The organism is Paenarthrobacter sp. C1 (genome assembly GCF_049315185.1).
Lineage (GTDB): Bacteria > Actinomycetota > Actinomycetes > Actinomycetales > Micrococcaceae > Arthrobacter > Arthrobacter nicotinovorans.
Genome location: NZ_CP186052.1, coordinates 2,688,581 through 2,798,720, shown reverse-complemented (window position 1 = coordinate 2,798,720; position 110,140 = coordinate 2,688,581). Strand labels below are relative to the sequence as shown.

122 protein-coding genes, 1 tRNA gene and 1 pseudogene (1 of these 124 only partly in view) are annotated in these 110,140 nt (G+C 66.3%); 84 read left to right on the top strand and 40 right to left on the bottom strand.

Going from position 1 to position 110,140, the window contains the following annotated elements:
* Nucleotides 1-36: 36 nt before the first annotated feature.
* A complete protein-coding gene (locus tag ACNAOU_RS13190) occupies nt 37-528 on the top strand; it encodes a hypothetical protein (RefSeq protein ID WP_056387674.1) in 492 nt (163 codons plus the stop codon).
* Nucleotides 529-686: 158 nt separating this feature from the next.
* On the opposite strand, the gene ACNAOU_RS13185 is transcribed toward ACNAOU_RS13190, so the two are convergent.
* The 5 genes and pseudogenes from ACNAOU_RS13185 to ACNAOU_RS13165 all read right to left on the bottom strand — a co-directional run.
* Nucleotides 687-2,117, bottom strand: a complete 1,431-nt coding sequence (locus tag ACNAOU_RS13185; protein WP_284975260.1) for a hypothetical protein — start codon at nt 2,115-2,117, stop codon at nt 687-689.
* A gap of 120 nt (nt 2,118-2,237) precedes the next feature.
* Entirely contained in the window at nt 2,238-3,230 is a 993-nt protein-coding gene (locus ACNAOU_RS13180) for a hypothetical protein (protein WP_422757061.1), read from the bottom strand.
* 41 nt (nt 3,231-3,271) lie between these two features.
* Nucleotides 3,272-3,682: a hypothetical protein gene (locus tag ACNAOU_RS13175; RefSeq protein WP_208294365.1), complete on the bottom strand. Its 411-nt coding sequence runs from the start codon at nt 3,680-3,682 to the stop codon at nt 3,272-3,274.
* Between the two features lie 304 nt (nt 3,683-3,986).
* Entirely contained in the window at nt 3,987-5,033 is a 1,047-nt protein-coding gene (locus tag ACNAOU_RS13170) for an IS3 family transposase (protein WP_422757060.1), read from the bottom strand.
* A pseudogene (locus ACNAOU_RS13165) lies at nt 5,027-5,101 on the bottom strand (hypothetical protein); the annotation flags it as partial. The gene ACNAOU_RS13170 and the pseudogene ACNAOU_RS13165, both read right to left, overlap by 7 nt.
* A 424-nt stretch (nt 5,102-5,525) precedes the next feature.
* Here ACNAOU_RS13165 and ACNAOU_RS13160 point away from each other — a divergent pair.
* Nucleotides 5,526-5,981 (top strand): LexA family protein, encoded by a 456-nt coding sequence (locus tag ACNAOU_RS13160; RefSeq protein WP_133830793.1) that lies wholly within the window; start codon nt 5,526-5,528, stop codon nt 5,979-5,981.
* 15 nt (nt 5,982-5,996) lie between these two features.
* On the top strand, nt 5,997-7,301 hold the full coding sequence (locus ACNAOU_RS13155) for a Y-family DNA polymerase (RefSeq protein WP_422758684.1): 1,305 nt from the start codon (nt 5,997-5,999) through the stop codon (nt 7,299-7,301).
* Between the two features lie 70 nt (nt 7,302-7,371).
* On the opposite strand, the gene ACNAOU_RS13150 is transcribed toward ACNAOU_RS13155, so the two are convergent.
* Nucleotides 7,372-7,656, bottom strand: coding sequence for a hypothetical protein (locus ACNAOU_RS13150; protein ID WP_139126767.1), 285 nt, complete (start codon nt 7,654-7,656; stop codon nt 7,372-7,374).
* A gap of 109 nt (nt 7,657-7,765) precedes the next feature.
* On the bottom strand, nt 7,766-8,239 hold the full coding sequence (locus ACNAOU_RS13145; protein WP_133830791.1) for a hypothetical protein: 474 nt from the start codon (nt 8,237-8,239) through the stop codon (nt 7,766-7,768).
* 151 nt (nt 8,240-8,390) lie between these two features.
* Between ACNAOU_RS13145 and ACNAOU_RS13140 the strand changes: the two genes are divergently transcribed.
* The 3 genes from ACNAOU_RS13140 (at nt 8,391) to ACNAOU_RS13130 (ending at nt 10,010) form a co-directional block, all read left to right on the top strand.
* The gene (locus ACNAOU_RS13140; protein ID WP_156400145.1) at nt 8,391-8,534 is read left to right on the top strand and encodes a hypothetical protein; all 144 of its coding nucleotides are present in this window, start codon (nt 8,391-8,393) and stop codon (nt 8,532-8,534) included.
* Between the two features lie 431 nt (nt 8,535-8,965).
* On the top strand, nt 8,966-9,466 hold the full coding sequence (locus ACNAOU_RS13135; protein ID WP_133830790.1) for a hypothetical protein: 501 nt from the start codon (nt 8,966-8,968) through the stop codon (nt 9,464-9,466).
* Between the two features lie 106 nt (nt 9,467-9,572).
* A complete protein-coding gene (locus ACNAOU_RS13130; RefSeq protein WP_133830789.1) occupies nt 9,573-10,010 on the top strand; it encodes a hypothetical protein in 438 nt (145 codons plus the stop codon).
* 187 nt (nt 10,011-10,197) lie between these two features.
* Here ACNAOU_RS13130 and ACNAOU_RS13125 read toward each other — a convergent pair whose 3' ends face one another.
* Nucleotides 10,198-11,067: a hypothetical protein gene (locus ACNAOU_RS13125; protein ID WP_284975263.1), complete on the bottom strand. Its 870-nt coding sequence runs from the start codon at nt 11,065-11,067 to the stop codon at nt 10,198-10,200.
* A gap of 325 nt (nt 11,068-11,392) precedes the next feature.
* Here ACNAOU_RS13125 and ACNAOU_RS13120 point away from each other — a divergent pair, with 325 nt between their 5' ends.
* From ACNAOU_RS13120 to ACNAOU_RS13040, 17 genes are all read left to right on the top strand, one after another.
* Nucleotides 11,393-12,043 carry a homing endonuclease associated repeat-containing protein gene (locus ACNAOU_RS13120; protein WP_284975264.1) on the top strand — a complete coding sequence of 217 codons (651 nt, stop codon included), beginning with the start codon at nt 11,393-11,395 and terminating at the stop codon, nt 12,041-12,043.
* 73 nt (nt 12,044-12,116) lie between these two features.
* Nucleotides 12,117-12,428: a hypothetical protein gene (locus tag ACNAOU_RS13115; RefSeq protein WP_285247728.1), complete on the top strand. Its 312-nt coding sequence runs from the start codon at nt 12,117-12,119 to the stop codon at nt 12,426-12,428.
* 86 nt (nt 12,429-12,514) lie between these two features.
* Nucleotides 12,515-12,802 carry a hypothetical protein gene (locus ACNAOU_RS13110; RefSeq protein ID WP_133830787.1) on the top strand — a complete coding sequence of 96 codons (288 nt, stop codon included), beginning with the start codon at nt 12,515-12,517 and terminating at the stop codon, nt 12,800-12,802.
* 200 nt (nt 12,803-13,002) lie between these two features.
* Nucleotides 13,003-13,323, top strand: a complete 321-nt coding sequence (locus ACNAOU_RS13105; RefSeq protein ID WP_284975266.1) for a hypothetical protein — start codon at nt 13,003-13,005, stop codon at nt 13,321-13,323.
* Nucleotides 13,323-13,562: a hypothetical protein gene (locus tag ACNAOU_RS13100; RefSeq protein WP_133830785.1), complete on the top strand. Its 240-nt coding sequence runs from the start codon at nt 13,323-13,325 to the stop codon at nt 13,560-13,562. The genes ACNAOU_RS13105 and ACNAOU_RS13100 overlap by 1 nt, the downstream gene beginning before the upstream one ends.
* A gap of 19 nt (nt 13,563-13,581) precedes the next feature.
* The gene (locus ACNAOU_RS13095; protein ID WP_133830784.1) at nt 13,582-13,845 is read left to right on the top strand and encodes a hypothetical protein; all 264 of its coding nucleotides are present in this window, start codon (nt 13,582-13,584) and stop codon (nt 13,843-13,845) included.
* A gap of 232 nt (nt 13,846-14,077) precedes the next feature.
* The gene (locus ACNAOU_RS13090) at nt 14,078-14,569 is read left to right on the top strand and encodes a single-stranded DNA-binding protein (RefSeq protein ID WP_021473537.1); all 492 of its coding nucleotides are present in this window, start codon (nt 14,078-14,080) and stop codon (nt 14,567-14,569) included.
* A gap of 175 nt (nt 14,570-14,744) precedes the next feature.
* Nucleotides 14,745-15,008 (top strand): hypothetical protein, encoded by a 264-nt coding sequence (locus ACNAOU_RS13085; RefSeq protein WP_133830782.1) that lies wholly within the window; start codon nt 14,745-14,747, stop codon nt 15,006-15,008.
* Nucleotides 15,005-15,235: a hypothetical protein gene (locus tag ACNAOU_RS13080; protein WP_056387625.1), complete on the top strand. Its 231-nt coding sequence runs from the start codon at nt 15,005-15,007 to the stop codon at nt 15,233-15,235. Before ACNAOU_RS13085 ends, ACNAOU_RS13080 begins: the two co-directional genes overlap by 4 nt.
* Before the next feature lie 218 nt (nt 15,236-15,453).
* Nucleotides 15,454-15,591 (top strand): hypothetical protein, encoded by a 138-nt coding sequence (locus ACNAOU_RS13075; protein ID WP_156783993.1) that lies wholly within the window; start codon nt 15,454-15,456, stop codon nt 15,589-15,591.
* Nucleotides 15,592-15,618: 27 nt separating this feature from the next.
* Nucleotides 15,619-16,032 (top strand): hypothetical protein, encoded by a 414-nt coding sequence (locus ACNAOU_RS13070; RefSeq protein WP_056387620.1) that lies wholly within the window; start codon nt 15,619-15,621, stop codon nt 16,030-16,032.
* 66 nt (nt 16,033-16,098) lie between these two features.
* Nucleotides 16,099-16,244, top strand: a tRNA-OTHER gene (locus tag ACNAOU_RS13065).
* 62 nt (nt 16,245-16,306) lie between these two features.
* The gene (locus ACNAOU_RS13060; protein ID WP_071416397.1) at nt 16,307-16,615 is read left to right on the top strand and encodes a hypothetical protein; all 309 of its coding nucleotides are present in this window, start codon (nt 16,307-16,309) and stop codon (nt 16,613-16,615) included.
* Between the two features lie 17 nt (nt 16,616-16,632).
* A complete protein-coding gene (locus ACNAOU_RS13055; protein ID WP_056387614.1) occupies nt 16,633-16,935 on the top strand; it encodes a hypothetical protein in 303 nt (100 codons plus the stop codon).
* 166 nt (nt 16,936-17,101) lie between these two features.
* On the top strand, nt 17,102-17,749 hold the full coding sequence (locus ACNAOU_RS13050) for a thermonuclease family protein (protein WP_284975267.1): 648 nt from the start codon (nt 17,102-17,104) through the stop codon (nt 17,747-17,749).
* 37 nt (nt 17,750-17,786) lie between these two features.
* Nucleotides 17,787-18,125, top strand: a complete 339-nt coding sequence (locus tag ACNAOU_RS13045; protein ID WP_056387609.1) for a hypothetical protein — start codon at nt 17,787-17,789, stop codon at nt 18,123-18,125.
* A 141-nt stretch (nt 18,126-18,266) separates the two neighbouring features.
* Entirely contained in the window at nt 18,267-18,860 is a 594-nt protein-coding gene (locus ACNAOU_RS13040) for a hypothetical protein (protein ID WP_133830778.1), read from the top strand.
* 61 nt (nt 18,861-18,921) lie between these two features.
* On the opposite strand, the gene ACNAOU_RS13035 is transcribed toward ACNAOU_RS13040, so the two are convergent.
* On the bottom strand, nt 18,922-19,143 hold the full coding sequence (locus ACNAOU_RS13035) for a hypothetical protein (protein ID WP_056387604.1): 222 nt from the start codon (nt 19,141-19,143) through the stop codon (nt 18,922-18,924).
* A gap of 251 nt (nt 19,144-19,394) precedes the next feature.
* On the opposite strand from ACNAOU_RS13035, the gene ACNAOU_RS13030 reads away from it, so the two are divergent.
* The 5 genes from ACNAOU_RS13030 to ACNAOU_RS13010 all read left to right on the top strand — a co-directional run bounded on the left by ACNAOU_RS13030 (nt 19,395) and on the right by ACNAOU_RS13010 (nt 21,595).
* Nucleotides 19,395-19,634: a hypothetical protein gene (locus ACNAOU_RS13030; protein WP_133830777.1), complete on the top strand. Its 240-nt coding sequence runs from the start codon at nt 19,395-19,397 to the stop codon at nt 19,632-19,634.
* A gap of 67 nt (nt 19,635-19,701) precedes the next feature.
* On the top strand, nt 19,702-20,031 hold the full coding sequence (locus tag ACNAOU_RS13025) for a hypothetical protein (RefSeq protein ID WP_284975268.1): 330 nt from the start codon (nt 19,702-19,704) through the stop codon (nt 20,029-20,031).
* A 5-nt stretch (nt 20,032-20,036) separates the two neighbouring features.
* Nucleotides 20,037-20,417, top strand: coding sequence for a hypothetical protein (locus ACNAOU_RS13020; protein ID WP_422757059.1), 381 nt, complete (start codon nt 20,037-20,039; stop codon nt 20,415-20,417).
* Between the two features lie 36 nt (nt 20,418-20,453).
* A complete protein-coding gene (locus ACNAOU_RS13015) occupies nt 20,454-20,717 on the top strand; it encodes a hypothetical protein (RefSeq protein ID WP_056387596.1) in 264 nt (87 codons plus the stop codon).
* A 155-nt stretch (nt 20,718-20,872) separates the two neighbouring features.
* A complete protein-coding gene (locus ACNAOU_RS13010) occupies nt 20,873-21,595 on the top strand; it encodes an HD domain-containing protein (protein ID WP_133830774.1) in 723 nt (240 codons plus the stop codon).
* Between the two features lie 104 nt (nt 21,596-21,699).
* Here the strand turns inward: ACNAOU_RS13010 and ACNAOU_RS13005 are convergent, their stop codons facing one another.
* The 3 genes from ACNAOU_RS13005 to ACNAOU_RS12995 all read right to left on the bottom strand — a co-directional run bounded on the left by ACNAOU_RS13005 (nt 21,700) and on the right by ACNAOU_RS12995 (nt 23,953).
* Nucleotides 21,700-21,930: a hypothetical protein gene (locus ACNAOU_RS13005; protein WP_133830773.1), complete on the bottom strand. Its 231-nt coding sequence runs from the start codon at nt 21,928-21,930 to the stop codon at nt 21,700-21,702.
* Between the two features lie 189 nt (nt 21,931-22,119).
* Nucleotides 22,120-23,433 carry a hypothetical protein gene (locus ACNAOU_RS13000; protein ID WP_133830772.1) on the bottom strand — a complete coding sequence of 438 codons (1,314 nt, stop codon included), beginning with the start codon at nt 23,431-23,433 and terminating at the stop codon, nt 22,120-22,122.
* Nucleotides 23,434-23,485: 52 nt separating this feature from the next.
* Entirely contained in the window at nt 23,486-23,953 is a 468-nt protein-coding gene (locus ACNAOU_RS12995) for a hypothetical protein (protein WP_133830771.1), read from the bottom strand.
* Nucleotides 23,954-26,087: 2,134 nt separating this feature from the next.
* On the opposite strand from ACNAOU_RS12995, the gene ACNAOU_RS12990 reads away from it, so the two are divergent.
* Both ACNAOU_RS12990 and ACNAOU_RS12985 read left to right on the top strand, forming a co-directional pair.
* Nucleotides 26,088-26,420 carry a hypothetical protein gene (locus ACNAOU_RS12990; protein ID WP_133830770.1) on the top strand — a complete coding sequence of 111 codons (333 nt, stop codon included), beginning with the start codon at nt 26,088-26,090 and terminating at the stop codon, nt 26,418-26,420.
* Between the two features lie 168 nt (nt 26,421-26,588).
* Complete coding sequence (locus ACNAOU_RS12985; RefSeq protein WP_133830769.1) at nt 26,589-27,077, top strand: SLOG family protein; 489 nt, start codon at nt 26,589-26,591, stop codon at nt 27,075-27,077.
* A 123-nt stretch (nt 27,078-27,200) separates the two neighbouring features.
* Here ACNAOU_RS12985 and ACNAOU_RS12980 read toward each other — a convergent pair whose 3' ends face one another.
* Complete coding sequence (locus ACNAOU_RS12980) at nt 27,201-27,536, bottom strand: histone-like nucleoid-structuring protein Lsr2 (RefSeq protein WP_056387574.1); 336 nt, start codon at nt 27,534-27,536, stop codon at nt 27,201-27,203.
* Between the two features lie 207 nt (nt 27,537-27,743).
* Here ACNAOU_RS12980 and ACNAOU_RS12975 point away from each other — a divergent pair, with 207 nt between their 5' ends.
* The 29 genes from ACNAOU_RS12975 (at nt 27,744) to ACNAOU_RS12835 (ending at nt 51,628) form a co-directional block, all read left to right on the top strand.
* The gene (locus ACNAOU_RS12975; protein ID WP_284975269.1) at nt 27,744-29,669 is read left to right on the top strand and encodes a DHH family phosphoesterase; all 1,926 of its coding nucleotides are present in this window, start codon (nt 27,744-27,746) and stop codon (nt 29,667-29,669) included.
* A 19-nt stretch (nt 29,670-29,688) separates the two neighbouring features.
* Complete coding sequence (locus ACNAOU_RS12970) at nt 29,689-30,513, top strand: CPBP family intramembrane glutamic endopeptidase (RefSeq protein WP_284975270.1); 825 nt, start codon at nt 29,689-29,691, stop codon at nt 30,511-30,513.
* A gap of 170 nt (nt 30,514-30,683) precedes the next feature.
* A complete protein-coding gene (locus ACNAOU_RS12965) occupies nt 30,684-31,094 on the top strand; it encodes a hypothetical protein (RefSeq protein ID WP_133830766.1) in 411 nt (136 codons plus the stop codon).
* Nucleotides 31,095-32,203: 1,109 nt separating this feature from the next.
* The gene (locus ACNAOU_RS12960; protein ID WP_208294363.1) at nt 32,204-34,132 is read left to right on the top strand and encodes a DNA primase family protein; all 1,929 of its coding nucleotides are present in this window, start codon (nt 32,204-32,206) and stop codon (nt 34,130-34,132) included.
* 7 nt (nt 34,133-34,139) lie between these two features.
* Nucleotides 34,140-34,376 (top strand): hypothetical protein, encoded by a 237-nt coding sequence (locus tag ACNAOU_RS12955; RefSeq protein ID WP_133830765.1) that lies wholly within the window; start codon nt 34,140-34,142, stop codon nt 34,374-34,376.
* Between the two features lie 242 nt (nt 34,377-34,618).
* On the top strand, nt 34,619-37,843 hold the full coding sequence (locus tag ACNAOU_RS12950; RefSeq protein ID WP_285247729.1) for a hypothetical protein: 3,225 nt from the start codon (nt 34,619-34,621) through the stop codon (nt 37,841-37,843).
* Nucleotides 37,844-38,006: 163 nt separating this feature from the next.
* Nucleotides 38,007-38,456, top strand: a complete 450-nt coding sequence (locus tag ACNAOU_RS12945; protein WP_133830763.1) for a hypothetical protein — start codon at nt 38,007-38,009, stop codon at nt 38,454-38,456.
* A 6-nt stretch (nt 38,457-38,462) separates the two neighbouring features.
* Entirely contained in the window at nt 38,463-38,792 is a 330-nt protein-coding gene (locus tag ACNAOU_RS12940) for a VRR-NUC domain-containing protein (RefSeq protein ID WP_133830762.1), read from the top strand.
* Nucleotides 38,789-39,208, top strand: coding sequence for a dATP/dGTP diphosphohydrolase domain-containing protein (locus tag ACNAOU_RS12935; RefSeq protein WP_133830761.1), 420 nt, complete (start codon nt 38,789-38,791; stop codon nt 39,206-39,208). The genes ACNAOU_RS12940 and ACNAOU_RS12935 overlap by 4 nt, the downstream gene beginning before the upstream one ends.
* A gap of 98 nt (nt 39,209-39,306) precedes the next feature.
* The gene (locus tag ACNAOU_RS12930; protein WP_422757058.1) at nt 39,307-40,035 is read left to right on the top strand and encodes a hypothetical protein; all 729 of its coding nucleotides are present in this window, start codon (nt 39,307-39,309) and stop codon (nt 40,033-40,035) included.
* A 39-nt stretch (nt 40,036-40,074) separates the two neighbouring features.
* Nucleotides 40,075-41,943, top strand: coding sequence for a DEAD/DEAH box helicase (locus ACNAOU_RS12925; protein WP_133830759.1), 1,869 nt, complete (start codon nt 40,075-40,077; stop codon nt 41,941-41,943).
* Between the two features lie 98 nt (nt 41,944-42,041).
* Nucleotides 42,042-43,118, top strand: a complete 1,077-nt coding sequence (locus ACNAOU_RS12920; protein WP_284975273.1) for a hypothetical protein — start codon at nt 42,042-42,044, stop codon at nt 43,116-43,118.
* A gap of 202 nt (nt 43,119-43,320) precedes the next feature.
* Nucleotides 43,321-43,494, top strand: a complete 174-nt coding sequence (locus tag ACNAOU_RS12915) for a hypothetical protein (protein ID WP_156400143.1) — start codon at nt 43,321-43,323, stop codon at nt 43,492-43,494.
* A complete protein-coding gene (locus ACNAOU_RS12910) occupies nt 43,491-43,790 on the top strand; it encodes a hypothetical protein (protein ID WP_071416427.1) in 300 nt (99 codons plus the stop codon). The genes ACNAOU_RS12915 and ACNAOU_RS12910 overlap by 4 nt, the downstream gene beginning before the upstream one ends.
* An 89-nt stretch (nt 43,791-43,879) precedes the next feature.
* Nucleotides 43,880-44,398 carry a hypothetical protein gene (locus ACNAOU_RS12905; RefSeq protein WP_056387540.1) on the top strand — a complete coding sequence of 173 codons (519 nt, stop codon included), beginning with the start codon at nt 43,880-43,882 and terminating at the stop codon, nt 44,396-44,398.
* A 104-nt stretch (nt 44,399-44,502) separates the two neighbouring features.
* Nucleotides 44,503-44,820 (top strand): hypothetical protein, encoded by a 318-nt coding sequence (locus ACNAOU_RS12900; RefSeq protein WP_056387538.1) that lies wholly within the window; start codon nt 44,503-44,505, stop codon nt 44,818-44,820.
* Nucleotides 44,817-45,017: a hypothetical protein gene (locus tag ACNAOU_RS12895; protein ID WP_056387535.1), complete on the top strand. Its 201-nt coding sequence runs from the start codon at nt 44,817-44,819 to the stop codon at nt 45,015-45,017. The genes ACNAOU_RS12900 and ACNAOU_RS12895 overlap by 4 nt, the downstream gene beginning before the upstream one ends.
* Nucleotides 45,014-45,283 carry a hypothetical protein gene (locus ACNAOU_RS12890; protein ID WP_056387532.1) on the top strand — a complete coding sequence of 90 codons (270 nt, stop codon included), beginning with the start codon at nt 45,014-45,016 and terminating at the stop codon, nt 45,281-45,283. Before ACNAOU_RS12895 ends, ACNAOU_RS12890 begins: the two co-directional genes overlap by 4 nt.
* On the top strand, nt 45,280-45,960 hold the full coding sequence (locus ACNAOU_RS12885; RefSeq protein ID WP_284975274.1) for a hypothetical protein: 681 nt from the start codon (nt 45,280-45,282) through the stop codon (nt 45,958-45,960). Before ACNAOU_RS12890 ends, ACNAOU_RS12885 begins: the two co-directional genes overlap by 4 nt.
* A gap of 59 nt (nt 45,961-46,019) precedes the next feature.
* The gene (locus ACNAOU_RS12880; protein WP_056387525.1) at nt 46,020-46,361 is read left to right on the top strand and encodes a glutaredoxin family protein; all 342 of its coding nucleotides are present in this window, start codon (nt 46,020-46,022) and stop codon (nt 46,359-46,361) included.
* Nucleotides 46,316-46,846 carry a hypothetical protein gene (locus ACNAOU_RS12875; protein WP_156783997.1) on the top strand — a complete coding sequence of 177 codons (531 nt, stop codon included), beginning with the start codon at nt 46,316-46,318 and terminating at the stop codon, nt 46,844-46,846. Before ACNAOU_RS12880 ends, ACNAOU_RS12875 begins: the two co-directional genes overlap by 46 nt.
* On the top strand, nt 46,843-47,187 hold the full coding sequence (locus tag ACNAOU_RS12870) for a hypothetical protein (protein ID WP_071416432.1): 345 nt from the start codon (nt 46,843-46,845) through the stop codon (nt 47,185-47,187). The genes ACNAOU_RS12875 and ACNAOU_RS12870 overlap by 4 nt, the downstream gene beginning before the upstream one ends.
* A gap of 202 nt (nt 47,188-47,389) precedes the next feature.
* Nucleotides 47,390-47,800 carry a WhiB family transcriptional regulator gene (locus tag ACNAOU_RS12865; protein ID WP_133830756.1) on the top strand — a complete coding sequence of 137 codons (411 nt, stop codon included), beginning with the start codon at nt 47,390-47,392 and terminating at the stop codon, nt 47,798-47,800.
* Between the two features lie 29 nt (nt 47,801-47,829).
* Nucleotides 47,830-48,144, top strand: a complete 315-nt coding sequence (locus tag ACNAOU_RS12860) for a hypothetical protein (RefSeq protein WP_133830755.1) — start codon at nt 47,830-47,832, stop codon at nt 48,142-48,144.
* A 29-nt stretch (nt 48,145-48,173) separates the two neighbouring features.
* Nucleotides 48,174-48,626 (top strand): hypothetical protein, encoded by a 453-nt coding sequence (locus ACNAOU_RS12855; RefSeq protein WP_133830754.1) that lies wholly within the window; start codon nt 48,174-48,176, stop codon nt 48,624-48,626.
* A 3-nt stretch (nt 48,627-48,629) separates the two neighbouring features.
* Nucleotides 48,630-49,931: a replication-associated recombination protein A gene (locus ACNAOU_RS12850; protein WP_133830753.1), complete on the top strand. Its 1,302-nt coding sequence runs from the start codon at nt 48,630-48,632 to the stop codon at nt 49,929-49,931.
* Between the two features lie 108 nt (nt 49,932-50,039).
* A complete protein-coding gene (locus ACNAOU_RS12845; protein WP_056387508.1) occupies nt 50,040-50,402 on the top strand; it encodes a hypothetical protein in 363 nt (120 codons plus the stop codon).
* 28 nt (nt 50,403-50,430) lie between these two features.
* The gene (locus ACNAOU_RS12840) at nt 50,431-50,778 is read left to right on the top strand and encodes a hypothetical protein (RefSeq protein ID WP_133830752.1); all 348 of its coding nucleotides are present in this window, start codon (nt 50,431-50,433) and stop codon (nt 50,776-50,778) included.
* Between the two features lie 160 nt (nt 50,779-50,938).
* Nucleotides 50,939-51,628: a class I SAM-dependent methyltransferase gene (locus ACNAOU_RS12835; RefSeq protein WP_133830751.1), complete on the top strand. Its 690-nt coding sequence runs from the start codon at nt 50,939-50,941 to the stop codon at nt 51,626-51,628.
* On the opposite strand, the gene ACNAOU_RS12830 is transcribed toward ACNAOU_RS12835, so the two are convergent.
* Both ACNAOU_RS12830 and ACNAOU_RS12825 read right to left on the bottom strand, forming a co-directional pair.
* Nucleotides 51,625-52,710 carry a hypothetical protein gene (locus tag ACNAOU_RS12830; RefSeq protein WP_071416438.1) on the bottom strand — a complete coding sequence of 362 codons (1,086 nt, stop codon included), beginning with the start codon at nt 52,708-52,710 and terminating at the stop codon, nt 51,625-51,627. The genes ACNAOU_RS12835 and ACNAOU_RS12830 overlap by 4 nt on opposite strands.
* Nucleotides 52,711-52,712: 2 nt before the next feature.
* Nucleotides 52,713-53,402, bottom strand: a complete 690-nt coding sequence (locus ACNAOU_RS12825; protein ID WP_284975275.1) for an SDR family NAD(P)-dependent oxidoreductase — start codon at nt 53,400-53,402, stop codon at nt 52,713-52,715.
* A gap of 125 nt (nt 53,403-53,527) precedes the next feature.
* On the opposite strand from ACNAOU_RS12825, the gene ACNAOU_RS12820 reads away from it, so the two are divergent.
* The 7 genes from ACNAOU_RS12820 (at nt 53,528) to ACNAOU_RS12790 (ending at nt 57,939) form a co-directional block, all read left to right on the top strand.
* Nucleotides 53,528-54,085 carry a hypothetical protein gene (locus tag ACNAOU_RS12820; protein WP_133830749.1) on the top strand — a complete coding sequence of 186 codons (558 nt, stop codon included), beginning with the start codon at nt 53,528-53,530 and terminating at the stop codon, nt 54,083-54,085.
* A complete protein-coding gene (locus tag ACNAOU_RS12815) occupies nt 54,085-55,206 on the top strand; it encodes a hypothetical protein (RefSeq protein WP_133830748.1) in 1,122 nt (373 codons plus the stop codon). The genes ACNAOU_RS12820 and ACNAOU_RS12815 overlap by 1 nt, the downstream gene beginning before the upstream one ends.
* On the top strand, nt 55,203-55,841 hold the full coding sequence (locus tag ACNAOU_RS12810; RefSeq protein WP_284975276.1) for a hypothetical protein: 639 nt from the start codon (nt 55,203-55,205) through the stop codon (nt 55,839-55,841). The genes ACNAOU_RS12815 and ACNAOU_RS12810 overlap by 4 nt, the downstream gene beginning before the upstream one ends.
* 140 nt (nt 55,842-55,981) lie before the next feature.
* A complete protein-coding gene (locus tag ACNAOU_RS12805; RefSeq protein WP_284975277.1) occupies nt 55,982-56,389 on the top strand; it encodes a hypothetical protein in 408 nt (135 codons plus the stop codon).
* A 61-nt stretch (nt 56,390-56,450) separates the two neighbouring features.
* On the top strand, nt 56,451-57,086 hold the full coding sequence (locus ACNAOU_RS12800) for a hypothetical protein (RefSeq protein WP_284975278.1): 636 nt from the start codon (nt 56,451-56,453) through the stop codon (nt 57,084-57,086).
* A 216-nt stretch (nt 57,087-57,302) separates the two neighbouring features.
* The gene (locus tag ACNAOU_RS12795; RefSeq protein WP_133830744.1) at nt 57,303-57,605 is read left to right on the top strand and encodes a hypothetical protein; all 303 of its coding nucleotides are present in this window, start codon (nt 57,303-57,305) and stop codon (nt 57,603-57,605) included.
* The gene (locus ACNAOU_RS12790) at nt 57,598-57,939 is read left to right on the top strand and encodes a hypothetical protein (RefSeq protein ID WP_284975279.1); all 342 of its coding nucleotides are present in this window, start codon (nt 57,598-57,600) and stop codon (nt 57,937-57,939) included. The genes ACNAOU_RS12795 and ACNAOU_RS12790 overlap by 8 nt, the downstream gene beginning before the upstream one ends.
* A 70-nt stretch (nt 57,940-58,009) precedes the next feature.
* Here the strand turns inward: ACNAOU_RS12790 and ACNAOU_RS12785 are convergent, their stop codons facing one another.
* Nucleotides 58,010-58,567: a LysM peptidoglycan-binding domain-containing protein gene (locus ACNAOU_RS12785; protein WP_208294361.1), complete on the bottom strand. Its 558-nt coding sequence runs from the start codon at nt 58,565-58,567 to the stop codon at nt 58,010-58,012.
* A gap of 171 nt (nt 58,568-58,738) precedes the next feature.
* Here ACNAOU_RS12785 and ACNAOU_RS12780 point away from each other — a divergent pair, with 171 nt between their 5' ends.
* From ACNAOU_RS12780 to ACNAOU_RS12705, 16 genes are all read left to right on the top strand, one after another.
* Complete coding sequence (locus ACNAOU_RS12780) at nt 58,739-59,695, top strand: hypothetical protein (protein ID WP_284975280.1); 957 nt, start codon at nt 58,739-58,741, stop codon at nt 59,693-59,695.
* 89 nt (nt 59,696-59,784) lie between these two features.
* The gene (locus ACNAOU_RS12775) at nt 59,785-60,864 is read left to right on the top strand and encodes a hypothetical protein (protein WP_205679768.1); all 1,080 of its coding nucleotides are present in this window, start codon (nt 59,785-59,787) and stop codon (nt 60,862-60,864) included.
* Nucleotides 60,865-61,084: 220 nt separating this feature from the next.
* Complete coding sequence (locus ACNAOU_RS12770) at nt 61,085-62,329, top strand: AAA family ATPase (RefSeq protein WP_133830740.1); 1,245 nt, start codon at nt 61,085-61,087, stop codon at nt 62,327-62,329.
* A gap of 103 nt (nt 62,330-62,432) precedes the next feature.
* Nucleotides 62,433-64,124: a hypothetical protein gene (locus ACNAOU_RS12765; protein WP_133830739.1), complete on the top strand. Its 1,692-nt coding sequence runs from the start codon at nt 62,433-62,435 to the stop codon at nt 64,122-64,124.
* A 147-nt stretch (nt 64,125-64,271) separates the two neighbouring features.
* Nucleotides 64,272-66,215 carry an AAA family ATPase gene (locus tag ACNAOU_RS12760; protein ID WP_284975281.1) on the top strand — a complete coding sequence of 648 codons (1,944 nt, stop codon included), beginning with the start codon at nt 64,272-64,274 and terminating at the stop codon, nt 66,213-66,215.
* 107 nt (nt 66,216-66,322) lie between these two features.
* Nucleotides 66,323-66,532, top strand: coding sequence for a hypothetical protein (locus ACNAOU_RS12755; RefSeq protein WP_133830737.1), 210 nt, complete (start codon nt 66,323-66,325; stop codon nt 66,530-66,532).
* Between the two features lie 328 nt (nt 66,533-66,860).
* Nucleotides 66,861-69,650, top strand: coding sequence for an AAA family ATPase (locus ACNAOU_RS12750; RefSeq protein ID WP_133830736.1), 2,790 nt, complete (start codon nt 66,861-66,863; stop codon nt 69,648-69,650).
* 107 nt (nt 69,651-69,757) lie between these two features.
* Nucleotides 69,758-70,378 carry a hypothetical protein gene (locus tag ACNAOU_RS12745; protein ID WP_284975283.1) on the top strand — a complete coding sequence of 207 codons (621 nt, stop codon included), beginning with the start codon at nt 69,758-69,760 and terminating at the stop codon, nt 70,376-70,378.
* A 62-nt stretch (nt 70,379-70,440) separates the two neighbouring features.
* Nucleotides 70,441-71,382 (top strand): hypothetical protein, encoded by a 942-nt coding sequence (locus ACNAOU_RS12740; protein ID WP_133830734.1) that lies wholly within the window; start codon nt 70,441-70,443, stop codon nt 71,380-71,382.
* A gap of 36 nt (nt 71,383-71,418) precedes the next feature.
* Entirely contained in the window at nt 71,419-72,120 is a 702-nt protein-coding gene (locus tag ACNAOU_RS12735; protein WP_422757057.1) for a hypothetical protein, read from the top strand.
* A gap of 2 nt (nt 72,121-72,122) precedes the next feature.
* Nucleotides 72,123-72,668 carry a hypothetical protein gene (locus ACNAOU_RS12730; protein ID WP_133830732.1) on the top strand — a complete coding sequence of 182 codons (546 nt, stop codon included), beginning with the start codon at nt 72,123-72,125 and terminating at the stop codon, nt 72,666-72,668.
* A 28-nt stretch (nt 72,669-72,696) separates the two neighbouring features.
* Nucleotides 72,697-73,191, top strand: coding sequence for a hypothetical protein (locus tag ACNAOU_RS12725; protein WP_133830731.1), 495 nt, complete (start codon nt 72,697-72,699; stop codon nt 73,189-73,191).
* Nucleotides 73,192-73,348: 157 nt separating this feature from the next.
* Complete coding sequence (locus ACNAOU_RS12720) at nt 73,349-73,720, top strand: hypothetical protein (protein WP_133830730.1); 372 nt, start codon at nt 73,349-73,351, stop codon at nt 73,718-73,720.
* A complete protein-coding gene (locus ACNAOU_RS12715) occupies nt 73,713-74,219 on the top strand; it encodes a hypothetical protein (protein WP_133830729.1) in 507 nt (168 codons plus the stop codon). The genes ACNAOU_RS12720 and ACNAOU_RS12715 overlap by 8 nt, the downstream gene beginning before the upstream one ends.
* A gap of 81 nt (nt 74,220-74,300) precedes the next feature.
* Nucleotides 74,301-74,615 (top strand): hypothetical protein, encoded by a 315-nt coding sequence (locus tag ACNAOU_RS12710; protein ID WP_133830728.1) that lies wholly within the window; start codon nt 74,301-74,303, stop codon nt 74,613-74,615.
* On the top strand, nt 74,612-74,869 hold the full coding sequence (locus ACNAOU_RS12705) for a hypothetical protein (protein WP_133830727.1): 258 nt from the start codon (nt 74,612-74,614) through the stop codon (nt 74,867-74,869). The genes ACNAOU_RS12710 and ACNAOU_RS12705 overlap by 4 nt, the downstream gene beginning before the upstream one ends.
* 70 nt (nt 74,870-74,939) lie before the next feature.
* Here the strand turns inward: ACNAOU_RS12705 and ACNAOU_RS12700 are convergent, their stop codons facing one another.
* On the bottom strand, nt 74,940-75,761 hold the full coding sequence (locus tag ACNAOU_RS12700; RefSeq protein ID WP_284975285.1) for a hypothetical protein: 822 nt from the start codon (nt 75,759-75,761) through the stop codon (nt 74,940-74,942).
* Nucleotides 75,748-76,809: an ATP-dependent DNA ligase gene (locus ACNAOU_RS12695; protein ID WP_284975286.1), complete on the bottom strand. Its 1,062-nt coding sequence runs from the start codon at nt 76,807-76,809 to the stop codon at nt 75,748-75,750. Before ACNAOU_RS12695 ends, ACNAOU_RS12700 begins: the two co-directional genes overlap by 14 nt.
* Nucleotides 76,810-76,920: 111 nt before the next feature.
* On the opposite strand from ACNAOU_RS12695, the gene ACNAOU_RS12690 reads away from it, so the two are divergent.
* On the top strand, nt 76,921-77,295 hold the full coding sequence (locus ACNAOU_RS12690; RefSeq protein WP_133830709.1) for a hypothetical protein: 375 nt from the start codon (nt 76,921-76,923) through the stop codon (nt 77,293-77,295).
* 10 nt (nt 77,296-77,305) lie between these two features.
* On the opposite strand, the gene ACNAOU_RS12685 is transcribed toward ACNAOU_RS12690, so the two are convergent.
* From ACNAOU_RS12685 to ACNAOU_RS12585, 21 genes are all read right to left on the bottom strand, one after another.
* Nucleotides 77,306-78,283, bottom strand: coding sequence for a hypothetical protein (locus tag ACNAOU_RS12685; protein ID WP_422757056.1), 978 nt, complete (start codon nt 78,281-78,283; stop codon nt 77,306-77,308).
* 222 nt (nt 78,284-78,505) lie between these two features.
* A complete protein-coding gene (locus ACNAOU_RS12680; protein ID WP_133830707.1) occupies nt 78,506-78,877 on the bottom strand; it encodes an HU family DNA-binding protein in 372 nt (123 codons plus the stop codon).
* A gap of 110 nt (nt 78,878-78,987) precedes the next feature.
* Nucleotides 78,988-79,353: a hypothetical protein gene (locus ACNAOU_RS12675; RefSeq protein ID WP_166185560.1), complete on the bottom strand. Its 366-nt coding sequence runs from the start codon at nt 79,351-79,353 to the stop codon at nt 78,988-78,990.
* 30 nt (nt 79,354-79,383) lie between these two features.
* Nucleotides 79,384-81,138, bottom strand: coding sequence for a hypothetical protein (locus ACNAOU_RS12670; RefSeq protein WP_133830705.1), 1,755 nt, complete (start codon nt 81,136-81,138; stop codon nt 79,384-79,386).
* A 1-nt stretch (nt 81,139) separates the two neighbouring features.
* The gene (locus tag ACNAOU_RS12665) at nt 81,140-86,701 is read right to left on the bottom strand and encodes a hypothetical protein (protein ID WP_284975287.1); all 5,562 of its coding nucleotides are present in this window, start codon (nt 86,699-86,701) and stop codon (nt 81,140-81,142) included.
* A 167-nt stretch (nt 86,702-86,868) separates the two neighbouring features.
* Nucleotides 86,869-90,963: a type IV secretory system conjugative DNA transfer family protein gene (locus tag ACNAOU_RS12660; protein WP_133830703.1), complete on the bottom strand. Its 4,095-nt coding sequence runs from the start codon at nt 90,961-90,963 to the stop codon at nt 86,869-86,871.
* 125 nt (nt 90,964-91,088) lie between these two features.
* Nucleotides 91,089-93,158: a hypothetical protein gene (locus ACNAOU_RS12655; RefSeq protein ID WP_284975288.1), complete on the bottom strand. Its 2,070-nt coding sequence runs from the start codon at nt 93,156-93,158 to the stop codon at nt 91,089-91,091.
* 132 nt (nt 93,159-93,290) lie between these two features.
* Nucleotides 93,291-95,045, bottom strand: a complete 1,755-nt coding sequence (locus ACNAOU_RS12650) for an AAA family ATPase (RefSeq protein ID WP_284975289.1) — start codon at nt 95,043-95,045, stop codon at nt 93,291-93,293.
* Between the two features lie 165 nt (nt 95,046-95,210).
* Nucleotides 95,211-95,483, bottom strand: coding sequence for a hypothetical protein (locus ACNAOU_RS12645; protein ID WP_071416490.1), 273 nt, complete (start codon nt 95,481-95,483; stop codon nt 95,211-95,213).
* Between the two features lie 25 nt (nt 95,484-95,508).
* Nucleotides 95,509-96,303 (bottom strand): hypothetical protein, encoded by a 795-nt coding sequence (locus tag ACNAOU_RS12640; protein WP_133830700.1) that lies wholly within the window; start codon nt 96,301-96,303, stop codon nt 95,509-95,511.
* A gap of 87 nt (nt 96,304-96,390) precedes the next feature.
* Entirely contained in the window at nt 96,391-96,930 is a 540-nt protein-coding gene (locus ACNAOU_RS12635; RefSeq protein WP_071416492.1) for a hypothetical protein, read from the bottom strand.
* A 162-nt stretch (nt 96,931-97,092) separates the two neighbouring features.
* Nucleotides 97,093-99,369 carry a relaxase MobL gene (mobL, locus tag ACNAOU_RS12630; protein ID WP_166651670.1) on the bottom strand — a complete coding sequence of 759 codons (2,277 nt, stop codon included), beginning with the start codon at nt 99,367-99,369 and terminating at the stop codon, nt 97,093-97,095.
* Nucleotides 99,370-99,463: 94 nt separating this feature from the next.
* Nucleotides 99,464-100,480 (bottom strand): hypothetical protein, encoded by a 1,017-nt coding sequence (locus ACNAOU_RS12625; RefSeq protein ID WP_133830699.1) that lies wholly within the window; start codon nt 100,478-100,480, stop codon nt 99,464-99,466.
* A complete protein-coding gene (locus tag ACNAOU_RS12620) occupies nt 100,480-101,016 on the bottom strand; it encodes a hypothetical protein (RefSeq protein WP_133830698.1) in 537 nt (178 codons plus the stop codon). The genes ACNAOU_RS12625 and ACNAOU_RS12620 overlap by 1 nt, the downstream gene beginning before the upstream one ends.
* Nucleotides 101,013-101,798, bottom strand: a complete 786-nt coding sequence (locus ACNAOU_RS12615) for a hypothetical protein (protein ID WP_422757055.1) — start codon at nt 101,796-101,798, stop codon at nt 101,013-101,015. Before ACNAOU_RS12615 ends, ACNAOU_RS12620 begins: the two co-directional genes overlap by 4 nt.
* Nucleotides 101,795-102,601, bottom strand: a complete 807-nt coding sequence (locus ACNAOU_RS12610) for a hypothetical protein (protein ID WP_133830696.1) — start codon at nt 102,599-102,601, stop codon at nt 101,795-101,797. The genes ACNAOU_RS12615 and ACNAOU_RS12610 overlap by 4 nt, the downstream gene beginning before the upstream one ends.
* Before the next feature lie 73 nt (nt 102,602-102,674).
* Entirely contained in the window at nt 102,675-103,397 is a 723-nt protein-coding gene (locus tag ACNAOU_RS12605) for a hypothetical protein (RefSeq protein ID WP_284975291.1), read from the bottom strand.
* Nucleotides 103,397-104,341: a hypothetical protein gene (locus ACNAOU_RS12600; RefSeq protein WP_284975292.1), complete on the bottom strand. Its 945-nt coding sequence runs from the start codon at nt 104,339-104,341 to the stop codon at nt 103,397-103,399. Before ACNAOU_RS12600 ends, ACNAOU_RS12605 begins: the two co-directional genes overlap by 1 nt.
* 163 nt (nt 104,342-104,504) lie before the next feature.
* Nucleotides 104,505-106,796 carry a phage tail tip lysozyme gene (locus ACNAOU_RS12595; RefSeq protein WP_133830693.1) on the bottom strand — a complete coding sequence of 764 codons (2,292 nt, stop codon included), beginning with the start codon at nt 106,794-106,796 and terminating at the stop codon, nt 104,505-104,507.
* Between the two features lie 58 nt (nt 106,797-106,854).
* Nucleotides 106,855-108,156 (bottom strand): hypothetical protein, encoded by a 1,302-nt coding sequence (locus ACNAOU_RS12590; protein ID WP_133830692.1) that lies wholly within the window; start codon nt 108,154-108,156, stop codon nt 106,855-106,857.
* Between the two features lie 173 nt (nt 108,157-108,329).
* On the bottom strand, nt 108,330-108,713 hold the full coding sequence (locus ACNAOU_RS12585; protein ID WP_056387364.1) for a hypothetical protein: 384 nt from the start codon (nt 108,711-108,713) through the stop codon (nt 108,330-108,332).
* 442 nt (nt 108,714-109,155) lie between these two features.
* On the opposite strand from ACNAOU_RS12585, the gene ACNAOU_RS12580 reads away from it, so the two are divergent.
* Entirely contained in the window at nt 109,156-109,647 is a 492-nt protein-coding gene (locus ACNAOU_RS12580) for a helix-turn-helix domain-containing protein (protein WP_133830691.1), read from the top strand.
* Here the strand turns inward: ACNAOU_RS12580 and ACNAOU_RS12575 are convergent.
* Nucleotides 109,628-110,140: the end of a hypothetical protein gene (locus ACNAOU_RS12575; RefSeq protein WP_056387362.1), read on the bottom strand. 660 nt of this gene lie beyond the right edge of the window; the window shows 513 of its 1,173 coding nt (coding positions 661-1,173); the start codon falls outside the window, past its right edge; its stop codon occupies nt 109,628-109,630. The genes ACNAOU_RS12580 and ACNAOU_RS12575 overlap by 20 nt on opposite strands.

The window sequence follows — 110,140 nt, the reverse complement described above, 5'->3', positions numbered from 1 at the left end:
CCACCCGCTCACGCCCGACCCAGGAGCACGAATCCCATGGCCCTCGACCACGCTTTCCTGCGCACACCACAGGACTTCAGCAGCATGCTCATCGAGATGCAGGAAGGCAGCTGGCCGCCGGACGAGGCGGACATCATCCGTATCGCCCAGGGGTGCTCGATGCTGATCGAGTGCATCGACGCCTGGGAGAGCGCCACGCACGGCAAGAACGTCTTCGACGTCGCCCGCGGAGAGATTTGCACGGCCGACGTACGGCGGCTCCTCGCCCAGGAGGTCTCACTGAGCTACGAGGGCGACGTCGCGGTGCTGCTGGTGCCGCCTGCGGACGAACGTGTGCGCGTGGAAATCCGGGCCGACGTCGACGAATACCAGGGCCTGCTGCGCCGTCCGGAGATGGTCCTGGATTGGGAGCAGGATGGCAAGCAGCACGAGCACTACATCTCCCTCAAGCCCAAAGGCGCGCACTGGTACATGCTGTCGCAGCTGCGCGACGACATGAAGGAAGGCCGGCTCACCGTCCGGTCGTAGCGGCCAGGCCGTGGGCCTCCTTGCAGCCTCTGGAATGAAAATCAGCCCGTTGCCTGATGGCAACGGGCTGATCGTTTCGACTACAGAGGGGCGCAGGTCAGCGGCCCAGGTTCACGGGACGGCCGGTTTCGCCATTCCGACGCGCCGGAGAGCCGCATTCACTGCGGCGATTCTTCTTCAGTATCGTTGGCACTGCCTGTCAACTCTGCGCGTCGGGCCTCAAACAGCATTTCATTGATTGCGAACTCCGCGTTCCCTGACCACGCTTCGCTGCCGAATGCAGTGATGTCGTAGTACTCGGGGATGCCGTCGCCTTCCGGATCGGTAAAGCCAACCCCAAGGTCGTCGCATTTCAGCATGACCTTCCGCTCGCCATACGAAGCCGTCAACTCCCAGTTGCCGAAGTAACTGCCGTAAAGGGTGAGATCCAAGGGGACCCCGGCAACGTCTACCAGCAGATTGGAGGATTGACTCCTCCTCTGTTCCGGCCAAGACGCCAGACCATCAAGTTCGACGGTGATCCCCGGGACCAGAGTAAGAGCATCCATGACGTTGTCCAGCGCGTCACTTTGCTCCCTCCAGCCACTTCCACCTGCATCGACATAGCAATTTGTCACCAGCGCATCCTCAGCTGACGTGGACCCCGCGGGCAGGGAAATATCCGCTCGCAGAAGGGCCCTTGGAACAGTTGCTTCCTGCGTCCTGGTGCTTCCACGGCTCCACGGAGATTCCAGAAGACCTGCGATCCTCACCTCCGCAAGATAGAAGGCCGTGAACGTCAATGCAGTGGCGTCCTGCTTGGTGTGGTTGAGTCCGACGAGTTTGGCCGAGGCGGCATCGACGTCGAACGAAAGGGAGGAAATATCGTCGGGTACCAGATCCTCCCAGTCACCCATATTCCCTTCGCTGATCGTGACGTCCCGCAACAGAACATTGCCCTCGTAGGCAAGCCGCAGAGCCAAGCTGAGCCCGTCGGCATCACTTGGAACTGAACCAAATATCTTTTCGGTGGCCCTCCTGAGATCGCTGAAGATGTGGGGACCTTCGGTCCCGAGCCACTGCTGATAGGCGGTGCGGGTGTCCTTATCTGCCGAGACAACTACATACTCCAGGTCCCGGCTTCGCCCCTCATGGATGTACGCCCGGAGGTGAGCACTGTCGGCTGCGCCGGTTTTTACCTCACTCTTTCGTTTGGCCGGTCCTTCCAGCAGGATCTGGTCACGAAGAGCTTCATGGGCAAAATCTGCGGTACTGAGGACACGGATGCTGGACCCCAAGGATGTGATGACCCCGCTCAGGTCCAGCGCGATGTCTTTGGCTGTCTTTTCATCCGGGACCTCCACCGAAAACCCGGCACTGTGAAGCTTCTTTGTCGCAGCCCGGAGTGATACGTGGTGGCCGTGTAGGTGCTGGCCCCATTCCCAGATAACGGTGTCCGTTACCCAGATTTCAATGCGCCCGTGCTTATCAGCGCGGGAACAAAGAGACCTCAGTGTTTCCATGCCGGGCGCTTCGGCGAAGATGTTTGTGTCGAGCGCGATTGCTCCGACGCGGCTGAAGTTCGGATCGGACCCGGCAGCAGTTTCCATGCCCTGATCGTCGGGCAAAGTTCACCGATTCGACAAATTGTCCCGTCACAAGCCACCCTTTTTACGGTTCGCGGAGACGCACCCCAGGACCGTTCGCTGTATTCCAGTGCGTCACGGCGCTCATCGGATCGGCCGCCCTTCCCGCTCGCGCTCGAGCTTCGCCTGCTTCTTCGTCGCCTCCCGCACCCGGTCCCGGACGAAGACCGCGTCCTTGTGCGTGATCGGAGCCTCGTGGACATTGTGCGAGCCGCGCAGGAAGTTGCTCGTGCGGTCCGCGATCGAGTACGCGAGTGCCTGCTCGATCGCCGCGCTGGTCTCCTTTACCTCACCCAGCTGCCCGTGCAGCGCGGCCAGGCCCTGGGTCTGCTCACGGCCCCTCCGCTCCAGGGATTCCATGCGCGCCGCGATGCTGCCCAGCAGCGGATCACGGGAGCGGAACAGCTGCGCCGCGCGCCGGGTGGCAGCATCAGTCGCCAGTCCAAGGTCGAGCTGGGCCAGCAGAAAGGCCGTGACCAGGCTTGCCTGGCTCAACCGCTCGGCGAACTCGCGGGCTGCCGTGTCGCCGACACCGAGCTCACGGACGGCCGCTGAGCGCAGCTGCTCCCGCAGCGCGCCGACGATTGCCTCGGGCAGGGCCCGGACGGCAGGCTGGCTCTTCACGCCGTCGAGCCGGAAGCCGCTCTGTGGCAACGACTCGCTGCCCTCGTCCCCTCCGCCGGAGCCGCCCCTGGCCGCCGCAGACTGCACGGCCTCCTGATGGTCGGTGTGCTGGAGCGGGACGGGCGGGAGGAGGTTGGCATCTTCCGGCGGCGACACCGGGAGGGCCGCGGGGTGTGCTTCGGCGTCTGCGTCGTCGTGCACCTGCGGCATCGCTGCTTTGTCCACGGCGACGGCGTCGCTCTGGGCCGGGGGAGTGGCGCTGCCTGCTCCCGAGCCTCCACGCTGGCCGGCACCGGTGTCCCGGTCAAGGTTCTCGGCGCTCTGCTGCGGGGCCTCATCCTTCTCCGGCGTGTCCTGCTCCGGCTCCGCCGGCTGTGCCCCTTCCTGGGCCCGCTTCAGGCCCTCGCTCCCGCCGGTCCGGTACGCATCGAGGAAGGACGTGTCGACGTCCATCAGCTCGTCGGTGGACGGCATGATCTCGTTCAGCCCCTGGCTCACGTCAGCTCCCCGTTCTCCTCGTCCAGCAGATAGTTGTCGCCCCTGGTCAGCCCGAGCAGGGAATCGAAGCCCATGGTCACGACCCGCTCGAGGTTGGCGTTGTTCGTCGAAAGCGCCTTGAGCTCGTCGACGACCTGGTTGATACGCGCGGTGAGCAGATCAGGGATGTCGAAGTCGAGATTCTCGCGCCGGATCTTCTCGGCGATCGCCTCGGCGTAGTACTCGTTGGCGGAGGGGTAGCCGCGCCGCTGCGCCCAGTACTCCGCCCGCTGCTTCTCGTCCGAGGACAGGCGGGTAAAGACCCGCTCCCTGCGGTCGCTGCCGTTCTGGTCGATGCTCGGTCCACCGGACCTGGTCGCAGCCCGCGCAGCGGGAGGCGCAGCCTTCGGCTCGTCGACGACGGTCATGTCTGGCCTCTCCTGTCATATTCGACTGATGTACGAGTCCATTCTAACGTCATTCGATTGTCTGTCACGAATGATTGGGCAATGACTTGTGACAGACCTTTGCGGAGAGGTCGGGCAGAGAGGTGGAGTCATCTGCGTCACCCGGTCAGCGCCTGATCGCGTGTCCCAGGCGGCCTCGGTTCCTCGACCCCAAGGCCGGGGCCGCTGAACGTTGGTTCGCACCTCCCGTTCGTGCGAAAAAGAGAAGGCCCCGACGCGCATGAAGTGAACTGGTCCCCGGAAGTTGGACTGGTTTAGATAAAGGCTAGGCCGCGAGGGCCTGAGTTCGGTATTGCACCGGGCTCAGGCCCTCGAGCTTTGTCGAGATCCTCTCGTTGTTGTACCAACTGATGTACTCGTGCAGCGCTGCTTCAAGTGCATCGGTGCTGAGAAACCGGACGTGATGGAAGAGCTCTTCCTTGAGGTGGCCAAAGAAATTCTCCATCACCGCGTTGTCGTAGCAGTTGCCTTTGCGGGACATTGATTGGATCGCGCCGGCACCCTCCAGAAGGCTCCGCCACGAGGCATGGCGGTATTGGAAGCCCTGGTCCGAATGCACGAGCGGCTGCTGACCAGGCTCCAGACAGGTCAGGGCCTCACCCAACGAAGTGTTGGTCAGAGCCAGGTTCGGGGATGTGCCGATGGTGTGGGAGATGATCTGCCGGTCGAAGAGATCCATGACCGGCGAGAGGTAGAGCTTGCGGTCTCCGATGCTGAACTCTGTCACGTCAGTGACCCACTTCTGGTTCGGTGCCGCGGCGTTGAACTCTCGGTTTAGCAGGTTCGGTGCGGTGGTGCCTTGCTCGCCTTTGTAGGAGTTATAGCGTTTTCTCCGCCGGACCTTGCAAAGCAGCCCGAGTGCCCGCATGAGTTTCAGCACGGTCTTCTTCGCGACCGCCCAGCCTTGCTTGCGCAGTTCAGTGTGGATGCGGCGGTGCCCGTAGCGGGCATGGTTCTTTTTGAAGATGTCCGTGATGGAGGACTTGAGTTCCTCTTGCGGGTCCGGGGCCTGAAGGCGGGCCTGGTGGTAGAAAAACGTTGATCGGGCTAGACCTGAGACCTGCAGAAGCGCCGGAAGCGGGAAGTCAGCCTTGAGGGCGATAAGGGCCTGGACCTTCACCGTTGTTTTTGAGCCCTCAAGGCCCGCAATTTTCCCAGATAGGCGACTTCCGCCCGCAAGCGCTCGTTCTCGCGCCGCAACCGCTCTAGCTCTGTTGTTTCCGTCGGCGGTGGGCTGTCGGGCTTCCGAGGCCTGCCTTTGGCCTTCGGGCGCAACGCGTCGGCGCCATCGCGGCGATACACGCGAGCCCACGTCTTCACCAGCTCCGGAGAAGACAACCCAGCTTCGGCAGCGAGATCTGACGCGGCTTCGCCCGCCATGAACCGCATCACCAACGCAAGCTTAAAGTCGAACGAGTACGACTGTTTCGTCGGCTTGGTCACCAGCGCTCCCTGACCACGAATCCTCCACCGTCGATACAGTTTTCTGATCGGCCAGCGCGACACGCCCAGCAACCTGGCAGTGGCCGTGTCAGCAAGGCCCTTCTCAAACCACGCTACAGCGGTCTTGCGCTGATTCTCCGATAACGACCTGCTTGCACACATAAAACTGCTCCCCGGGAGTCCGAACTGAATTTCTCAGTCCAACTTCCGGGGAGCAGTTCAAGCGCACCGGGGCCTTTATTCCTGCCCGCAGTCCCAGAGCCCAGGCCTGTCCGGTCCGCCCGGCAGTTGCTCCACGTTGCGTGCCGTTCCCGCCCGGGCGTACGATTCCATCGAACATATGTTCGAAAAGGAAGTGGACATGCAGGCCTCGCAGCCAGAACCGTTGGCGCTCGACGAGCCGCTGATACTCCCGTTCGCGCCGGAAGCCGTCGCCTGCGGCTTCCCCAGCCCTGCAGAGGGATATTGGTCCGGGGACCTTGATCTTGTCCAGCACCTGGTCCGGGACCCAACATGTACATTTGTCTGGCGTGCAGCCGGCCATTCCATGACCGGAGCCGGAATCAATGACGGCGACCTGCTGCTCGTGGACCGGGGGATCGATCCCGTTCCGGGCAAGATCGTGATCGCCGTCGTTGACGGCGAATACACCGTCAAGCGGCTGGACGTCATCCAGGGACGTACCGTTCTCGTGGCAGAGAACCTTGACTATGCGGACGTCGTTCTCCACGAACACACCGAGATGTCAGTCTGGGGCGTGGTCACATGGATTCTGTCTCCTGCGAAAACCAAACGTGGTGTCAGACCCCGCCTATAGTCTCCAGCCGTGGCAATGACGACTCTCACCCCAGCATCCGATCAAATCGCTCTCGTAGACTGCGTCTCCTTTTACGCCAACGCGGAGCGCGTCTTCGACCCCACGCTGCATGACCGGCCGACCCTTGTCCTCTCGAACAATGACGGCTGTGTGGTTGCCGCGTGCCCGCTGGTGAAGGAGCTCGATCCTGACATCATGGGCAAGCCGTGGTTCAAGATCCGCGGCTGGTGCCAGGCCAAGGGCGTCGAAGCCAGGTCATCGAACTATGAGCTCTATGGCTCGCTGAGTGCACGGGTTGCCACCATTCTGGGCCGCTTCAGTGCGTGGCAGGAAGTGTATTCGATCGACGAAAGCTGGCTGAAGCTGCGGGGCGCTCCTGAAGAACTCGAATCACGGGGACAGGAGATCCGACGGACTGTCCTCCAGCTGACCGGAATTCCTGTCCGCGTCGCGATCGGTCCCACGAAGACCCTCGCCAAGGTAGCGGCTCTCGGCATCAAGAAAAACCCCGCGTTCAATGGAGTTCTCGATCTCCGGCGGTTTTCGGAGGAGCAGCTTGACCGGATCCTTGACTCCCTCCATGTGACTGACCTCTGGGGCGTCGCCGGGCGTAACGGCAAGCGCCTGGCTGCGCGCGGCATCCACACGGCCAGAGAACTGCGTGACGCTGATGCCAAATGGCTCCGCAAACGGTTCTCCGTCGTCATGGAAAGAACCATCCTGGAGCTGCGCGGGCAAAAATGTATCGGGCTGGAGACCCAGCCGCCGGCTGCCAAGGACCAGCTGATCTATTCCAGGAGCTTCTCGCGCAAGCTTACGGACCCTGACGAGATGCATCAGGTTCTGTCGATCTACGCCCAGCGGGTCTCAGCCCGTCTTCGGGCCCAGGGGTCCGTCGCCGGCGTGCTCTCGGTGTGGGCTTCGACCGGCTGGGCCGACGAAGGAACCGTCCCGCATTCAGCCCACCGGGCTGTTCCGCTGGCCATGCCGACCGATGACCCGATCGCGCTTACGAAAGCTGCCAGTGTGATCCTGCCTGATCTGTTTCCGACCGCCGGTATCCGCTACGCCCGTGCAGGAGTTGTACTCACGGGACTGCGCGCGAGTGACGGCGTTCAGTTCCTACCTGTGTTCCAATCCGAATTCGAAGATCGGGGAGTAGGGAAGGTACTTGACGAAATCACGAGAAAGCTCGGCGCGCAGGCAGTGGGTGTGGGCCTGGGTGGCATGAAGACCCCGCCGGCGTGGGAGATGAAGCGCGCCATGCTCTCGAAGCGCTGCACGACCCACTGGGACGAGCTGCCGGTCGCTGTGGCATAGCGGGGTAAGGGAAGCGCAGGACCTCAACAGCACCCGCGCCGGCAGCAAACTCGAGCAGCGACCTGCCACATTAAAGCGCGGCTTCGAGTTCCTCCGAGGAATACCCGAACATGTAATCCTCATCCTTACCGTGTGAGGCCCAGATCTGAGCTGCATCGTAAACACTCAGCGCCTCGCTGTCGTCATCGTCATCGTCATCTAGACCGTAGCGACACTCAAGGCAGTACATCTCGGAGTAAACAAACTTTTTCACCAGGGGCGTCCCACAGTTGGGGCACGGGGGCGTTTCACCCTCGTAGACATCGATCTCGTCCCAGCTTTTTTCCTTCTTCGCAAGGAAATCAAAGATACCCAAAGGCCCTACCGTCCCAATACGTCCCGCCGAAGCCGTTTCTGATATGACATAAACCGCTGACGACAAGCACAACCGCAATTTTCGACACGGTCAGTATCGCATGCGCCTGTTAGGTACTACCTCCACGCGAGTAAGGCGATACCTGGACGAACTTTGTCTCGGTGCCGCCGGGACCGTAGTGCTGCACGCGCTGGTGCCCGCTGACATTATGCTCGGTCGGAGACTTTCTGCTGGCCTCCTCGCCGATGCCCTCGAAAGCCGCCTCCGTGAACTCAGGGATTTTCTCCCAGACCGCCGCGCTGACCTGCTTGAATGCTTCGGGCGACCTCAGTGTCAACAACGTGACCGCGCCAGCAGCCGCAAGAGCGCCAACGGCGAGACCTGTCTTGAAAGCCGGATGATCCTTGATCCGCTGCCAGCGGGTCGGGCCCTGGCTCATATCCTGCTCGCAGGCTCCGGCGGCCTCAGGGTTGGGCACTTCAATGGGCTCAGACTGGACTGACTTGTCCTTGGGCTGCTGAAGACGTGATGGATTGAGCGGCTGCGCCCGATCGAACGGGCCTTCTTGATCATGACCGGGCACTCAGGCAGTCTAGCCTTTACCGGCAATCCCAGTCTCGCTCCGGTCTTAGGCAGGCTACTCACTGCGCATGCTGTTACTTGACAGCTTTCTCTTCTCCAACGGACAGAGGACGGCCGGGCAGGGCTCTATGCTCAGAGCTATGGAGGTTGAATTGACCATTGAAGATGCCCAGGGCGAAATGATGCGCGTCAGCGCGACAGGCCCCGACTATGGTACCACCCTGGCCGCGGCGAAGGCCAAAATCCCGGAAGGATCCCGGATGATCATCATTCGCGTTCCGGACCGTGAGGTGTAACCGTTTCAGTATGCTCCTCCGCCCGGATACCCTGCTGAATTCACCTGGCCCCTTCCCAGCAAGGTCCTGGTCCGGCCTGAAGCAAGCAGTCCGGAATCAGGAAGCACCAGCCATACAACCAAGACAGCGCCCGTCAAGGTTGGTCATTGCCAGGTCTGGCCACACCAGCAACGGCCCTCTTTGTGTTCCTGGATGACCAGGACCCGTTCCTCGCCGAGCAGAATGATGTCTTCGTAGCTGAGCATGCCTCCAGTGCAGCATCGGTTGCCGACTGCCGATAGGGGAGTCCTGACGTATGTGGAAAACCGCAGGGACGATCAAGCTCGTTCCGGTATGCCCAGCCGCCTCGATCCGGTGGCCTTCAACCTCCGTCCGAACCGGGCCTATCATGAGGGAGGGGGACACCTATTGGCCGCTTGTCGGGACAGGTCATGGCACCACACAACGCGAATAGGCGGGACAACCGCATCCCTGGAATTGCAACATTGCGCCCCGGGCACCGCATCAGGGAAATACGCCAGGACCTCCATGACCGACACCCTGCCCGGGCCCGCTACCAGGTCATTGCTGCGCAGCATTCGGTCGCCGGCGGGGCACCACTTGTGCCCCCGGCCTCGGATGAATACCAGATCCGTCTCTACACGCGGTCCCGCAGCGGAGACGTAAGGGTGCGACTCGCCGCGGTCAGGGAGGCCATAGCAACCTCGCCATATGTCTGGGAGGACCTCGCCGACGATTGCGTGCGGGAATGGGTTGAGCCTTCGATTGAGGACGATGTGCTGTTGTCGGCTGCACTGGTGTCTCTGGGAACTTTGAGCGCCGAGGAACGCCCTTATTTGGGCAAGTTCGTGGTCGAGGAGATCTACGAGATTCTGACAAGTGCAGAAGCGGAATACTGGCACCGGGCCGTATCCGGCAGACGGCGGCACTGACCGAATCAGCCTGGTTCCGAGATCCTAAGCTCTCAGAGCGGACCAAACATTGTTCTTGAACCTATGAAGCATGGGCCTCTCGGCTGAACTCTGCAAGAATCACGGCATGGTCGACCGCACTGCGTCCGATGAGCACTACGTGCTTGACCTGTGCGACGGCGTCCTCGGCATGAGCAGCTGTCGCCAAGCGACGTTCGATTGGCTCCGCGGCGACCCGTCCCCTTTGCGACCCCTCGGCACCAAGCTACCCGTGGACGGCTTTTGGTCCGATCTTAAGCTCGTAGTCGAGTTCCAGGAGGAGCAGCATTCGAAACCGTCACCGTTCTTCGATCGGCGGCAGACCGTCTCTGGTGTCGGTCGCGGCGAGCAACGTCGCCTCTACGACGAACGCAAGCGCCTTCTTATCCCCGAACATGGATTGAAGCTCATTGTGATCGAGAAGTCCGCGTTCATCGTCAAGTCGAAGCGGATCCGGCGCGACCCGACGAGGGACATTGCCGTGGTGCGCGCGCACCTCGGCAATGCGCAGCCAAAACGGCTCTAGTGCCGACGTCGCCATCGAAGTGCTGTGACGCGGACTCCGCTCTGGAATGCTGCCATCTGGGTCTTGCTATGACTTCGGCAGCTTTGTGACCAGGAAAAGAAGAACCGGTGCGAGTATGCACCGGTTCTTCTTTTTTGATCGGTAGAAGCCAATCAACGGCAGGACGAAAAGCCGCGATGGATGAGCCTCAGACGTTGGCGCTGGCCGTGCAGTCCACGAGTGCCGAGGTGAAGTCCTTCGACTTCCAGATCTTCTTGTCCTCGTCCTTCGGCAGGAAGTCCGAGATCGATCCGGCCCCTATTGGTGCGCCGCCGGCGAGGAAGCGCAGCGTCTCCTGCGAGAACCCCGCCTGGAAGACGACGCCCGCCAGGCAAGCGCCCGAGGCTGCATAGGTCTTCTTCTGATCCTCGTTCAGCGCATAGGCGGAGAACGTCGAAACGAGCCCCGCGGTCAGCTGCGAGGAGGAGCTGATGCTCGTGCCCTGGGGCACCGGGAACTTCGGCGTGAGATCCGGCTGCCGGGCTTGGGGGAGCTCCTGTCCCTGATTCGGCGGCACGTAGACCTGATCCTTGCCGTCCTTGCCGTCCTTGCCGTCCTTGCCGTCCTTGCCGTCCTTGCCGGTCGTGGCATCCGGGGCCGGGGTCGGCGGGATCACCGCGTCGACGCAAACGTCGAACTTGTCGCCCAGCTCAGGGGAGAGCATGATCGCGGCGTCCATCGCGCTGACCTCGCGCAGGCCATTTGCCACCGCGGCGATGTCGTCGCTGCCCTTGCCCACGATGTAGGCCTGCGCGGCGTCCGAGAGCTTCTTGTCTTGGGCGGCGCGGACCAGGCACGCGCCGCCGTCGGTGCTCTTGGCCCCGGTGCCCTGGAACACGAGCCGGTCCAGCGCCTTGCCGAGGTCCTCGCTCGTCACCTTCGCCGCGCTGGTGCTCGGGCTCGGCGACGGCTGCGCCGTCTCTGAGCCGGCGGAGCATCCGGCGAGCAGGCTGCCCAGCACCGCCAGTGCGGCGGCGGACAATGCCGCCTTCCTCGTCATCGGGGTCTTCATCGCCATGGCCTCTCCTGTCGGGTCGATGTCTGCGCCGGATGGCACAGAGCCCGCATCCGACTGGTCTTCCAGTACATCTTATCCGATAGACCAATCGAATGGTCTATCGGATGATGCGCGAAGAGCGACACAAAAGACGGCTGACAGAAGGTCTGCGCCAGGCCCTGGCGATGCCTGGTATCGCCAGGGGGCAGCTGGGCTGGGAGGGATCAACGGAGTTGATCCGGACGGGTGCTCGACGCGTCCCGAGCGCGTCACCCGGTCCCTGGGTGGGCCGGGTCGGGACGGCATGCCGCGCCCGGACGACGCCGACCCGAGAGAGGGACTGCCAATGACCCGGACGACTGTGCCGACGGACCTGATGCCGCGCTGCCAGATCGCGGACCCGCAGGTGCAGGAGCACCTGCCGTGCCAGCACCACGAGAGCGGCGGCGTGCAGTGCGAGAACCCCGATCCGCACACGGACGATCACTGGATCTCGGAGCACACAATTTCCCACGCGCTGGCCGGAAACGCCTACGCCTGCACGGCATTCGACCCCGCAGAGCCGGCCCGAGCCGTCCAAGGGCCTGTCCAGACCTACACCGAAAAGCAGATGGTCGACGCGCTCCTGCGCTGCGCCGCGGACCGGGACAGCCTCCCGCGCAACGACTACATCCGCCGCAGACACGACGACGAACCATCCGCGCCGCTGCTGGAGCGCCGGTTCGGCTCCTGGAATGCAGCCCTGGAGAGAGCGGGCCTGAACACCACCGAGCAGCCGCTGCACTTCCAGGGCGCGACCACGAAGTGGACCGAGGAGATGATCCTCGACGCCCTGCGCGAGTGCTGGATCAAGACCGGCTCCATCGCCGTGCTCGCCTACGAGGCCTGGCGCACCGGCGGCACCGACGGCATTTGCCGGACCCATGTCCCGCCGGCGGCCACCATCCGGTTCCGGATGGGCAGCTGGTCGCGGGCCACGCAGCTCGCCGTGGGCTGAGCCGGCGGCCCTGGCGCGGGTGGCTGCCATCCCGCTCATCCCACTGACCGCACACAGACCGAAGGACTCCATCATGACGATCGCCCGCCCCCTCCATGACGTCATCGACGACGCACCGCCGTCGGACGCCATCGCACAGCAGATCCAACTGCAGGCCGCCGCTGCGCTCCTGCCCGAACAGGAGTGGTGCGGCGGCTGCACCCCCGGGGACGATCCGGTGCCCGATGTCGAGGGCGGCATCCCTGGCATGCCGCAGGACGTCGTCCTGCGCACGACGGAGCCGCTGCCGCTGCCCGCGGACTGGAAGGCCGCCTGGGGCCCGGCCCCGCTCTACGACATCGCCTACCTCGCCTGTGGGCACACCGTTGCCCGCCGGGCCTCCTGACCCGGGGCAGGGATGCAGCGACGCAGCGCAGCTGCGCCGGGGGACTCATCGACTGAACCATCGACCAGTGAAGGAGCGTCCCGCTCATGCCCATGACACCACTGCAGAGCTGGGCCCTCATCGTGCTCCTCGCCGTCTTTGTGCTCGGGCTCATCTGCCTCTACGCCGAGGCCGAGGCTGCGCTCCGGCGCAGACATACAGACAAGGTGGCAGCACAGCAGCCGCAGGCCGAGGAGGCAAACAGCTCACTCGTTCCCATTCCTATACCCACCGCCCGCCCGACCCTTCGTCTCATCCAGGGGCAGGGCCAGGGCTCCGCGAGGTCCCGTCGCGGTCCCGCCGAGGTCTACGACTGGGCCCGCCGGGGAATCTAAAGAGACCCCTTCCGGCCCCTGGCCTCCTGCGGGGCTGGGTCAAGACTTCATGCGGCCCACCGCCGCACCACGAACAGCCCCGGGCCGTCGCGAGAAGCGCCGGACACACCGTTCCTGCCGCAGCCCGGCAACGAAGCCACGGCGGCCCGGGGTCAACAACCATTCACCTGCCCGTGCAGGCATCGAAAGCGAGAAGAACCATGGACCAGACCATCGCACCGCCCGTCATCAGGCACAGCGTCGCCGTCGACTTCGGCGTCATCGAGCTCACGGGCACCCTTCAGCACGCCGACGCCCAGCGCAGCCTCATACTCCTGACCGACGAGGCCCCCGAGCGCATCTCGGTGAACCTCGAGGCATATGGCCTCGTAGCCGGCCCGGGGCGGGTGTTCATCAAGGACTGGTCGGAACACGCTGGCCTGGCCGAGCGCCTGCAGGATGCGGGGCTCGTCCGCATTATGCGCTCCGTGACCGTCGGCCCGTTCGCCTCCACCGCCCACGAGGTCGAGGTGACGCTCTGATGGCCGCGGACACCCATGCGCTGAGCGTCCTGAAAGTGAACACCGGCCACCTCGAGAAGATCGAACAGCTCCAGGGGCGGATGCTCGCCCTCGGCGAGGAACAGCTGGAGGTCGAGCGCCGCCAGCTCGAGGCCCAGGACACGCAGAACGTCCTCGCCTGGCTGCAGCTGCAGCAGGCCCAGGGACATACACCCGACCCGACGCTCATGGACCTGGTCCGCCGGCGGCTGCGGATCTGAAGCAGACAGGAGAAACGCCATGGACAACATCATCGAGAGCACCGGAGTCCTCATCACCACTCTTGCCTTCATGATCTGCCTCGCGTGGCTGGGCTGGTTGCTGTTCCGGCGACGGTTCCCGAACCGGGACGGGCAGATCGCGTACCTGGAGGAGGACTACCGGCGGGCCTGCGAGAGCGGAGACGTGGCCGCGGCCGATCAGATCGAGGCCGAACTCTGGGATCTGGGAGCAGCACCGGGCTGGCCTGGGGCCGGGCGTACCGGGTTCGATCAGCGCAGCTGATGCGGGACCCGTGATGCAAGGGCATCTGGGATCAACGCAGTTGATCCGGAAGGAGCACTGAGGAGCGCTCGATCAGCACAGCTGATCCGAGTCTTCATTCGAAAGATCATCGTCTGATCAGCACAGCTGATCCGGATGGGGGTCTGAGAGACAACCGAACACTTCAACTCACCATCGCGCGCGGAGCAGGGACACTGCCCGCGCGTTTCGTGCACAACGAGGAGAAACACTCATGTCGAACCCCCGCAACTCCGCCACCGTCATCGGCCGCCTGACCAAGGACCCGGTCGTCTTCAACAACCAGGACGGCTCCAAGAAGGTCGCGTTCACCCTGATGGCCGACCACAACTACACCGACAGCCAGGGCAACCGCGGCGCTGACGCTGTGCCGGTCGAGGCTTTCGTGCGCGCGACCACCAACGGCATCGGCCCGTTCGCGAGCATCCACAAGGGTGACCTCGTGGCCGTGAACCTCAAGCTGCGCCAGGACCGCTACACCAAGAACGGTGTCGAGGTCTTCGAACTCAAGGCAGTCGTCGAGGACATCACGTTCCTCGAGCCCCGCTCGGTGACCCAGGCCCGCGTGAACGAGCGCGTCGCTGCCGCCGAGGCGCAGAACCAGGCCCTGCAGACCCAGCCGGCTCCGGCTCCCGTCGCAGCCGCTGCCGCACCGCAGCCGGCCGTCGCCAGCGCCGTCCACAGCGAGGAGCTGCCCTTCTCCTGAGAAGCGCGCCCCGCACCCAGCACAACCCACAACTGAATAACAACCGAATAGGCGGCTCACGCACGCCGACAGTCCCCGTCCGAGGAGCCTCGGGCTGCTCGGACGGGGATCTGCTTTCGCTGGCCGCCGTCCTGCCCTGCCCCCAACGTCATCAGCCAAGAGAAGGAGTTCCGCCATGCAGATCGTCGCCGACGCGACCGTCGAGGCCACCGATCACGACCAGGCCCTGCACGCAGGGCTCACCGCCGTCGTCGGCTCGGTGATCACCGACCACCCCGGACCGGATGTCGAGGCCATGGTCGACGACGTCGTCACCGCCGTCATCCAGAAGCTGCGCCTTCACGCCAGCCAGGTCTTCGTCGCCGATCACGGCGGCACCCGCCCCGTGGAGCGCTTCCGCACCGTCACCGGGCGGATGGACCTGGAGGACCCGGAATGAGCCTGGTCCAGCAGCTCGAGCCCGCCGCCGAGGTCCAGCCGGCTGCCGGGCTTCCCGCGGCGGCGCGGATCCTCGCCGAGACGTATCCCCGGATCGTCGACTTCGACCCCAGTGGGATGACGATCGAAGAAGTGCACTACTTCCTCGGTGAGTCGGCTGCCGTAGCCTTCTTCCAGTTCCTGGTCCTCACCAAGCGGTGCAAGGCCGCCGTCGGGATCCGGCGCTGAGAGCTTCCGTGCAGAGCGGTTCGATCCCTCCGTGGCTCCGGCCCCACCAGCGCCCCGCGCGCCCTGCCCTGCCCTCCCGGCAGCAGCGGCGTGGCGGGGCGCTGTCTTTTCGTTCAGGTTTCGTTCGTGGCCTGTGTGGAGGGGATCGGCACAGCCGATCCGGATCTGACGACGAAGGACAACGTCCCCGTCCTGCCACACTTCACTGGAGGTCCGCCATGTCTGGTCTCAGCTGCCCCAACGATGGCGCGCCGATGGAGTCCGACGCCCCCGCCACGGCCCGCGAACGGGCCGGCCGGCGCGGTTGCGCCTGCACCCACACCTGCCCGGAGTGCGGCTACTCCGAGATCCGCTGATCACCACCCATCGACCGAGGAGGGGCCATGTCGACCTCCGTGCAGCACCGTCATCACCGCAACCACGACCACACCCTCACCGGCTTCCTGTCCGCCGTCGCAGCGGTCTTCCAGGAGCTGAACGCCGCCGACGACGCCGACGAGCTCGAGCGCCACGTCGGCTGGGTCTCGCACTCGTGCGAGCCGGACTACCAGGTGCTCGTCGAGCTGATCGGCCCCGCGCCGGGCCTCGCCCTGCAGCTGGTCATCGACCTGGACATCGACTCGACGGTCGCCTCCGCGCAGATCGTCGGCACGGCCGATGACGAGTCGTTCACGACGGACGTCGAGGTCGGAGTCCGGTTCCTGTCCCATCTCGTCGAGCACCACCTCGCGCCAGCGGCCAGGCCGTGCGACGGCTGCACGGCTCCGGACTCCCTGCGGGCACCGACCTGGAAGTGAGTGGCGAACGGCTCCTCGTCCCTTTCCTCACAACCCCTCGCCGGCTCCTTCCCGGAACCGGCCCACGGCGCTCTAGCTCAGCGGCAGAGCACTCGGCGTTCTGACTGCCCGCGGTTCGATTCCGCATCAATCCCTGGTCGGGCAGACCCAGGCTACAGGCCCGTTGCAGGGCGACGCACGAGAGGTCACGGGTTCGATCCCCGTGAGCGCCACAGACCCAGGGTCGTACAGGCCCGCGCGATCCATCAGCTGCACCAGCCAGGAGGGCAATGCCATGACCGACACCATCACCCCCGCCTTCCTCGACATCGTCAAAGACGGCGGTCCTGCGGTCCAGGAGGCTCTGTTGCGCTCGACCGAGCGCCACCGCATCCTCGGCGGCAAGAGCGCCCGGATGCTGCGCCGGGGCGACCGGGTCGCGCTGCGCGACCTGAACCCTGATCTGGATGGCGGCACAGCCGTCGTCGAGCAGGTGCGGCCCTCGGTGGGCAGCACTGTCCACATCCTCACCGTCGGCGGTGAGGCCCACCTCGTCCGCGGCTCGCGCCTCGTGCTCGTCGCCCGCGGACCGGAACAACCCTGACCAGCAAGGAAACCGCCATGTACACCGGACCCATCAGCAACGGCATGCTGCTCGGCATGACGCACAAGGGACGCAGCGCATTGATCCGCGAGCTCAGCCCGGACGTGCGCCGCAAGCTCGCACACATCGCCTCGCTCGGTGCCGAACAGGAGACCAGGAAAGCCGCAGAGCACTTCGACGCTGGCCGGCGTGTCTGGGCCGGTAACAGGCTCGACCACGCCCAGTCACTGAGCCGGCTCGCTGCTGAGCTCACGGGCGAGCCCGACGGCGTCTTCATCGTCGAACCCATCGACTCCGGATCCGTCGCGGCAGGCAACTGATCTCTCTCACTGGACCCCTGGCACCGAGCGCATCGCTCAGGGCCGGGGGTCCTGTCTTTCTCTTTCCGGAACAGCCAGCACAGCTGGCTCGGGCGTGCCCGTGGAGAAGCACGCCTGCCACCCCGGCCAGAGCGCCCGACGACCACTCCAGCAAGGAAACCCCACCATGAAGCGCACCCCCTCCGGATCTGTCTTCGGCGGCCTCATCGCCGCCGTGCTCTGTATCGTCACGCTGACCGGCTGCGAGGACCTGCCGAAGGCCCCCGGCGTCCCGAGTACGCCGTCCACCAGCATTGCGGCAGCCCAGGACCCGGGACAGGTGTCCTCTGGCAAACCGGCGAGCGTGGAGACCAAAGTCATCCGTGTCATCGACGGCGACACCGTCGCCGTGCTGCCGGTGGCCGGCCTGCTCGAGGCGACCGACAAGCATATCGGGATCCCCGAGCACACAGTCAGGCTCCTGGGCATCGACGCGCCCGAAATGAACTATCACAAGGATGCCGAGCCCGAGTGCGGCGCTAGGGCCGCCACTGATCATCTTGGCGGCATCCTGCCGCAGGGCATGCCAGTGACCATCGAGTACGACCCCGGGGCAGACAGAACTGACCGTTATGGCCGTTCTCTCGCCTACGTCATCACACCGGCCCACAACGATGCCGCGCGACAGCAGGTCACCGACGGCTACGCCATGCCCTGGTTCCCCAAGGGCGAGCCGGAGCCCCAGCGGATCCCCGAGTACCGCACGGCGGCTGACAACGCCGTGGCACTGCAAGCCGGTGCGCACTCACAGTGCTCCTCCATCGGCCGCGGCTGAGCTGCTGCACTTACAGACTACGAACCAGGAGAACCACATGCCCATCCCTACAGCACCCTCTGAGCTGGACGAACTCCAGGTCGGCGACAAGGTCCTCGTCAAGAGGGTCCTCGACCACCCCGCCTGGATGAAGCAGGTCCCGTGCGATCCCCGCAATGGCTCCACCGCGAAGTACGTCCGCGACCCGCAGGTCGTGGAGGAGCTGGGGGTGAGCTGCGTGATGGACCGCCGGGCGGTACCCGCGATCGCAGCTGCCGGCAACTGGCCAGGACGTGAGGCGCACACGCTGGTCCGCCTGCCCAACGGCTTCTGGTACGACTGCGCCACCGGCCTGCAGGACGGGTCCGGATCCACGCGCATCGAACGCATGCACTGAGCCTGAACAGAGCCCGGCACGGGGGAGAGCCCCTGGTGCCGGGCTCGTCTCTTTCCTGGCGGCTCGTCAGATCGGCACAGCCGATCCGGATCTGGACTCGAAGGAGACACCCGCTCTTTCCTGACCAGAAGGAGCAGCACGATGAGCCACGACGACCAGAAGTGCAGCCTGGCCCAGCTGGAGCGGGCGCTCGAGGTGCTCGACGGAAAGCTGAAGCGCCTGGGGCTGAACGCCCCGGTGCAGATCCGTGCGATCGGCGGCTTCGCGCTCATGAAGTACGGCATCCGTGCTGCGGACCGGGCATTCACCGTCGACATCGACAGCGTCACCGGCGATTTCGCGCCAGAGGTCATGGCGGCAATCCATGAGGTGGCCGACGAAATGAACCTGGAGCGCGACTGGATCAACAACGACAACGTGATGGACGGTGACGACGCTGAGCTCGTGGCCTCGATATACCAGGCGCGCTGGATCGACGACGACACAGCGTACGAGTGCATCAGGCTTCAGCTGGCCAGTGTCCCCACGCTGACCCGCGCCAAGATCATCGCCGCGGACACCGCGGAGTTCTCCGGCCGTGCACAGGACCTGCCGGATCTCCTGGAATTGCTCCGATTCCAGGGCATCACCACCGCTGCCCGGTTCGATGCTGCTTACCCGGATCCCTACGACGAATACCCCGCCGCCCGCGAGGCCGTGCACGAGCACTTCGCTGCGGACAGGACGTTCGCCTGAAGAAGACCCCACCGTCAGAGCGCGTGCTCCGGCGGTGGGGTCTCTTTTTTGTGTCCGTGGTTTACTGCTGGCCGGAATCTTCGGAGTTACCTCCGTCGTCGATGTCCTTCAGCCGCTGTTCCAGCCGGGTTGCGTGGGCCTCTTTGACTTTCCGGTAAACCTTGACGCCACCTGCAATGACCAGACCTGCAGCCGCCAAGACCCCCGCGGCGATCAGGTCCTCTGTACGCGCATCCTGCTTGCCTGCGTGGTAGCCCTTGCCATAGACCGCGCTTCCCGCCACGAATCTCTCCCTTTGTTGAATTTTGAACTCCGCCGAAAGCCTATCCCAGGGTGCGTGGAGGGGTTGTGACGATGCTGCGGATCATCCGCGTTTTGCCGGCGCGGGGTTGGAACCTTGTTGTTGTTCTTCTTCATCTTCGATTCTCAGGTGCAGCCAGCGGTGGTGACAGCGGAGCTGTCACGGAGGAGTCATCGACGAAGGACGGCCTGCAGTGCAGCGCCGTGCCCCACAGGATTCCGAGGAGAACCGCCATGAGCACCATCGCCGCACCCATGCAGGACGCGCTGCCATTCGACTTCGGCTCTGATGTGCTGGTCGTCAGCGCGCCCGTCTACGGCGAGCAGGCCCGCCAGGCCGACCGCGAGCTGTGCCAGCGCTACGTCACCGGATGGTGCGGCACGGCATTCACGGCGGACGGCACACGGGCAGAACGCGCCGAGACTACCTTCACGGATTTCCAGGCGGCCGCCCGCCGTCTGGCAGAGGGCTGAGGAACCAGCGCAGCTGATCCAGGTCCGGCATCGAACAAACGACTTCATCAAACAGGAGGGGATCACCGTGTCCACTGCCACCACTTCCGAGCCCGACCTCGACGCTGAAGCTCAACGCGTTGCCGCCGTCCACCGGCTCGCCACGAGCAAGGCCTTCTACCCGGAGCTGCGGCGTGCCGAGGCTCAGGCCCGGGTCCCGCTCGCCGCCGCCGTCATAGCAATGGACGAGGTCGAGGACCGCATCGCCGCCGGCGAGAAGATCCACTCACTCTACGAGCAGGCTGCAATCGAACGGGCCAAAGACGCCTACGCCCAGGCGCTGGCTGATCTCGTCCGCGGCGAGTCCAGCGTTGAGGCTGACCCGTTGACTTCCCAACCCATGAACCAGGAGCACTGATCACCATGTCCTTCCTCGAGATGATCGGATTCGTCGAGACCGCCGAGCAGGAGGCCCAGCGCCTCGCGCAGTCGCCCGAGGGCTCGGCCAACCACGAACTGTCCAAGCTGCCGGTCACCATCGAGCAGTGGCCCCAGGACCTGCTCATCGAGCTGCCCTGGCACGCCACCGAGCGGGGCTCAGGCCACCGCGTCGTCGTGGTGCCCATCGAAAACCGCGGCGAGGCCCGCACCGAGGGCGAGGAAGAACCCCGTCCTCGCAAGCGCCACGCTGGTTGGTGGAACTGCGCGGTCGTCGCCAGCGACCACCCCAGCTACCCGGTCGGCGGTTACCGGCTGAGCATCCCCGCTGCCGAGCTCGCCCGCGGCAAGCGGATCGAGCTCTGAGAGAACACATCCCACGACGAAGGAGCGTGAACCACCATGCCTGACACGATGCAGACCACCGGCCGCCGCGAGCGGATCCTCCGGAGTGTCGGCAGGGCGCTCCTCGTCACGGGGATCGTGCTGAACGTCCTCGCCCTGCTGCCCGCGATCGCAGCCAGCGCCTGGACCGGCCACTGGACGGCGAGCGTGGTGCTCGTGGTCCTGTCCGGTGCTGTCTGGGCTGCTGGACTTCCGGGCCTGAAGACCTGGGCTGCCCGGCTACGCCGTCACAACGACACCCAGCCCAGCCAGCACCAATGACCAGTCGCCCTGCCTGATCCCACCAGAGCCCCGGCTCCTGCGCTCCGGCGCGGGGCCGGGGCTCTCACTCTGTCTCTGAGGCGGGTCCACGCGCTGCGGGGCAGCGCCTGGTGTTTTGCAACAGCAAGAGAACCATCCCGAACAAAGGAAGAGCCATGACCACCCTGACCACGACGCGTATCCCGCTCAAGCAAATGGACCCTGCGATGCTCGTGTTCGAACTCGAGCGGGAGATCCAACACCTCATGCCCGGCACCACGAACACGGAGCTCGTGACCCGCGCAGCTGCGACGGCCTCGTTCCTGCACCGGAAGCAGACCCGCTTCATCAGGGGAGACATGCCTCGCGTGCCGTACATCGAGCATCCGCTGCGCGTGGCGTTGCGCCTCCTGCGCTGGGGCGTCACCGACGCTGAACTGATTGCCGCAGCACTGCTGCATGATGTCGTCGAGGACTGCAGCAAAGAGCTGCTTGCTGCTTTCGGCCAGCCGGGTGAGGATCCCCTGGGCTGCCTGGCACGGCTGTACGGCCGGCGCGCCTCGGTGCTCGTTGGTGCGGTGACCACCCCTAACGGCAGCACCTCCTATGAGGAGCACCTCACGCGGCTTGCCAACTCCGGTTCCCGGGCGCTGCTCATCAAGGCCAGCGACCTGAAGGACAACGCCGGTTCGATCCGGCACCAGCTCGGCCACGGCCAGGATTCGCGCATGTACCGCATGCTCTTCAAGTACATGCCGGCCGTCGAGATCGTCGGAGCAGGTCTGCGCCGTTCGCTCTGCTGCCCTGCGACCCAGCAGTGCACCATGGCCGCCATCGCCGCGATGGAAGATCTCAGCCACGATCTCGCAGCCCTGTCGGCCGAGCATGGCATCGATTGACCATCCTGTTGACCTGGATCACCAGCACCGCAAAGACCTCCCTGGCGCAGCATCAGCTGCCGCCGGGGAGGTCTCTTTTTCGCCCGCGCTGTGCCTGCCGGGCGCTACGGCATGTTGTCCACCGGCAGCAAAGAGATGCCGATGAGGTCCACAGCTCCGGTGAGGACTCCGCCGAGCAGGAACACCAGCCCGGAGACCACCATCACGAGCACGGCGAAGACTACAGGTCGGTCCTCGTGCAGCTGCTGGAGCCGTGCGACGATGCCCGAGGGCTTCTCATAGGTCTGACGCTGGTCCTTCTTGGGTCCGTCGTGGGTCTCGTCGTGGTCGGTCATGGTATTGATCCCTCCTGGGGTGGGCTGTGGTCTGTTGTTGGTCGATCAGTGGTCTCTTTCGGGGCTTCCTGTGGTACCGCTCAGCACTGTGAGCGGTACCACAGGAAGCAGTACGCGATCGGCAGCCTGCACGCATCATCTCGATGCCGACCGCAAGCCTCTCGGGACCGGGCCACGAATGCATGATCGTCACGCCGCGGCCTTGCTGCGCTTGCCCTCGGGCTTCTGGACCTCGACGGCCTTCGCCGCCAGGTACAGGCCCTCGCGGTTCAGGTGGCGCGAGTACGCGGCGTCGAGGTAGAGCACCGGGATGCCGCCGGCGGCCTTCTGCAGGACAGTGCGCAGGATCTCCTTGATCGGGCCCGAACCGCCGCCGTAGACGTACACCACCTCGGTGGTGCCGCCGACCTCGGCGAGGACGTCCTCGAAGCGTGCGCCGATCTCCTCGGCCAGGTACTCGGCCTCCTCGTCGACGTAGCCCTTGGCGCGGTCAAACCTGCCCTGGAGGAATACGCTGGGCTCCTGCTGCAGGAAGTCGGCCAGCGCCTTGCGGTTCTTGAACCTCAGGTCCTTGTCTCCGCTGGTGCTCATGCGGTCCAGCGCGTTCGTCAGCGCGGTGCCGTAGCCCTGGTCCAGCGTGCTGGCCGCTTCGGAGTTGAACGCGCCGTCGGTGAAGACGGGGAAGTTCACGGTGCCCTCGCCGACGTCGACGCCGACGGTGTTGCGCACACCGACCAGCAGCTCGGCGGTGACACCCTGCAGGCGCGCGGCCTCCTCGGGGTCCGAGGCCCGAAGATCGTCCAGCAGAGCCTGCGCCAGCGGCGCGCCCTTGTCGGTGATCGCGAACTGCGCGGACGCGCCCTCGGGCAGGACCTGCACATCCTCGAACTGCAGGCGCACGGTGACCGGCGTGGAGAAGTTCTTCACGGTCACCAGGTGCACCGTGGGGTCGGCCGCGCCCAGGAGTCCCGCGAACTGGGCAGCATAGGCGCTGCGGCGCTGCACGTACTCGGCAATCGGCAGAGCCAGGCCTGCGCGCACCGTGGCGCGCAGCTCGCGGTCCGGCAGCGCGCCGTGCTCGCGGACATAGTCGCGCAGGGCCTTGGCGGCGAAGACGCCCAGGACGAGCACCGAGCTCAGTTCCTGGTCGGCCTTCGAGCGGGATCCGACGACCTCGAACTGCGTGAACTTCGACCCAGGGGTGCTCAGTGCCGCGCGGCCGAAGGTGCGCAGGTCCGAGTGCCCGATCAGGGGAGTGGTGAACGAGGCGGCGACGCGGTTGTAGAAGTCGTCCTCCACCACGATCTTGAAGGCATCCGAGTCAGCCTCGGGCACCTTGGGCGTGGAGCGCGAGGTGCTCACCACGGCAGAAGGAAGGTCGATCGTGTCAAAGACCTCCTTGCCGTGGACCTCGCCGCGGATGACGCCCTTGACGTATCCGTTGCCGACGTCGATGCCGCCGGTGAGCTGGATGGTCTTCTCGGCGGTGCGGGTGTTGCTCATGGTTGTGTCCCTCTCGGTCAGGAAGTCGGTGTCTCAGGAAGTGCGGTGCGGATCAGCGGGTGAGGAAGGCGTCCAGCCCCGAAGGGACAGAAGGCTCCTCGGCGGGAACAGGGTGGGGCTCGCGGACAGGAGGCGTGGGCGGCGGCTGAACAGCCTGGGCTGCCTCGACGCGCTGCACGGGCTCTGAAGAAACAGCAACAGGCACGGCAGCCTCGTCACGGCCTTCGCGACTCTCGTGCTGGCTTTCACTCCCGTCACGGCCGTCATCGCCGCGTTCCTCTCCTTCATGGGCCTCGCTGCGCCCAGGGTCCTGCTCGCCCTGCGGCGGGCGGCCGCGCCGGGGAAGATGCTCAACGGGACGGTTGACCACGTCGATGTAGCCGTCGCGCTGGATGGACTCGCGGATCAGCAGCTGGAGCGAGCGCGAGATGTCGTACTGCTCGTCCAGCCACCGGTTCGTCGACTCGTCGGCCCGCGGGACGCTCCAGCGCAGACGGCGTGGCTCGGCCTTATCGGTCATTGCGAGCACCCCCTTGCGCCCTCGTGCTGATGGACACTGTCCTCGGTCATCGCGGCCCCCTCTCATGCGCGGTCCCCGAGGCGCTACTGCCAGTCGGGGACCTTTCGACTCATTTATCAGTCATCATTCTACTGGTCTTTCAATGGTCTCTGCAAGGACCACGCCAAGACCAGCAAAAGGCCGCCAGCAGATCAGGCCTGCATCACCGTGAGCGACCCCTGGCCGCGGCGGGACCCGTGGGAGCCGCCGGCAGGACCCGCAGAAGGCCACGGGTCTGCCGGGGAACCAGAAGACACAGGACTCATCAAGGGCTCACCCGGGACCGGCACGCGGTCCGCTGCGGACCAGCAGAAGACCTCGATCAGGCCACGGCACATTGGAGGGCGCTCGGTGGTTCCACACAAAGCACAGAAGCGCCCTCGAAGAGACCAGCAACAGTCCACCGTCGCGAGCCGGACCAGAGCAGACCTGTAAGAGACCATCATGGGACCAGCAGTACGCCCGAAGCGGCCCCAAGGAGTGCCATCCGGAACTCAATGGGGCCTGAATGGCCTTTCTGGACTCTCTCGGGTCTTTTATGGGTCTGGTCTGTGTCCCTGTCTGGCCATGCCGGTGCAATGATCTGTCCACTCCGGGACCAGAAGGGGTCCAGCGATGCGGGCCCGGACCGGTACCTGGAACACCCGCCTGCGACACCTCTAGGCAGTCCTGGAGCAAGCGGAGGAGCTATCGGAGCAGGGTGGAGCAGCTGTGGTTGCGCCTGTGGCGTCACCGACCCGCCCGGGGGCCGCAAGGAGAGCGGAGGGAAAAGGCGAACCGGGTAGTAGGGCCCCGCATGGAGCGAAAGGGCAAAAACTCCGCTTCCTTCCGTGCCTCACGGGCGGTGGGGTCCAGAAGGTGAGAACCCGCGAGGCTCTCCAGGAAGCTGCACCTGGTGGGAGACCCGGGCGGCTCCGTGACGCTGGGAAGCGGGGGCTCCCGTTGGATCTGGGAGGCTTCATGCTTCCCGGGAAAGCTCCTCTTCTGATGCGTCCACGAGGGGCAGGCCGGGCGGTGGCCGTCGAGGACTCGCTGTCGCTCATCCGGGGGTGCAGCTGCCACCAGGAGGGGCAGCCGGCCGGCCCGGAACGGACCCCGGCAAGGAAGCGGTGTGGGCCCGCCTCGGACGCGGTGCGACAGATGCTGGCGCGACCGCGAAACAGAGCCGGAGTGAGCACCCGCACACGGGTGCGACGAGCGCACCGACAGATCAGTGCAGTGCTGTGACAGCAGAGTTTTCCACAGCCTGACGCGACAGGTCGCGGGGAGTGGTGGACCGCTGCGCTCCGGGTCTGATGCGCCTGCGGCAGCAGGATGCACCAGGGGGTGCGGACCGGGCTGCGCCCGACGTCGCTGACGCTACGTGTGAGGACCCGTACGGGTACCCGCTCGTGCCTCGCGGTGGTGCGGAAGATGCATCCGTACGGCGTTGCAGCGGACGGCAAAAGGGCTGTACACCCAAAAGCCCGTAAATCCAGCGGAAACGACATGACCCGTACACCCGCTGCGCGGATGGAGAGGGGGTGTACGGGTCAAGGGTGTACGGGGCGTTTCCCCTGATATTCCAGGCTTCCGCTAACGCTCCAGCCGTGGAATGGCGAAATGGCGGCAAGAGAGGAAAAGGGCATAAGGGAACCTGGCAACAGCGGTCCTGCGGACCCTCCGCTTCGCTTCGGTCTCTCGCTGCGCTTCGAGACGCTGTTGGTCGGCATAGCCGACAGGTTCCACCGCTCGCTTCGCTCGCCGGTCCGTCAGTCGCTGCGCTCCCTCCGGCTATGCCCAGCGCTGCGCTTGAGTGGAGGACGCCCCCGCCTGCCCCGCCGCATTTATCCACAGGTGGACGACGCAGCAAAGGGTGCAGCCAGGCGGTGGATCACCTGGCGCTGCGCACCAGGTTTGTCCGAGGAGGACGGCCCGTCGGCCGGCCCGCTGCGCGGCCCAGTCGGAGCAGTTCCCGACACGGTTCACCAGAAGGCCGTCAGGCCAGCGGAGCTGGCACGGGAGCTGGACCGTACATCGAGTCTCCGCGGACCCCTGGCGGGACCTGCACTCGATGCCCGACACCTACATCCCGAGAAACAGAAGAGGCATCGTCATGACACACGCCCGGAAGGCATCCAGGTCCGCACGCCGGCCACAGCCGCAGCTCTCGCCCTACGACACCGGAGCCAGGTGCGAGGCCGGGCCGTGGATCCCCCACGGAGAGCGAGTCACTGAGGCGACTCCGGCGGAGAGCTTTGGCAAGGTCGACTTCGACGATGAAGAGAGCGGCACGGTCGGCGTCGCCTACCTCCAGCGCGACAAGGACGGTGGATACACCCTTCACGTCGCACCGCTCAGCGAGGACCGGAAGGTCCGGGTGGCAATCCATTACGAACGCGGCGCTGCCAGGGTCAACAGTGCCCAGGCGTCGGCAGCTGCCGCGTAGTGACCAGCCGACTGAGAAGAAACACCGGGAATCATTCCGGAAAACATTGCGGCGAAAGAGGACGCGAATGATGCAGCGACAGACGAGTATCACAATCCGGACTGCCACCGCGGCGGCCCCGGCGGGATCTATGCCGATGACCAAGATGACCAGCCGGGAGGCATCGCGATGACCAGTGGATTCAGCCATGCGCTGCTCGTGACCGGTTCCCGGACCTGGGACGCCGCGGAGGCCATGAAGGCGGCTTTGAACGAGGCCTGGAGAGCCTGGGGACCGTCTGCGGTCGCCCGACCCGTGCTCCTCTCAGGGCACTGTCCCAAGGGTGCTGACGCCATGGCCGAGCGGCTGTGGCGGGCTGCCGGCTTCGAAGTAATTGAGTTCCCGGGCGACTGGAGCGCTGAGCCCAAGGCGGCGGGCTTCACCCGGAACCAACGGATGGTCGATGCCCTCGTCGCCATGCGCGCCGGGGGAGCGCAGGTCCGTGTCGCCGCCTTCCTGGACCTTTGCAGCCAGTGCGACCAACGCACCGGCCAGCAGCAGCTGATGCCCGGAACGCCAGGGCACTTCTCACATGGCACCGTGCACGCCCGTTCCCGCGCCCTGGCTGCAAGCATCGAGGTCGAAGACATCATCCACCCGCGCCTGCCTCCGTTCTGACAAGTGCACACCCCGGACATGACAACAGCCCTGCAGCTGGTGCTGCAGGGCTGTTGATCCTTGATTCGAATAGGTGGCCGGAAATCTCTCCGGTATGGCCCGAAAGACTGCGGAAAGGGTGGGCTAGAGAGTCCGCTCGATGCCGTGTGCCTCATCGTGGGCCTTCATGACAGCTTTCGGAATGCGACCGAACTCGGGCACTTCATGACCGTTCTCGCGCGCCCACTTACGGATCTCCTCGCGTTCCTCGGGCGTCGTCTCGGGCACGAGTCGCTTCTTCTCGCCCTTCTTAGTGGCCTTTCGACCCTTACTGATGTATTCCTTGAGATTCTTCTCAAGCTCTTTGCGCTCTTCGTCGGTCAGGTCTATCTCGAACCAGGTGTCGCCCAGTCCGAAGGTGACTGTGGCAGCATCCGGCTTGCCACTGATGTCCGACTCCACAATATTTCGAATAGCCATGTCTTGAATGGTAGACGATCCGAACCACCTTAGAGAAGTCTTTGGGCACGCCAGAACGACAGATCTTTCGAATGCCTTCATCATAGGCCGAAAACGCTGCTATTCCAGCATAATCCACCTGACACACTGCTAAAATCACACTGCCAGCGGGTGCCTTTCCCCACCCCTGTAAACCGACCATTCGACACGATCGAGAGGCCCCCCGCCATGACCATTCTCCAGACCGTCGACGACCATCCACTGACGGACGACGGCGTCGACCTGTTCGCCCTGATGTGCCAGCGCCGCGGCTGGACCGACGAGTACCTCCGCGAGATCGAATCAGCTGAACACGACGAGCTCCTGGGCCTGGCCGAGATGGTCGAGGCCCTGGAAGACGCCCGGGCCGCCGGCCACAAGGTCACCATCGCCCCTGACTTCGACATGGACGGGATCTCCTCCGGTGTGCTCGGCTACGCCGGACTGTCAGAGCTCGGCTTCGACGTCGAGCTGCACGTGCCCGACTACCGCCGCGGCCACGACCTCACGCCCGAGGACATCGCAGAGATCGCAGCGACGTGGCCGGACACCAAGGTCCTGCTGACCTGCGACGGGGGAGTGAACTCCCACCGCGGGATCGCCGCCGCCCGGGCTCTGGGATGGAAGACCCTGGTCACCGACCACCACGAGGAGCTCGAACCCGGTTCGAGCGCCGACGTCACCGTCGACCCCTGTCGGATGGACGAGACCTACGCCAACACCGGCATCTGCGGCGCGCACGTGCTCTACCAGGTGTTGGAGGCCTATGCCCGCGTCCACCGGCCGGAGAAGCTCTGGGAGATCCGCCTGCTGCGCCTGTTCGCCGGCCTGGGCACCGTCTCCGACGTCATGCCCGTGCTGTACGAGAACCGGCAGCTGGTGCGCGACTCGCTGTCCATCGCACGGCTGCTGTACGCGCCCGCGCCGCGCACGGTCCCGACCCCCTGGGGCTTCGACCCGGACCCCGAGGCGATCGACGTCGGGCGGTCGACGCTGATGCAGCTGCTGCGCGTCGACCCGCACCACCCGGCCTTCGTCCGGGCCTTCGAGGGCTTCGCGGTCCTGCTGAAGGCCTTCGGCCAGGCAGGCAAGGTCCGCGACATCGACAGCATCGACGAGGGCTTCTACGGGTTCTACCTCGCGCCGGCGATGAACTCCCCGCGCCGCACGGGCGACCCGCTCGCACCGTGCTTCGGCGTGTTCACCGCGCCTGACCAGGACTTGATGCTCGAGGCGGCACACCAGGTCATCGCGACCAACGAGAGCCGCAAGGAGCTTGTCGAGGTCCACACCCAGGAGCTCGAGGAGGGTGATCAGCCGCTGGCCCCTTGGGTCTACTTCTCCGAGGCCTACCCGGGCATGTACGGTCTGCTCGCCAACCGGCTGATGGAGCGCCACGGCCACCCGGTCGTCGTGCTCAACCGTCCCGCCGGGCCGGATGACTACGTCGGGGGCTCCGGCCGGGCACCGTCGTGGTTCGGCATCATCGACACACTCGAGCACCAGGACGGCATGCGCGCCATCGGCCACCAGCAGGCCTGCGGCGTCAAGGTCGACCGGGCGGAACTGCTCGACGGTCTGGTCGAAGCATTGCGGGAGGCCACGCAGGTTGCCCTGCTGGCTGTCGTCCAGGATGAGCGCCGTGCCGACCTGGTCCTGGGCCCGGACCGGGACTGCGATGCTGGCCTGGACGACCTGGAGCCTCTGGTCGGCTTCGTCCGGCGTGTGGAAGCGCTGCGGCCCTTCGGCCACGGCTTCGTCGAGCCGGTGGTCGAAATCGCTGTCGAGCCACTCGGGCTGCGGGTGGACCGGATCGGTTCCGATACTGACTGCGGCCATGAGCGCACCGACGCCAACCTGATGACCAACGCCCGCGGCTACCGCGTGTGCCGCCTGTGCAAGAAGCACCTGCGGCTGGTCACCAGGTCCGGGCTGTCCTGCCTGTGGTGGAACGTCGCCGAGGAGAAGGAGCCGGAGATTTCGGCTCTGACGCGGTCGGCCAGCCGCACCGAGGTCGGAACGCTGCGTTTCATCGCGAAGCTGCAGCTGAACACCTTCCGCGGCGAGACCCGCGTCCAGGCCGTCATCGAAGAGCAGATCCCTGCGTCTGTCTGACCACGGAAAGGAGGCGGGGATGCCCGCTCCACCCATCAAGTCCCGGCTCGTCTCCATCGCGTGGTGTGTCCTCGTGCCCCTCGGCGTGCTCGCCGCCTACCTGGGACTTGGCCTTGCCGTAGTTTCCGAGGTCGGCGAGCCCGTCCTGGGTACGGCGGTGCTCGGAGGCCTGGTGGCGCTGCTCGTCAGCGCTGCCAGGCTCTTCCGGCCCCGGTGGTTCGCCAACGCGCCAACGGTCCGACCGATGTCCGGAACACCGCGCTTTACCCGAACGGTGCTTGGGTGCCTGGCTCTGGCGTTCTTCGCCGGCCAGTCCCTGGCCTTGTGGCTCTATACCCTTAGCGGCTCGGCGGGATTCGATGAATCGACCCGAGCCAAGACAGACGCCGGTCCCGTCGTGGCCCTCCTGCTCGCACTGGTGGCAGCGCCGGTGGCCGAGGAGATGCTTTTCCGCGGCCTGCTCTACCCGCTGCTGCGGCGCAGGGTCGGCATCGTCGCGGCGGTGCTCGTCACCGCCGCGGGCTTCAGCCTGCTGCACGCCAACGTCGTCCAGTTTGCTGCCACGCTGCCCCTGGCGGTGCTGCTGGCGCTGGTCTACGAACGCACCCGCGTCCTGTGGCCGTGCGTGCTGCTCCACCTGGCCTTCAACCTCGCGGCCGTCCTTGTCCCCGCCCAGCTGCTGGGCGCACTGGCGAACCCCGTCTCAGCGCTGCTGATGACCGCGGCGTTCCTCGCGTGCGCCCTGGCGGTGTACCGCATGGCGGCACCCGCGTGCGGGCCTGCACAAGACGACAGGGAGGCCGGCGGGGAAGAATGCAGGGAAAGCGAGCCACAGGCCGCATAGCGGCCGGGCTCAACGTGCAGGACTGACGCTGGTGCCCTCCGGGCGACCTTTCGGCCGTGGGCCGACGGTCGCTCCGGAGGGCCTGCTCTCGGGTGACCGGGGTGATCCGGTCACCGGGGGATTGGCTGAAGGATTTTCGTCAGCCAGACCTGAGAGGAGGTGGATCCACCATGGCCGTCGTCAACAAGTGCGCGTATGACGCGCAAGGCCGGCTCGTGCGCCCCAGCGGCAGCGAAGTGCGCCGCGCGCGGTTCGCCAGCGACTTAGACACCGGTGAGAGGCCGACCTTCGATCGAGGGTCCATGCACTTCTTCACCATGAGCACCAGCGGCGGCACGGCGGAGCAGGCGCGCGAACGCGCCCGCGAGATGCTCGCCCGCTTCTTCGAACGCGCCGAGTCCGTCGCTGGCTTCCGCAAGCTCGAGATGCGCCGGAGGCAGGGTGTGATGCCCTGCAACCGCAACGTCTCCATCACCTACGAGATCCTGTACGCCGTCGAGGACGGCCACCGGGTCCGTGCCCACATACCCGAGTCCCCCAATGCGGGATACCGGCGAGGCCGCAGCGCGGCCGCCTTCTAGGCGGCCGGCGCACCCTGGGCCTCGCACCAGCGTGAGCGCGCAGAAAGGCCGGAGAGCTCCCTTCCCACGGGGATGCTTCTCCGGCCTTTCTGTTTTCACGTTCCTGTGACAACAACGCCTGGTGACGGTTCCTGGCCCTAACACCAATGCCCACTCTATCAGTGTCGATTCATCATGTGCAATGCAGTTGGCATCCCATTCCGGCGGCCATTCGAAGGTCTGTCTCGGAATCACTCGGAATCACTCGGAAGCCCGGTCGACCAGGACGCCGGACCCATCGCGGTCGCTCCCGTCAGGGCCGTCAGGGCCTGATGCTCCGCTGCACGGGAGGACGCAGCGCCGAGGTGTACCACGTGTCGTGGTACACCTCCCGATCCCAGTGCTGGCCTGCTCAAACGGCGGGTCAGGCGACCGCGGCCGAGGGAGTCTGTACCACGTGCCCGAGCGGACGTGGTACGCCGTTTTGCCTTGGTAGATCAGCGTTTTCGGCAGGTGTACCACGAGTACCACCAGATTCCGAGCGTTTACATATGTGCGCGAAGGACGCCTCCGATCGGTCATCCAGCCAGTAAGAGCTCTTATCCCCATGCGCGTATATCTAGTCTTTATTTAGTGGTACAAGTGGTACAGGGGGTATATAAAGCCCGTCTCACCAGGGCAAACGCCTGTACCACGTGCAAATCTCCATGTGGTACACCCCGTTTGGAGAAGTCCTGAAATCCCCGACTGACCAGGGGAAACAGGTGTACCACGTCAAGTGGTACACCTTCCGATACCCATAGGGGGTATACCGGCTCGCTGCTGCAGCCGGATCCCAGCTCTGGAGGTTCCCGGCCGGCCGGTCGGAAGAACTCCCCGAACCCCGACCAGGGGGTCGGGCGGCTCACGCCGCCCGCGGGGGAGTGCTCGAGCACGAGAAGCCAGCGGCTCCGTGGGGCATACGCCCCCGGAGCCGCTGTTTCTCATTCCAGACCGCACGCTCTCGTCGTGTCGTCGTGGCCTCCGGGTCTCGCGCGCGACCCCTCCGAGCCCCACCCGGGACCTCTGCCGGACCATGAGTCGGCTATCAGTCGACTCGTTGCGAAAGACCATTCGGATGGCATAGAGTCGTGAGCACGTTCCTATTCGATTACGAGACCAATCGGCTTCCCACTCACTGCCGGCAGGTACTCGACGCGATCGAGAAAGACAGCAGCATGACGACTCCTGACGACCCAACGCCCGTCTTCGACGAGGACTTCGACACCCCCTCGACCAACCCTGTCGCCGACGCCTTCACCGAGGTCATGACGTACTTCGCCGACGGCGGCGACATCGCCCCGCAAAACGAAATAGTCACGCGCGCGACCGAGGTCTACCTCCAGCTGATCGACCCGTCGGACCCGCCGGCACCGCGCCTGCTCGAGAAGCAGCTGCTCGCGATCGTGAACGGCGTCTCCAAGGCCGAGAACAGCAAGACCAAGGTGGCTGCCGAGAAGCTGCCCCTGGCCCGGCACCTGACCTACTGGCAAGTGGCGCAAATCCTGTTGAGCCTGCACCACGTGATCCGCATCGCCCCCAGCGCCAAGGACACTGACCGCGAGTACGACCTGCTGGCGATGTACCAGGCCACCGGCCCGGGCCGCGGCACGTACACCACCAGCGAGGACGACATCCGCACCACGGCACGCCGTTACAACACGCAGCTGACACTCAAGGAGTTCGCCGAGGTCCTGGCAGTACTCCGCGAGGACAGCCCGCGCCGGCACCAGTGCAGCCACAGAGACCTCATCGCCGTGAACAACGGCGTGTTCCACTACGGCCGCGAGGCCCGGGACATCCATGAGGGCGGCAAGGCCTTCCACTTCGAACCCAAGTCGCTCGTACCCTTCGACCCGGCACTGGTGTTCCTGGCCAAGTGCCACATCGACTACGTCGAAGACCCGGACAACCCGGTGATCGTCCACCCTGTCGACGGCTCGGTCTGGGACATCGAGTCCTGGATCCACGAGCTCTCCGACGAGGAGGGTATCCCCGAGCTGCTCTGGGAGGTCATCGGCGCGATCATCCGGCCGCACGTCAGCTGGGGCAAGACTGCCTGGTTCTATTCAGAACAGGGCAACAACGGCAAGGGCACGCTGTGCTCGCTCATGCGCAACCTGTGCGGGCCACGCTCGCACACCTCGATCCCGCTGAGCGACTTCGGCAAGGACTTCGCGCTCGAGCCGCTCGTGCGCGCCAACGCGATCATCGTCGACGAGAACGACGTGGGCACCTTCATCGACAAAGCGGCCAACCTGAAGGCGATCGTCACCAACGACGTCATCCAGATCAACCGGAAGTACCGGATGCCGATCGCCTACCAGTTCTTCGGCTTCATGGTCCAGTGCCTCAACGAGTTCCCGCGCGTGAAGGACAAGTCCGAAAGCTTCTACCGCCGGCAGCTGTTCGTACCGTTCAACAAGAGCTTCACCGGCATGGAGCGCAAGTACATCAAGGACGATTACCTCCAGCGCCGCGAGGTCCTGGAGTACGCCCTCTGGTACGTGCTCAACCGCGCCGGCGCAGCCGACCCGGGCAACTACTACCAGCTCTCCGAGCCGGTGGCGACCAAGGACGTCCTGGCCGAGTACAAGGAGGCCAACGACCCCGTGCGCGCCTTCTGGGAAGAGTTCCGCGAGCGGCTGGTGTGGGACCTGGTGCCTTTCACCTTCACCTATGACCTCTACAAGGCCTGGTTCGCAGACGTCTCGCCCTCGGGGTCGCCGGTGAGCAACAAGCAGTTCATCACGGACCTGGTTGCGATCGTGCGGCCTGACCCGCTGTGGCACTGCCCGGACAAGAACAAGAAGATCCGCCCCGGCCAGATGATGGCCACCCCCGAGACGACCATCGCCGAGTACGAGCTGAAGAAGTGGATGAACCCGCACTACAGCGGCTCGGACCCGAAAAAGAAGTCGCAGCCGGTCCTTCAGGCCAACTACCGCGGCCTGCTCCGGCACACCGGTCCCGCCGCCCAGGTGGACGCCGACGACGAGGACACCACAGGAGAGGACTGATCCGACCATGCGCACAATCGCCAGGGCCATCACCGAGCTCGCCCGGGCGGTGACCGACCTCGCCAAGCAACAAGGCAGGGCGAGCACCGCGCTGGCCGATGTCGCCCGCGAACAGCGGATCACCAACCTGATCGTCCGCTCGCAGATCAGTGCCGACCCGGAGGAGAAGCGGCGGCTCGTGGCTGAGGCCTCCAGTCGGATGGACGCCCCGCGCCGCCGCTCTCCACACAACCCGATCGACTGAAGGACGGATGTGCAGGAGAGGGAGTCTCACCCGGAAAGGAATGCGCCGACTGCATCGGCCAGCGTGAGCACTTCGGCTACTCCCTGGTGGGAGGTCGATGGGTCCGCGGTGCCCGGCCGGTCCCCGCGCCCGTCACAAGGAAGAAGCGCCGCCTAAGGCCATCCGCGGCAGCAGCCGGCACCCCGACCAGATAACTGCATACCCCGGCCGTGACGGCCGGTGACGACCGAAAGGCCAGACCCATGACCACCCAGCGCACCCCCGTCACAGCTGAGACCGCGCTCTTCACGTTCTACGACATCGAATCGCTGTCGAACGTCTTCACGCTGTGCGCCTACACCCCGCGGCCGGGCCGCGCCGTCCACGACCTGGAGATCTTCTTCCTGGCCGACGACCCGGCGCTGGTCGCCTCCGTCGACCCCCAAGCCCTCTACGACACCGTGATCCGCTCCAACCCGGGGCTGCCCGCGGTCAGCGTCCAGCTTTGGAACCTCGGCGGCGAACGGGGCAGCCTCCGGCTCGCCGAACTGATGGGCCTCTCGAACGCCGACCAGGTGTGCAACCACTCCGACCCAGGCGGGTACCCCGCGGCGCTGCGTCCGGTCTGCGACACAGACCCCGAGTACGACCCGGCAGTGCATCCGTTCCTTGCTGGCTACAACTCAATGAACTATGACACGACTATGGTCGCGCTCTACCTCAACGAGGCGTTTCCGGCCCCGGGCAGCGGTCGGCCGTTTCAGCCGACCACGGCCCGTACTCTGCGCGACCACAACGACCAGCTCTTCTCGTCCCAGCACATCGAGTACATGCCTGGCTACCTCGGCTGGGACGGGGCGGCTGCGAAGATCCGCCGCGCCATGCTTCACTCGGGCCGGCACCTGGACGTGGCCCGGCTGAACGAACTGCAGTCCAAGGTCAGCCTCAAGCGCCTGCTCGGGATGCTCGGCCGCCAGATCAAGGAATCCGAGAAGCTCAGCCATGACACGAGCATCGAGGCGGTAGAGGATCTCTATGAGCTGCTGGCCTACAACGTCTCGGACTGCCTTGGTCTGGCCCAGCTGTTCCGGCACCCGGCGTACGCGAGCAACTTCGATCTCAAGGCCGCTCTGCTCGCCCAGTTCACCGAAACGGTGTTCACCAATAACGGTGCGGTGCGCAAGGACCGGCTGGCAGTCGACTCCTCATCGGCAAAGTTCGTGGGCCGCATCCTCGCACCCTACGCCTCACTGGATGACATCGAGGCGGTGTCCTTCGTATATCCGCACCCCGAGGTCGCTAAAGAACGCGGGATCGAGCCGGTCAACGTGCTCGACGAGTGTGTGCGCTTCTTCGAGGAGAACGTCGCGCCCGACCCGGCCACCCACTCCGAAGTGACTGCAGCCCAGCGCGAGGCCCACCGGCAGTTCCTGCAAGTCGTGGCGTACTACCGCTCGATCGAGGGGCAGAACTTCAACGACTCCGAGGAGTACCGCGACAAGTTCAGCCTTCCGGCCCGGTCTCTGCGCGATGTGCCCAAGACCCCGAACAACGTGCCGTATTTCCGGGCGGACGCCTCGCCGTCGTCCTGCTTCGCCACGTTCTCCACCGGCGGCATCCATGGGGCCGAAGCCGACCTGTCGGTGTTCAACGCCGAGAAGGTCGAGCACAACGATCAGACCATGATGCTCATCCGGGCAGCGCAGGCCTTCCCGGACGCAAAGGACTTCGTGGCCGAGGCCAAGCGTCAGCACGCCATGCTCCGCCTGCCCGACGGCACCTTCGTCGACAAGCGGCTGGTCCTGCTGGGTTCGGACCCGGAGAAGGTCAAGTACCGCAAGCCGAAGAAGGACGACCCTGACCAGGCCGGGCAGCTCGCCCGCGCCCAGGCCCAGGTGCCTGACCCGGCGGACCTGTTGACCACCCAGCGGCCCGAGGCGGAGGCGCTGAACGTCGTCCTGCCCGACGGCGGTGTCCTGGAAGGCAAGGTGGTACTCGCCAACAGCACGGCCACCAATGCCGCCTACCGCGATGAGCCGGCCAAGAAGAAGCCGGAGCTGTTCATCGCCAAGGAAGACGGCTCCGACAAGTTGCACCCGAAGTTCGCACGTACCTCGGCTGGCCTGGTGATCCACGAGGACTTCACCAGCTACTACCCGAACCTGCTGCGCAACATGCGGGCGTTCTGGAACCCCGAGCTGGGTGAGGACCGCTACGCGAAGATCTTCTTCGACAAAGAGCGCTACGGCCAGGAGATCAAGGGGCTGAAGAAGCAGCTGGCGCAGCTTCCGGGCGACAGCCCTGAAGCTGCGCGGCTGAAGGCTCAGATCGCCGGGCTCGGCGTGCTGCGCAACGGCACGAAGCTGATCCTCAACTCGGCCTCGGGCGCAGGCGACGCAAGTCACCGGACGCCGATCCGGATGAACAACCGCATCATCTCGATGCGCATCCTTGGCCAGCTGTTCAGCTGGCGGATCGGACAGGCCCAGACGCTGGCCGGGGCGCGGATCATCTCCACCAACACCGACGGCCTCTACTCGGTCGTCGGCGGCGAGAACGGATTCGACGAAGCGACCAACAACCGGGTGCTCGCCGAGCAGCAGGAGGCCATCGGCGTCGACATCGAACCTGAGCTGATGTTCCTCATCAGCAAGGACTCGAACAACCGCCTGGAGCTGGAGGCCCCGGAACCGGGGCGGTCCGTGGCAGACAGTCCGATCATCGCCGCCGGTGGCGGCACGCTGGCCTGCCACGCGGGCCCGACTCCGACGAAGTCGCTGGCCCACCCGGCCGTGATCGACTTCGCCCTGGCCCGCTACCTGCAGACGGTGGCGAGCAGGGGGGAGTCGGCGATCGCGGAGCCCTTCGACCTGATGCTGGGCCGGAAGGTGATCGAGGAGGCGGTCCTGGAGGACGACCCGATCCGGTCGCTCCTGTTGTTCCAGAACGTCATCGCGGCCTCCCGCGGCTCGATCACCTACCCCTTCTCGGCTGCGCCCATCGACCCCGCCGTGGGTGTGAAGTTCAGCGAGCAGGGTCACGTGACCAACGTCCGCGACCCACAGGTGCTGCAGATGGTCAACCGGGTGTTCATCGTCCGCGAGGGCACCGAGAACGCCCGGAGCCTGCTCAACGCCGGTGCCTGGAAGGTCACCGCGGCCAGCCAGGCCAAGCGCCGCGAGGAGGACATCGGCCGGACCAAGCGCGACCCGGTCGCGCTGGAGGTGCTGCGCCATCACGGCTGGGCCCGCTCCCGCGCCGAGGCCAGCATGTCGGACGGGCTCGCCGTGCTCCCAGACGACCAGGACGTCGTGGTGCGGCGTATTAACGCCATCGACCCAACCTGGTCGATGGTCGTCGTCAACGACGACCTGCACCAGCTGCCGGCCGACCGGATCGAGCGGCTCATCGCCTCGCTGGACCTGGACACCTACGTCCGGATGCTCGAGGAGACGTTCACCAAGAACTGGATGAACGAGGCCGTCTGAGCCGATCCACCACAACCCGCACAAGGGGGCCGCGCACGCCGCGGCCCCCTTGTTCAACTCTGCGCACCATTGCGAATGGTTCCGCACAGATCATTCACTTCGAGTCATAATTGAGTAAGAAAGGCAATTCGGACTCGACGCGACACGACCACGAGAGGCCATCATGTCCCAGTCAACACTCCCTGTCCGCTCCACTGACCCGGAGACCTCCTACGCCGCCGCCGTGAAGGCCGCGCTCGGCGCATCCCGCGTCCGTCCCATCGTGCTCGACATCGTCCGCGAGAAGGGCCCGCTCACCCACGACGAGCTCATCGCCGCTTACCACGACCGCGTCGTCACCAGCCTCGGCGAGGTGCCGCGCTCCTCGGACTCCGGCATCCGCACCCGGCTCAAGGAGCTCGCCCACCAGGGCCTGGTGACCGTCGCCGACATCGACGGCTTCTCCAACTACGGCAATGCGGCCAAGCGCTGGGTCGTGGTCGACCCTGACGACCCGAGCTTCGTCTACGACCCGGACGCCATCGCTGCCTACATCGACGACGAGGACATCGTCGGCTTCGGGCACTTCCTTGACGGCGACGCCTCCGACGCTGCCGGGACCGACGAGGACTGAGCCCCCATGCCGAGGAAGAAGAACCAGCGGGAGAAGGCCGTCGAGCAGTACCTGCTCACGCAGTGCCGCCGGCACGGTCTGTTCTGCCTGAAGTTTGTGTCCCCGGCCCGCGGGGGCGTCCCCGACCGAATCGTCCTCACGCCCACCGGCACGGTCTTCGTCGAGGTCAAGCGACCCGGCGGAGACCTCGAGAAGCGCCAGCACGTCATGCACGCCAAGATGCGCCGTTTCGGTGCCGAGATCCACGTCGTGGATGACGAGCAGGCCGTCGACGCCTTCATCACCCACGTGCTCGGTTACCGCCGGATCGAGAGCCAGCAGAAAGCAGCATCATGACCGCAACAGCCACGGCCGCGGGCCCGGAGACAACCGCCCGCGACTACGAAACGAAAGACTCGGGATCACGCAGGGTCACCGCCTCCGGCATGCAGCGCGAGGTGAAGACAGGCCAGCCCCGCTTCGACCTGCTCGTACCCCTTCAGGTGCCCTACCAGGACCAGCTGCTCACAAGGACGGCCGCGCTCGTGGAGCGTGGAGCGCGCAAGTACGACTCGCGCGACTGGGAGCAGGCCAGCACTGCCGCAGAGATGGAGGAGTTCCGCGCCAGCGCCTTCCGCCACTTCATGCAGTGGATGTGCCGCGAAGACGATGAGGACCACGCGGCTGCCGTGGTGTTCAACCTCCTGGCCGCGGAAAGCACCCGGACGGTGATCGCCCGCGGTGACGCCGGAACCCCGGAGGCCGCCCGATGAGCGGCCGCGTCACCAAGGGCAACGGCCAGGCAACCTCGGCCTTCCGCCAGCTCACCCGGGCCGACCTGGGCACCTTCGATCGCGAGGCCACGGAGCTCGTGCTCGAAGCGATGCGGGCCGGCTGCGTTGGGCGTGTCTCGTCCCGGGGCCACGCCATTCTGCGCAACAACGCCGGCGGATCCGTCTCGGTGCCGCGCAACATGACCTCACCCAACCGCACGGCGCAGAACGCCCGTGCCGACATGAAACGGCTGCTCGGCGGGCACCGGGCCGACCATGCAGTATCCGCCGCAGACCGCAGGCCACGCGGGAAACGGCAGATGACCGTCGCGGTGGCCTTCGTTGAGCACCCAGCCGCCTTCTCCCGCTGGTTCGACGCCCAGCCCGAGGGCCTGCCTGCGGACCAGCTCATCGAGGTCTCGTTCGACGGGGCCGGGGAGCCGGCCTTCCAGGCCGTGCCCGTCGACGCGCCCGCACAGCCCGATGCACCGGAACAAGACCAGCCGGGGCCCGCGACGGCCCGGCCCACCCGCCGCCGGGGACACCTGATGATCGCGCCCGAGCCCGGGCAGGAAGCAGAGGACGACATGACCGCCGAGGCCAAGGAAGATCTGCCGCTTGCGACACGCATACCCGATTCGGCCGTCGGGGATGCCTCTGCCGAAGCGGTGCTTGAGCGCGTACGCACCGCACTGGGTGAAGACCCGCGTGTCACCGCCCTGCAGCGCAGGATCGTCGGGCTGGAGGCAGAGCTCGCCGCCCAGACACGCCGGGCCGATGACGCCGAGGTCCGCATGGGCCTTATCCGCGAGGCATTCCATGCCTGATCCCGACTACCGACAACCCACGAGAGGAGGCCGCACACCATGACCACGACCATCGCACCACCGCAGCCGTCACCCGCGCCCATCGTGCTCAAGCCCTACCAGCAGCAGATCCACGACTTCCTCGTCAGCCGCCCCTTCGCCGGAGCCTGGCTTGGTGTCGGAGCCGGGAAGACGCTTTCGACCCTCAGCGTCCTGCAGACAGTCCGGCCGATGGGCCACATCCTCGTCGTCGCACCGATCGCGATCGCACGCTCGACCTGGCTCGACGAGATCGACAAATGGGGATTCCCGATCCGAACCAAGTCGCTCATCGTCAACGAGAACGACCGGAAGCTGCCCAAGGAGAAGCGCCTGGAACGCTTTCGGGAAGTCTTCTCCGACCCGCCGACGATGTACTTCGTCAACCAGGAGTTGCTGACCCAGCCCTCCCAGGGTGCGCGTCTGCTCCAGCTGACCGGCGAGCCCACCGGCGATGCCATCGCCGCCGGGATCTCACCGGAGGCCGTGCGGCTGCGCGGGCTCATCGAGACGATCGGACCAATGGCCCAGGAGCAGCTGATCGGACACTTCCTGCAGCTGGCTGCCGGGCAGTCCGGAACCAAAGCCCCCACCAAGACCGCTGTCAAGGAGGCGATCAGCGAGCTCGTCACCCGCGGTGCGCTGGAGCGCGAGAGCCACGACTGTCGCAGCTGCGGCGGCGACGGCTGCGCGCAGTGCCGCTACGGCCTGGTCGACCAGATGCCGATCCAGTCCATCAACGGACAGGACACCCTCATCTGGCCGTTTCAGACGGTAATCATCGACGAGTCGCAGGGCTTCAAGTCCCACAGCAGCGCCCGGTTCAAGGCCTTGAAAGCGGTCCGCCCGGCCATCACGCGGCTCATCGAGCTGACCGGCACGCCGAGCCCGAACGGGCTGCACGACCTGTGGAGCCAGATCTACCTGCTCGACCAGGGCGAGGCCCTGGGCCCGACCATCACGGAGTTCCGCAACCGGTGGTTCATCCCGAAGATGGTGCCTGGCACCACCACCCCGGCGAAGTGGATCCCGACCCCGAACGCCGAGGCCGAGATCCATGAGGCCATCAGGCACCTGGTGATGAGCGCGCAGAACACCAACCTCAACCTGTCGGGCCTGACGATCCAGGACGCCAACGTCACCCTCCCGCCGGACCTCATGCAGGCCTACAAGGAGTTCAGGCGCGACCTCGTGCTCGACGTCGTGAAGACCTACCAGGACGAGGACGGCAAGCTCACCCAGAGCGTTGAGTCGATCGTCGCCGAGAACCAGGCGGTCCTCACCAGCAAACTGATGCAGTTCGCCTCGGGGACGCTCTACACGGCCGACCCGGAGGACCCGGCGACCAAGGGCCAGTACGAGGTTATCCACGACAAGAAGCTCGAAATGGCCGAGTACCTGGTGCGCAACAGCGGGGGAGACCCCGTGCTGGTCGCGTACCACTTCCGCTCTGACCTGGAGCAGCTGATGGCGCGCTTCAAGAAGGCGGGCATCGACGCGCAGGTCTTTGACGGCTCGCGGGAGATGGTCCGCCGGTGGAACGCCAAGCAGATCCAGGTGATGCTGCTGCACCCCGCGGCGGCCGGCCACGGCCTGAACCTGCAGGACGGCGGCTCGACGATGATCTGGTACACGCTGCCGTTCTCGCTCGAGCACTACCTGCAGACCAACGGCCGTCTCTACCGCACGGGGCAGACCAAGCCCGTGGTGATCCACCGGATTATCACCAAGGGCACTCAGGACGAGCGGATGCCCGGAGTCCTGGCAGAGAAGCAGCAGGTCCAGGACGACCTCATCTCGGCTGTGTCCGGCGAGGAGGCGATCCTCGTCGCCCTCGAGGAGGAGATCCAGGACGACCTCAACGACCTGTGGGTCTCCGAACGGGTCTGACCAACCCATTCCGACGCCGCGGAGCGCCAGCCACACGCCGGCGCTCCGCGGCGCACCACCCCGACCCCAGTGCCACCCGGCCCGAGGAGGACTGATCCATGAATGACCCGAAGCACCAGGCCTGGCCCGACGGAGCGCGCGTGCGCTTCACCGCCGAGGCCAGGGAAGCCATGCAGGCGCGGCCCGGAACGAAGCCGCTGCGCGCACCGGCCCTCGGGCCGAACACGGACTACACGATCGACAACACCGACGACGGCCTGCACGACGTCGTGCTGCGCGAGACCGGGGAACGCTACGGCGTGCTCTGGCTCCAGAGCGCAGAGCACGAACCCGTCGACCCCGACGTCGCGCTGCTCGAGGAGCTCTTCGACCGCGAGCTGCCGGCCAGCTTCGACCCCGCCCGGGGGACAAGGAGCGTCACTCGCCATCACGGAGCAGGGATGGCCACAGCCGGAGCCCGGCCCGCCACGACCGTAGTTCCGCGCGGCAACTGGATGCAGACCTACACGGGTCGCCGGTTCTACCCGCTGGACCCGCGGCCCGAGGACGTGGACATCGCCGACATCGCACACGCGCTGTCCATGCAGTGCCGCTACAACGGCCACGTCCGCCGGTTCATGTCCGTCGCCGAGCACTGCGTACTCCTCTCGCGACTCGTCGCCCCGGAGCATGCGCTCTGGGCGTTGCTGCACGACGCGACAGAGGCATACGTGGGCGACATGGTCCGCCCGCTGAAGCTTCACATGCCGGAGTACTGGGCCGTCGAGGACGGCGTCATGGTCGCCATCGCCCAGAAGTTCAGTATCGACCCCGCCATGCCCGCCGAGGTGAAGCACGCCGACTCGCGGATCCTGCTCGACGAGCGCGCGGCGCTGCTGGGCGAGCCGGCGGGGGACTGGGAGGTTCCAGGTCAGCCCTTCGGGATCGAGATCCAGGCCTGGAGCCCGGATGCTGCCGAGCTCGAGTACCGCCTGCGCTTCGCCGAGCTGACTGGAGACCCGGCCGGTCTGCCCGTCGGGCTGTGCGGAGACCGGGAGGACCACCTGCCCCACACCCACCGCAGCGCCTCGCTTGGCGGGCTCTGGTGCTCCGCTGACCAGGACTCCCGCCTCCCCTGGGCCGCCGAACGTCGGCAGACCCAACCCGGAAACGCAGGAGAACAGCCCCATGGCTGAGACCAGGATGACCGGGACGGAACGCATCGCAGCTGGTTCATGACCGACCGGTGACCGGCACCCTGCGGGTGCTGGTCACCGGAGGGCACAGCGTCGGGGTCGGCAGGGCCGACCCGGGTGCCGGGGCAGTGATGTCGGGGGTCGGGTCCCGGCCCGGTCCCCCCTCATTGCCACGACACCACAACGAGAAGGAGCGAGTCCCATGGCTGAGCAGCCCATCTACCGGCTCCCGCCTGCGGGCTGGTCGGACTTCGGCGCACACATAGACCAGCCGGAGGTCCGCCTCGAGTTCTCGGCCGAGACCGGCGAGGACGGGATGCCGCTCTGGGAGCGGCCCATCGACATCCGTCACGACGACCAGGAGGTCTCGCCATGAAGGCGTACAGCACGCAGACCGAACGCACCTACGATTCCTGGGAGGACCTGGTGGCCGAGGAGGCCAACGGCTACGGCGTCGTGGTGATGATGCAGGCCGAGAGCCTGAAGTCCGCCAGCCCCCAGACCTACTCGCGCCTGATTGGGCCGTTCGACGACCAGAAGAAGGCCCGGAACAAGGCCGCAGCCGTTCGCCGCGCCTGGAAACGCGCCAAGGACCGCGACCCCCGTATCCAGCTGCTGGGCGTCTCGGTCGAGCCCATCTGGCCCGACCTGCGCTTCGGCACCAGGAACTGAGACCTAATTCCACAACCAGCGCCACGGGCGCGCTGTCGGGGCCGACGCTCCGCAGACCATCAACGACACGACCGACGAGGACATCCGCCATGACCATGACGACCACCGCCCGCCCCGCACCTCCACGCCTGCAGGACCCGCTCGACGCCGTGATGCGCAGCTGCCTGCGCGATGACGCAGTCTGGGCCGAGGTCACCACCACGCCGGCCGGCCTCAACCAAACCGAGCACTGGCTGAAGACCACCGCCTCAAGCATCGACCAGCAGCTCTCATTCCGCCAGGACGACGCCGAGATCTGGCGGCTGTCCCCGCTGGATCACAGCACACAGCTGATCGAGTTCCTCGAGTGGCGCAAGGGCGCGCTCTACCTCAAGAGCCTCTGCGAGAAGCGCCTCATCGACATCAAGCGCCTGCGGACCGCCGACGAGGAGCGCGCCGAGGAGATGAAGGTCCTGCTGGTCCGCCTGGCGCAAGCCGTCGTCGCCCACGAGGGCGAGCTGATCGGAGACGAGGACCTGTACGGAGCCCTCGACCGGATCTCGCTCCCCGGCGCGGACGCGCCGACCCTGCGGGAGTACCTCCAGTTCCGCGACGGCTCGAAGGACTGACCCAGACCACACGACCGCAGCCTCGCCGCGGCCGGGTCCCTGTGGGACGGCGGCGCGACGGGGCTCCTCGATCCCGGGCCAAGCGGCCCGGCGGAAAGAACCGCATGACGCCCCAGACCACCACGACCACCGCAGAAGAGCTCGTCCCTGAGATCGAGCAGACCCTGCTCGATTCGCGGGCGGACCGTGCCCTGCACGAACGCCGTGGGGTGCACGAGCACTCCGAGCAGACGGAGCTGAGCGACCACGAGCGCACCGTGATGCTCGACGTCACCCTGGCGCTGCTCATCCGGCATCGGCTGCCCATCGACGCCGACCGCGCCGCGAAGGCGGTGGCCGCCGCGCAGACCGCCGATGCCCGCACGTGGGCGGCTGGCTGCGCCCGCCACATCGCCCGCGTGGCGGAGGAGAAGAACCCATGAGCCGAAAGCGCAGGCAGCACTACTCCACCGAGGGCTTCCGGCCGTCGGCGAATCCCGAACAGGCGCACTGGATGCGGGAACTCCGCAAGTCCAGTGCGACGCAGCGGCACACCCCCAAGCCCCGCAAGGGCACCCGCCGCGAGCGGGAGCGACAGGCGATCCGCGACCAGCAGCGACACCGAGGAGACCACCCATGACCGACAACAACCGAGGGCCCGCAACCGGAATCGCGCTCGACGCAGAGTCACTGCGCGCCGAGCTGCGGGAGGCCCCGGAGGCCCACGGCCTCGATCCGGAGCAGGCGGCGGAGATCGCAGCGCTCCCGGACGGACAGATCAACAGCTGGATACACGAGCTCGCCGCGCGCGACGACGCCTTCTGGGCGCTTTACGACGGGCTCCGCCGGCGCACCATCGCCCATCTCGCCGAGATGCACAGCACAGCCAAGGACGTGAAGCCGTGAACGCGCCCCTGCCCGACTGGTGGGTCGACGCGACGCCGGACGGCAAGTGCGCCAAGCACCCCGGCAAGCACGAGGTCTACGTCTACGGCCAGCAGCGCGCAGACGGCATGGCGTGCATCGGGTGCAGCTGGCAGCACAGCACGGTCATGTCGACACCAGCAGCCATCGCCCGGCACGACGCCGACCAACACCTCGAGCACGACCACGGGCTCTGGGTGCCCATCGATCGCGGCCCCCTCGCGGGCACCTGCCCGTGCGGGAAGCCCGGGCTGTACGCCGACTCAGTGCTGCGGACCAAGGTCCGCGCAGTCCTCCAGCAGGCGCAGCCGTGGAGCCCGACACCGGACCAGCTGGCGGACCTGCTCGTCGGCGCGCTCGTGCCCGACCACGGCATCCTCGTGGCCTTTACGGCCGAGCAGCAGACCGAGTCCGACTGGGAGCTGGGCTACAGCGCCTCGTACACCGACCTCGCTGCCCCCGAGGTGCTCGGCCACCGCCTGAGCGAGCGGGAGCTCGCCGAGCTGTACTTCCAGATCGAGGCCATGGGTGGACTCGGCGAGTCCGAGGCCTACCGCGACCTGGACAAGGCCGTCGAGCGCCTCGGCGAGGAACCCGCCCGGCAGCTGCGCGAGCGTGTGGCCCAGCCCGGGCTGTTCGACCTGGAGCCCGACGTCTGAGAGCCAGGGCCTCCACACCACAACGACCCCCAGCAGGGGAGAGAAGGAAACCAAGTCCCATGACCCCCACCACGATCGGCGACCTGCCCCGGACCGCCCACACCGCGCCGAAAATCACCATCTACGGGCCGGCGGAGTGCCCCAACTGCGACAAGGCCAAGAGCCTGTTCGATCGGCAGCAGCCCGCGATGCAGTACACCAAAATCGACATCGAGCAGGGCGATGAAAACCACCGCCACATCACCGAAGACCTCGGATATGCCCAGGCACCCGTGATCGTCGTCAAGCTGGCCTCCGGCCGCACCGTCCACTGGGGCGGGCACCGCCAGGACATGCTCACCGCCCTCGTCCGGCTGTGCACCAAGGGCATCGTCCCGGAGGACCGGAAGGCGGCGTCCTGATGGCAGCGGCGCAGCAGCGCCTCGGCCTCAGCATCACCGCCCGGCAGGCCGACATCCTGCTCGATACGCTCGTCGACAAATCCGTCGAGACGGACCACTACCTGCTGTCCTATCCCAAGGACGAACCCGACAAGACCGACACCTGCTGCGACGCGCACCTGGCCCGGTTCGAGCAGCGCGCACTCCAGCGCAAGGCGCTGCTCGAACGGAAAGCAGAGGTACAGCACCTCATCGCGCTCATCGAGGCGATCCGGCCGGCGTTCGAGGCCTCCGAGTCCTCCCCGGTAAGCACCACGGCCGTGGACCTGTCCGGCGTGACGCTCGTCTACCGGGACACGGCAGGCAAGACGCACGAGCAGCCGCTGGCCGACATCGGATCCGCCGGGACCCTCATCGACCCCGACACCGGAGACGACCTCGAGCTCATCGCCGCGCTGGTCGCAGCAGACCCCACCCGAACCAAAACCCAGGGAGCAACCCCATGAGCCTGCACATCGACAGCCTTGCCGACCTCGTCCGCGGAGCTGTGTCCGGCGGCGACACCACCCGGGAAGACTTCGAGCGTGCGCTCGACCAGGTCTTCCCCCGGGATCAGCTCGACCCGTTTGAGGGCACCGGCAGCGAGGAGTACCTCGTCGGATGGACGATCGACCAGGATGCTGCATCGCCCGCTGAGGCCGCCAGCAAGGTCTGGCGGGAGGTCTTCCAGCGCGGACCATGGCAGCCCAGTGCTGACGAGGGCTGCGTCTTCACGGTCTCTCGTGAGGGCCAGCGTGTCGAGATTGACCTCAGCGACGAACACTTCGCGCACCTTTTCAGTGACTAAAAGGAACAGCGGGAGCAGCGCGCGGCGCAGCCGCCCCGGAGTACAGGACGGAAGCCTCGCGCACAGAGCCCCGGAGGAATGGGATCCTCCGGGGCTCTGTGCCCGCACACCCCGAGAACGAAGTACCGACACACGCACGACAACTTCTAGGAGGAGCCACGGTGCTCGCACAGCAGAACACCCGCCTCCCGGCCGCACCGTCATGAGCGGTGAGGACCCCGACGAGAAGTGGCGCAGGGATGCCCTGTGCGCAGAAACAGACCCCGACGCGTTCTTCCCGGAGAAGGGCGGCAACACCACCGACGCCAAGAAGGTCTGTGCCCAGTGCGGGGTGCGCGCACAGTGCCTGGATTACGCGTTGAGCGCCGACGAGCGCTTCGGCATCTGGGGCGGACTCAGCACCGCCGAACGCGACCGCCTTATCAAGACTTCACCGGTGGCACACCGTAGCGCCGCCCAGGCGCAAAAGCAGGAACGCGACACCCTCATCGTCGCGATGGCCGGCAGAGGGATCGACCCCCGGACCATCGCCGACATGGCCGAGGTCACCGACCGCACCGTCTACCGGGTGCTCGCCCGGCACAAGGAGCGGGGGGACGCCGTCTCCGCCTGAGCGCAGCACCGTCAATTGAAAGGACCGCCATGCCACTGTTCCCGCGCCGCTTCAGGCAGCAGAACCTGCTGCCCGGGGACGCCTATCCCCCTGAACGGACTACAGGCGCGCCCATGCCGGCCAGGAAACGCGCCGCCATTGACCGCAAGCTCCGCCGGATGGTGAAACAGCATCGGCTCCCGGCCGAGCCGGGAGAGTACCTCGACGCAACGGGCGACCGCTGGACGCTCGACGCCCAAGGCGGCTGGACCGACGCCGGCGGCGTACACCGCGACGCCCGGTACGCGCCGATCATCGCCTTGTTCGTCCACAACTCCGGCCCGTTCACGCGCATCGAGAGCTGATGGCCACCCCCGCCGCAAAAGGAGCAACCATGCACCCCCGCATCGAAGACAGCCACCTCGACCCCGGACTCCTGCCGACCGTCAATCCACAGCAGCGCACCGACACCCAGCTCGTCGAGCCGGTGCTCCGGGCCATCCACGCCGCCGTCGCGGACTGCAGCGTGACCGCCGCCCAGGTCTTCGCCGGCCGGATCCACACGCGCAAGAACGAGGAGTGCACGACAGCGTTCGGCCGGCCGCCCAGCGTCGGTCACGCATCTGACGGTGACGACTTCTACTTGCAGATCGGCGTCCGGGTGCCCTCGTACGCAGCCGCACCGGTGCTCGAAGCGATCCACGCCGTCGAGGCCATGTCGGACGCGCAGGCGCTGCGCGAGGCGCGTGCCCGGCTCGCCGAGGCCAGGGCGCGCACCGCCGCGGCACAGAGCGAAGAAGCCCGGGTCGAGGCCGAGATCGCCCGCCTCGAACCAAACAAGGAGTAGACCATGAGTGCCATCCAACCCCTGGCCGCCCGCATGCGGCCCACCTCCCTCGACCAGATCGTGGGCCAGGAGCACCTGGTCTTTCCCGGCTCGCCGCTCGAGCTGCTCGCCCAGGGCGAGGGTGCGACCTCGGTCCTGCTCTGGGGTCCGCCCGGCGTCGGCAAGACCACCATCGCCTCGGTGATCGCCCGCCAGACCAGCCGCCGCTTCGTCGAGCTCTCTGCGACCAGCGCCGGCGTAGCCGATGTCCGCAAAACGCTCGCCGGAGCCCAGAAGGCCCTCGACGACGACCTCCAGACGCTCGTGTTCATTGACGAGATCCACCGCTTCTCCAAGGCGCAGCAGGACGTCCTCCTGCCCGCCGTGGAGGCCGGGGTCATCTCGCTCATCGGCGCGACCACCGAGAACCCGAGCTTCTCGGTCAACTCGGCACTGGTCTCGCGCTCAATCCTGCTGGTCCTACGCCCTGTGGAGGACGGCGAGGTCGTGAACCTGCTCTCGCGTGCCCTAGAGGAGGACCCGGTCCTCTCAGCCACCGGGATCGGGTTCGCCGACCCCGCGCTGCAGATCATTGCAGGGCTGTCCAGCGGCGACGTCCGCCAGGCGCTGAACCGGCTGGAGACCGCTGTCGCAACTGCGCAGGCCGCAGGCAAGAGCGTCGTCGACCGCGAGGTGCTGGAGCAGGTCACCGGCGCTGCGCTGCAGCGTTACGACCGCGATGGCGACCAGCACTACGACGTCGTCAGCGCATTCATCAAGAGCATGAGAGGCAGCGACCCGGATGCGGCCCTGCACTGGCTGGCCCGGATGATCGAGGCGGGGGAGGACCCGAGGTTCATCGCACGGCGCTTGGTGGTGCACGCCTCCGAGGACGTCGGCATGGCCGACCCCTCGGTGCTGGGCATCGCAGTGGCCGCCGCCCAGGCAGTCCAGCTGATCGGTATGCCCGAGGCGCGGCTCAACCTCGCTCAGGCAACGGTCGCAATCGCCACGGCCCCCAAGTCGCCGGCCGTCATCCGCGGCATCGACCAAGCGCTGGAAGACGTCCGGCGCGGCCGGACCGGGAGCGTGCCAGTGCACCTGCGCGACGCGCACTACCCGGGCGCGAAGGGCCTCGGGCACGGAGAAGGCTACTTCTACCCTCACGACTTCGAACACGGAGTTGTCTTGCAGCAATACCTACCCGATGCCGTCCGCGGCACACAGTATTACCGTCCTACCGGCAATGGCTTCGAACAAACAATCGCCAGACGGTTGGCTGCGATCGATCAGATGACCGTGGAGGACAGGAACCCCCTCGACTAGATCGCGGACCAGAGGTAGAACCGTGGCCGCATCATCCTGGATCGTCGCTGCATGGAAAATCACCAGCAAAGTCGTCGGCTTCCACAAGACCTACGAGAGGGGATGAGCATGATCAACGACAACACTGAACGCGCGAGGCAGACCCCGGAGTCCGACAAGCCCAGGACTGTGGACGACCGACTCTCAGCAGATCTTGGTATCGACGTCGCCGCCGTCGAAGCGCAGGCACGGTTGCATCTCGACCTGCTGCGCATGCAGCGCCGCGAGCCCGGCGAACTAGGCTACGTGCTCATCGACCGGGAGTTCCATCCCCGCACAGCTGTCGTCTTCGCATCTCCCACAGAAGCCCGCAGCGCGCTGGAAGGCCACCCTTTGATCGATGCCCTCTGTGAGGAGGACAGCGTCGATGCACGGGTCCCGGATCCGGCCGTTCTCTCCGACCTCGCCTCCCGCGAAGTCATTTTGCCCTGATCGCACGGAATCGCGAAGGAATGGAAACATGACCAACACCGGTATCTTCACCCAATCAGCAGCTTCAGTCCTGCAGGACGTCGAAGAGTTCTACTTCGGTGGCGCGCTTCCCTGGTACCACGGGAGCAAGCTGACAGAGGACGGCTTGCACGTGAGCATCACACTTGACGATCCAGAGTCTGATGACGAGTCCAAGACCAAGGACTACGAGCTGTCGGCCGCCCAAATCAAGGAAGCCTTTCGAAAGGCCAAGCAGAAGGGGTACCACCTCTGCTGCTCTGCCGCCATCGAGTCCGAACAGCTCGGATTCGGCTGCGTCCAAGACCTTGACATCATCCTTCAGACCGCTTGCTACGGCGAGCTGGTCTTCGGCTGACGCCGCACCGGCTCGACTTCACCAGTGGAACTACTTCCACTAGGATGCAATCTCAGAGCTACCCAGTGGACACGGACCCCAGCACAGCCGTCCTTGCTCCTTCGTGAAACCACCCTGCTGACCCTCACTTCACCGACCTCGACCGATAGGCTCCGATCACATGAACGACCAGGAAGTGCGCCGCGGCGCAGGTATCTACAGCAAGCCGGTGCTGGGCTTCTACGACCTGCTCGTCGTGAAGTTCTCCAATTCGCTGGCCTGGCGATGCCCCAGCCAGCTCATGCTAGACCAGTACAACCGTTGCATCGGCACCCGCCATCTCGATGTCGGTCCCGGCACTGGTTGGTACCTCGCCAATGCCGACCTCCCCGAATCTGCTGAGATCACACTCATGGACCTCAACGAAAACAGCGTGGAGCACGCAGCGTCCAGACTCGCCCACACCCACGTAAGCACCAGAGGTGTGACCGCGAACGTCCTCGAACCGATCCCCGAGGCTCTCGGCCAATTCGATTCCATCGCGGCGAACTACGTCTTCCACTGCGTTCCCGGCTCCTGGGCGGACAAGGGCGTAGCTTTCAAACACCTAGGGGAGCGGCTCGCTGCTGACGGTGTGCTGTTCGGCAGTACCATCCTGGGCAGTGGCGTGAGCCACAACCTCATCGGCCGCGGCTTCATGGCCCTGTACAACCGCCTGGGCATCTTTCACAACCGCGAAGACGACGCCGCAGGACTTGAGGCTGTACTGCGGCGAAGCTTCGACCAAGTGAAGGTCGACGTCATCGGTACCGTGGCGGTGTTCAGTGCACGAAACCCGTTGCGAAACGGCGGGGCAGGTGGACTCGACTAAAAGTCGAGCCTGATGACTGCATCCCGCCCTTCAGCCCCAGACCTGACTCCGGTGGCGGTGATGCGCACATTCTGCACGGAACCGTCGACCCGGCGAAGCGCCAGACCCATCGATTGAGAACGAGCGGTATCCCTCGCCGCAGCCGCGATGAACCTGTGCAACTCACCTGAAGCGTCAATGGCAAATTCACCAAGGCCGCCGACATACCCGAAGTCTTCCCGACGCCACGATGGCGACGTCATAAGAACATCCAGCGTTGCAGAGTCGACGACGGCCATCGGTTCCTTGGCCAGGGCCATGACTCCGCGAAGCACGTCGTCCACGCGCCCCGCATTGGCGTCTTGCTCGAAGGCCATATCGTGAAAAGTCTCCGGGGCCTCGTAACTGAAGCCCTGCAGATAGATCTTGTCGTGATCGGGCTCGATCGGCGGAATCACGCCGACCAGGCGCATGTGCCGACGGTCCTGTGAAGCCGTGCCGTAACCTGTGACGATGTTGTAGGTCAGGCACCGGACCTTGCCCGTTACGCCCATCAGCCCGTCCTGGATGCCGTCGCGGATGAGGCTGTTCACGCGCATCCGGTCGGACTGGTCGATGAGCTCGCTCGCCCATTCCCCGGCTTCCCAATAGCCACTGCGCTGCTGGGCGACGCTTGTGTCGACGTCATAGATACGAAACAGGTTCCGGTCCCAGTACGTGCGCCGGCGCAGTGTTGGTTGACCGTCGGCGTCACGCTCGATCTCCCATTCCCAGCCACCGACCAGCGGTGGTTCCGGAAGCGGATCAGCCGCTTTGGCCACGCCGGCGAGGACACCGATCACCGTGGAGGTACGTGGAGAGAAGACGGGCCGTACCTCAACTGCCCACTGCTCGTCCGCATGGGGGACTGTCTCGGAAATTACATTGCCACTGCGCATCACCTGGGCGATGCGGTTCTCATCAAGTAGAAGACGCCTGGGAATTGCACGCGTGGGCTTCCGAGCGGAGACCGGACCACAGGGCTTATCGTCCACCAGAACCAGCTGCTTGCCGTCGCTTCCGCAGAAAAGGCCCCAGGAACCTACATCCAGCTGGACCTGCATGATCAAATACCGCCTGAGACCTGCACAGTGGCCCCCGACATGTAGGTATTCTCCGCGGTGTGAATGATCGCCGAAGCGACTTCATCTGCCGTCCCGAACCGACCCAGCGGGATTCCTTCCAGCATTGCCATCCGTGCCTCCTCAGCAACATCAGCCATCATGTCCGTATCAGTTGCGCCGGGAGCAACAACGTTCACCCGGATGTTCCGGGCTGCGTACTCCCTGGCCATCGATCGTGCAAACGCTTCCAATGCCCCCTTGGATGCAGTGTAATTGCACTGGCCGACAACGCCGTACTTCACGGACATGGATGAAACCAGCACGATCGATCCGCCGCGCTGCCGCAGCATCGGCCCCAGGGCCGCCTTGCAGGCCAGCATCGGCCCGATCGCATTGACCTGCATGACCTCGATCAGGTCCTCCTCGCTCATCCGCATGAGCAGCTTGTCGCGGGTGATCCCTGCTGCGACGACGAGCACATCCAGACCACCCAGGTCGGCGGCAGCCGCCTTGACGCCAGCTGCGATCGAATTACTGTCACGCACATCCATCTCGAGGGGGAGCACCCCCTCGGGCACGGTCCCCCCGGTACGATGCGTACCCGCCGTCCGGTAGCCGGCGGAGAGCAGGGCTCGAGCCGTGGCCGCCCCGATCCCACGGGTTGCACCGATCACCAGGGCAGTTCTCCCCATGTCGCTCATTTTTTTCTTACCCTCCCAGGTTGTAAAGTTGTGACACGGAACTTTACTGGACTTGTACCCCTTCGTTGACAAACGACAGGCGGTGTCCGCTCTTCTCGCTATTTAGAGGAACGCTGATGCCTGCCTTTATTCCATCCGCTGCGACCGCCGATACGCCTCGGAACGGCCAGCCCCGTCACCCCCTGTTCGCCCGACTGATGCGCAAAGGCGCTGCCAAGGTCGGTGCCACCAGCTGCACCCCGAAGCCCGCTCAGCTCGACCTCTTCGACTGGCCGAACGAGTTGAGCCTCGAAGCACTCGGGAAAGCCATCGCCTCAGCTTGCGGCCTCGAGATCGTGATACGGCCCATCCCGGATGAGATGCGCCATTATGAGGTCAGCGGCCTCACCACTGTGATCGGACGAGTGGCCCACGTCTTCTACGACCCTGAGCTCCCGCCCCTCAACATTGAGCAGACAATCCTCCACGAGTTCGCCCATATCCTGCACGGCGACGTCCGGGCCGACACCGACTGCACCCATCTGCGCAGCATGTTCGACGATCCGGTGGAGAAGCGCGCCGAGACCACCGGCATGCGGCTGATGGATGCTCTGCACCGGAAGCGGCGGGCATCGGAAGAACGCAGCGAGGTCCTCGCCTTCCTGTCCGGATCAAACGAGGACGGTGAGATCTGATGACTGAGATCATCATTGTCGGTATCACCATGGGCCTGATCATCATCGTCTCTGCCCTGTATCAAGGACGCCGACGCCGGGTTAACCTTCTCAGGGTCACCTGTGCCGCCCTCTTCGTGGCCACGGTCTGCCGTGGCGTGGAGCCGCCCTTAGACGGACCTGCCGTCGACCTCCTCAAGCGCCTTGCCATCCTGACCGCCCAGGTATCCGTGGCGCTGCTCATCCTCACGTTCCGCGCGACTCCGCTTTCACGACGTGCAACCCGGTTCATCTACCTCTTCGCCGGGATCATCGCCCTGGGCGAGGCCGTGCTGGTGTGGTTCATCCCCGTCCATGCCGACGGCACCATCTACGACCGGGTCGACATCGACGCCGCCCTTGCCCGCGGCCAGGCTTGGGCACTGATCTCCTACAACTTCCTGTACCTCTCTGCATTCGCCGCGGCAACTGCCGTAGTTGCCGTCGGCTGTTGGCGGACCATGACGCAGAAGAACCAACCCTTCTCCGCCCGCCTTCCGGTTGCATTCGTCTTTACGGGGGCCATCGGATCTGCCCTGTTCATCGGCTCATCACTCCTGGACCTCTTTGGCAGTCCGGTCGTCGGCGGAACTGAACTGAGGACACAACTCCTCGTCACCGTTGTCAGCTTCTTCTTCCTGGGACTCGCAACAGGGGTCATCCGCCGCATCAGCATAGAAACGCAGGTGAGGCTCGCGCTCCGCCTCGCGCACGAGGTCGTCGTACCTTTGTGGCGAACGACCACCACTCTTCACCCCGACGTAAAGCTTCCGCCCGAAGACAGGCAGGGGTTCGATCAGCTGATGACGCTCTCAAGGCTCACCATCGAAACCCACGACGCGCTCAGACTCATCCGCGAGGACCACGACCCCGCACTGGAACCCCTGCACAGGCAGCACCCCGAGGATCCGCACCTGTCGGCGGGGCTGGTGCGCCATCTCAGCGGCGAGAACGCCGTTCCCAGCCTCGGGTGGTTCACACTCGCCCTGAGCCGGCTCCGCACGCTCAAGCTGAAAGACGACGAAACCTTGGCCGCCTCTGTGCAGAGCCTCTACGAGATCCGAGTAGCGATGAGTGCCATGAATGGGACGGACGGGCGATGACCGGGAACGGAACGAAAATACGCATCCCCGAGACCGGCGATCCTGCGGCCCGGGCCGCCCGGATCCTCAGTGACGTGTTCGCGCCCGCTGTGTCCGTGTTCCTCATCTGCGTCCTCTGCGGCGTCACAGGCCACCCGCATACATGGGTTGGTCTCGGATGGGGCATCCTGATCGGCTCTTTCTGCGCAGTGATCCCGACAGCAACCATCCATGTCGCCGTGCGGCGCGAGCAGCTCACCGATCGACACGTCACCCGGCGCGATCAGCGCTGGCGGGTCTTCCTGGTCTGCGTGGCGTCTGTGCTTGGAGGCATGGCAACGGCGGTGCTGCTGGACGCACCGCGCCCGCTGCTGTGGATCCTGCCGACGATGGTTGCCGGGCTCGTCCTTGCCGGGGGAGTGACCCTCCTGGGACCGAAAGTCTCCATGCACGCGTTCTGCTTCACCTCCCTCGTCGTCCTCGCGGCGATGCTGCTCTCGCCCTGGTGGCTGCTCGCCCTCCCAACCCTGCTGCCCGTGGTCGCCTTCGCCCGGCTGAAGCTAAAGCACCACACACGCCTCGAGCTCACACTCGGATCCGGCCTGGCGGCCGCCGTGATGCTCGGAGCCAGTGCGTACATGCCCACGGCCGGCTAGGACTGCCCGCTGCTCCGGCGCAACCGGAAATGTGCCGATGCCACCGCATTGGAAGATCTTCCACTAGTATGAAGGTGTCGTCGCGTGCACCGTTCGCCTCGATGACTTCATGTCTGAAATCACGAGGAGGATCCAGCTCCGTGACCATCGCCCAGCGACTAGAACGCTTGTTCGCGGAGACGGCAGGACCACACGGTCGCCCCGTCACCCTGCAGGAAATCGTCCAGAGAATGGAGCAGCGCGGCATCTCCTCGATGTCGCTCAGCTACCTGCAGCAACTGCGCAAGGGGGAGGCCCACAATCCCCGCCTGCAGCACCTCCGAGCCCTGGCCGACGCCTTCGACGTCCCCCTGTCCTACTTCCTGGAGGAGAACGAGCCAGATAGCGCCACCGAGCAGGAGCTGACCCCGCAGGAGCGAACCATCGCCCTGCGTGTGCACGGGCTCAGCGACGGCGCACTGGCCAGCATCCGGGCCATTGTGGAGCTGGCGCGCAAGAGCGAGCAGCTCGACGACCCGCCCAAGAGCCCTGACTCCACTCGAGACTGATCCCGCCGCGGGGTCCCACCACCCTGGGGACGTCTTCCTCGTGCCGGCGTTTGGTATTTGAGTGGAATCTTTTCCACTCCTGTGGCAGGATGGGAACCACAGCCCGGCGATTCCGTACATCGTGATGTCCCGCCGGACTGAGGTGATCACGCCCGTGAAGGAGCATCAGATGGTCGATATGCAGCCCCCCTCCGACGAGTTCCGCGGATTCGACGAGGCCCGGTCGATCATGTGGTGCTACGAGGCCCGCTCACGCACCTATGCCCGTCTGAGCCAGACGGACTTTCTCGCCAACGACGCCGTGGCCGCCGTGCATGTCGAGAACACCTCCCGCGCCGACCGCGCCTTTCTCACCGCCTTCGACCGCTCCGGCGGGCTGCTGTTCGGCGACACGCTTTACATCGACGACCCGACACAGCGGCTCGACGTCACACCCGAGTTCGACCACGACTTCACCGGTATGGCCGTCGCCGCCGGCTCCGAACTTGAGGAAGCAGTCGAACGCGAGAACGGCTGGGTGGTCAACCTGGATGCCCTGCGCGACTACGACCCGCTGGAGGACCGCCGGACCACGCAGCGCGCGGTGCTCCTGGCGCACCTCGGAGACATGATGGCCAGCGGCCAGGCCCGGGGTTTCCTGTTTGACAAGCACGACGCTGCCGAGGATCCCGGTGAGGCCGACACCGACGCCGCCTGAGCGCGGCGCAGCACTTCTTCCGGCGCTCGGTCGACCCCGCCCGGCTTCGGCCGAGGCGGGGTCTTTTGCGTCCCTGGGGAACCGGTGGAAAGACCGTGGACCGGCTCACGCCGGTCCCGGGGGTCGTTCCGTGGTGGTCGCAGCCGCGCGGTGCGCGGCGCGGCCACCGTTACCGAATCGTCTGTTCTTGAGAGCCACGACCCACAGGAGTAGCCCATGACCGTCCCTCTCCGCGCAGCCCAGCTGCCCGTCAAGTACGAACGGGCCGAAGGCTCCGCCCGGCACGGCCGGACCATCTACGAAGTCGCCGGCTCCGGGCTCTACCAGGTGACTGCGGCCAGGGAAGAGTTCGCCGTCTCGACGCTCACGCAGTCGGGGTGGACGGAGCTGATCACGCTAGACGAAGGCGACGGGGTCTCGAACGCACTGGATGCCATGCAGATCTGGCTGGACATCCAGACCCCGACGCCCCCGGCCGGCGACAGCGCCGCAGGGCAAGGCGGCGATGCCGATGCCTGACCCGACCGGGACGATGGCGAACCTCACCGAGAAGGCCGCAGCCGCTGTCGTCACCTCCCGCGGTCTCACCCATGAGAACGGAGAATCCGCCCTCGCAGCCCTCGGCTGGGCCCAGGGCGCGGCGATCACCCACGAGGACGCTTTCCGGGCCTTCGCCCGGGCCCTGATCGACGAACTGGGCGTGCTGGACCTCCTCGCCGCCAAGATCGAGCTGCTCGCCGAGTACAAGCTCGACTACCCCCAGGACTACGCGCCGGACGACGTCGCCCCCATGCAGGCCGAGCTGGCGCGGCTGCGATCGCTGCAGCAGATGCTTGCAGGACCCGCCGACTGACCGTTTCCGGACACAGCAAGAGGCCCGGACTGCGCTGAAGGTCGGCGCAGTCCGGGCCCCAGGCCTGCTCTCACGCCGTGGGCGGGATGAGCAGCGAGGCCCCGGCGTAGATGAGATTCGGATCCTGGATCCGGTTCTTCTCGACCAGGGCCCCGATCGGCACTCCGGTCTCCGCCGAGATCTCCGTGAGGGTGTCACCCCACTGGATCACGTACACCCGCGGCTGTGGCTTCGGCTCGGGGACCTGCGCCGGCTTGTCCTCGTCGCCCTTGCCCGACGCCGAGGTGCCCGAACCCTGGCCGTCCGCAGAGCTGCCGTTACCGGCCTTGGCCTCGAAGGCGTCCGGGACCCCGTTGCGGTCCCGGTCCGGCAAGGTCACCGTCACGGTGCCCTCCTCGTGCTGGGAAGCTGCCGCCGCATCGCTCGCCGGGCTCCGGTCAGCAGTGAGGAGCTGCGTCGCGCCCCAGCCGGCGAACAGCAGCGCGCCACCGGCCATGATCCCGGCCGCCAGCACCGGTCCACCGCCATAGCCCAGGGGCCCAAGCCGGTCCCGCCGCTGCGCCGTCACCCGGGCCCAGGGAGCCGCATCAGCGGCCTTCTCCTCGGGCCTGTGCATCGTATCCGTCATCCCTGTCCCTCTCTATCCAGCTCACCATTTGCGACCATTCGAGTCCTTATGCACATTCTACTCGTAGTCCAGTGCATCTTGATAGAATAGGAGAAGGGATAGACGAGTCATAGACCAGTCCGACGGGCCGCCAAGAACCACCGAATCACTCAACAGAAGGAACCCACCACCATGGCCAACTACTCCATCTCCGCCAACCAGCTCACCGAGGGCACCAGCGTCTTCATCCGCGGCAAGCTCGCCTTCGCCCGGCTGACCAGCCTCATCGAGGGTGCCGCCCTCGCCGCCAGCGACCAGCGCAAGGTCCAGAACGGCATGAGCCCCGTGGGCAAGCCGCACACCACGGCGACGATCACCGAGGCCGAGGTGCAGTTCGCCGACCCGGCGAACCCCACGGTCGAGGAGCAGTTCGTCTCCGAGCGCCGCTACACCTCGAAGAAGAACCCAGCCTCGGGCGCGAACTACTCGATCGACTCCAAGGGCACGAACCTGCCGATCATCGCGATCCCGTCCGAGAAGGGTGATGGCACCTATGACCAGGACACCTCCGGCCAGGAGCTGGCACAGGGACTGGACGTGACGCTCGTGCTCCGCGTCTACAAGCCGAAGAACTTCGCCAACCGCGGCCTGTCGCTCGACCAGGTGATTGTGCACGAGACCCCGCGCTACTACAACGCCGGCGGCGTCGCCAGCGGGGAGCTCGCGGCCCGCGGCATCGTCTTCAACGCCCCGCCCCGCGCGGTCCAGGCCCAGCCGGGCTCGGGCTCCGCCGTCGGCAACGGCGAGGAGCCGGTCGCCACCGAGGTCGAGGACGGCTTGTCCTTCCCGGCCCCGCAGCCCGCCGTCGCGGCTTCAGTCGCGGGTCCGGTCCCCGCCCAGGCCCACGCGCAGGTCCTGACCGAACCGGTCGCGGTGACTCCGCAGGCGGCCCCTGCCGTGGCTCCGGTTGCCGCCCCGGTCCCCGCGGTGCAGCCGCAGCAGGAGACGCCCGAGCAGAAGCTCGCCCGCCTCGAGCGTGAGAACGCCGAGTTGAAGAACGCGGGTTCGGCCGTGGGTGCTCCCGCCGGCCAGGGCCCGTGGGGCGGCTCCGGCGATGCCCAGCAGGCCGGAATCACCTACCAGGGCTGATCCAAGGCCGATCCGACCGACCGAACCCCCAGACGAGACCCCCGTGCAGGCATCCATGCCGTACGGGGGTCTCGTCTTTCAGGGCCAGAGTGCAACCCGGCCCTGTTTTCATCCGCTCCCGACAAGAAGGCATTGATGTGACCGCCGTCGATCCCCGCGCGATCTTCCCCAGCTTCTATGACAACCCCGCGATTCGCGCCCTGGCGACCGCCTGCCGCTGGACCATCTCCGGCCGGCTCGGCGAGCTCGACGACGAGGACTCCGGCCGCAAGGCACCGATCGATGTGCGGCACCTGCTCGACGGCTGCAATCCGGGCTGCCGCCACGCAGGCCCCCTGCGCGGAGCTTTCGCCCTGGACGCGACCTGCCTGCTCACCCTCGACCAGCTGGCCGACACACTGCCGAACGCGGCGAACGCTGCCTTCTACCTGCAGGCCCCCTCCGACGGTCTGATCGTGATCGACGTCGAGCCCGGTTGCCCGCCGGACGTGGCCGCAGACATCCTGCGCCTGCCCGGAATCCTGTACTCGGAGCTGTCGATGTCGGGCCGGGGCTTCCACCTGGTCGCCCCGCTGCCTGCCAACCTCCACGACTTCCCGATCGCCGCTGACAAGCGCGTCCTGCGCGAGGAGCACGGCTGGTACGAGATCCTCCTGGACCATTGGTGCACGTTCACCCGCAACCCGGTGCCGCAGCGGATCGTCGAACACGTTGCGGCGCGACCAGCCTCCGACCGGTTCTCTTCGGTGGCGGACCTGTATGCAGACCTCGCCGCCAAGGCCAAGCCAAGCATCAGCATCCCCTCGACCGCCGTCGGCACCGACGGCGAAATGCCCGACATCCCGTACGCCGAGGCCATCGTCGAGCAGACACTCGCCGGCTCCCGCGACCGGCTGAAGACGCCCGAGGACTTCGACAACGACCGCTCCCGCTGGGAGTTCTCCGTCCTGGGTGTCCTCTACACCGGCATGCAGCTGCCGTTGCGCACCTACCGGTCCTTCGGCGCGCAGTTCTCCTCCGGTGACGAGGCCTGGCTGCTGTACAAGACCTCGCTGGCGGTGATCGAGCCTCGGCCCAAGCACGCCCAGATGCGCAACGGCAGGCCGTTCCTGCTGGACCGTGCCGCTGCCTTGGTGGCGGCACGGGAAGCCTCCGCCGAGGCGGGGTGAACCTTCGGGGGTTGCCCATCGGTTTGGCGGTGGAACAAGGACTGGATCGGGCGGAGCCCGATCGGGGATGGGGAGGCGGTGGGCTTCTGAGCCCGACCGCCCCCGTCACCGGGCCTTGTGGCCCTGCTTCCGACATGTCCCGTACGGCGCTCAGCCCTGCCGTGGGTCCGTCTCCCGTCTCACCTGCTCACAGCTCACCCACGACCAGAAAGACATTCCCATGAAGTTCAACGACACCCTGACGACTCTGATCCAGCAGTCCCTCGAGGTCGGGGCCACGCCCGCGCTCATGGGCGAGCCCGGCATCGGCAAGTCCTCCTTCGTCGAGGCCCTCGCCTACTCGATGGGCACCAAAGCCTTCGTCCTGCCCTGCAACCAGCTCGCCGACAAGGCCGACCTCACCGGCGCGCGCCTGGTGCCCTACGAGAAGACCGACGGGACACAGTCCTACAAGCAGGTCTTTTACCCGCACCAGGTCATTCAGGAGTGCATCGACTACGCGCTGGAGAACCCGCGCGAGTGGCCGATCCTCTTCCTCGACGAGATCAACCGCACGACCTCCGACGTGACCTCCGGCGCGCTCACCCTGGTGACCCTGCGGCGCATGGGCCACATCGAACTGCCGGAGAACGTGCGCCTCATCGTGGCGGGCAACGACAAGGGCAACGTCACGACTCTCGACGAGGCCTCGCTGTCGCGCTTCGCGATCTTCCACGTCGAGCCCGATGCGACAACCCTCATGTCCGTCCTCGGAGACGCGCTCAACCCCTGGGTGAAGAAAGTCCTCACCCAGCACCCCGGACTCATCTTCCAGAAGTCGACGCCGAACTCCATCGTGGCCGACGGCCGCGATGACGACGATGACGACGGCAACGTCACCATGGCCGAGCTGTTCGACGGCGGCGAGGAGATGAACCAGCTCACCACGCCGCGCACCATCGACCACCTCTCCCGGTGGCTGAACCGCGTCGACCGCCAGGAGCTGGCAAGCCACCTGGCGACCCCGGTCCAGATCGGCGGCCGCGACACCTCGCTGCTCAACGAGGCGATCGAGGCCTTCACCGGCGACACCATGTTCACCACCCAGCTCGTGGCGGTTATCGCCGAAGACCTCGCATCGAACTCGGGCGGCCCCGCACACAACCGCGTCAATGTGCCCAAGCCGAACTGCTACACGACCCTCAAGTCCGCGGGCACGGTCACCGACCTTGCCGCGCAGATCTCGGGCCTGACCCAGAACGAGGTCTCCGGCTCGCTGCTCTACGCGATGAAGGAGAAGGAGGACAACTCGCGCCTCATCGAGCAGCTGGCGCAGGCCGCCATCCAGATTGAGCCGGAGCACACGCGCACCCTGTTCGAGCTGGTGACGACCGGGCAGTTCGACCGGCAGAACCTGGAGGCCTTCCTCGAGGTCGACTCGCCGATCGTGGCCGCGGTCAAGCCGTCCCTGTCGGCCTTCCTCTGAGCCGACCCGGCACCGGGCGGCGGGGGACGCCACCGGCTCCGTTCCGGAGCGTCCCCCGCCATCCCACGACACCAGTCACCTCAGACCGCATTAGGAGACCACGATGACGATCACCGTCACGAACCAGAAGCCGGCGGTGCTCGACGCCCTGCACACGATCTCGTGCACGGGCGACTACGACCCCATACCGGCCATCCAGAAGGTCCTGGTCGACCCGCTGCTGGAGCCGCTGAACCCCAGCGCTCCGGCGAGCATCGTCGACGGCTCGGGCCACGGCATCACCGGCGACGTCCTGGACATCGTCATGCGCTGCCTCGGCGAGACGATGGACCCGGCCGCCGAGAAGAACGCCAAGGCGCTGCTCGGGCAGACCATGGTCAGCTATGACCAGGGCACGCCCCTGCCGGTGGGCGAACTGTTCGCTGTCCAGGCCGGGCAGCAGAACAAGTGGCCCGCGCCGTCAGCCCGGGTCCTGTACTCAGCCCAGAACGATGTCATCCCCGCGGCCAAGGGCCTGCTCGCAGGCTCCGCCGACGAGAGCGCCTTCTTCGCCTCCGTCGCCTACACCTACCACCCGAATACCCTCGGGTACTGGTTCCAGTCCTCTGCCGCGTTCGACGGCTTCAAGATCTGGCTGAACCAGCAGGTGCAGACGATGGCCGGCGCGAACGCGATGCCGGCGGACACCCTCCGGCTGCTGAACGACTTTGCGAACCTCTCGCTCAAGGGGCTGACCGAATCGCTGCTGCTGCGCAAGGACGACTCCGACGGCAACGACGAGTTCTCTTTCGCCCGGCTGGTCATCCGCATGCTGATGACTTACGTCGACCAGCAGCGCAAGGCCGCCTCAACAGGCGCGGCCGCCCTCGACACCGGCATCATGCCGTTTACCGTCGGGGAGCTGTTCTGCCCGCGGTCGCTGGTCCTGGTCAATGTCGAGGCCCACGCCCGCGCCACCGCCGCGAAGGTAACGGGGGAGTGGAACCTCATCAACCAGTCCCTCGCCTCACCCGTGAAAGTCGTCTCCAACGCCGCGCTGTCCAAGCTGACCTCGCTCCCGCGAGCAGCTGCCAGGGCCGCTGCCATGGGCGCACGGCAGCAGCCGGGACAGCCGGGCTCGCGCTCGGCCCAGGTGAAGTTCCGCAAGGCCCCGCCCACGAAGCTGGACCTGTTCAAGGACATCACCCGGGTGCTCAAGCGCATGGGCAAGGTCAACAAGTCCCAGAACGTCTACCGGACGACGAAGACGACCTTCCTCAAGGCCAACCGCCGCAACCCGGACGACTTCAACAAGCCGGGCCGGATCACCTCGGTGCAGTACATGCCCGACCTGCACGTCTTCATCGACACCTCCGGGTCGATCTCCGAGGAGAACTACCAGGAGGCGGTGCTGATGCTCATCCGGATCGCCAAGAAGCTCAACGTCAACCTGTACTTCAACTCCTTCAGCCACATGCTCTCCCAGGAGACGCTGCTGAAGGTCGAGAACAAGTCGACGCGGCAGATCTGGCAGGAGTTCCGGAAGGTGCCCAAGGTCACCGGCGGCACCGAGTTCAAGCAGGTGTGGGACTACATCAACGCCTCCCCGGTGCGCAAGCGCCGGCTGTCGCTGATGATCACCGACTTCGAGTGGTCTCCGCCCTCGAGACGCGAGGAGCACCCGCCGAACCTCTACTACGCCCCGTGCTCGGCCATGGACTGGAAGTACATGGTCCGTTCCGCCGAGGCGTACGCGAACGGCATGCAGCACATCGACCCGAGCATCCGGCAGAAGCTGCTGGGCATGGTCCTCTGATCCTGCTCCCGGCCACAGGGGAGACGCCGACCGGCCGAACCGGCCGGCGTCTCCTCCTCCCTCAGACCTACCCGTAACCCTGCCGGGCATCCCGGCGCGCCCACCCAGCGCGCCGCCCGGCGAACCCCACCGAAGGAGGGACCCGCGATGGGCCTCAACAACTTCACGTCGGGCTCCGACGACGACACGAACAGCGGCGGCACGCCTCCGAGCTTCCCGCGCATGGGCGGCATCCCCAGCCAGAGCGGCCAGTCCGACGACGCCGTCAAGGAGCTCCTCGTCGACTACAACGAGAAGTTCAAGAACGCCGACCCGACGATGTTCCGCGACGCGCTCATCGAGCAGGTCCTCTCCGTCCTGATCAGCCGGAACAAGCCGAACGTGCTCCTGAAGGGCTCCGCCGGCGTTGGTAAGACCCGGATCGTCGAGGACATCGCCCGCCGGATCGCCCTGGGCGACACCCTCATCCCGGACCAGCTCAAGGGCTTCACCGTCTACGAGCTGCCCATCACCAACCTCGTCGCCGGCTCCGGCATCGTCGGGCAGCTGGAGGAGAAGGTCCAGACCGTCATCGACTTCGCCTCAGACCCCAAGAACAAGGTCATCCTGTTCATGGACGAGATCCACCAGATCACCGGTGGATCCACCTCCCACACCGACTCAGTGCTGCGAAAGGTCTCGCAGGTGCTCAAGCCTGCCCTGGCCCGCGGCGACATGCGCGTCATCGGTGCCACCACCTCCACCGAGTCCCGGGCCTTCGACGACGACCCTGCCTTCGCGCGGCGCTTCACCCCGCTCATCGTCGACGAACTGACCGTCGAGCAAACCCTCACGGTGCTCGGCAGCGTCCGGCCGGGCCTGGTGGCGCACTACCGCCACCAGATCGCGGTCTCCGACGATGTCCTGGCGGAGACGGTCCGGATCGCGGAGGAGAATTCCCGTGCCGGGCAGCACCGCCCCGACAGCGCCATCACGCTGCTGGACCGGGCGATGGCCGACCGTGTGCTGGAGCAGAAGAAGCTCATCGTCCAGGCCGAGGCAGCCGGAGACACGGCACTCGTGAACACCTTGCGGTCGATCCCGCAGGTGCCGCTGACTACCAAGCGCGTCCTGGACGTGGCCAAGCGTCTGATGACCGGAAACGCCCAGCGCCCGGAGTTCGACGTCGCAACCCTCCGGGCGACCCTGCTGGGCCGCCTGCGCGGACAGGACGACGTGCTCGAGAAGCTCGTGGACCGCCTGGCCCGCGAGGAGCTGGACCTGTTCCCGACGTCGACCCCGACAACCTGGATGCTCGCCGGAGCCTCGGGCGTGGGCAAGACCGAGACCGCGAAGATCATTGCGGAGCAGATGACCGGCACCGAGCCGATCATCCTGAACATGACGGAGTTCCACACTCCCTCGGACACCGCGAAGATCGTCGGGGCACCTCCCGGCTACGTGGGCTCGGACTCCAACCGCGAGCTGCCATTCGACACGCTCGAGTCCAACCCCCACCGGGTGATCCTGCTCGACGAGTTCGAGAAGGCGGACAAAGCCGTGCAGCGGCTGTTCCTCTCGGCCTTCGACGAGGGCTACATCCGCAACGCCCACGGCAAGGTGCTGGACTTCTCCAAGGCGCTGGTGATCTGCACGACCAACGCCGCGCGGGAAGCCCTGAACCGCAAGCCGGTCGGCTTCGGCTCGGCCCCGCCGGCGGTCTCCCACCGGTCCCTGACCAAGGAGCTGGCTCAGTTCTTCGACGCAGAGCTGCTCGGGCGGTTCTCACTCGTCGTGGGTTTCAACCCGGTCGACGAGCAGGCCTACCGGGAGATCCTCGCGGCGGAGTACAGCCGCCAGCGCGAACGGATCCTGGACGCCAGGCCCCGCCTGGGCCAGACACTGCCCGCGTCGATCCCCGACGACGAGCTGCGTGCCGTCGCCGAGGAAACCTACGTCGACTCCCAGGGTGCGCGTCCGGCCGGCAAGGCCGTGCGCGTGTGGATCGAGGACCGGCTGCTCGCTGCCCAGGCTGCGTCGGCTGCGTCGACTGCGTTCATCCCACCCGCTGCCGCCGTCTCCGACGAGCCGGAGGCGCTGGCCGTCGATTGATCCCGGCACCACACTGCGTTCGAGCGCCCCTGTCCCGGATACCCGGGGTGGGGGCGCTCGTGCGTGCGCGTACCGCGTTCGAACACAGGAAGAAGGACGTCACTGCCATGACCACCACGACCACCACCGCCGTCGGCACAGTCCGTGCGGCACAGCCCGAAGACAGGAGCGAGCAGATCTGCGACGACGCACTGCTGCTGGTCTCCGCCCACTCGGCGGACGCGGCCGACTGCCGTGATCTCGCACTCATGCTCGGCCTTGTCGAGGTGGACCCCTCCGGGTCCGTCACCAAGGCCAATCCCTGGAACGCCGACTGAAGGTGCTTCCCGCCGGGCCTACCCAAGAGGTGAGCCTGCGATTGACCGCCGCGCGCATGGGTAGCGCGCGGTGTCCGGGTCCGCGGGGCTGACGCCGCCGCGCCCGGATTCAGGGGCCTCACGGCCCCTGACGGGTGGGTTGAGAGGAGCGCGGGAGGGCTCGTCGCCAGAGGCGAGCCCTCCCGCTCTCATGCCCGCGCCCGTGACCCAAGCGCTCGTCTACGAGCATTCGACTGACCATTCGTCTCCTGTGAGAATGGTCTATGCGGCTTCCATTCGACAAACCCTCTCGACCCGCCTACTGATTCGTTCGAAGAAAGACGACACCATGCCTATTCTGCTTGACGACATCGACCTTTCCGCAGCCGCCGTCGCTGCCCAGAAGACCGTCGACCCGAAGTTCTTCTCCTCGCGCCTGACCGGGTCCGGCAAGAAGACCGGCCTGCTCAATGAGAGCCTGCGGCCGATCAACACCGCGACCAACACCGCCTACGCGGTTGACCGCGACATCGAGGTCAAGCAGAGCTCGACCCACCACGACATCACCACCGCGCTGGTGCCGCTGGCCCCGATCACGCGCCGCTCCCTGCTCTCGGGCGGGTCGTTCACGCTGCCGGTACCGCATGTCGATGACCGCTTCGAGCTCGACATCGCCACGCCGACCAACTCCTGGGACGTGCACTTCGACATGACCCCCCAGGCCCTGACCGTGTACGAGGATAAGTCCGGCGACAAGATCCGCCGTGACCTGGTGATCCAGTACCGCCTGGAGCTCTACTTCCTCAAGCAGGGCTTGGCCGAGCCCGAGCGCGCCGTATCGGTGTCCCGCTCCATCGGCTACGGCAACCACGACGCGGCGGTGTTCCTGCAGTGGGACACCAGCCCCGCAGAGAATGCCCGCGACGTCATCGAGGATGTGCTCTCGGCCGCAGGGTTGAGTGCCACCAACCTCGACAAGCTCGCCGACTGGATGGACGAGTACCCGATCTACGAGCGCATCACGCGCCTGGCCCAGATCTGGGACTCCGAGGCCATCTCGGACACCGTCTGCCAGTACGTGCAGGACATGCCGGCCAGCCCCACCGAGGAGCAGCTGAACATGCTCGCGGTGCAGCTGCGCTACCTGGAGAACTACAACGTCCCGCTGGAGGCCTACCGCCGGATCCACCAGCAGCTGGACACCACGTTCTCCGCGCCGATCGCGGCGAAGCTGTCCAAGCAGAACCTCAGCCTGCTGATGAACCACACCCTCGACCACCTGGAGCGCATGAAGGGCCAGCTCCTCACGCCGCCCCAGCCGGCCACGGCCCCGGTCTTCCCGCCGCACCTGTCCAAGCAGCAGCTCGACGCGCTCAGCACGCACGAGCCGCTCGTGATGACGCAGGCCGGCGCGGGCACAGGCAAGTCGACCGTGATCCTTGAGCGCATCAAGTACCTCGAGACCTGCGGGGTGCCCGCCAGCGACATCACCGTCCTGTCGTTCACCAACGCCGCCGCCGACAACATCACGGAGAAGAACCCGAACGTCGGCTCGATGACGATCGCCAAGATGATCATCGACATCTATTCGATGAACCACCCGACCCACAAGGTCTCGGCCATCGACACGATCATCAACTCGATCGACATCTTCTACCCGAACAGCCAGTTCGCGGCGACGTTCCGACACCGCCTGCTGGAGGTCGACCAGAACAAGACCGGCGCGTTCACGGCCCTGAACACCTTCGTCGAGAACCACTTCGACGAGGTGATCGCGCTGCTCGACCGCATCGAGCAGACCTCGCTGGAGCTGCAGATCATCATCTGCTACCAGAAGATCGATGACATGTCCGAGCCTGCCCACGTGCAGAGCAAGTACCTGATCATCGACGAGGTCCAGGACAACTCGGTCTTCGAGTTCATCTACGTGCTGAAGTACATCACCAAGCACGCCCAGTCGCTGTTCATCGTCGGGGACGCCAGCCAGACGCTGTACGAGTTCCGATCGGCCAACCCGAGGGCGCTCAACACGCTGGAGGGCTCGGGGGTCTTCGCAACCTTCCGGCTCACGACGAATTACCGGAGCAACCAGGAGATTCTCGACTTCGCGAACGTCGTGCTTGGCGGTCTGGAGACCAACCAGTTCGCCAACATCCAGCTGCAGGCCAACTCGCTGGCGGTGCCCACGGCCGACTCCTTCCAGGAGAAGGTCACCCTCAACTACCACGAGGTGGCCCGCCTGACCGGCTTCATCGCCAACGACCTGCAGCCGCTCGTGCGCAACACGGTGATCCCGGAGTACGTTCAGGCCTGCCTGGACCGCGGCGAGCAGGTGGCCTTCCTGGCCTACGCCCGCCGTGAGGTGGCGCTGATCCAGGAAGTGCTCGAGAAGGCCTACCCGAACAAGCACGTGGCCTCGCTCGTCAGCGACCGCGTCTACGCCACGGACATCTTCTCGAAGTACATCAAGTTCTTCTGGAACGACGTCCTGCAGGTGCAGCCGGCCAACGCCTCGTTCGTGGTCTCGCAGGGGATCAAGGACAACATGGGCAAGCTGACGAAGAATGCCGGAAACGTCAACGTCGAGAAGGCAATCCTGCGCACCATCTCCGAGTGGTGGGTCGAGAACAGCGCCGCGATCAACGGCTGGGTGGCCCTGTGCAACCAGGGCAGCCTGCCTGCGAACGTGTTCTTCGACCGGCTCCGCGACAACCTCCTGTCCTTCGAGATCACGCGCAACCAGCAGAAGCTGAACGTGAACAAGCAGAAGAACCAGGAGCGCAAGCGGAAGAACCTCGAGTCCAAGGCCGATCTCGTCGTCTCGACGATCCACGGTGCCAAGGGCCTCGAGTTCGACAACGTCGTCGTCCTCTACAAGGAGGACGCGAAGATGACCCAGGACACCAAGCGGATGTTCTACGTCGCGTTCACGCGCGCCATGAAGAGCCAGTACGTGCTCTCCTACGGCACGGCGAAGAACCCGCCGATCCAGAGCAGCTACGAACAGATCGTCAACGCCCTCACCGAGCGTGACGAGAAGAACGCGCAGCGCGCTGCGGGCATCGACCCGACCCTTCTGGTCGACGACGAGGACGCCGGTACCGCCGGCGACCAGCAGCAGATCGCAGAAGCCGTCTGACCGACGGCACCGGCGCGGGCGCTCCACCTCCACGAGAGGTCGGAGCGCCCGCGCCTCCTGCTTCCCATCCCATAAACACAGCCAATGCAGCTTCGAAGGAGCACGCCATGACCGCCACTGGAATCCAGACCGGCTCAGAGGAGCTCGTGCCGGGCCCCGACAGTGCCTACGACCTGGTCATCTGCCACGACGACCGGATCGTCTTCCACGACCACTACCCCTCGCCAGCATTCCGGCTGCGCATGTGCGCGCAGCTGCTGACCGCCTCGGACGTCGTCCTGGGCGCAATCGACGCCTCCGCCGCGAACGAAGTGCACGAGCTGTACCAGTCCAGCTCCGGGCAGTGGGAGAGCGCCCCGGACAGCGTGGTCAACGCCATCGCCAAGCTCTGCCGCCGATGGGGCGTCCAGGTCTACGTGAGCACAACCCGCAAGAAGACCGAGGTTCCCGCCGCGCTCTATTCGGTGATCACCGAGTACGGCCCCGGACAGACTATCGCCGAGCACTTCACCTCCAGAGAGGCCCGCCGGGCCAGCCTCATCGAGCGTGCCGACATGTTCTTCAGCTCCCGCGGCAGCATCCCCGAGCGGGTGCTGGCCGACGAGCAGCGCCTCGCCGCGCTCGTGGGTGCGTTCCTCATGCCCGCCACCGTGCTCCTCACCGAGGCCGTGCTCGACGAGGCCGACGGCCACTACAAGCCCTCCGGCCGGCCACTGCCGATCCTCTGAGCACCGCCCGAGCGGACGGCCCCGACCACAACCCTGACCAGCAGACCCGGAAGGGACCCGCCATGTCCGCACCTGACACCGTCAAGCCCGAGAACCCGTACGCCCGTACGTACGCCGACTTTCTCGCCCAGACCCGGGAGCACGTCCTCGTCGTTCTGCACGACGAGGATCTCTACCGCCACTTCAGGATCCAGGCCCCAGGGACCCGCATGTGGTCCTGGGACGTCACCACCTGGCCCGGCCACCTGGCCACCAGCGGCGACATCGCCGACGGCTACATGTTCACCCGAGAACCCGACATGATCGGTTTCTTCGCGTCGGCCGGCAAGAGCGAGGGCTACTACTCCGACGGTGCGCCAAGCATCGACTTCCGCTACTGGGCCGAGAAGCTCTGCGGCGGCCGCTCCCGCGAAGTAAAGCAGTACGACTCGGATCTCTTCATCCAGCTGGTGCGGGAGCACCTCGAAGAAAGCGAGGGACTCGGCACCGAGGCCCAGGAGGTCCACCATCAGCAGTTGGCGCTGCTGGCGCGCCTGCACGAACTGCGCGGCCTTGACGGGGACGCACAGTTGGCGCTCTTCGAGGCCCACTGGAACGCCCAGGAGCACCTCGCGGCCACCGGCACCGTGCTGAACCACGAGCGCCGGAACGCGGCCGCTGCCGCGCGCGCTGCCCTCTGGAGCACCGACGGCATCCCCGACGAGAAGTTCGACCGGCTCACAGAGGAACACAACTGGATGGAGCTCGCCGACATCGAGGTCCCACGACATTCCCCTGCCGAGCGGCGCATGGAAATCATCGAAGACGCCCGCTGGCACGCCGACAGCGAGTCGGAGGCCCACAAATGGCTGGCTGAGCACGAGGACACCGTCGGCTCCGACACCTGGGAGTGGGACCTGCGCGACTGGGACATCCACTTCCTGTTCACCTGCTACTGCGTCGACCTGGCTGTGCGCCTCTACCGCGAGCACGCCGCCGCGAAGACACAGCAATCCGCCGCCTGAGCCGACCCCACCCACATCCCGACCCAAGGAGAACCCATGAGCGCCGATATGCTCACCGCGGCCATCGCCGTCCCGGCCGACCGCACCAAGCCGATCGACTTCGAACGCGGCCGCCTGATGGTCGAGGAGACCGCGGACCCTGAATCGTTCCGGTTCGACGACCCCGAGTCCCAGCTCGAGGAGCTGGTCGAGGACTTCGACCCCGACATGCACCTGGACGCCGAGGGCGAGCCGAGCCCGGAGGTCATCAAACGCGTCGGCCGCAGGGTCATCGACGAGCTCGAAGAGGCGCTGAACTCCAGCGAGACGGACACCATCGAGGTCGCCGGCTACCGGCTGCACCTCTCCGGCGGACTCTCCTCGGGCGATTCCCCCACTGACGCCGCCGACGCGATCTGGCACGCCCACCACCTGCCGGTGACCGTCCTGCTTGCCATGGGATTCATCCCCGACTGCCGCAGGCCGCTGTCCCGGACCAACGGCAACCCCGGACCTGTGACCGACACCGACATCGTCGACGCCATTGCCCTCGGCCTCGGCACCAAGCCGGAGTGGTCCGGTGCCGACGAACTGGAGTGGATCGCCAACGCGATCGGCTCCGTCCGGCCGCACCTGGGAGACCGGGACCCTGCCGAGTACCACACGGAGTTCACGGAGCGGCACGGCTTCGATCCGGTCGACGACAACTTTCTCATCGGCTATGTCAGCCAGTACGACAACCAGGAAGGCGGGGACTGACCTTGGCCAGCGGTGTTTTCATCCTCTGCGCGTGCTGCGCCCTCAAGCTCGTGAACGACGACGAGTCGGCTTGCCGCGACTACCACGGCCACGACCACGCTCCGCTGCAGGTGCCGGCTGGCACCGCGATCACCCAGGGTCCCCACGAATGGGCGGGCTCTCTCGAACTGACCTGCCATGGCCATGAGAACGGGACCATCCAGCCCCTCGGGGAGTACTGGGTGGCCCCAGCCCGGTCCCGCACCGGCCGAAGAAGGAGTGCGATGAGCAGCCGGACACCAGTGCCCGATGCGCTCTTCGACGCCGATCTCTGTCAGCCTCTCGGCCGCGAGGACTGGGTTGACCGCTTCGACTGGGTGATCATCGACAGGCGCGTTGTGCACGCGCCCGTCACCTGGACATGGACGTGTCCCACATGCGGAGAGTCCGGCGTCATGCCCGATGGTCCCGACCTGCTGGCAGTCCCGCACGGGTCACAGCATGCTGCAGGACTTTTCGGGACGATCGTCCCGCTCGACGTCGAGGCCGAGCGTCCGTTTACTGAATAGCCTCACCGCCCGGAAGGAGGGACCCACCATGACAGAAATCAGCACTGCCACGGCCGCGGTCATCTCGCCGGCCGTGATCGTCGACATCGACGGGACGGTCGCAACGCACACCCTTCCCGACGGACGCTTCATCAGGGGACACCACGAGTACCGGCTCGTCCCCTGGGACCTGCCCAACCCGCCAGTGATCGAAACCGTGCGCGCCCTGCACGCTGCCGGACTTGAGATCGTGTTCTGCTCCGGCAGGCCGGTCATGGACGACAACGGCTGGGACGTCGGCCGCGCGACCTACGCCTGGCTCATCGAACATGTGGGGGAGTGGACTGCCAGCTGCCCTCTGTTCATGCGCGGACAGGGCGACCGCCGGCCGGACGACATCGTCAAGCCCGAGATCTACGAGGCCTTCATCCGCGGGCGGTGGGACGTCCGGCTCGCGCTGGATGACCGGCCCAGGGTGATCCGCGCCTGGCAGGCCCTCGGCGTGCCGGTGTTCGACGTCCAGCCCGGCTCGGGCGAGTTCTGACGCATGGCCCGCGCCCTCGACCCGCAGTGGGCCGCAGGGCGCGGGCCTGCTTCTCTTCAACTGCCCCGCTACGCCATTCCCCAGCGACTCAGTGTCCATCAGGAATGGTGGGATATGAGGCACTGGCATCCCATTCGACCACGAATAGACTGGAACCATGACTGACGACAAGACCCCCCAGGCCCCGCGCGAGGGCTCCCTGCCGAAGTTCTCCGTGAACGTCGCCCCGACCCAGAAGATTACCGCCGCCGACCTGGGCACCCTGCTCGAGCGCTTCCGCGCCGGGGATGCCGAACCCCTGATCTTCGGTGACGGGAACGTCCCCGAGGCCGCCGTAATCCCGTTCGCCGACTTCGTCGACCTGCTCCGGCGGGTCCACGCCGACGAGGCTGCGTTCCAGGCCGAGCTCTCCCGCCGCATCCGTGCCTCCGACGCCTCCGAGGAGCCCGGCCTGACCCTCGATGAGCTCGGCGATGAGCTGGGCGAGCCGGCCCGGTCAATGATCCGCAAGGTGCTCGACGATGACTGAGGGGCTGCGGATCAAGGTCCATCTCAGCCCCGGGGCCCGCCAGGACATCGAACGGTTCAACCAGCGCGCCCTGAAGAATCCGCACAGCCGGGATGAGGCGCTCCTTGAGGCCACCATCGTCATGCTCCACCGGCTCAACGGCCGCCGCCACCCGACTAAGCCGCTGGACTACGACTCCCGCTTTGCCGACCTCTCCGACTGCGACACAACCTACGTCGGTGCGGATCCCCATGAGAAGCCGCCGCTGCGCATCGTCTCACGCGACATCAGGCCCGAGCCGCCCGGCGGCATCACCCGGCGCGAGATCGTCGCCATCGGCGCACGCCGCGACAGTGAGGTCTACCGGACAGCCGGCCAGCGCCTCGGGCGGCCCGTCGGGGTCACCCTCGACCAGCTCGCCGCCCAGCGCCGCGCATCCGCGGCGAAGAACCCTGCCCCGCAGGCGGGCAGGGGGCTCGACATACCCGCACCCGTCGGTGCAGACCTCGAGTTCGACTGACCATTGCGCCTCGTTTCTGTTCGTCATTCAGCCTTTCTCATAGAATGGGCATGAATGATGATTCGATGGAAACGGGATTAAGTGATGCACGACTGCGACACGGACCACCAGGCCTGGGCTCCGGCCGTCGAGGAACCACGCCGGGGGATGAGCCCGCGGGCGCAGCTGACAATCCGCCGGAGCCTTGCCCTGGCGATCGCCCTGGGAATGGCCTACGGCATCTTCCATGTGGTCTTCCGCACCGATGTTCTTGCGCCGGTGATCGCTTACGCCGAACCCGTCAAAGACGGGATCACATGGGTGATCGAGGACCCGAAGCGGGCCTGGCTGGCCTTCGCCGTGCTCGTCACCCCGCACATTGGGCTCTACTACCTGCTGTTCGAGGACCGGAAATGAGGGGACTGGCCATGCTCAAGAACACCAGAACGATCGTGGGGCTGTGCGCACTAAGTGGAGTCTCGGTCACCGCCGTCATCGGCTGGGCTACCGGCTTCTTCGCCTGGGCCGTAGGCTCCGTCCGTAGCCTGTGGGATGGCTTCATCGCCTTCCTCAACTCGCCGTTCAGCTGGGAGCACCTCACCGCCGGCGCGGGCGTGCTGCTCATCCCGATCATCATCATTATCGTGATCTTCGCCATCGCGGATAACTGAGTCGCGCGGCATCTTTCGCGGAACCCGCTCCGGCTGCCGATTCTTGCTTCAGCGGGCACAAATTGGGTGCTTAGGCCCGCGATAGCTCGGAATGCCGCTCGAGGCTGTACCGGATCAAATCCATAGCCGGGGTAAGGGCCCAGACAAGCAGCCTCATGGTCGGCCGGTTTTCCTTGGCGATGACATCATCCGGCAGAGAAGTTGACTGCGCCGGCTTCAGCACGGCATCCGCGGCCCAGCGCCTGCCGTGGGCAAAACCCGAGCACAGCTGCCATACGGACAAGGCGGACGTCCTGGGCACCAGGTCGCGGACCTGCGTGAGTATGTGCGTGCTGCTGGGGAGAATCAACTTTCCAGCGGCCCCGGAGGCATCGAGAATAGCCTGCAGTTGCGCCTTGTCGCTGTCGAAGTCCGGAAGCGTTCCCTGAAGATTCGGATGGCGACGTGCCAGTTCGCTGTACGCAGTCTCGCGGTCTTTGGCTACCTTCAGCGACAGAGACAGCGAACGAACTATCCTGGTCGCCTGTTCTTCTGGCGCTGAAATCCAGGCGGCCTGTGCGGCGCACTCAATGGCTGCCCTGACCAGCGAGAACGGGGCAAGAGTATGTGATGCTCCGGCACCAAGCATGATGCTGTCCAGCGCGTGCAAATGATCGATCGCGCTGACTACCGCATTGGCGATGTTGTGCGACGCCTGGTGGGGTTTGATGAGCCCATCGTCCTGCGCCAGACGGCTTCCGGCTTCCGGGATCCACGCCTCGTGGGAATCCCGGAAGCCCAGCCAGGTCCTCAGCTCCTGAAAATACGAGTCGGCAATCTCGAACTCTTCAGGTTCATCTTCTCGTCGCATGACTCCATTCTTCACATGGCTACATTCTTTATCGCCAGGCACGCTGGAAGCCTTCCGGGAGGGATACTTCCGTCGGCGACAACTCAGGCCTGACCCGTATGAGGCGGACTGAATGCCGGAATGCCTGACCCGACCAGGCTATGTCGGCCGAGACTTCAACCACCAACGGCTCCACCAAAGTCAAGCGAGTGGTGCCGCCCTCCTTGGTGAAGCGGTCCAGCACCCGTTCGCTGATTTCCTCCGGCCATGGATGCCTTCCCCGGGGAGGATGAAGATATATGGCCAGATCCCTTCCCGCACGAGCCGTCAAGGACGTGGACCGGCCGACAATCCGCAGCCGTCCGTGTACCGGCAAACCCACCACCGCTGCCCGCGGGTGCGCCATGGGACCTATGACCGCCGCAAGAACCACATCAAGGGCGCTTCTGCTCTTGACCTTCAGCCAAATTCGCCGGGGCTCGTACGTCTGCCCTTCACCCTTGATCACAATTCCTTCCACGCCCGTGGCGGTCATGTCACTGAACCACGTGGCCGCCAGGGCCCGGTCGCTGGTCGCCGGTGACAGATGCAGTGGCGGAACCCACCCGCGCGCCAGCTCCTCGAGCAGAGCCCGGCGGTCCCGGAATTGAAGCCCGCGGGTATCCTGCCCCGCCACTGCCAGGACGTCGAAGGCGATCAGCGAGGCAGGGCTTTTCATCACGAGCTCCGCAAGAGCCGCCTTTGAGCTCACCAGGCGCATCTGCAGCGCATCGAAATCCAGCCGCCCTTCGGACCACACCACAACTTCGCCATCGACAACACAGCCCGGAGGGATCTGCTCACGCACGGAAGCCAACACGTCCGGAAAGTACCTGCTCAGATCCTTGCCCTGTCTGCTGTAGAGCCACGCCCCATCCGAACCGACCAGACACACTGCCCGGAAACCGTCGAACTTCATCTCAAAGACTGAGCCGCCGGACAGTGCGTCACCGCGTGGTATCGACTCCACGGCCTTGGCCAAAGCAAGGGCAACAGGAGGATGCAGGGCGGCCGGCAAACCTTCGAACATCGTGGGCACAGCGTAAGCCCAGCGAAGCAGGGGTGGAAACAAGGCTTCCTCCCGGCTGGATACAGCACCAAGCACCGGGAAGCGTCACAGCAAAGCTGTGACCGGGTCCTTCTTCGATCAGGGAAACCAACCACATTCGAAACAGGAGTCGTCATGTCCACTGAAGCTGTTACAAACCCCGCTGGGTCTGCCGGGACTGCCGGTGGCCGGCGCTACAAGGAACCCACCTCACAGCAGATTGAAGATGCCGCGGCCCTGATGTTCCTGGCGGCGACAAGGAAAGCTCTGCGGGACCAGCAGCACATCTGGGATGTCGAACTGGAGTTGGAAGTCACCTACACCGTGCACAACCAGCGCAGGTACTGCGTGCACGCCAGCACCCGTACAGGTGAAAGCCTCACGGGCCCACACGGTGTTCTCGTGCATCCGGCCAACGGAACTGCGGAAACGGCTGCCTGGAGCATTGCCGCCGAGGTTCGCAATGCAACGGCAAAACGTCGGCAAAAGGCGGCCATCAAGATTGCGTGACTACTGGCCTTTACCGGGGCGGGGCTTCCGAGGACCTTCCTGGCGTAGCTTGTGTTTTGTCACTGCCGATCTTCAGCCAGAACCAACCCACATACCAAAGAATCGCCACCAGTCCGATGACAAAGCTGACAAGCAGCAGAATCTTGGACACGACGTCCAGGCCCTTGGGCTCAAAGGCCATCATGACCAAAGGTACGAGGATTCCCAGCGAGAGGAGGCCCAGCATCCACATGGCCGCAGCCACTCCCTCTGGCTTGCCGACGCGGGCCAGCTCTTCATTCAAGCGGTCCCGCTCGGCAACAGCAGCCCGCAGCTGCGTCTTCAGATCAGCCTCAGCGCGGATTTCCTCATCCTGTCGTCGCACGTCCGCTGCGATCGCCCAGTCCGGTCTCAACGCCGCTGCCAGATTTGAGTAGTCGAAGAGATCTGTGGATCCAAGAATCGATAGTGCGGGAGGTTTTGGCAGGAAGGCGCGCCGGCGCTTGAATGCCTGTTCATAAAGATCCTGGTGGGCGTCCGGGATTTCCAGACCGCGCTCGACGAGATCTTCAAGGTCAAGATTCCTGGTATCGCCTTTTCTGAGCTTCAAATTGATGGCCTGCACTGCATTTTGCACCCGTTGCCGGAGTGCAACCGCGTACGGTTTGAGCTCTTCTTCTGCCGTTCCCCGTGCGACACGCTCTTGAATCAGGGCATCCAAGTCCAAGGACGGATTTTCAAGCAGTTTTTCCACTGCCACTTCGTAGAAGTAGCGTTCCGCCCTGTCCAATCGGGTCCGATGGGCCTCTTTCAGGTCCGCCTCAATGTGCCCAATGCGTCCAGCTGCTGCCTCCACCAGCCTCCTGATGCCCTCGCGTTCGCTGGAGATCGCAACAAGCCTGCTGACAAGGAAACCTCCAATGATGGCGACCAGAACGGCCGACGCCTGGCTGAGGGCGGACAACAAAGTGCTCGGGTCCCAGTCCTGTTCCGCCGACCTGACAATCACGCCAAATGGATCGCATTGCACCACTGACTGGAGCAATGGCACATGGGAGGTACAGGTAAGGAATTCAGACGAGATCACCGAGCGATCATAAGCGACCCCTGACGATGCGCCGTGCACAGGGACCGGTCCTGGCACCTGCAGCCCCTTACGGACACAAGAACCCCGGTGATGCTTCCGCATCGCCGGGGTTCTTCTTTTTTTCTGTCAGCAGCTGTCCGTCGTCTATCCCGCCACCCGGGCAAGGACCTCCTCAGCCTCGTCAAACTCGTCGATCAGCCGCAAGGTCTCCGGGCCACCCAGGTCAGCGTCCGGATCGAGCCGTCGATTGATGCTGCGTGACGCGGAGAACTTCAGCACCGAGTAGTCATCCACGTCCTTCTTGCCGAACCGGACCTTGTGGCCTTTGTGCGTCTGCCGGGCGAAGCGGCCAAAGCCGGTGAGCACGACGGTGTCTCCACGGCGCACGGCGTCGGTGAGCTCCGCGATGAGCGACTCGTACACCTCACTCACCACCCTTATCGGCTGTCCGCTGCGGCCGGCCACCTTCGAGATGAATCCACGCTTGCTGATCCGCGGATGAACCGTCGTCTTCATGCCCACACCTTTGTCCTATCATCCCTCGTCGTCCGCTTACTGCTTGAAAACCAGTTTATCCGACAGGCCTGTCGAAAAGCGATCCACAGACCTGTCGGTATCCATTCAAACTAAAGCTCGAAATCCGGATCAATGGACTGGCGGTCGTCCTTGTACTCGTAGTCAACTGACTCAATAATCGACCGAGTCTTCGGATCGCGCCGTGTGCTGACGATCTTGTCGTGGGACTCGTCGAACCGCTGCTGGTCGGCGATCCGGTGGGCCGCGTTGAGCTTGGCGTTGATGTTCTTGTCGCCGAACTCCATCATCGAGCTCACGGAGGACTTCGCACCCTGCTTGGTTGCGTTGACGTTCTTCTTGTTCTGCGCACGCTGCTGCTCCCAGCGACCGCGGTCCTCGGGCGTGACGTACCCGAACATCTGGGCGAGCCGGGAACCGTACCGCTCCTGCTGCTCTACCTGCTGGTCGTCGCTCATGGTCCTGTCTCCTTCTCGTTCGTTTCCGGACTATGCCGGCTGGTAGTCCTCGGCTCCGCGGTCGCGGCTCCACTGGCCCTCCGGCCCCGGCCGGGCCGAGGGGCCGGGCCCCTGTCGGAAGGGCTGGGGCCGCGTGCGCTGCGCCGCCAGGAAAGTAGCGGGATCGTCGACCGCGGCCCGCATCGTGTCCTGCCAGTCCTCGCCGAGGGCCAGCTTGAGCTCGTGCTCAAAATCCGGGTCCTCCTTGTTCAGCTCCTCGATGGCGTCCACGTAGGCGTTCGAGTAGACACGCTGCTGCTCCTCGTCCGAGAGGCCATCGATCTCCATGCTTGCGAGCATGCTCTCGGACTGGTCGAGGCGCTGCTGGAGGTCCTCGGGCAGCCCGCGGGTGTCCAGGCCCTGCTTCTTGGCCGCGAAACCGATCATGTAGCCCATGACACTGCCGCCGAGGGCCTGTCCGTCGCCACGCTGGACGCCGTCCAGCATCGCCGCCTTCATGGTTTCCGCCAGCTGCACCTGGTGCTCGTCCGGCTCCATCGGCAGGCGCAGCGTGAACATGCCCTCGTCGGGGATCCGCCGGCCCAGGTGGTCGTCGAACTCCCCGGTCCAGACCTCGCGTACCCTGTCGGTGCCCGCGAGGCGGGCCTCGTGCGGCGGGGCCTTGACGATGCGGCCGTGCGCGACGCCGTTGAACATCAGGCGCAGCTCCGGCTCGGACTCCATCCGCTCGCCGATGATCGTCCGGGCGCGCTTGACCACCTCGGCACGGTCGAGCCCGTCGTCCTCCATCTGCTGGCGCAGGCGCTTGCGCAGGGCCTTGTAGCTGGCGTTGATCTGCTTCGCGTCCTGCTCGAGGTCACGCATCTTCCAGAAGGCGTTCTCCATGAGTGCGACCTCGGTCATGGCCGCCGACTCGGGAGTAAACAACTCACGGTTGCCCCGCTCGCGGCGCTCCAGGTCCTCCAGGCGGGTACGCCAGCGTCGGGAAAGGAAGTCGTCCCTGCTGGTGCCCCACCGCCCGCCCGACTTCCCGGACTGCTTCCCGCCGTCGTCGCCGGCGGCCTCCTGCGCCTCCGGCGCGCCCCCGAACAGATCTCCGACCAGGGCCGCCTGGCGCTCGGCCCTCTCGCCGATGTGCCGGGTCTTCGCGTCGATCCGGTCCTGGACCTTGTCCTTGAACGGCTGCAGGTAGGAGTCCATCTCCTTCCTGAAGTCAGGAGCGAGCATCCGCATTGCCATCATCATGCCGGCGGCCTGGATGACCGAGTTCGGGTTCACGCCGCGGGTGAGCGGACGCAGGCAGCCCTGCATCATCATCTGCATGTAGACCGCGTGCATCGCGTCGAACTCCTTCGTGCGCTCCCCGTCGTTGAAGCCGGGCACGAGCAGCTTCGAATCGCGCAGCGTCTGCATGTACGCCTCGCCCGCCAGCCGCGTCTCCGCCCGAAGCTTCAGCAGCCGCTCCCGGTCGTCGAGGCCGTCATCGTCGGCCGCAGCGCGCTTCTGGTCGCGTGCACGCTGGCGCTCCCGCTCCTCGGTCCGCTCCCGCGTCGTGGCCCCGAAGAAGCCGCGGGCACGGTCGCGCAGCCGCTCGCGCTGCCCGCGTGAGGTGTCGTGTCCGGCCTGCGTCTCCGGCTCGTCGACAATCTCCGCGTCGATGATGTCCTCCTCCCCGCCGTCCATCCCGTACACGGCATGGACGTCGCCCAACGGGTCGACAGGCAGTGCCTTGCGCCCCCGGCCCCTGCCGCCCGGACCCATTTCCTGCTCCGTGTCCTGTGTCATGTCAGCCTCCCAGTCCATAGTCGTCGTCACTCTGCTGCTGCCCGGTCTCGTAGCTCGGCGTCCAGGCCGGGCGACGGCCGCCCACGCCGACGGCGTGTGCCGAGCGCCGGCTGGCACCGCGCGCCCTGGCGGCCCCGTCCCCGGTCTGCGCGAGCACGTCACGCTTGAGGACCGCGGCATCCACCGCGGCCTCCGCGGACTCCAGGCCGTCCAGCCCGTCGAGGCCGTGCGCCGCGAACGCGTCGAGCTCGCGCGCCGCCGCGGCCCGGGCACGGCGGGTGCCCGCTGAGGCGAACTGCTCGTTCTTCTCGCCGTCGAAGACGCTCTCGCGATTCTTCGCAGCCTGCACCAGCGCCTCGAAGTCGCCGCCGTAGGCCATACGGTCCATCACCGTGCCCGCCAGGGACGGGTCCTCCTCGAGGTTGCGCACCAGGCCCGACTTCGGGTCCTCCAGCGCGCGGGCGACACGGGCGACGCAGTCCGGGTTGACCGAAACGTTGAACCCGTCCTTGGCCTCGTAGAACTCGACGAACTGGGCCTCCCACTCCTCGGCCGTGGCCTGGACAGCCTCGCCGTCGGCGAACTCGGGACGCCACTGGCCGGGGCCGGTGTGCTCGAGCTTGCGGCCGCGCCACAGATCGCGCCCGGGACCCTGCAGCATCTCGTACTTGTGCCGTGCCTCCGCAGCGTCGTGCTTGGCCTGCAGGATCGACTGGGTCACCGGATAGGTCACCTCAAGCACCGCCTTCAGGTCAGCGCCACGCAGGGCGCGCACCGCACGCTGGGAGAACGAGCCACCCAGTCCCGTGCCGTGGGCCTTGATCGCCGTGGCGAACATCGAGGCCTCCTGGTCCTCCTGCGTGATGCCCGGCGTGCCCTGCTCGTCGCCGAGGTTGCGGGCGTAGTCCCCGAGCTTCTTCTCGCTACCCTTGGCCCCGGTCTCGACGCAGACTTCGCGCACGCTCTGCAAGTGCGCCTCGCGGCTGCTGAAGGTCAGCGCCGAGCCGAACTCGCCGCGCTGTGCCGAGCGATAGAGATCGCTGAGCTCCTCGACGAGGACCTCGTGGCCGGCGGCAACCTCGTGCGGATCGCTGACGAACCGCAGGCGGTTCGCCTCCTTGACGACACTCTCAAGGCTCTCCGCCAGCTCCGGGCTCTTGGACAGCGCCACCTGGGTGTCCAGCGAGACCTGCATGGCCAGCGGGTGCGAGCCGTCGGCCTTCACCACGCCGGTGTCCAGGAGGTTCGCTCCGACCGAGAGCCTGGCCATCGCCTCGGCCTTGGCGGCCTCGCTGTGCAGCCTCACGACGGCGACCGCGTCACCGTCGAAGTCGCCGTCGAAGCACTGGTCCATCACCGGGTTGATCGCCGCGCCGGTGAGCCGGTCGTCGATCGCCACGCGCATGTAGCGCACGCCGGCGTCGCGCAGGACCGGGTCGCGCCAGACCAGCGCGTGATCGCCTTCGGCCAGGCCCAGCTGCTCGGCCTTGACCGAGCTCAGAGCGATCTGATCGATGTCCAGCCGAGGGTCGGCGGTCCAGACCATCGTGGCCGAGTCCGACAGGCGCGAGCTCATCAGCCCGGTCTTGAAGATGTTGTTCTTGCCGGTCAGCACGCGGTTCTGCACGTCCGTGGTGATCGCCTCGAAGGCACGCTGGGCCCGCGAGACAGACTCGCTCATGCCCCGGCGCACCTCGGCGCGCTTGTCCGGCGACAGGCCGTGGTCGTCCAGCTGCTCGGCCATGTACCGGTAGCGGCAGGCTTCGACGAAGACGTCCTGATAGCTGCGCGTGTAGTCATGCGTGACGGACGTGCCGTCGTCGAACTCCTGGCCGCTGCGCAGGTGCGAAGAGAGCACCGGCAGCTTCCACGAAGTCGCGCTGACCGTCTCGGTCAGCTGACTCGTCGGGTAGGTCAGCGGAAAGGGGATTTCCATGTCGCCGCCACGATCGCCGATCAGGTCGCCGAAGGACTTGCGCATGGCCGTGGTGTTCAGCCCCGGCGTCGCGCCTTCGCTGCGCGGCTGCGTGCGCATCAGCTCCGGCATCGGGATCAGACGGCGCTCGGGCCGCTCGTCGACACTCTCGGCCTGGCCCACGACACGCAGGGTGCCGTCGGCCTCCATGTCCAGTCCCGCCACCAGCAGATACTCGCGCAGGTTCGACTCGGCACCGGAGTTGTGGCCGTAGAACTCGCGCATGATCGCCGGGCAGTCCTGGGACTGCAGCGCCCAGGCCAGCTGCGAGGAGGCCTTGCGCCCCTTGCCGGCGCGCACCTGTTCGTCGTCGTAGATCTTGGTCTTCTCGTCGACAGCCATGTGGGTGACCACGAACCGCATCTCGCCCAACCCTCCGTCGACCGGCCCGGCATCGGGGCCCTGGACGGCCGGGCGGCGGATGTCGCCCACGGCACCACCCATCAGCTCGCGCGCCGATCCGGCGTTGCGGCGGGAGATCAGCGAGAACGGGCTCATCACCACGTCGATGCCCGGGTTCTCCCTGAACCAGGCCACCTCCTGCTCCAGGCCCTGGGCACGCGCCTCGTCCGGGTCCATGTGGCGGTCGACCACCAGAGAGACGACACCCTTGTTGCCGTGCAGATCGCTGATCTTGTCGCCCACGACGAGGTCGCGCAGCTGGCCACCGGCCCCGCGGATGCGATGCCGCTCGGAGAACTCCGTCGACACCACGATCGGGTCGTCGGCCGTCCAGCCGCCGAAGGTCATCAGAGCGGTGCCGGTCGGCTTCGTCACCTCGGAAGACTGCATGATCGTCGAGGCCGTCATCTGCTGGCGGTCGAACGGGTCATAGCGCAGCGTCTCCAGCTCCGGCCGGCTCATCAGCGGGGCGCGGGAGCCGGTCACGGTCTCCGGGTCACCCGGCTCAATCGTGCCGTCGGGGCGCACGGCGGCGTCCTCGGTGAGGTAGCGCACGATGCCCTGGTTGGTCGCGCCGCCGGTCATCACCGGATCGAAGAAGCCGCCGGGAGCCGTCACATGGTTACGGTCGGTTCCCGTGAGCACCGTCATGTTCCGTCCACCGGTGAGCCGCCAGGCGTCGAAGACGTTGTCGTCGGCCGGGTCGGTGCGATCGCGTTCGGCGCGGTACTCGGCGTAGATCGTCGAGCCCTGCTTGATCTCGTTGGAGTAGCGCACGCGCTTGGCCTCGGTCTCGAGGATCGAGGCCGTCCACTCGTCCAGTCGTGCGGTGGCCTTGCCGGTGGCGGGGTCGACCTCATACGTCGTGGCCCGTTCGATGAAGTCAACCGGGTGCTTGGTGCCGTAGAGCTGCGAGTACACCGCGTTCAGCGAGGCCGGCTCGCCGGTCCGGCTGCGGCCGGAGACGAGGTCACCGGCAAGCTGGTACTGGATGCGCTCGTGCATCAGCTGTTCGTAGCCGCGCAGCACCGTGCGCTCCTCGACCGACTTGGGGGCCTCGCCCGGGGTCTGGGCCTTGATCCGCGCCTCGTAGCCGGGGACGATCAGCGCGTTCTCGCCACTGGCGAAGCGCGTGACAATCTCCCCATGGCTGCCGACATCGAAGACTTGGCCGATCTCACCGGAGACCGGCGTGGCCTTGCCGTCACGACGCAGCTTTTCGGCGGTCCAGCTGATGACGCCCTGCGCGTCGACCAGGATCTCACCCGGCGTCGCGGCGTTGCGCTCGATGCTCTCCCGGACGGTCTGACCGATCCGACGCATGAACTCCGAGGGATGCTCGGCGATGGGGGCGGCGGTGGCCGTGTGGAAGGAGACGATCCGGTCCTTGAAGCGGGTCGCCTGGAAGCTGGTACCCATGAGCTCGGTGGGAGGCACCCCGCAGCGGCGCAGCGCCGAGGCGAGGTTGTCCAGGTTCGACCACTGGCCGGTCGGGCTGGTCATGTACTTGGCGACGCGGGCGGGGTCGAAGCGCTGGTCGAGCCACTCGCCGTCGATCAGGTGCGGCTCCGCATCCCAGGTGCCGACCAGCTCGAACGGAACGTCATCAGCGTGCGCACGGACCTTGTCGGCGGCCGTGCCACCATAGACGAGGTTGCCCAGGTCCGGAAGCTCACCGGCCTGCAGCTCGCCGATCTCCTCCAGGCGCTCCTGGTACATCTCCTCGGTCGCGCCCGGACGCAGCAGCTCGCTGCGCGCTCCGGTGAGTACGTCCCAGTAAGAGCGCTGGATCGCCGCGACCTCGGGGTCAGAGGCATACTCCGGGGGCTCGATCTCGTCGAGCGCGCCCCCGGTGCGCTGCAGCTCAGACTCCGCGCGCAGAATCAGCTCCTCGACGCCCAGGGCGGCGCGCAGGTTCTCCCGCGCGGTGTCCACGGCCTCGCGACCGTAGGCCTCGGCCGGCTCTGCATCCACGAAGAAGGTCGGCAGGGAGTGGTTCTTGGCATCCCGGCGCAGCATGACCTTGGACCCGGGGCGCGGGGCGCTCTCACCGGGGACGACATAGTCCGCGACGACGAACATGCTCTCGCGGTCGACGTGATAGCTGTCCGGCACGTCGATGAGGGAGCGGCCGCGGCCATGCTCGGGGTGGCTGGAGCCGACGACGCCGACCACCGTGCCGGGAAGATCCTGGCGTTCGATGGGCAGGCCTTGGGCGAAACGCAACAGCCGCACGGCGTCCTCGGAAGTCGGGGCGGGCACGGCCATGCCGCCGGGCACCCGGTGATTGGTGCTGTAGCGCAGCACCGTTCCGTTGTCGTAGATGCGCGCCCCGGCGTACTCCTCCTGGCGCGTGTCAGTGAGACGGATCTCCATGCCGGTCCCGGAGATCCGGGCCTTGATCTGCCCGGGCTCACGGTCGCGCAGGACCTCGTAGGCCACGCCCTGGGACTTCAGCTCCTCGAGCAGCGCCGCCGAGCGCGCCACCGCCCGCTGGGACATGAAACGGTTGCGGTCAACGCGGCCGGTCTGCGGGTCGCGTCCGCCGTCGATGACCCACTCGCGGACCTGGTCGTACTCCTGGCGGCTCATCTTGTCCATGAGCGCCGTGAGGCCTGCGGCGTCGTCGTTGGTCATGGCACGGCCGGCCTCGTACGGCTTACCGTCCTCGTCGAGCCGCCAGAGCGTCATGTTCCCGCGGCGCGGCTCAGACAAGGACTCCACCTCGCCGCCGGCGTTCTTCACGATCGTCTCGTCGGGAATGTAGAGCAGCTCGGTACCTGCGCGCTTCACCGTCGCGCGCTCGGACCAGGCCGGGTCGTAAGGGCTGATCGGCAGCCGCGCCGAACGCGGGTCGATCTCCGCTCCGACGCCCGTGGCACGGGTGAACTCGCGCTGCAGCGTCTGGTAGCGCTCGTTGGCGGGGGAGTGGTCGCCGAACTGCGCCTCGTAGTCCGGGACGCGCTCGGAGAAGGCCGTGTCGATCGCAGTCAGACACGCGGTGACGCCGAGTCCGGGATCAGCCAGGGCGGTTCCGCGCTGGCTGAGGATCTGGTCGACCCGTGCACGGATGGCCTTCGCCTGGGAGATCGGAATGATCTCCCCGCTCTGCTCCCGGGCCTGCTCGACTGCCTTGTAGAAGACGTACTCGTAGAAGTACCGCCTCAGTCCGTGTGCCTTCTTCATTGCTACTCAGCCTCCTGTGGACGCTCGGGGACATAACTATGTATAGATCATACCCTTATGATTCCGAATGGAGGCGATAGACGAGTCAGAAACGAGCCAAAAGACGAATGCCGGGACAGTCGAATTGCATCGACTGTCCCGGCACGGAGCGAATAGACCCGCCGGCACTACCCCCGGGACTTCATCTCTACGGCCATGGCCCGGTCGAAAGCCCCGTCGGCCAGGACCTCCCAGCTGGGCAGCGAGGCCAGGTACGTGTAAAAGGCGGCGTGCACCTTGACCGTGGCCAGCGACCGCAGATCCTCCTCGGTCACGTCCTGCTCGGCGAACACGCGCGAGCCCTCGTCGCTGATCTGGCCGTTGATCCTGCGGGCGGCGTCGGTGTAGGCATCGGAACGGACCTGGCTGATGTAGGTCTTTGACCCGTCGGCGCTGCGCAGCTCGCCGTCCCCGCCGACTGAGAAGTGCTCGCGGTCCCGCTGCATCTCCACCAGCGCGGTCTTGTACGCCTCACCAATCTCAAGGTCCAGGGCCTTGACCTTCGCCGAGCCGTCGAGATTGATCAGCATCTCCTTGCTGACCGTGCCCTCGGCGTAGACCAGGCGCTTGTGGTCCTTCTGCGTCGCCTGGTGGGCAGCCACGGTCGCGGCCACCTCCACGTCCTCCAGGAACTCCTCGTCGTTGCCCAGCATCATGGCCTCGTAGTCGTCCGGGTCCACGACCACCGGGGCATTGGGATCGCCACTCTCGTCGGTGAAAACCATCCGCGTGATGACCTCCATGACCTCGTCCGAGTAGACGTCCGGGTCGAGGCGCTCGATGTCGATGTCCTTGTAGTCGTACGTCTCCTGGTAGAGCGTCTTGGCGTCGGCCGCCCTGACCGCCTGGGCCATGCGCTTGTCGAGCATCTTGACGAAGTCCGGCTGGTTCATGCGCACGTCGAACTCCATCGCGGAGCTGAGCGTGGGGATCGTCTGCAGCGAGTACTCGTGCCCCGGGTGGGTGATCGTGTTGCCGAGCAGCTTGAATGACATCGGCAGGATCGTCTCGTTGCGGTTCCAGACCGGCGCGTCGCCGGCGCGCAGCACGATCGAGTTGCGCGGCGAGAGGAAGGCGAAATCGTTGTACTTGATCAGCGGCTCCTCCTCCGTCGACCAGGTGCGCGAAATCGCTCCGTCCGTCTTCCCGCCGACCACCTTGTCCAGGTTCTGCGTGATCTGCTTCGAGCTGGCGTGGGTACGGTGAGTCTTGCCGCTCATCTTCTCCAGCGTCTCAATCATCGAGTCGTCGGTCGACTTGAGGAAGACGATGTTGCTCGTGTTTCCCTGCACAATCTTGTCGACCGACTCGCCGTAGACGTCGCGCAGCTGCTGCAGCGTCTGCAGGATAAGCGTGAACTGCTGCTCCTGGCCGAGGCCGATGGAGAGCATGGTCTCGAAGCCGGCGATGCCATTACCGTCGGACTGCAGGTTGCCGAGCTCGTCGAGCATGAACCGGGTGCGGTAGAGCGGCTTCTGGTTCGACTTGGTCATGTACGACTGGTCAAACGAGACGTCCACCAGCTGCTTGACCAGGATCAGGATCAGCTTGGCGTACTTCATCAGGTGCGGGGGAGTGACGAGAAAGACCGCCTTGGGCGACTCCGAGTACCGCGCCATCGTCTGCGTGATCGCGCGCGCCCGGACCTCGACCTCCTCAGGGTGCCCTCCGCCGGAGAAGTCCAGCTTGCGGCTCGGAAAGGTCGTGTCGCCGGGCTGGAACGAGAGGATCTTCCCGTCGCGGGTGCCACCCTCCCGCACCGGTCGCAGCTCGCGCAGCACGCCGTTCTTCACGATCTTCTTGCCGGTGACCGGCTCGACCACGAAGTGCCGGCCGTTGAGGGAGAGCTGGCAGCTCTTGCGGAAGTGGAAGTAGAAAGTGCGCACGAGCATGCCGCTCTGCGGGTTCTTCAGCTCCAGCTTCAGCCAAGCCTCGTCGCCGGGGAAGATTCCCTTGAAGTTGTAGCGCGCCCAGCCCACGCGGCCGACGATCTCCGAGTGCTCGAAGTCCTTGCCAAGGTTCTGGGTGAACATCGGGTCCGCGTACGCCGACCAGCTCGCCATCTGCCCGAGCAGGTGGTCGCGCTTCATGAAGTTCGGCGAGAACCGCACGCCCAGCCGCCGCGGGAAGGACAGGCCCGCCAGGTCAGTGTTCTGGCTCGGCTTGCCCGAGGTCAGGGTCGAGATCGTCGGGTCGGTGAAGAAGCTCATGCCCGTGATCGCGATGCCGTAGACCGAGGACATCATCTTCTCCGCACCGGCCATGGCGACCAGGGCGTTGTGGGCGTTGCCGACGAGCGTGCGCATCGAGTTGCGCGGCAGGGCCTGGGTGGCGTTGAAGTAGAGCGTGAGCAGGTCCTGCTCGGCCTTGCCCTCCCATAGGAAGTCCTTCTCGGCGACCTTGGCCTGCTCCTCGGCCAGGGCGTCCTCGTCCTCTTCGAACTCGCCGTTCTTGATGCGCTTCTCCAGCTCGGCAGCGGGGTTCTTCCACTTCTTCGAGGTCAGCTGCACGAAGAGCTGGTAGCAGTTGTACAGCGTGACCTTTCCCCACATGTCGTCCAGCCGCTGCTCCAGCGTGCCCGGGTCCATGCCGGTGGCTGCTGCGTACTCGCGCAGCTCACGCTCCTCCTCGAGGTAGTAGTCGATGAGACCGTAGGCGGCCCGTTTGAAGGCGTTGTTCGCCGCGTTCGGCCAGACCGGGTCCTCACCGCCGTCCAGCGGGAAGAAAACCTCGCCGATGTTCTCGATGTAGAGCGCGCACTTGGTCGAGTCGCCCTCGCGGGCGGCGTCGGCGGCCATGCCCAGCGGGTTGTAGATGTCGGTCTTCATCGCGTTGATCAGGTTGAACTGCACCGGCTCGAAGCCGCGCGTGACCAGCGGGATGTAATTCTTGACGAGCAGCTCGCCCTTGGGGTCGTTGATGACCATGTTCGAGGGCTTCTTCTCCCGCGACCACATGTCGATCATCGGCTCGATGTAGGTCTGACCCTTGCCCGCCCTGGTGATGGCCAGCACCATCGTGTTCACGGGAGCAGTGTCGACGATGTAGGCACCGGCAGGGCGCTGGACTTCGTACGCCGGGAACTCCCAGTCATCGGTGATCAGGTCCGACACCGTACGGTAGGGCCCGAGCTTGTCACGGTTCGCGCCCTGGAGCTTCCCAGGGTCCTTCGCCTCTTTGGCCTTGCGCCGGCTCTCCTCGGTCGGCGGGTTGTACGGGATCACCGTTGCGTCATACTTCCGGCGCAGCCGCTTGTCCCGGGGCAGGCCCGAGGCGTCAAAGAGCGCCTCGCCGAACTCCTCGTCGATCAGCGGCAGGGTCTCGACCAGCGGCTCGCCGTCGTCGCCGTCCATGACCTCACCCTTGTAGTAGACGATGTTGCCGTCCTGGTCAATCACGTCGGACTCTGCGCGCCGGGAGACCTTGACCGTGCCCAGCCCCTTCTTGCTGAGCATCATGTGACTGATCATCGAGCTGACCTGCACCCCCGAGTGCGCACCGGCGTCCGGGAACCAGTCATAGTTCTGCTGGACCTCCTCCGGCAGCGCGATGTGCTGGTCGTTGCGGTGGTCGTTGATGTCCGTGTGGTCGACCGTCGCGTTGTGCTTGGCGACCTGGCGTCCGGTCCAGGTGGAGATCACGATCATGACCAGCGCGCCCGATCCCAGCGTCAGGAAGAGCTTGAACCCGGTGACGGACCCCAGCTGCCCGCCGACGTTCGTCGCCGTGGGCGTGGCCCCCTGGTCAGCCTTCGGGGCGTCCTGGGCGGCGCTGCCTGCGTGGGTCCACCACGCTGGCACCGGGACGTCCTTGAGATCCGGGTAGCACTTCGAGCCGATCTCGGGGTTACCCTTCTCGTTGACGGCGCGGTAACACGTCATCGGGGCCCCGCCCTGGCCTGTCGTGGTGTCCTCCACGTAGTACGAGTCCGGCTTTCCGCCGCTGTTTCCGCCCAGGCCACCGCCCATCGTCGCCCCGAGCGTGAGCACTGCCGTAGCAATGACCGAGTACAGCACCCACGCCACGATCGCGACCAGCAGGCCCGCGACGCCGGCGAGCACGAGGCCCGACGTGTTCGACTTCTTGCTCAGCCGCTCGCCGCGGTCCAGCTGCTGGTCTTCATAGACGTCCCGGTTCGTCAGCGTCTCCTCCGGCCGACGCGCCGAGATCTTCTCCCAGCCGCTGGCCTTGGGCCGTGCCGCCCTGCGCTTGCTGCCTGCCATGGTTCTCCCTGCCTGTTTCCGCGTGTGTCTGTGTGTCCTGCGCCTGTTGTGATTGCGGAAGACGCCGACGGCGCACGGGGTGCGAGCCCCATGCGCCGTCAGACCCCGTCGATCTCCGAGTCGGATCAGCCGCCCATGGCTGCCCCGCCGATGAAGCCGGCGAGGCCGCCGAGCACGGGCAGCGCGACGATCAGGGCGATGAGCATCTTGTTGTAGCGGCTCTGGATCTCCGAAGCCCTTGCCAGCTCGCTGGCGTAGGACTCCTTGTCCGCAGCCATCTCCTCCAGCCGCGCCTCGTAACGGCGCTTGACCGAGTCCTCGACAACCTCCATCTGCTGCAGCAGGTCCGTGTTGCGCTGCGTGGCCGAGTCGGTCTTCTCCTTCTCGAGGGACAGGCTGTGCTGCCATTCCGTCTCGCGGGCCTGCATCTGGGTGATCGCGTCCTTGCGGTTGCGGTCAAGCTCGTCCTCCATCCGGCGGATGCGGTCGGCGTGCTCGTTGCGGATCGACTCCAGCAGCGCCTCCTGCTCGCGGCGCAGGACGCCGATCTCGTCGGTAGTGCGCTGGTGCTCTGCCAGAGCCTCGGCCTGGGCGATGTCCGCCTTGCGGTTGTCGTCGACGATCCGCTGGATCTCGGCCTTCCACTGCCCCAGACGCTGCTCCTCGGCCTCGAGGTAGGCCTTCTGCTTCTCGGCCAGGACCTCGAAGATCCGCGTAGTGCCGACCTGCATCTTCAGGGCGGCGTCGGAGCGGCGCACGCGCAGGATCTCCTGGCGGTCGTGCGAGTAGGAGTTCTCGAGCATCCGCTCGATCTCGGCGACAGCGTCGGCCTGCTCGCGCTCCATGCGGGAGCGGTTGCGCTCCTTGTACTGGATCTCCGCCTGGAGGGCGGCCTGCTCGGCGAGCTTCTTCGCCTGGGCCTCGTAGTCCTGGACGATCTCGGCCTTGCGGGTGCGGATCCGCTGTTCCTTCTCGGACTCCCGCTCGCGGTGCGCCGCCTCGGTGCCGTCCTTGAGTGCCTTGTAGCGCGAGCCCTCGCGGTCGGTGGCCACGTCACGGATGACCTGCTCGACGTGGGCCGACATGAGGTTCACGTACAGCGTGCGCAGTTCGTCCTCGTGCGCCCACCGCAGCTGGGCAAGATCGGCGTTGGCCTGCCGGTTGAGCTGGGCGACCTGGTCGCCGAGCCATTCGGTCGCACCCTGCGGCACCTCGATCTGCACGACCGGCGCGCCGATGGCGAAGGTCGCATTGAACTCGTCCAGGCGCACGTCGAGGTCCAGGTCCTCGGAGAGGAAGCGGCGGGCGATGACCTCGCGCACCTGCTCCTGGTTCTCCAGCAGGACGGCTTCCTCCTCAGCCGGGGCGTACGCCGTATCGTCGGCGGTCACGGGACCGGACTCCTCATCGAACTCCTCGAAGCCGGCCGTGCCGTCGAAGCCGGGCTCCGGCTCCACCGCAACCGGGGCCGCGTCCTCGTCTCCGAAGTCGACGGCTTCGTCGTCGAACACGGGCTCATCGCCCGCAGCGTCGAAGACCGGCTCGTCACCGGCACCCTCGTCCCCGCCGGGGATCGAGTCGAAGATCGGGTCACCCTCGTCGGCGGTATCCACGGCAGCAACAGCGTCCGCGTCCGACGCGGGAAGGGTCCCGGGCTCGTCGGTGGTGACGCCGCTGTGCTCGCGCCAGGCCTGCGCTCCGACAGCCTCCTCGAGGCTCAGCGTGCCGGAAGCGACCTCCTGGGCCTGCTTGAACGTGGCCTCGGCTACCAGGTCCACCAACAGCTCGCCGCTGGGCTTCTGCCAGACGACGGCCCAGGAGTACTCCGCGCCAGCCAGGAGCGAGTACTCCTCCATGCGCGCAAGCGTCTCCGTGTTGGGGATGATGCCGAAGACCTCTTCGCCCAGCATCTCTGCCGTGGCGACGGTCTTGATCTGGTCGGAGTCAATGAGCTCGATGAGCGAGCCCTTCGCCTCGTCGCGGCCGTGCCGCTTGCTCAGCCCTCCGATGGACTCGGCGGCCAGCACGAGCATGACCCACGCCGTGCCGCTGGGGAAGACGAACTTCGCGTTCGACCGCAGCAGTTCGACTGCTGCGGGGATCGCCGTCTCCCTGACCACGGACGACAGCAGCTCGTCAGGCTTCTTCTTCCGATCCTTGTTCCGGCTTCCCGCAGCCGTGCCCAGAATGCCCATTGGTGTCGATCCCTTCGATGATGAAACGCAGTTCGCCTGGTTTATGAGTATCCTATCGCTTATAAGTCGATAGGTGCAATGATAGGCAATCCGACACGACGCCGAATGGCCCGCAATGGCCGCTGGCGCAGATCAGCGCACGGCGCTCACCTCGATGCACGCTTCGGAGGTGAGCATGTCCTTGTGGTCGCTCGCCAACTCGCCGACGACGTCGATCCGGATCCGCCGCTCAGAGGGATGCTCGTTGATGAACGTCGCCACTCCGGTGGTGACCTCGTCGGTCATCTTCGCCACCGCGCCACGGGCACCGCCGGCATTGGAGTCGGTGTCGCCCTTGTCGTCGATGAGGTACTGCAGGACCCTCTGGTCGATGTCCACCCGCACGTTGTGCTTGATGAGGACCTCCTGCACCATGTGGCGCAGCTTGTTGCGCACAATCTTGCGCTGCGTGTCCTCAGAGAGCGGCTGGAACGGGACGATGGCGTCGATACGGCCCAACAGCTCGGGCGGAAAGCGGTTATCCGCCGAGGTCTCGGTGATCGAGCGGCGGATGAGCTTGTCGTACTTCAGCAGCTGCTCGCCCGAGCCCGTGTCGTCGGCCGCGTACTGCGCGATGGTCTTGTAAATCTCCGAGCCTGCGTTCGTCGTCATGACGATGTAGGTGTTCAGGAAGCTGACCTCGCGGTTGTTGTCGTCGGAGAGCCGGCCGTCGTCGAGCACCTGCAGCAGCAGGCGGGTGACCATCGCCGAGGCCTTTTCGACCTCGTCGAACAGCAGTACGGCGTGCGAGAGGTCCCAGACCCGCTTCGTCAGCTCGGAGCGGAACAGGTCCATCGAGGAGTCCTGGGCGTACTCGGACATGTCGAAGCGGATCAGGTGGCGCTGGTCGTCACCAAAGAGCAGCCGTGCCAGCTGCTTGGCAAGCTCGGTCTTACCCACGCCGGTCGACCCCGTGAACAGCAGCGAGGCCTCCGGCCGGCCCTTGTCGTTCAGGTCCGCGACCGACAGCTGCAGCCGCCGCGCGACCGCACGCGTGGCCAGGTCCTGGCTGAACACCTTCGAGTCCAGCTGCTCCTTGATCTTCGCGCCGTCGACCTTGAAGGCAACGTTGACGCCCAGGGACTCCTGGAGCACGTCCGAGAGCAGATCGCGGTTCAGCGCCCGCTTGGTGAGGCGGTGCCAGCCAACCATGCTGTCCAGCACCAGGATCGACTTGCGCGGCTGCGAGCTCGCCGGCATGTAGCGCTCGGTGTACTCATAGATCTGCCGGTAGATGTGATCGTCGTAGAACTGGTCGGCGACGTCGTAGTGCTCGGCCATGCCCTGCAGAATCCGGATCGTCGTCTCCTGGTCCGGCGGCGTCAAGTTGATGCGCTGCAGCCGTTCAACCAGCGGCTGATTCGGCGCAATGTGCCTGTGGAACTCGTCATAGGTCGTCGCGGCGATGATTCGGATGCCGCGTGCCCCGGAGGCCGCCAGCACCGGCTTGATCGCCTCAACCGCAGCATCGGAAAGCTGGATGATCTGGTGGAACTCGTCGATGAACAGGACCAGCTCCTGCTTCTCGTCCGCCACGAAGTGCTCGGCCTCGTCGAAGAAGCCCTTGAGCATGGCGGCCATGCGGTCCGAGTCGCCGGCCTCGGAGATCATCCGGGACGGATCGACCTCGAGATAGAGCCGCTCGGCGTCAGCGGCCATCGTGGCCTGGACGAGAGCGGTCTTACCCGTACCTGCCTCGGCCAGGAGCAGGGCGTTGCACAGCTCCGGCCTGCTCATCGAGGCCAGCAGCTGGAGCTTCTCGTGCTCGCGGCCGACGATCTCGCGCTCGGCCCTCTTGAGCGGGTCCGACAGCTTCGACAGGAGCGGATAGCCCTCATTCAGGTGCACTTCATGGAACATGCCGTGGAAGACCTCTCGCCAAGACTTGAATTCATCTGATAGATCAGTCGAAAGTCTATCATGGCACTATTCGGCTCGACTGCGATAGGACAGCGAAAGGCCCCCGGACTCATATCCGGGGGCCTCCTGGCCATTCACTCCGTAGGGGTGCTGTCACAGCCCCTGCTGGCGGTCCTCCTGGGACGAAGCCCCATCCTGCTCGAACTGGTAGTCGTACCGCTCGCTCAGCGGCCTGCTGGACTCCCGGTCGCGCCGTGCCCGCTCGTTCGCCTCCCGCTGCTGACGCATCGAGGCACCCACGCGGTCGACCAGTGCGCGCCCGGCCTCCGCCCACATGTCCTTGCCCTCGTCCGGGGCCGTGATCTCGTCCAGGCCCAGCTCCAGCAGGCTCGTGCCGCTCAGTGGGCTGGGATCGTTCGTCGCCATAGCCTTCTCCTCCTCCGCGCCTGTCTCAGGCCCCGCGCTGCTGCTCGGTGCCCTCGGGCCCGCCCTGGCCCTCGAACTGATAGTCGTACCTCTCGCTGACCGGCTTCCGTCCCTGCGGCGAGGTGCCCGGCAGCTGCTCCTGAGCACCACGGCCGACAACCGAGCCCATCCGCCCGACCAGGTCCGCCCCGGCAGCGGAGCCCTGGGGGGCCTTCTGTCCGCCATGTCCGGCCAGCTCCGTGTGCAGCCCGCGGGCTGCACCCAAGGCAGCTCCCCTGGCGGCGCTGGCGGCGACGCCCCTGGTCGATGCACCAGACTGCTGGGCACGTTGGGCGTGGGCCGCGGCATCCTGCATGGCCTCGGTGCCGAGCCGCCTGGCTCCCTCGCGGAGGCCCGCGGACTGCACGGCCTGTCCGACCTTCGACCCGGCGGCCCGCTGGGTGAGCGGGACCTTCACCGGACCCTGAACCGTGCCGCCGGCATGGGCCTGCTTCGCCTGGGGCTGCTCCTGCCGGGACGATTCCGGCTTCGGCACATCCGCTGAAGTGATCATCCCCGGTGCCGGCTCAGCCTGCGGGCGCGGCCGCCGCTCGACCACGTTGGGGTTGAACCTCGAGCCCGGCTGGCCGGGAGCGGGGGAGGAGGGCACGCTGTATCGGGGACCCCGCACCGCGCCGAGGCCCGCCTGCGAGCTCGGGCCCCGCTGCTCTCCGGTATCGGGGGTGGCCCCGCGGATCGCCGCCAGCTGCTCGGGCGTGTACGACGTCGGGCGCTGGCCGTGCTCCGGTCGGCCCTGGGAACTTTTACTGAGATCTGCCATGATGATTCGTTCCTCTCTATGCGAAAGGCCCCCGGAGAGGTCTCTCCGGGGGCCTTTCAATGAGTTCTGCTGAGCCGTGGATCGGTGTCAGCCGACCGCGGGGGCCTCGGCCTCGACGACCTGCTCGGCCTGGGCGGTCTGCTCCGGACCGGCCTGGCTCTGCTTGGCAGCCGCCTGGGCCTCCTTGGCCGCCTTCATGGAGGCGAACTGGTTGTCCAGGGTCTTGGCGTCGACCTTGAAGTCGCTGGCCTCCACGGACTTGGTGTTGACCACCAGACCGGTGCCGCGCGAGGCCGGCATCACGTTGCCCTTGAAGCCGTAGACGGTGCCGACCTTCTCGCCGTCCTTGTTGAGCAGCGGCTCCGTATTCGGGCCCGCGGCCTTGACGATCTCCTCCAGCTGGCCCACCGAGTAGGGGGCGGTGTTGGCGAAGCGCTCCTTGCCGTCCGGGCCCTTCACGCGCTCGGACTTCAGGTGCAGGTTGCTCTGCTCCGGTCCGCGCGAGTCGCGGGCGTCGACCTGGATGTCGGCGTAGTGCGACTTGCCGTCCTTGGTCGCGCCGTTGTCATAGACCTTGGCGATGAGGTTGACCCCGGTCATTGCGCCCTTGCCCTTGAGAAGTGCCATGATCTCGTCCTTTCGTCGTTCCGTCCGCCACTCGGCAGAACGGCCTTGATCATTCACGTCGTCCGAGCAAAGCCCCGAAGTGCAGTGCCGAACTGCTCTATACACTAATACTCCTATAGAGCATTCCGCAACCATTCGCGAATGATCTTTCGACTCGTGTCCCTACTCGTGCTGGATGCCGTCGGACCGGCCTGCCGGCTCCTGCTCGGGGCCGGGGAGGACCCCGGCACCAGCCACCGCGGCGTCGACCCGCTGCTGGACACGCACCACCAGGCCGGCGTCGAGCGAGGAGGCCTTCGAACGGCGCATCCGGGCCGCCTGTTCCTGCTCTTCGCGCAGCGCCGCGATCCTCGAACGCAGAACCGGCCGCGTGGAGCCGTCCTCCACCGGAACCAGTTCCCGCGAGACCCGGGTCATCGCGGCGATGTCGTCGACAGGGAGGTCGGCGATCGCCTCGGACTGGCCTGACTGGTCGAGGTACTCCATGGCCGCCAGCAGCAGCCGGCGGCGTTCGGCCGCGGCTGCGGTGAACTCCCGCCGGGCCCGCTCGCCGATCTCGACATCGGCCACGAAGTCGTAGCCCAGGTGATGCAGGTCCAGTGCCTTGACCTCGTCGAAGGGGTGCACCGTCCCGGTCTCGATCGACAGCTGGGTGGAGACCTCCGGATCCCCGCCGGCGACGGCGCGGCGCTGGTCAGCAGGACCGGCGACGAGCACCAGCCCCGAGTCGGCCAGGTCGGTGCGCAGCTCCTGGAGCCGTTCGTCGTAGACCTGCTTCATCGTCTCGATGCGCGCGTCCAGGACCGCCCGTCCGGCCTTGCCCGCGGTCAGGTGCCGTCCGCCGGGCTGGCCGTAGATCTCGCGGCCCATCTCCTCGGCCTGGTCGGCGTCCTTCATCCGCTGCAGCGAGGCGTCCTGGCGCAGCGCCATCAGCGAGAGCAGGCGCTGGCCGTACGCGGCGACCTCCTGCTGCTGGGCGTACCACTGGCTGGCGTCGCCGACAAACGGTAGGAAGTGCTGGTACTTGCTCATCACCCGCCGGTGCCAGTCCTCTTCGTAGCGGTAGAAGTCGTAGAGCGGCCGGGAGTCCTCTACGGCCACTTCGGCCTTCTCGGCACGCTCCCATTGCCGGGCCAGGTCGCGGTAGGCGCTGGCCTTGGACTTGTGATGCTGCAGGCGGGAGGCATAGCTGCGCAGCCGGAAGCCGAAGGAGACGACATCGTCCTCCGAGCTGCCGTGCTGCTGCTGGCGCTCTGCGGCCAGGGCGGCCATCTCGGCGTAGTCCATACCCATCACCTCAAGCATCGGCGTACGCACCCGCAGCTCCTCCTCGGGCAGGGCGCGCAGCATCTGGTAGACCCCGTTGACCGCCCGCTCGGTGATCTGGTTGCGGCCCGCGTCGACCAGGCGCTGCCACGCGTCGGTGGGCAGGCCCTCGGCCTCGCGGCGCTGATTGGCGTACTCCACGACCCTCTCCATTGCCGCCGGCAGCGGAGAGCCCGGCCGCTCCAGCTGCTCGGCCACCAGCTCGGAGACCAGACGGTTGGCTTTGCGCATCCGCAGATCGTTGGTTCCGGCGCGCCACAGCGAGCGGTCTGCGGGCAGGCAGGCCAGCAGGAACTGGGGGAGGGCCTCTGAGCGCATGCGCTCGTGTGCCCAGCGCTTGATGAAGGTCGTCACGTTCCTGCGCTCGTATCCGACGGCGCTGGACAGGTGCGCGACGACCTGCTTCTCGTCCAGCCAGGCGTCCACGCCGCGCCGCAACCGGGACTTGTGCCGATCCAGAAGCTTGCCCCGCTGGGTGCCGTCCTTGGCCAGGCGGCCGTGTCCGGCGTCGACCATCGCCAGGTGGCAGTGGACGTGCTCGGTGTCGACCTGGATCACGCCGACGTAGCGCAGGTCGTCGAAACCGCTCGTGCCCGAGCTCATCCGCTCCAGCCCGTGCATGATCGCCATCCGCAGCTTCATCTGGTCGATGTGGCCGCGGTAGTCCCCGCGGCCTTCGCAGTGAAAGTCCTCGCCGACGATGCGGTGCCGTTTCAGGTATTCCTCATCGAAGGAGAGCACGGTCTTCAGCACCGTCTTGCCGCTCTCGAAGTGTTTCTGGATGTCCCGGGACGCAGCCCGCAGCTGCTCGTCGGAGAGCGACACTGAGCCGTAGCCGAAGGCCACGCCGCCATCGCCCTGGGCCTGGCGCATTGTCGTCTTGGCCTCGACCCTGCTCGTCCCTGCGCGCTCGACCGCGCTCTCGCGGGCCATATAGCGCAGGATGAAGTCGTCCGTGCGCAGCCGCTGGATCGGCGCGAGCGACTCAGTCGCCTGCTCGCGCGCCATGTACCGGGTGACGTAGTCGCCGGGGGTGCCGCCCCGGGACCCCTTGCCGCCGGGCAGCGGCACACTGAACTCGTTGACGATGACCACTGACTGCTTCAGGCCCATCCCGCCTCATACCTCCGTCGTGTGAATGCACAGAACCCCGGCCGCTGTCCTCCAGCGACCGGGGCCCGTCCTGACTGCTCTGCCCGCCTCGGCCTCAGTGGCCCAGACCGTGCCCGTCTTCCTCGCCGAAGTCGAGGTCGGCGGCGCGGCGGGAGGCCTCGCGCTTGCGCTCCTCGAGCGTCGGCGCGGGCACCTCCTGCCCGGTGGCCTCCTCATCCAGACCAAAGTCCAGATCGTGGGTCGCGCCGGCATCCGGCTCCGCGTCCGCAGGGGCGGCAGTATCCTCCGGTCCGTCCAGGTGCAGGGCCGGGGCCACACGCTGGTGGTACAGGTGCTCGGGCGTGCCCTCAGTGCGCTCCAGCTCAGCCTGATACTGCTCGCGCTCCGCGGTGATCTCGGCCTCGACCGCCAGCAACTGCGCGGTGACGCCCTCGGCAGCCGGCTGCTGCGCCTCCGGCCGCTGGAGGTTCTCCGCCTGCGCGACCAAGTCGAGCTCGTCCTCGCTGAACAGCGAGTTGATCGCGTCGGAGCGGGCCCGCAGGCCCCGCTGGTCGACGACGGACTCAACCGGACCATGACCATCCTTGGAGCGATCAGCGAAGTAGGCCGCCAGGTCGTACTCGGTGGAGGCCAGGTCGATCTCGAGATCGGCGATGCGGTGCACGTTCATGAAGACCACGGGGGCATCGGCCTGGTCCCCAGACGGGGTGAGCACGAGGGCATCCACCCTGGCGGGCAGCTCCCACTCGATCCCCGTGAGCTGGTCGGGCACGGTGAACGAAGGGCTGAAGTAGCCCTTGGCCGCCAGTGCGACCAGCTGCTCGTCGTCGAACTCGTAGAAGGCGTCGACCTTCTCGCCCTGGCCGTGCGAGTAGGTCACCTGGGTGATCCCGTACGGCAGCGGCTCGGCGGGAGTGATCGAGCGCAGCTCGCCCACGACGTGCAGGTAGGGCCGGTAGTTCTCCTCCTTGCCGCGGTGCTTGAGCTCGACAGAGTCGACCAGCACCCCGATCTGGGCATCGAGGCCGTCGTAGCGGTGCGCCTGCACGCCACGCTCCCGCAGGGCCCGGTCGGCCCACACGTCGTTCATCATCAGTCCAGCAGTGCGCATCAGTTGCTCCTCTTCCGGTTGGTCTTCTTGCTCGGGCGGGTGGTCCTGGGGGCGGCGGTGGCCGGGGCCAGCGCCGGGGTGCGGGCGTCGCGCACAGCCTGGATCCGGCAGGTGGACCAGCGCCACATCCCGCGCATCGCAGCGATCTCCGCGGCGGCCAGCAACAGGACCACAAACAGCAGCGGGGCGATCCACATCGCGACGGTCCCGGCCATGGTCAGGTCGCCGCTTGCTGCGCCCGACTGCCGGTGCAGCCACGCGCCGAGCATCGGGATCACGACCATCGCAGTCATCGAGGCCAGCACGTAGTCGGCGATGAGCACGACCGAGCGGAAGAACACCGCCCAGATCAGCACCGGCGATCCGCCGGAGCCCTTCCCGGGGGCCAGGCGGCGCAGCGCGCCGGCCAGCTTCGAAGGGCCACGCCCGGCCTTCGGCTTGACCGGGGCCTTCTCGACGGGGACTGCAGTGGCAGCCTCCACGCGGGCTTCGTGCTCGGTCGCGCTGCCGGTCTTGTCCAGAGTCTGGATCGTCATTCGTCTCGTCCTTCGTGGTTGTCGTGTCGTGTCTGTGCGGGTGTCCCGCCGGTCAGCCGCTGTGGCTGGGTCCGGGGCTGGCGGTATCGGCCGGTGAAGCAGAGGCAGGTGGCCTCTGCGCGGCAAGCTGGTCCCGCGTCCGGCCCGAGGCCCGGTACGCTTCGAACGGCGACCGTGCCGTCCTGTCCGGTGGCGAAGGTGAAGACCACGTACTCACTTTTGGCCGTGGACTTGCCGTCGGCGGACACCGGGTCCAGGCGCGCCACTCCGATGTAGGAGTAGTCCAGGCCCTTCACCGCGGCAACGTCGACGTCGAAGTCGGCCAGCTGGTACGCCGTCCCCGCGCCCTTTCCGGCACCGGTCGCTGCCATCCACTCCGGGATGAACTCGGTGAGGGTCCGGGACGAGGTCCCGAGAAACCCGTACCGGGCGTCGAGGGCGGCCTGCGTCTCCTTGACGGTCCGCGAGGCGGCCGAAGAATCCGTCAGGCTCAGCAGCACCGAGCGCGCTGCGGCCCGGTCCCGGTCGGCCCGCTCGGCATCCATCCCCGGCAGGGCAGCCAGCAACCGGGCATGCTTGGTCTCAAGTGCCGCCTGCGCGTCCTCCTGCTTGCCCTGGAGCTGGACGATGAGCTGGTCGGCCTTGGCGTCGGCGTCCGCCGAACCGTCGGCCAGCAGCGCCGGGGCCAGAGAGAGCAGCGACAGCGCCAGCAGCGTTCCGGTGCTGCAGACCAGGACCTTCCCGGCCCTCGCGCGCACCCAGTCCTTCACGTCCTCGATCACGGTGCCTTCACCTCCTGCCGCAGGGCCTCGCCCGTGGTCGTCGTTCCGGTCTGGACCCCGGAGAAGCTCTTGCGGGTCATGTCGTAGTCAGCCCGGGCCCAGGCCAGTACCGCCGGGGCCTGCCCGGCCGCCGGGCGGGTCTGCACCGCCAACCAGGTGACCCGGATCGTGCCGTCCACCTCGACCGAGTAAGGGCGCTGGGCGACCCACTTGAAGCCGGAGTCGAAGCTCATCGGAATCTCGTTGCCCGCGGCGACGTCCTTGTCGGAGGCCAGCAGGTACCAGGGTTGGAGAGTGGCCTGCCCGACGTCGGGGGCGAAGTATGGGGTGAGGTTCCGGCGCGTCGGCTCGGCGGCAGCCTGGTCCAGCGTCCCGCCCGAGTCCGCCACCGAGGGTGTCAGGTAGCGGTACTCGTTCTGCAACCGGGCGATCTGTTCCGCAGCTCCCTGTGCCGTGACCAGGGCGCGGTCAGCGTCCTTGGCCTCCGGGAGGGCGTCGGTGCGCACCGCGGCGGTGCGGATCTGCTCGCGCAGGGAGACGATTTGCTGAGCCTTGTCTTGGCTGACGGTGGCCTCGCCACCAGAGAGACCTGCGCCGACCAGGAAGCAGAGCAGCGCAGCTGCCCCCGTGCACACCCCGCCGATGGCCGCCCGGCGGCTCATCAGCGCACCCGGGACATTTCCGTCCCCAGTGGGGTCGGCGTCGCCCGGTGCCGCACCGGCGTCCGGCGCGGCCACGAAGCGGGTCTTGCGGACAGGCTTGTCAGCCTGCACACCCGACTCGCCGATCTTTGTCGATGCCATTGCCCCTCAACTCGCTCTTCGTCTCGAGTACCAGTACAACTCTATCAAGAAGATGAGTCGAAAGGGAGTCGGATCATCTGGAATGACGAGTCGAACCGCCAGCGGGAATGGCGGACAGGCCAGAGACCTTCCCTTGCGCGTCGACGGTGAGGTACACCAGCACGGTCCGGTACGACTTGACCCGGTCCGGTGCCACCTTGTTCTGGGACACCGCATCGGAGGTAGCCGCCACCTCGATCTGCACGGCATACGTGTACTCGTCCGCGGTGACCTTCACGACCTCGAGGTCCGCGTCGGCATTGACCGCCGAGTTCAGCCCTTGGGTGTCGATGTAGTAGTAGCGCTTGCCCGCGGCGTCTTCGTTGAAGCGCGCCGGCGGCATGAACTGCTTCAGGAACTGCTCGTCCTCGGACAGGTGGTAGCGCTCTTTCAGGTCCCGGCGAGCGGCCTCGTAGGCCTGGCCGGAGTCCCAGGTGAATGCCGTCTTCACCAGGCGGTCCACGATCTGCGTGTCGTCGTGGATCCGGCTCTGGCTCACGCCGAGCGACTGCATGACATCCTGCTCGACCTGCTCGGACTTCGCGGTCCCGACCGAGGCAAGCTGGCCCTGAAGGCCCGTGATCGTCTGCTGCTGCTGATCCAGTGCACTGCGCTGGGACCCCCATGTCAGGCCGGTCACCGTCACGGCGGTAACCAGCAGTACCGCGACCCCGACCACCAGGGCGTTGCGCCGCATGAAGCCCGGTTCCGGCGCTGCCGTTTCGTCCGTGCCGTCAATCTGCTGCTCCTGCATCATCAGCCCTCTCCGCTTCCGTTACCCGTCGTCGATGCGCCCTGCTGGTGCTCCGCGCCGGCGGCGGTCACCACGACCTTGAGATCCGCGAAAGTCCCGGCCTTCCCGTCGTAGGAGTAGGCCGCGTTCGCCCACGCCAGCACCTGTCCACCCGCGGTGTCCCGGCACAGCCAGATCACCCGCGCCGTGCGCGTGGTGCCCGTGGCGTCCTGGGTGGCGAGGTCCGGCATTACCGACTCGACCGACCAGGCGTACGCTCCAGGCGAGGAAGCCTTCAAACCCTCGTAGCGCACGTACCAGGGGAACCGCGGGTCGATCTGCGTGCTCGGGTCGAACGGCGTCACAGAGGTCCGGGAGTAGGCCCCCTTCTCGTCGGCCAGGAACGAGCGCGGGCTGAACAGGGGTGCCAGCGTCCGGCGGTGCTCGGCGATCTGCAGTGTCGCCGCGTTCGGCGTACCGTTGCCCGCATTGGGCTGTGTCGCCGCCTCGTGGTGCAGCTGAGCGAAGCGCTGCTGGGCCTCCGCGACCTTCTGGGCGTCCTTTGCGGCTGCCTCCATCAGCCGCGTCATCTTTCCGGGCAGATCCGGGGCGACCGGAGTGCTCCTGGCATCCTCGATCTGGACCTGGAGCGCGGAGATCCGGTCGGCGTTTGCCGCGTGCTCCACCTCGAATCCCTTGCCGCTCACTCCCGCGGCCGCCGCGAGCCCGAGGATCGCCACGCCCATTGCGGCGCTCAAAACCAGGCGCGTCCGCCGCGCCGACTCCTCCGGAGTGCGTGCCTGCCGCTCTCCGCGCCGCTCGGAGCGCCAGCCCTCGAAGCGGGCCTCGAGTTCGACCCCGCTGACCCGCCTGCGGGTGGCGGGGGCCTTCAGCTTCTTCGGCGCGCCGTCCTCGTCCTTGACCGTGTCCCCGGCCCTGCCACGCGCATCATCGTCCGCACTCGTCACGATGCCCGCCCTTTCTCGCGTTGTCCTCATATATGACTCCAAGTCTATCTGTAATGGTCATTCAATAACGAGTCTGCCCCATTCGACAGGTCACTGCGCACGGATCGGGACGCAGAAAGGGCCGGTGCCCGGATCGTCCGGACACCGGCCCTGCTTCCGCCGGCTACGCCGGCAGGTTGCCGCCCGTGGTGATGAGGTCCGTGACGTCGACGAACACCCACCCCTCGGACTTCATCCGCTCCGCACTGTCAACGCGAACCCGGCCCATGAACGCGCAGTAGCCGGCCTCACCGAGGATGACCTTGTCGCCCTGCACGCCCAGCACCACGAGGGTGTGGCCCGCGGACCCCGTACCCGGCCCGGAACCGACCGAGTACGCCGTCGGCGTACTCGAGACCTGCTTGCCCGTCATGGACGCGATCGCGTGGGCTGTCTGGATGCCGTCGCCCGGCGGGTACTGCTGGAACGAGGTGTACTTGTTCATGAAGTAGACCGAGAACGACACGCAGTTCATGGCGTGGTTGTCGCCGCAGGAGCCCGGTCCGCTAGCGCCGTACTTGTCGTCCAGGAACTTGTCGCCCTCCTGGTTGTACAGGTCGATCAGCTGCCGGGCCTGCTCCTCGTTCATGCCGCCGTCGACGAGGCTGCCCGGGCGCACCTTGGTGTCGCTGTCGCAGTTGCCGAAGACGGAGCGGATCCCGCTGCCGACCGTGTCGACAATGCCGCCCACGATGTCCTGAACCCCGCCCACGACCGAGGTGTCGACGGTCCAGCCGCTCATCTTGCCGAACCACATCTCGGCGTCGGCCTTACGCTGCTGCAGCTGTGAAGCGTTGTCGGCCGAGCGCTCCCACTTGTCGTGGAAGTGCAGTGCAGCAGCAGAGGGAGAGCCCTGCGAGGTCTTGATCATGTCCTTGAACACGGCCACGTCCCCCGGGCTGTCGCCCTCCGCCATGAATGCCAGCTGGGCCTTGATGGTGTACCAGTCCAGGTTCTTGGACTTGGCATAATCCAGGAGCATCGTGGTGCGCCCGTTCGACCACTGGCCCAGACCGATGCCGCCGTGCGACTGGCCGGGGATGTGGGTGAAGTTCCCGTCCCAGGCGGTCTGCTTGCGCGGGCCGATCTGGTAGGGCTCGTTGTAGATGCCCTCCACGCTGGTGGGGTCCACGCCCGACTCCTGCGACCAGTTGCCCAGGATGCCCGCGATGTTCTCCTCGGGCATACCCCAGGTCTTCAGCACGGAGTAGACCGCCCGGGCGTTCGCCTCGGTGTTCGCCGGGACGTCAGCGCCGGGGCCGTTGCGGCTGACATTGACGATGCAGTTGGTCATGGTCGAGCCGCGGCCGCCATCGAGGCCGGCCTGGTCGAGCACACCCGTGAGGACCGTGCTGAGCACAGCCACCGCGGCAACGGTCGCAGCCACCCCGGATGCGGCCGTGGCCACCGGGGCGACGGTGGCCGTCACGGTGACCCCGAACACGGCTCCTGCCGCCTTGCCGACCAGCCCGCCCAGTGCGATGAACGGTGCGGCGATCGTGTGCCCGACCGCCTTGGCGATCCCAAGGATGAAACCCCAGATCATGCTGGCCGCGTTGGCGGCCATCGCGAGCATCGCGAAGAACATGGTCTTGAGCCACTTCAGGAAGGCCATGACCATGAGAAGCCCCGCAGCCGGGGGAGCGGCCGCCGCGGTGCCGCCGACGGCGACACCCCTGGCGGTCTTGGACAGCAGCTGGCCGTCCTTCTCCTTCTGCGAGGTCCGCTCGTAGCCGGTGCCCCCGGCACCGAGCCGCTTGTCGGCAGGCTCGGCGTCCGGACCTCCGCCGGTGACCTTGGACGCACCGTCGACAACATCCTTGCCGGTCTCCAGGCCCACATTCTTGGCAGCGCCGACCGCTGCCCCGGGCAGCGCGCCGACACCACCGGCGGCGGCTCCGGCCTGCGCCCCGGCGACAGCTCCCGAGGCAGCCGCTCCCGCGTACCGGCCGGCACCGCGGCGGACCGCGCTGCTGCCGTCACCCTCGACCGCCTTGCGGGCAGCTCCCCCGGCCGCCCCGGCGGCGACACCGTCGAGGCTCTTGGCAGCCTTGGCGGCCTTGCTGGTCTTGCTGGCTGTGTCGGCCGCACCTGTGGCCTTGCCAGCGGCAGCCGCTGCGTCCGGGGCCGGTGCGGCTCCCAGGTGCTTCGACCCGCGGCCCGCAGGCGTCGGGTCCACGGGCTGCGGCGCGGGGGAGGCCCCCGGGGTTTTCGGCAGACCCTTGGCTGCATCCCCGGACGGGGAAGGAGCGGAGGCCGCTCCGGTACGGGGCCCGGCGCGGCGTACGCCGGACCCCTCACGACGAGGTGGCTGCGACTCCTCCTTCGCACCCCCGTCGGCGGACCTGCGGTCCCCGCGGGGCGATGCAGCGCGCCGGGCCGGGTCATCCCGCCGCGTCGGCTGGTCGATGGCCATAAGCTTGTCCTTTCCGGCTCGATGCCTGGGTGGTGACTGCCCGCTCCGTGGAGCGCGCTCAGTGATAGACGGTCAGGAAGTCCCCGGCCGAGTTCGCAGTGCTGTTGGACTGCACATCGCGCAGCTTCACGTCCAGGCCGAGCAGCTCGAGCAGAAGCCCGGACTGGTACTCCGACTTGGCCTTGCCGTAGTCCTGGTAGGCCTGAGAGAGGTTGTTCATCACGTTCGTGAGCGGGCGCATCGTCACATCGGAGGACCGGTAGTCCTTCTTCAGGTCGGTGCCGTCGGAGAGGACCCACTTCATGTCCGAGACCTGCTGGCTCGTGCTGTCGCTGCCCTCGGCGCGCTTGTCGGCGAGGAACTGCACATAGCCCTTACCGGCGGGCACGAGCGTGTCGAGGTAGCCGGCATAGACGTTGCCCGCGCGCCAGTTGAAGTCGAATCCGCCGGGCACGACATGGCCCGTCTTCAGCTCCAGCGTCGCTTTCCCGTCCTTGGCCTCGGCCGCCGAGACACCAGCCACCTGATCACCTGCGATGGAGGTCGGAACGGCCGGCGGACGGAGGAAGAGCCCATCGACCTTGGTGGTCGCCAGGTCGGAGGTGTACGACTCGACCTGCTTCAGGCTCGTGCGCATCGCGAGCAGCTTCTGGTCGAGCTTGTCCCGCGTCTGCTGCTCCTGGGTCTTCAGCACGACGTCGTAATAGGCCCGGGCCGGGTCGAAGCTGGCCGCGTCCAGGGCCGGGATGTCGGTGGTGCCCGACGCACCCGGGTTGATGATCACGCGCCACTGGTCGTACTTCTTGAAGCTCGAGTCGCCCACGACCTGGTCATCCCTGCTCTGCTGCCGCTCGTCGTAGGTCAGCTCGGCGTTCGCGCGGACGGTCAGGTTGAGCACCTGCCGGTCGAAGGGCCGGTCCGCGTCCAGGAGGACCCCGACGTAACCGGTCGAGCCGAAAACGTGGAAGGTGCCCCTGATTCCGCTGGTACTGACCTTCTCGGTCTGCAGCTTGTCGTTGGTGCCCAGCAGGAAGGCCTGGTAGTCCGCCGCGTTGTACGAGATCGCCGCGCTGGCGGGGAAGTGCATCATGACCAGTGCCCTGTTGCCGGTGTGATTGGTGTAGACCCCGTCGACCGTGCCCTTGAGCTGGGTCTTCGAGGAGGTGAACTCGGTGTTGTAGAGCGCGGTGTGCGACACCGCGTCGCTGCCCGCCTTGAAGGCGGCGGCACCCGAGCCGGCCACCACGACCAGCCCCATCACAGCGAAGATGCCGAAGAACACCCCGAAGCGCTCGATTGCGTGGTGCGAGTCGAGCTTGAACCGCTTGCCGAAGGCCAGCGCCTTGTCCTTGATCCCCATGTCCGTTCCCGTTCGTCCTGTTCCTTGCTCTGCCTGTCCTGCTCGTCGTCAGCGCCCGTCGTCCGACCCCGGAAACGACGCACCGGGCCGGTTGAGGCCTGGTGACCTCAACCGACCCGGTGCGGTCCGTCGACGCTTTGTGTGCCCGGCCGTTGATTCCTGCCGCGCCGGGCTTAGCCCAGGACGCCGCTGGTCAGTACGTGGCTGACCGTCTGCACGAGGACAGAGCCGCCGCCGAGGTCCTCGAGGGTCTTCTGGCCGCCGGAGCCGATGGTGTTGATCAGCGACCACCCACCGGTGCCGAGCGCGCCGCCGACCAGGATGAGCAGGGCGATGGTGCCCCAGCCCTGCTGCTGGCCCGCGGACTGCGGGGTGGCCATCAGCTTCTTGATCAGGAGCACGCCGCCCCAGACCAGTCCGACCGCACCCAGGAGCATGAGCAGCAGCCCGCCCCAGAGCTGGATCTGGGACTTCGCGTTCTCCAGGAAGCTCGTCAGGTCCCAGGCCGCGGTGGGCAGGGCGACCCGCTCGAGTGCCGCCTCGTAAATCTTCGTCATGGTTCTTTCCTCTCGCCTATCGAATGGTCGCTTGCATGACATGTGTCACGAGGCGACTGGCACAACCGATTCGCCTAGATAGAGCACAGCGCCCTATCAATGGTCTCTCCCGATGCGACGTGACTCCCCGTTGAGCGGGACGACATGCCTGCAATCATGCGGCCGACCCCTCTCTAGGGACTCGTATACGTGCACATCTTCAGTGACCAATCTACATCATTCGAGTCATCAGTCATAGTCGTATCAGTGACGAGTCGGATACGAGTCCAGAATGTGCTCGAAGACCAGCGCAAACGAGGTGTCGGCGGGAGGACTGACGTTCTGCTCAAAAACGTGTAGATTTCACATGACGGGGCGCGCGGTGTGCGGCTCCGGCACGGCTCGGCATACGCTTCTTGCTGAGCCCTTCGCGCCCATGTACCCGACCAGGAGCCCAAACCAGATGAACGCCTTGCCCGGAGACCTCTTCGCCCGCCGACTGCGACAGGAGAGGGAACGCCTGGGCATCAGCCAGGCTGAGCTGGCCCGCAGGATTGCCGAGATCCTTGGAACGAACGTCGACCCTTCGGCGGTGACCCGGATAGAGCAGCAAATCCGCGCCGTCCGCCTGGACGAGGCGGTCGCCGCCTCCAAGGCCCTGGACGTCCCCCTGGCGATCCTGGTCGCCGAGGATCCGGAGGCAGAGAGCGAGGCCCAGCTGCAGCAGTACCTCGCCGACCTGGCAGCGGCCCAGCGCGAGTGGGAGAAGAACAGGCTGGAGGTGCTGCGGCTCTCCAAGGCCATTCAAGTGCTCGGCGGCGGCGCTCAACTCAAAGGTGTCGTCGACTTCCGCCTCATGGAAAGCATCGACGCCCGCGTCCCGGTCGAGGAGGACGACCAGCACGGGCACCGGGTTGCCCCCGGCATCGAGGGGTCTACAACCCCAGACGCATGACGCTGTTGCGTGCCGCAGGATTGAACTCGCGGTCGTAAACGTCTACCGTCGCTGCCCGGCTCCACCGGCCGGCGCGCATGATCTCCTCCGTGCTCGCACCGTTGCGCCGCGCCTGGGTGACGTGCCCGGCCCGCAGCGAGTGGAAGCCGTAGGCAGCAGGGTTCATCCCCGCCTCGACCATGCGCGAGAGCAGCATCGTGTGCAGCGCGTCGCCGCTCACCGCCCGTGCATGGATCCGGGCGTCCTTCCTGTTGCGGTACGTTGCCCGGAGCAGGGGCGCGCCCGAGGCCAGGTCGGCGCTGCTGATGAGCGCCGTCGAGCCGGCGGCTCCGCAGACGTGCTCCTCGAGACCGTACGAGAACAGCTGCTGCATGATCCCGCGACGCCGTGTGCGCGCGTCGTCCTGCCGGGCGAGCCCGAGCAGCACGACCCAACGGTGCACCGCACACGGGGGACAGGATGCCGGCGAGCTCCCGAACGGCAGCACGACCAC

What these genes read in the sequence shown, in the direction of transcription:
- ACNAOU_RS13190 (WP_056387674.1), top strand. Translation starts at nt 37, where the DNA reads ATGGCCCTCGACCACGCTTTCCTGCGCACACCACAGGACTTCAGCAGC.
- ACNAOU_RS13185 (WP_284975260.1), bottom strand. Translation starts at nt 2,117, where the DNA reads ATGGAAACTGCTGCCGGGTCCGATCCGAACTTCAGCCGCGTCGGAGCA.
- ACNAOU_RS13180 (WP_422757061.1), bottom strand. Translation starts at nt 3,230, where the DNA reads ATGGACGTCGACACGTCCTTCCTCGATGCGTACCGGACCGGCGGGAGC.
- ACNAOU_RS13175 (WP_208294365.1), bottom strand. Translation starts at nt 3,682, where the DNA reads ATGACCGTCGTCGACGAGCCGAAGGCTGCGCCTCCCGCTGCGCGGGCT.
- ACNAOU_RS13160 (WP_133830793.1), top strand. Translation starts at nt 5,526, where the DNA reads ATGCAGGCCTCGCAGCCAGAACCGTTGGCGCTCGACGAGCCGCTGATA.
- ACNAOU_RS13155 (WP_422758684.1), top strand. Translation starts at nt 5,997, where the DNA reads ATGACGACTCTCACCCCAGCATCCGATCAAATCGCTCTCGTAGACTGC.
- ACNAOU_RS13135 (WP_133830790.1), top strand. Translation starts at nt 8,966, where the DNA reads ATGGCACCACACAACGCGAATAGGCGGGACAACCGCATCCCTGGAATT.
- ACNAOU_RS13130 (WP_133830789.1), top strand. Translation starts at nt 9,573, where the DNA reads ATGGTCGACCGCACTGCGTCCGATGAGCACTACGTGCTTGACCTGTGC.
- ACNAOU_RS13125 (WP_284975263.1), bottom strand. Translation starts at nt 11,067, where the DNA reads ATGGCGATGAAGACCCCGATGACGAGGAAGGCGGCATTGTCCGCCGCC.
- ACNAOU_RS13120 (WP_284975264.1), top strand. Translation starts at nt 11,393, where the DNA reads ATGACCCGGACGACTGTGCCGACGGACCTGATGCCGCGCTGCCAGATC.
- ACNAOU_RS13115 (WP_285247728.1), top strand. Translation starts at nt 12,117, where the DNA reads ATGACGATCGCCCGCCCCCTCCATGACGTCATCGACGACGCACCGCCG.
- ACNAOU_RS13110 (WP_133830787.1), top strand. Translation starts at nt 12,515, where the DNA reads ATGCCCATGACACCACTGCAGAGCTGGGCCCTCATCGTGCTCCTCGCC.
- ACNAOU_RS13105 (WP_284975266.1), top strand. Translation starts at nt 13,003, where the DNA reads ATGGACCAGACCATCGCACCGCCCGTCATCAGGCACAGCGTCGCCGTC.
- ACNAOU_RS13100 (WP_133830785.1), top strand. Translation starts at nt 13,323, where the DNA reads ATGGCCGCGGACACCCATGCGCTGAGCGTCCTGAAAGTGAACACCGGC.
- ACNAOU_RS13095 (WP_133830784.1), top strand. Translation starts at nt 13,582, where the DNA reads ATGGACAACATCATCGAGAGCACCGGAGTCCTCATCACCACTCTTGCC.
- ACNAOU_RS13090 (WP_021473537.1), top strand. Translation starts at nt 14,078, where the DNA reads ATGTCGAACCCCCGCAACTCCGCCACCGTCATCGGCCGCCTGACCAAG.
- ACNAOU_RS13085 (WP_133830782.1), top strand. Translation starts at nt 14,745, where the DNA reads ATGCAGATCGTCGCCGACGCGACCGTCGAGGCCACCGATCACGACCAG.
- ACNAOU_RS13080 (WP_056387625.1), top strand. Translation starts at nt 15,005, where the DNA reads ATGAGCCTGGTCCAGCAGCTCGAGCCCGCCGCCGAGGTCCAGCCGGCT.
- ACNAOU_RS13075 (WP_156783993.1), top strand. Translation starts at nt 15,454, where the DNA reads ATGTCTGGTCTCAGCTGCCCCAACGATGGCGCGCCGATGGAGTCCGAC.
- ACNAOU_RS13070 (WP_056387620.1), top strand. Translation starts at nt 15,619, where the DNA reads ATGTCGACCTCCGTGCAGCACCGTCATCACCGCAACCACGACCACACC.
- ACNAOU_RS13060 (WP_071416397.1), top strand. Translation starts at nt 16,307, where the DNA reads ATGACCGACACCATCACCCCCGCCTTCCTCGACATCGTCAAAGACGGC.
- ACNAOU_RS13055 (WP_056387614.1), top strand. Translation starts at nt 16,633, where the DNA reads ATGTACACCGGACCCATCAGCAACGGCATGCTGCTCGGCATGACGCAC.
- ACNAOU_RS13050 (WP_284975267.1), top strand. Translation starts at nt 17,102, where the DNA reads ATGAAGCGCACCCCCTCCGGATCTGTCTTCGGCGGCCTCATCGCCGCC.
- ACNAOU_RS13045 (WP_056387609.1), top strand. Translation starts at nt 17,787, where the DNA reads ATGCCCATCCCTACAGCACCCTCTGAGCTGGACGAACTCCAGGTCGGC.
- ACNAOU_RS13040 (WP_133830778.1), top strand. Translation starts at nt 18,267, where the DNA reads ATGAGCCACGACGACCAGAAGTGCAGCCTGGCCCAGCTGGAGCGGGCG.
- ACNAOU_RS13030 (WP_133830777.1), top strand. Translation starts at nt 19,395, where the DNA reads ATGAGCACCATCGCCGCACCCATGCAGGACGCGCTGCCATTCGACTTC.
- ACNAOU_RS13020 (WP_422757059.1), top strand. Translation starts at nt 20,037, where the DNA reads ATGTCCTTCCTCGAGATGATCGGATTCGTCGAGACCGCCGAGCAGGAG.
- ACNAOU_RS13015 (WP_056387596.1), top strand. Translation starts at nt 20,454, where the DNA reads ATGCCTGACACGATGCAGACCACCGGCCGCCGCGAGCGGATCCTCCGG.
- ACNAOU_RS13010 (WP_133830774.1), top strand. Translation starts at nt 20,873, where the DNA reads ATGACCACCCTGACCACGACGCGTATCCCGCTCAAGCAAATGGACCCT.
- ACNAOU_RS13005 (WP_133830773.1), bottom strand. Translation starts at nt 21,930, where the DNA reads ATGACCGACCACGACGAGACCCACGACGGACCCAAGAAGGACCAGCGT.
- ACNAOU_RS13000 (WP_133830772.1), bottom strand. Translation starts at nt 23,433, where the DNA reads ATGAGCAACACCCGCACCGCCGAGAAGACCATCCAGCTCACCGGCGGC.
- ACNAOU_RS12995 (WP_133830771.1), bottom strand. Translation starts at nt 23,953, where the DNA reads ATGACCGATAAGGCCGAGCCACGCCGTCTGCGCTGGAGCGTCCCGCGG.
- ACNAOU_RS12990 (WP_133830770.1), top strand. Translation starts at nt 26,088, where the DNA reads ATGACACACGCCCGGAAGGCATCCAGGTCCGCACGCCGGCCACAGCCG.
- ACNAOU_RS12985 (WP_133830769.1), top strand. Translation starts at nt 26,589, where the DNA reads ATGACCAGTGGATTCAGCCATGCGCTGCTCGTGACCGGTTCCCGGACC.
- ACNAOU_RS12980 (WP_056387574.1), bottom strand. Translation starts at nt 27,536, where the DNA reads ATGGCTATTCGAAATATTGTGGAGTCGGACATCAGTGGCAAGCCGGAT.
- ACNAOU_RS12975 (WP_284975269.1), top strand. Translation starts at nt 27,744, where the DNA reads ATGACCATTCTCCAGACCGTCGACGACCATCCACTGACGGACGACGGC.
- ACNAOU_RS12970 (WP_284975270.1), top strand. Translation starts at nt 29,689, where the DNA reads ATGCCCGCTCCACCCATCAAGTCCCGGCTCGTCTCCATCGCGTGGTGT.
- ACNAOU_RS12965 (WP_133830766.1), top strand. Translation starts at nt 30,684, where the DNA reads ATGGCCGTCGTCAACAAGTGCGCGTATGACGCGCAAGGCCGGCTCGTG.
- ACNAOU_RS12955 (WP_133830765.1), top strand. Translation starts at nt 34,140, where the DNA reads ATGCGCACAATCGCCAGGGCCATCACCGAGCTCGCCCGGGCGGTGACC.
- ACNAOU_RS12950 (WP_285247729.1), top strand. Translation starts at nt 34,619, where the DNA reads ATGACCACCCAGCGCACCCCCGTCACAGCTGAGACCGCGCTCTTCACG.
- ACNAOU_RS12945 (WP_133830763.1), top strand. Translation starts at nt 38,007, where the DNA reads ATGTCCCAGTCAACACTCCCTGTCCGCTCCACTGACCCGGAGACCTCC.
- ACNAOU_RS12940 (WP_133830762.1), top strand. Translation starts at nt 38,463, where the DNA reads ATGCCGAGGAAGAAGAACCAGCGGGAGAAGGCCGTCGAGCAGTACCTG.
- ACNAOU_RS12935 (WP_133830761.1), top strand. Translation starts at nt 38,789, where the DNA reads ATGACCGCAACAGCCACGGCCGCGGGCCCGGAGACAACCGCCCGCGAC.
- ACNAOU_RS12925 (WP_133830759.1), top strand. Translation starts at nt 40,075, where the DNA reads ATGACCACGACCATCGCACCACCGCAGCCGTCACCCGCGCCCATCGTG.
- ACNAOU_RS12920 (WP_284975273.1), top strand. Translation starts at nt 42,042, where the DNA reads ATGAATGACCCGAAGCACCAGGCCTGGCCCGACGGAGCGCGCGTGCGC.
- ACNAOU_RS12915 (WP_156400143.1), top strand. Translation starts at nt 43,321, where the DNA reads ATGGCTGAGCAGCCCATCTACCGGCTCCCGCCTGCGGGCTGGTCGGAC.
- ACNAOU_RS12910 (WP_071416427.1), top strand. Translation starts at nt 43,491, where the DNA reads ATGAAGGCGTACAGCACGCAGACCGAACGCACCTACGATTCCTGGGAG.
- ACNAOU_RS12905 (WP_056387540.1), top strand. Translation starts at nt 43,880, where the DNA reads ATGACCATGACGACCACCGCCCGCCCCGCACCTCCACGCCTGCAGGAC.
- ACNAOU_RS12900 (WP_056387538.1), top strand. Translation starts at nt 44,503, where the DNA reads ATGACGCCCCAGACCACCACGACCACCGCAGAAGAGCTCGTCCCTGAG.
- ACNAOU_RS12895 (WP_056387535.1), top strand. Translation starts at nt 44,817, where the DNA reads ATGAGCCGAAAGCGCAGGCAGCACTACTCCACCGAGGGCTTCCGGCCG.
- ACNAOU_RS12890 (WP_056387532.1), top strand. Translation starts at nt 45,014, where the DNA reads ATGACCGACAACAACCGAGGGCCCGCAACCGGAATCGCGCTCGACGCA.
- ACNAOU_RS12880 (WP_056387525.1), top strand. Translation starts at nt 46,020, where the DNA reads ATGACCCCCACCACGATCGGCGACCTGCCCCGGACCGCCCACACCGCG.
- ACNAOU_RS12870 (WP_071416432.1), top strand. Translation starts at nt 46,843, where the DNA reads ATGAGCCTGCACATCGACAGCCTTGCCGACCTCGTCCGCGGAGCTGTG.
- ACNAOU_RS12865 (WP_133830756.1), top strand. Translation starts at nt 47,390, where the DNA reads ATGAGCGGTGAGGACCCCGACGAGAAGTGGCGCAGGGATGCCCTGTGC.
- ACNAOU_RS12860 (WP_133830755.1), top strand. Translation starts at nt 47,830, where the DNA reads ATGCCACTGTTCCCGCGCCGCTTCAGGCAGCAGAACCTGCTGCCCGGG.
- ACNAOU_RS12855 (WP_133830754.1), top strand. Translation starts at nt 48,174, where the DNA reads ATGCACCCCCGCATCGAAGACAGCCACCTCGACCCCGGACTCCTGCCG.
- ACNAOU_RS12850 (WP_133830753.1), top strand. Translation starts at nt 48,630, where the DNA reads ATGAGTGCCATCCAACCCCTGGCCGCCCGCATGCGGCCCACCTCCCTC.
- ACNAOU_RS12845 (WP_056387508.1), top strand. Translation starts at nt 50,040, where the DNA reads ATGATCAACGACAACACTGAACGCGCGAGGCAGACCCCGGAGTCCGAC.
- ACNAOU_RS12840 (WP_133830752.1), top strand. Translation starts at nt 50,431, where the DNA reads ATGACCAACACCGGTATCTTCACCCAATCAGCAGCTTCAGTCCTGCAG.
- ACNAOU_RS12835 (WP_133830751.1), top strand. Translation starts at nt 50,939, where the DNA reads ATGAACGACCAGGAAGTGCGCCGCGGCGCAGGTATCTACAGCAAGCCG.
- ACNAOU_RS12830 (WP_071416438.1), bottom strand. Translation starts at nt 52,710, where the DNA reads ATGCAGGTCCAGCTGGATGTAGGTTCCTGGGGCCTTTTCTGCGGAAGC.
- ACNAOU_RS12825 (WP_284975275.1), bottom strand. Translation starts at nt 53,402, where the DNA reads ATGGGGAGAACTGCCCTGGTGATCGGTGCAACCCGTGGGATCGGGGCG.
- ACNAOU_RS12820 (WP_133830749.1), top strand. Translation starts at nt 53,528, where the DNA reads ATGCCTGCCTTTATTCCATCCGCTGCGACCGCCGATACGCCTCGGAAC.
- ACNAOU_RS12815 (WP_133830748.1), top strand. Translation starts at nt 54,085, where the DNA reads ATGACTGAGATCATCATTGTCGGTATCACCATGGGCCTGATCATCATC.
- ACNAOU_RS12810 (WP_284975276.1), top strand. Translation starts at nt 55,203, where the DNA reads ATGACCGGGAACGGAACGAAAATACGCATCCCCGAGACCGGCGATCCT.
- ACNAOU_RS12795 (WP_133830744.1), top strand. Translation starts at nt 57,303, where the DNA reads ATGACCGTCCCTCTCCGCGCAGCCCAGCTGCCCGTCAAGTACGAACGG.
- ACNAOU_RS12790 (WP_284975279.1), top strand. Translation starts at nt 57,598, where the DNA reads ATGCCTGACCCGACCGGGACGATGGCGAACCTCACCGAGAAGGCCGCA.
- ACNAOU_RS12785 (WP_208294361.1), bottom strand. Translation starts at nt 58,567, where the DNA reads ATGACGGATACGATGCACAGGCCCGAGGAGAAGGCCGCTGATGCGGCT.
- ACNAOU_RS12780 (WP_284975280.1), top strand. Translation starts at nt 58,739, where the DNA reads ATGGCCAACTACTCCATCTCCGCCAACCAGCTCACCGAGGGCACCAGC.
- ACNAOU_RS12770 (WP_133830740.1), top strand. Translation starts at nt 61,085, where the DNA reads ATGAAGTTCAACGACACCCTGACGACTCTGATCCAGCAGTCCCTCGAG.
- ACNAOU_RS12765 (WP_133830739.1), top strand. Translation starts at nt 62,433, where the DNA reads ATGACGATCACCGTCACGAACCAGAAGCCGGCGGTGCTCGACGCCCTG.
- ACNAOU_RS12760 (WP_284975281.1), top strand. Translation starts at nt 64,272, where the DNA reads ATGGGCCTCAACAACTTCACGTCGGGCTCCGACGACGACACGAACAGC.
- ACNAOU_RS12755 (WP_133830737.1), top strand. Translation starts at nt 66,323, where the DNA reads ATGACCACCACGACCACCACCGCCGTCGGCACAGTCCGTGCGGCACAG.
- ACNAOU_RS12750 (WP_133830736.1), top strand. Translation starts at nt 66,861, where the DNA reads ATGCCTATTCTGCTTGACGACATCGACCTTTCCGCAGCCGCCGTCGCT.
- ACNAOU_RS12745 (WP_284975283.1), top strand. Translation starts at nt 69,758, where the DNA reads ATGACCGCCACTGGAATCCAGACCGGCTCAGAGGAGCTCGTGCCGGGC.
- ACNAOU_RS12740 (WP_133830734.1), top strand. Translation starts at nt 70,441, where the DNA reads ATGTCCGCACCTGACACCGTCAAGCCCGAGAACCCGTACGCCCGTACG.
- ACNAOU_RS12735 (WP_422757057.1), top strand. Translation starts at nt 71,419, where the DNA reads ATGAGCGCCGATATGCTCACCGCGGCCATCGCCGTCCCGGCCGACCGC.
- ACNAOU_RS12725 (WP_133830731.1), top strand. Translation starts at nt 72,697, where the DNA reads ATGACAGAAATCAGCACTGCCACGGCCGCGGTCATCTCGCCGGCCGTG.
- ACNAOU_RS12720 (WP_133830730.1), top strand. Translation starts at nt 73,349, where the DNA reads ATGACTGACGACAAGACCCCCCAGGCCCCGCGCGAGGGCTCCCTGCCG.
- ACNAOU_RS12715 (WP_133830729.1), top strand. Translation starts at nt 73,713, where the DNA reads ATGACTGAGGGGCTGCGGATCAAGGTCCATCTCAGCCCCGGGGCCCGC.
- ACNAOU_RS12705 (WP_133830727.1), top strand. Translation starts at nt 74,612, where the DNA reads ATGAGGGGACTGGCCATGCTCAAGAACACCAGAACGATCGTGGGGCTG.
- ACNAOU_RS12690 (WP_133830709.1), top strand. Translation starts at nt 76,921, where the DNA reads ATGTCCACTGAAGCTGTTACAAACCCCGCTGGGTCTGCCGGGACTGCC.
- ACNAOU_RS12680 (WP_133830707.1), bottom strand. Translation starts at nt 78,877, where the DNA reads ATGAAGACGACGGTTCATCCGCGGATCAGCAAGCGTGGATTCATCTCG.
- ACNAOU_RS12675 (WP_166185560.1), bottom strand. Translation starts at nt 79,353, where the DNA reads ATGAGCGACGACCAGCAGGTAGAGCAGCAGGAGCGGTACGGTTCCCGG.
- ACNAOU_RS12670 (WP_133830705.1), bottom strand. Translation starts at nt 81,138, where the DNA reads ATGACACAGGACACGGAGCAGGAAATGGGTCCGGGCGGCAGGGGCCGG.
- ACNAOU_RS12665 (WP_284975287.1), bottom strand. Translation starts at nt 86,701, where the DNA reads ATGAAGAAGGCACACGGACTGAGGCGGTACTTCTACGAGTACGTCTTC.
- ACNAOU_RS12660 (WP_133830703.1), bottom strand. Translation starts at nt 90,963, where the DNA reads ATGGCAGGCAGCAAGCGCAGGGCGGCACGGCCCAAGGCCAGCGGCTGG.
- ACNAOU_RS12655 (WP_284975288.1), bottom strand. Translation starts at nt 93,158, where the DNA reads ATGGGCATTCTGGGCACGGCTGCGGGAAGCCGGAACAAGGATCGGAAG.
- ACNAOU_RS12645 (WP_071416490.1), bottom strand. Translation starts at nt 95,483, where the DNA reads ATGGCGACGAACGATCCCAGCCCACTGAGCGGCACGAGCCTGCTGGAG.
- ACNAOU_RS12640 (WP_133830700.1), bottom strand. Translation starts at nt 96,303, where the DNA reads ATGGCAGATCTCAGTAAAAGTTCCCAGGGCCGACCGGAGCACGGCCAG.
- ACNAOU_RS12635 (WP_071416492.1), bottom strand. Translation starts at nt 96,930, where the DNA reads ATGGCACTTCTCAAGGGCAAGGGCGCAATGACCGGGGTCAACCTCATC.
- mobL (WP_166651670.1), bottom strand. Translation starts at nt 99,369, where the DNA reads ATGGGCCTGAAGCAGTCAGTGGTCATCGTCAACGAGTTCAGTGTGCCG.
- ACNAOU_RS12625 (WP_133830699.1), bottom strand. Translation starts at nt 100,480, where the DNA reads ATGCGCACTGCTGGACTGATGATGAACGACGTGTGGGCCGACCGGGCC.
- ACNAOU_RS12620 (WP_133830698.1), bottom strand. Translation starts at nt 101,016, where the DNA reads ATGACGATCCAGACTCTGGACAAGACCGGCAGCGCGACCGAGCACGAA.
- ACNAOU_RS12610 (WP_133830696.1), bottom strand. Translation starts at nt 102,601, where the DNA reads ATGGCATCGACAAAGATCGGCGAGTCGGGTGTGCAGGCTGACAAGCCT.
- ACNAOU_RS12605 (WP_284975291.1), bottom strand. Translation starts at nt 103,397, where the DNA reads ATGATGCAGGAGCAGCAGATTGACGGCACGGACGAAACGGCAGCGCCG.
- ACNAOU_RS12595 (WP_133830693.1), bottom strand. Translation starts at nt 106,796, where the DNA reads ATGGCCATCGACCAGCCGACGCGGCGGGATGACCCGGCCCGGCGCGCT.
- ACNAOU_RS12590 (WP_133830692.1), bottom strand. Translation starts at nt 108,156, where the DNA reads ATGGGGATCAAGGACAAGGCGCTGGCCTTCGGCAAGCGGTTCAAGCTC.
- ACNAOU_RS12585 (WP_056387364.1), bottom strand. Translation starts at nt 108,713, where the DNA reads ATGACGAAGATTTACGAGGCGGCACTCGAGCGGGTCGCCCTGCCCACC.
- ACNAOU_RS12580 (WP_133830691.1), top strand. Translation starts at nt 109,156, where the DNA reads ATGAACGCCTTGCCCGGAGACCTCTTCGCCCGCCGACTGCGACAGGAG.